This window comes from Candidatus Nitrosotalea sinensis, assembly GCF_900143675.1.
Lineage (GTDB): Archaea > Thermoproteota > Nitrososphaeria > Nitrososphaerales > Nitrosopumilaceae > Nitrosotalea > Nitrosotalea sinensis.
In genome coordinates this window covers 1-113,408 of record NZ_FRFC01000004.1, presented here as the reverse complement: position 1 = coordinate 113,408, position 113,408 = coordinate 1, and the positions used below count along the sequence as shown (strand labels likewise).

Here is a 113,408-nt window from a genome sequence, read left to right as displayed (position 1 = left end):
AGCATGTCACAAACTTAGTCTTTATGGGTATGGGGGAGCCACTTGCAAACTATGATGAGACAATTCGAGCCATCAAAATTCTGACACATGAGAGGGCATTTGGTCTAGGACAGAGAAACATTACAATCTCAACAGTAGGTGTCATATCAGGAATTGACCGTCTTGCAGATGAAAACATCCAGGTAAAGCTTGCCATATCCTTGCATGCTCCAAACAACCAGTTGAGAAAACATCTTGTGCCAACTGCAGGACCACACTCAGTTGAAGATTTGATTTCAGAAGCAAAACGTTATTTCAAAAAAACAGGCCGTCGTGTTACTTTTGAATATGCACTAATTGATGGAATCAACGATTCAAACCAGGTAGCATCAGAACTTGCAAGCCTGCTCAAGGGAAACGGAGCACACGTAAACTTGATCCCGATGAACCCCACAGCCGGAGGATACAGCCGTCCTGCCAGAAAACGAGTCTTGGCATTCCAACAGATACTCCGTGATGGAGGTGTAAACTGCACAGTCCGCGTGGAAAAAGGAGTAGAAATTGCAGCCGCTTGCGGTCAGTTGAGAACTGATACAATACAGAAGATCAAGCCTACAAAACCTCTAAATTAAAAAGACAGAGTACCAAATTCATGGTCCTCTCAAGCAAGGAAAAAACTGCAATAATTGTATCTCACTTGGTTCGAGTATATTCAGAAAGGGCAGAGCAAGGCGAAGTACCGCAGAACCAATCAGTGATTGATTTTATCATAAAAAATATCCCTCAAGAATACAAGCAAGACCTGTCCATGGACTTGATCGATGATGTTTTTGCATTTATCTCAACTAGACCCATGGAACTTTCATAAATAACCGCAAAAATAGGTTTGATATCATGACATCAATTGCAACACTTGGCTCACATTGTGCACTCCAGGTCCTCAAAGGTGCAAAAGACGAGGGTTTCAAGACAATTCTAGTATGTGAAAAAAGACGTGAAAGACTATACAAGCGATTCCAGTTTATCGATGAATATGTTCTGGTTGATTCATTTAAAGAAGTAATGGAGCAAAGATGCGCCAACATTCTAAAAGAAAATAATGCAATAATAATTCCACATGGAACCCTGATTGCCCAGATGGATTCATCAGAGATTGAATCCATCAAGACTCCAATTTTTGGAAACAAGTGGATTCTACGATGGGAGTCAGACAGGAACATGAAAGAAAAACTCATGGTAGAATCAAAACTAAAAATTCCACAATCACTGCCAGGACCTGAACATATCAAGGGATTGACAATTGCAAAAAGACACGGTGCAGCAGGAGGAAAGGGATATTTTCTTGCAACAAACCAGGAAGATTACATCAAAAAGCGTGACAAACTAGTAAGAGATGGAATTATCAGAGGAGATCAAGACTTGTACTTGCAAGAGTATGCTCTTGGAGTGTCAGCATATTTACAGTATTTCTATTCTGAATTATCAGGTGAGCTAGAATTTTTCGGCGTTGACAGAAGATATGAATCAGACATTGACGGTCTTGGTAGGATTCCAGCTCAGGAGCAAATTGATGTTGATTTGATTCCGTCATTTAATGTGGTAGGCAACAGCCCTCTGGTATTAAGAGAATCATTGTTAGAAGACGTCTACGCAATGGGCGAGAGATTTGTAGATGCTGCAAAAAGACTTGTCGCCCCTGGTATGCCAGGACCATTCTGCCTGGAAGGAGTCTATGATGAGAATGGGAAATTTACCGCATTTGAGTTTTCTGCGCGCATAGTTGCAGGTACCAATCTCTATGTAGACGGTTCCCCATATTCGTCACTTCTCTATAACGAGCCAATGAGCATGGGAAGAAGAATAGCAAGAGAGGTCAAAAATGCCGAAAGCAAGAATAGCATCTCAAAGATAGTTACTTGATACTAAGCTCCGCCAAGTGTCACTATAAGATCAGTGATAAATCCGGCACACAGACCAACAAAGATTCCAATCATCATTACATTGTTAGTTGTATGTTTTCGTCCTGAATTGTACATCAGCATGGAGACATAGACTAGCGCACCTCCTGCCATTGACAAGAACAAGATGTATGCAATGTCTGATATCCACAAACTACCAAGCATTGTTCCAACAAATGTAGGGCCTCCTCCAATAAGCCCTACCTTGGCAAGAAACTTGGCATTTGGCCTCTGCAATATTCCTGTCAATGGTCCTGCAATTCCAAATCCTTCTGTTGCATTATGAGCTCCAAATCCTATAATCAATATTATAGCAAGTCCAATTTCTCCTGCAACATAAGACTGACCTATTGCCAGTCCTTCACTGAAATTATGTGCACCAATTCCTACTGCAATCATTGTTGCAAGCTTGTATGCATTTGCTTCATGGAAGAGTTTGTGTAAGTGATCATCCCCTTCCTTTAGATTTTCAAGTGATAAAATCTGCGGAAAACTTTTTGTCATAAATTTTGATTCATATATCATCAGTCCAAGCAATCCAATTGCAATTCCTCCAAACAATGCGGCAAGATCAACTACTGCGATTCCCACAGGGCCTTTTCCTGCTGCCGCATCTGTTGCTGCAGTTGATGCAGTCTCCCATCCATGACTGAACACATCAATTATCAAAAATACCAGGATTCCAAGTGCAAATGCATTAAGGAACCCCTTCTTTTTGTGACTGAGGTTTTGAAGTGCTGCAACTGGCAACCCTAGGAATATTGTAAATCCCGCTATGGCACCAAGAACCAATAGCTGCCAGTAATCAATCAATGTAATTTTATTAGGATAAGCTAACTTTATTTAAATCACTAACTAGTTCCAAAAACTTGGAACCAGTCATTCTAAAGACATAGAATAACTCGTGTCGTTTAAATAGTTAGGCTTGCCTAATTCAAAAAATATTGAAGAAAAAAGTTCCACTGTCGCAATTAAAAAAATATGACATTAACCAGAAAATTTTGGAAGCGCTTGCAGATGTGCAATCACGTTCCATATTGTTTTCAATAGTAAAAGAAGGCATGACGGCATTGGAGTTGTCAGAAAAGTACAGGATTCCGTTAAGCTCAGTGTATAAAAAAATTGCAGATCTTGAGGAGCTGACACTTGTCAAGGTGGACAAGTGGGTGCTCTCAGAGAGCGGAAAAAAATTCAAGGTCTACAAGAGCAGGATAAGCAGGGCGGAAATCAGCATAAAAAAACCCGAGCCTACAATAACTCTCAGCCCAAACTAGTCAAATAGTTAATATTCAAAGAAAATTCATTTAAAAAAGTGAAAAGAATCTATTTTGTAGCAATACCAATAGTCATTACAATAATTGCCGTATTATACATGACAACTCCGCATGAGAGCAAGTCAAATGAGTTGACACCACAGATGCTTGTGCAAAATGGCTCGCCAATGCTAGGTGATCCAAATGCCAAGGTAACAATAGTAGAGTTTGGAGATTATCAATGTACATACTGCCACCTATTCCATCAAAATACAAAAGATGCATTGCTTCAACAATATGTCGATACCGGCAAGGTCAACTTTGTATTCCGGGACTATCCACTAAATGGTCCTGACTCTGTCTTTGCTGCAGATGCGGCATATTGTGCAGGAGACCAGGGCAAGTACTGGCAGTACCATGACGAGTTGTACAAAAACTGGGGAGGAGAAAAAACTGGATGGGTAAACCAAAAGTCTCTTGATACATTTGCCACAACAGTGGGACTTGACTTGAGTACATTTGACAAGTGCTTGTCTGACAATAAATATGAGCAAAAGGTGCTTGACAATCAAAAATTCGGAAACACTATAGGCATTGATGGCACACCGTCATTTGTGGTGTTCAACTCCAAGGACATCACAAAGATAGTCGGAGCCCAGCCCTTGTCGGTATTCCAGCAAGTCATTGATAAATTCCAAACTAGTTAACTGGTGATATTATGGTCAAGCCCAAGATTGAAAAACAAGATTCTGTAAAATTATACAAGCTTCGAAAGATGCTTGAAGAATTGTCTGATCATTCAGGACGCGGTACTGAATTAATCACGCTATATGTCCCTCCGAAAAAGGCGTTGCATGAAGTCATAAACAACCTAAGAGAGGAGCAAGGCACTGCAGACAATATCAAGTCTGACCTTACAAGGACTCATGTTGTTGATGCATTGTCTAGGGTAATCCAGAGACTCAAACTCTACAAGTCAACTCCTGATAAGGGCCTTGTCATGTTTTGCGGTGCACTTCCACCGCCAGGTGGTGGACCCATTGGAAGTGAGGTAATCAAACTATTTGAGATAGAGCCTCCAAAAGAGTTGCAGACATTCCTGTACAGGTGCGATGATCATTTCCATGTTGACATTCTAAAAGACATGCTAAAAGACGACAACATGATTGGATTTTTGGCACTTGATGCAAAAGATGCAGGATGGGGACTGTTGCGCGGAGACAAGCTAGACGTATTGTCTGAGACATCATCAGGTGTAGCAGGAAAGCACAGACAGGGAGGCCAGTCTGCAAGAAGATTTGAGAGACTCAGAGAGATGGAATTAAACGAATACTATAACAGAGTTGCGCATACCACTAGAGAATATTTCATCGACATTTATCCAGTAAAAGGCCTCATAGTGTCAGGCCCCGGACCCACAAAGGAGAATTTTCTTAAAGAAAATTATCTGGAATACAGATTGCAAAACAACGTACTTGCTACACTTGACTGCTCGTATGCAGGTGCAGAGGGAGTCCGAGAGGCATTCACCAAGGCTCATGACATTTTGAATGATTATAGAATGGTAGAAGAAAAGAAGTTGGTTGACAAGCTGTTCAGCGATATTCATTTCTCAAGAGGCCTTGCAATTTACGGCTTGAATGACATTATTGATCTTCTCAAAAGAAACGTGGTGCAAACAGTATTAATCACAGATGACACCAATTTGAGAAAAATAGACATTACTTGTAAGAGGTGTCAGAATGTACAGACAGAGATACTTGACCGTGCAAAAGTAATCCCGAGAATTCAAGAGTTGCTAAGCAAGCCATGTCCAAGCTGCAAGAGCATGGATTTAGAATCATCAGAGCGAGATATTGTAGATTATCTTGACTTGCTTGCAGGCCAGGCAGGTGCCAAGGTGGAGGTAATCACAGGTGCAACAGAGTATGGTACAATGCTGTCAAGCATTGGCAAGGTCGGGGCATTTTTGAGATACAATCCAAACCAATAGTCAAAACATATCTCTAAATAATTTCCAGAGTTGTATTATACCATGGAGCATGTAAAACCAGAAGAATTTGATTCAAAGGTTTTGTCAAGCAATAAAAAGTCAGTGGTATTATTTTATGCTACATGGTGCCCATATTGTGCCAACTTTAAACCCACGTTCGAGTCAGCCAAGATTGAAAAGGCAAACAAGTTTGGCTCCATCATAGATGAAGATGAAAACCCACTCTGGGACAGATTCAACATCCAAGCAGTTCCTACAATGATTGTCTTTGAGAATGGTAAAATAATATCAAGAAAGGATGCAAAGAAAAGTATTGGCCTGACAAAATCAGACATGGACTCTATTGTATCAGAATTATCTTGATGAGATATTGTCTCGAATCTTTTTTGCAAGAGTGTCAAGATCGCCATTTGATGCAATCATCCTTCTTGCCCAAGTGTTTCCAACTTTTTGGTATCTTGGAATTACGTGAACATGTACATGAGGGATTATCTGGTTTGCAGACTTGCCATTGTTCTGTCCAATGTTAAAGCCGTCTGCACCTGTTGCTGCAAGTATTCCTCGCGCAACTATCGGGACTCGTGAAAACAATTGGCCTACCTCGTCATTTGACATGTCTATTATTTTTTCATGGTGTAGTTTTGGCATTACAAGTGAATGGCCATTTTGTATTGGGTACTTGTCCATTATTGCAATGTGGGAATCATCTTCATAGATAATGTGCGCATCTTGTTTTCGTTTTACGATGTCACAGAACAGGCAGTCCATGGTACATGGCATTATCGTATTTTATTTATACTCACCTTCACATTCTCAAAAAGAGTCAAGCCTGTTAGATACTGTTATTTAGGGTAAAAATTTGAGTTTTTTCAAATGGGAAGAAAGGATAGAGAAGAGCGCGATCAAGAACGCGAGAGCTTTTATCAAAAAAGACAAAAGACCCAGTTCAAGAACAAGGCAATTGCCATAGGAATTTTGGCAGGAATTGTCGCAGTACTTGGAATTTCAAGTTACAACTTTTACGTATTATCATCACAGGTGACACCACAAGGAGAGCCTCCTGGTTCAGGACCTCTTGGCGGAATTCATATCCATGCAGGGTTGTTGACAATGATATACGGACAACAGTTTGATTATTCATCTGCAGCATACCAGATAAAGAGTCCATACATTGGTTTCCAGAAAGGAAATGGTGAGACGGTTCACATGATGGCAGCAAATGTAACAATGGGATTCCTCTTTGATTCACTGCATATAGGACTAGATGACAAGTGCTTTACATTCCCAGACAAGAGATCATTTTGTACTGATGACAAGTACACACTAAAGTTCTATGTCAACCACCACCAGATACCAAGCCTTAGAAATTACGTCTTCAAGGACCATGACAGAATCCTGATATCTTATGGCAACGAGAATGAAACTCAGATTAATTCTCAGCTAGACAGATTAGATGGATTCCAGTTGATAACTTAGGGCTCTGAGAGTTCGTCTTTTATCTCCTTGAACTGCTCAAGTGTTATCTCTCCTTTTGCCAATCTGTTTTTGAGTATGGCCAGGGCATAGTCTTCATCTTCTTTTTCTTTTTCAGAGGCGGCATCAACATGTGGAGTAGGCACTGGGGGTGATTCTTTTTTGATGCGCGGCATAGATGGCGCTAGTTTCTTTCTTTGATACAGTATGAATACAACAATGCCTACTCCGACAAGAGCAATTGCAGGATAAATTACATTATTCCAGTTCACAGGAATTGAAACTGGACCCTGTGTAGTGTTGCCAGAACTTGCAGATGGAAGATTAGATGATACATCTTCTACTGACATGCTTTCAGTAAGGTTGATGCTTTGCTGGGTGTTTCCTTGCAGTGAGCCGCCTGATGATTGGGGTGTTTGGCCATTTAGTATGGCTTGCAATCTTTTTGCGTCCTCTAGCCTTTGCTTGATTAGCTCATCTAATGAAAGTGAGGAAGAGTTGCCTTGAGAACCAGAAGAGCTAGTAGTTGTGGAAGATGTAGATTGATTAGATGCCAGTGTTGATGCAGTAACCACGTTTGATGGGTCACTTGGCCCTGCTGGGTTTATTGCCACTACCCTATACGAATAGATTGTACCAGGTGCAAGCCCGGTGTCAGGATAAGACGTAACTGTGTTTATTACGTTTGGTGCAACCGTAGTCCATGTGGCACCATTGTCTGCAGAACGGTCAACTCTATAACCCGACAGTGCAGCACCTCCAGTATTTGTGGGGGCAGACCAGCTGATATCAATCTCAGTTGATGATGGAACAGAGGCTGTCAATGATAGCGGAGAAGATGGGATTACAGGAGAGCCGTCAGGAGAAAATATGAAATTTGCAGTCTTGCCGTTTTCCTTTGTTGCTATAAATGCAGTTGCATTGTATGTTCCCTTGAGTGTAAATTGTTGCGAATATGATTGGTCACTAGTATCAAGACTTACTTGAAAGTGGTGAGTACTATCTGCCATACCTGATAGCAATGTGATGAATTTGTTGGTGGGATCAAATACAATTATTGTAATATTTGGGGGATCAGTGTCTGCAGTACTTCCAGTAAAGATAATTTTACTGCCCCCCTTGTAGAACGGGGCACTAGTGCTAAGTGATGTGACTTCAGCATATGCTGGAATTATTGAAAACAGTATCATGATTGATGGTATTACGAAAAGCAAATGCCGTGTATCCATACCCAAGAAACAATCATTTCTAATTATTAAAAACTCAGTAGAATTGGTTAGAAGTGTTAATTAAACTAAAAAAATTTGACTGAGTCTAGCCTGAACGTGATGCTGTGAACTGTCCTTGTATTGTCAGGGTTCCAACATCTCCACTAAATGTACCCCTTAGCAAGTCTGATGTGAATTGGCCGCTGATAGTCACCCCTTCTACAGTTCCCCTAAAACCAGATCCAAAGATATTTGCATCAAGTGCACCTCCCTGAAATTGAAACCGTTGTTGGCAAATTGGTTTGCCAGATACAGTAAATGATGCAGGAGAAATATTTCCTGTAAGATGTGTGCCATCTTGTTGCAGAGTCAATGTCAGCGGTCCTTGGAATGTGCAGACTTCGGTGGTGTCTCCAGTACCTGGTTCATAGTAATCAAAAGATACAGTTCCTTGTGCAGTACCTGCCCAGTTTCCAGTGAGATCTTTTGCAACAGCATTAGAACCTCCCGTATTTCCTGACGAACCCGTGTTGGTGCCTTGCTGGTTTGCAGGGTTACCTTGTTGCTGGTTTGCAGGGTTGCCTTGTTGTGGGTTTACAGGATTTGGATTAATGAGCCCGTTTTGAACCAAATATTGAAGGCCTTTGACAAAATCATCATCTGAGATTTGTCCCTGTGACCATAATTTTGCAGTTGTCTTTATCCAAGAAGGCACTCCCGTAGTGATTTGCGAGTTTACCTGAGTTGAAGGCACGGTAATAATTCCTTGTTGAATCAGGTATTGAATTCCCTTGATAAATTCGTCATTTCCAATATCTCCTTGCGACCATAGCTTTGCAGTAGTCTTTACCCAGCTTGGAGGAGCAGCATGACTTGTACTAGCGACAGAAGATATTTGCGACCAACCGTTTGGCGTCATTGTAAATGATACACTTACAGAATCAGTAGCATTGTAGATTTTCATACCAAGTAGCCAATCAAGAAGAATTCCAGTCTTTGAATCATAGTGGAGTGTTTGATCAACTTGTGTGGTCATTACGCCAGATGCAGTCTTGCTAGATGTAAGCTCAAACACGTTGATGTTACTTCCAAGAATGTTTTCTTGTTTTATCGAGGTTAGTGTGACCTTGTTTGGGTTTGACGCAGTTGACAATGGCGAGTCAAAAACATCTCCAACTTGAGAATTGATTGGTATTGCAGTAGAGTGAGATTGCGAGAGACTAGAATCTCCAATATCAGTGTGTCTCCCTAGAACTTGGACTTCGCTGTGTGTAGTGATGTCACTTGATGAAACTTGGGTAACAGTTTCTTTTATCCAGTCAATGTCATCAAGTGAGTTTAGTTGTTGGCCTACCATGCCAGAAAACATTTTTGTCATGATTGCCTCGACTTGTTGTTTGGTGACTGCATCGTTAGAATCTACTTGAAGATGCATCTTGTATTGCACCCATTCTCCTTGCAGCAATCCATAATTAGAGTAATCAGATGATGTGGATGACAGGCTTGTTGTAGAAATTATAGTTCCAGATGCAGAGATTTTTTGATTGTTTATTCCGGTAAATGTTATTGTTATTTTGTCTGATGGTTCTGCACGAATCTGGGCAGTTGCAGAGTCACACACAGGAGTGCATTTTGAAGTAATTCCAGTAATACCAGGCATTCCAGATGCGCCACTTGCAGAAGGATCCCCCGTTAATGTAACAGCGCCTGTAAAGATGCCGCTGCTAGGTTTTGTTTCTGTCAGACTGATTGGAATGCATGCTTCATTGGTACATGCCATGACTATGCCCTGTCCGTTAATCCCTATGACATCAGCTTGGTTAGGATCCAAGTCATACTCTGGTGCAACAATTGCCACACCCACTATGCTTGTCCAATTGTATGTAGTCTGATCAAGTTCAATTACATCTTGGGTCGCATAGACATTGCCAATTGCAAATGTGCTTGCACCAAGACAAAGCGCCAATACCAAAACAGTTGAAATAATCAGGTTTCTAGTGTTATTTTTCGATCTTGAACCCAAAGACAAAAGTTTCATTCGTTGTATAGAACGAGTGTCAATATATAAGAAAAGTGTAAAATTATCAGCGATAATAATGATGATATTACAAATACGGTGTGATTCTGTCTGTTGTAAAATTGCAACCTCAAAGACATGGTTGGAATTTTTGCTCTCATGTATGATATTATCTAGTATGTATAAAATAGGGGATACAGAAAGACAAGGCATCTATGGAAATATCTAGCAGAAATGTAGTAGAGGGTCCATCACGGGCACCACATCGAGCAATGTACAAGGCAATGGGCCTTGATGATACAGATTTGGGAAAACCATTCATTGGCGTATCACATAGCGGAAATGAAGCAACTCCATGCAACATACATCTTGGAAGATTGGCAACTCATGCAAAGGCAGGAGTTGAAAATGCAGGAGGAACTCCTCGTGAATTTACTACAATTGCAGTAAGTGACGGCATTGCAATGGGCCACGAAGGTATGAAATCATCTCTTGTTAGCAGAGAAATTATTGCAGATTCTATTGAATTAATGGTACGAGCCCACCAGTACGACGGACTGGTAGGCATTGCAGGTTGCGATAAAAGCTTGCCCGGTACAATGATGGGAATGGCACGCCTTAACCTTCCATCAGTGTTTGTCTATGGAGGCACAATCATGCCAGGAGTGTACGAGGGAAAACAGGTTACAGTTCAAGACGTGTATGAAGCAGTAGGCGCATATGACGCAGGCAACTTGACGCTAGAGGCATTAAAAAATCTAGAAAACGTTGCATGTCCAAACTCTGGATCCTGTGGAGGAATGTACACGGCAAATACAATGGCATCAATCAGCGAAGCAATAGGATTGGCACTTCCAGGAAATGCATCACCTCCAGCAGAAGACCCACGAAGAGAAAAGATGGTCTACGAGAGCGGCAAGGCAGTAATGAATCTGTTAGAAACGGGAGTCAAGCCAAAAGACATTTTGACTTTTGAGGCATTTGAAAACGCAATCACTGTAGCAAACGCAATAGGCGGCTCTACAAATGCAGTTTTACACCTGCTTGCATTATCACGTGAAATAGGAGTAAAACTACAACTTGAAGATTTTGAGAGAATCAGAAGAAAGACTCCGCACATTGCAGACATGAGACCAGGTGGCACATACGTAATGCTAGACCTTGACAAGATTGGAGGAATTCCGCTCTTGATGAAAAGCCTCCAAAAGAAAAACCTCATCCATGAAAATGTCATCACTGCAACAGGAAAGACAGTAAAACAAAACTTGGAAGCAATCCATACATCATTTGATGCAAACCAAAAAGTGTTAAAATCAATTGAATCTCCGATACATGAAGTTGGCACATTAACAATACTCAAAGGCTCTCTAGCACCAGAAGGCGCAGTTGTCAAAGTTGCAGGAGTTCACACAAAAGAATTCAGAGGAAGAGCAAAGGTCTTTGACAGAGAAGAAGATGCATTTGATGCAATATCAAAAAGACAGATAAAAGAAAATGACGTGGTAATAATCAGATACGAAGGTCCAAAGGGAGGACCTGGAATGCGAGAGATGCTCGGAGTAACTGCAGCACTCGTAGGACAAAGCCTTGGTGAAAAAGTTGCATTGATAACAGATGGAAGATTTTCAGGTGCAACAAGAGGATTCATGATAGGACATGTTGCCCCAGAGGCAGCAGTAGGCGGAAACATTGCACTTGTAAAAGAAGGCGACGAGATTGTCATTAACCTTGACAAAAACTCGATTGACATGATGGTGCCAGAAAATGAACTTGCACAAAGAAGAAAAGAATGGACTCCAAGAAAACCAAACTATGAAAGAGGCGCATTAGCAAAATTTGCATCACTTGTAACCTCTGCTGCAGAAGGCGCAATAACAAGGCCCATCTGGTGACATCATTCCAGGGGCATATGATACTGGCAGAAAAGCCTCAATTTTGGCCCTATTCTTTTTGCAGTAATTGATACACCGTCATCCAATCCTCTTTGGCATATCGTGCATAATGCCTCAGATACAGTTGCCTTGACTGGCGTCTTTTTCCTTGGAAAATAAAGGTCCTGGAATAACAGGGATTTGCTCTTGTCAAACCCGGGAATCATCACTTGAGACATGGATCTACATACAATTTGATCGCATATAAAGGTACCGTACCATACCGTAATTAGACGTCAAATAATGGCTTAATTTTAAATATAGACAGATAGTGTGCTATCGTATGGGTGGCCACATTTGGGCATTCAAGCCTTAAGATAATACCTCTAGACTACACTGGCTCGCAATTTGATCTGTACAACAGCATCTCTCGTCAATTCCAACATTCATTCTTCTTCGAGTCTCTCACGGGCCCAGAAGAGATGGCAGAGACATCACTTATTGGATTTGACCCATCTGTAATCATCAAGGGGTATCATGATAGAGTGGTATTGCATTACAAAAGGGGCAGCTCAATCACAATACCAACAAGCAACCCACTGGCTGAGGTTAAAAAGCTTGTCCAGAACACCCCTGACCAGAAATACCGTTATGTCGGAGGAGCAGTCGGCATAATCAATTATGATGCAATAAGATTGTGGGAAAAAATTCCTCAAGCTCACAAGATCTCAGACGAGCCCTTGATGGAGTTTGGCATTTACACAGATGGTATAATTTATGACAACAAGGAAAAAAGAACTTTTTACTTTTACTATGATGAAAACAGGATAAACAATGTATCAAGCTCCAGCATAGACTGTGGAAAATTCACAATATCAAACATTACAGAAAATCTTGATGAAGAAAGATTCGCAAGCATGGTCCAAAAGGCAAAAAAATACATCCACGATGGAGACATCTTCCAAGTAGTGTTATCAAGAAAAGTCAATTTCAAGTCAGATGGTGACCATCTTCGAGTTTACAAAATTCTTCGCCAGATAAATCCATCACCTTACATGTATCACATGAAACTCGGGAAGAGAACCATCATTGGTTCTAGTCCCGAAATGTTGTTGAGAATTACTGGAACTCAAGTTGAGACATTCCCTATTGCCGGTACAAGGCCAATAACAAACGATGAAAAGAAAAATCAGGAACTAAAAGAAGAAATGTTGCATGATGAAAAAGAATTGGCAGAGCACACCATGCTAGTAGATCTTGGACGAAATGACATTGGCCGTGTTTGCAAATATGGTTCAGTCCACGTAAAAGAATTGATGGCAGTAAAAAAATTCAGCCATGTACAACACATTGTGACTCATGTAGTAGGAACACTGGATAAAAAATACGACATGTATGATGCAATCAAGGCAGTCTTTCCGGCAGGCACTGTATCAGGCGCTCCAAAGATTCGCGCAATGGAGATAATTGACGAACTAGAGCCAGACGCAAGGGGCGAATATGCAGGAGCAATAGGATATTTCTCATTCAATGGATGCTGCGATTTTGCAATAGCAATAAGAAGCATATTCATGAATGGAAGTGAAGGATTTGTCCAGTCAGGTGCTGGAATTGTGACAGACTCGGTTGCCCACAACGAATGGATGGAGACAAGCCACAAGGCAAATGCAATGATTACAGCACTAAAGGAGGCATCAAAATGAAATTTCTAATAATTGATAATTATGATTCGTTTGTGTACAACATAGCCCAGCTTTTAGGTGAACTTGGCGTAGAATCAGACGTAATTAGAAATGACAAGGTAACAATAGATGACATCAAAAAAGGAAACTATGACGCAATAATAATTTCGCCAGGTCCTGGGACTCCGGAAGATGAAAAATATTTTGGAATATGCACCAAGGTGATTCGCGAGATTGGCCCAACAAAGCCAATACTGGGGGTCTGTCTTGGACACCAAGGAATAATTCATGCGTTTGGAGGTAAAGTTGTAAATGCAGGACATGTAAGACATGGCAAGACAAGCCCTGTAGAATACACCAAATCTCCACTCTTTGAAGGGGTCCAGAATCCGTTTCGTGCAACAAGATATCACTCACTTGTGGGAGACAAGACAATCATTCCAGATGATCTTGTGGTGACAGCAGTTGCCAAGGACGATAACGAGATAATGGCAATAAGCCACAAAAAATACCTAATTGAAGGAGTACAATTTCATCCCGAATCAATAATGACAACAGAAGGAAAAAAGATTCTCAGCAATTTCATCAAGCAGGTGAAAAAATGATATCAGAATGTATTGCAAAAATGTCTGCCAAGTCAAACTTGAGTTATGACGAAATGTCTGATATGATGGACCTGATATTATCAGGCAAGGTCCCAGTAGATCAAACTACAAACTTTCTCAAGGCCTTGACAGAAAAGGGAGAAACCGACCAGGAACTACTTGCAATGTTAGATAAAATGCAAGAAAATTCCATCCACATACATCCAAGAATTGATCAAAAAATCATCGATGTCTGCGGGACTGGTGGTGACAAACTTGCCACATTCAACATTTCAACTACAGCATCATTTGTGATTGCAGCATCAGGGGTCGTGGTAGCAAAGCATGGAAACAGGTCTATTTCAAGCACAAACGGCAGTGCAGATCTTTTCGAGCATTTTGGATACGACCTAAACATGACACCAGAAAATGTCCAAAAAATAATTGAAAAATTCGGAATCGGATTCATGTTTGCGCCCACGTTTCATCCTGCCATGAAAAATACTTTGGAGGCAAGAAAGCGCCTTGGCACAAGGACTGCATTTAACCTGCTTGGACCACTATGCAATCCTGCAGGAGTAAAACACCAACTTGTAGGAGTATATTCCAAGGAATACCTCAGCCGCGTCATTTCACTCTTGGAATCAAGAGGCTCAGAGCATGTCATTACAGTGATATCTCAAGACGGCCTTGATGAGCTCTCAACCACATCAAAAAATCACATCTACCAGCTACACAATGGCGAGATGACAAGCTCCATTCTTGACCCTGTGGAGCTTGGCCTTGGCAAAGCAAAACTTGAGGACCTCCAAGTATCTACAAAGGAACAGGCAATCAAGGCATTTGTGTCAGTGCTAAACAACACTGCCAAAAAGCAGATGACAGAGATAACTGCACTAAATGCGGCAGCAGGCCTCATTGTTGGAGACTTTGTAGACAAGTTTGACGAAGCATTAGAGATATCACTTCAAACAATTAAGAACGGCAGGGCATATGACTTGTTTGAGAGATTTGTCAAAGATTGTGGAGACATTTCAAAACTGGAGGCGCTAAAATGAAAGGTGTTTTAGAGAAGCTTGCCAACAATTCCCAGACTGCAATAAAAGATGGAGTCTATGATATCAGGTACGCCAACACAAAATCACAAAAAAACCTAGTAGATGTAATAAAAAACAACAAACATGCATCACTGATAACAGAAGTCAAGTTCTCATCCCCGTCGCTTGGAAACATTAGAGAGATATCTGATCCAGTACAAATTGCAAGACAAATGGTAGACGGTGGTGCATCAGCATTATCAGTTCTCACACAACCATACTTGTTTAATGGCTCACCAGAATACTTTACAAAAGTTCGAAAAGGAGTAACTATTCCTCTATTGATGAAAGATATTGTCGTAGATAAGATACAGATTGATGCAGCCCAGAAACTTGGTGCAGATGTCGTATTGTTGATTCAAGCAATATTTGACAACAAGTTTGCAAAGGACATTGACGAGTTTGTCTCATATGCCCACAAGAAGAATCTCTTAGTATTATTAGAGTCACACACCCGACAAGAGTTTGCAGACTCGACAAAGACAAGTGCAGACATCCTAGGAATTAACAATAGAAACCTTGACACGCTAGAGATAGACCTTGCTACTACCCAGTCCATCCTCAAAGACAGAAATGAAAAAAGAATCATAGTGTCAGAGAGCGGCATCGAGTCCCCAAAAGACATCCAATTTTTGAAAAAATGCGGCGCAGATGCATTTCTTGTAGGCAGCAGCATAATGAAGAGTAGAGATATCAAGGGACTAGTATCAGAGTTGGTGTTGGCAATATGAAAATAAAATATCCCAAGAATGGAAAATTTGGAGAGTTTGGAGGAAGTTACATACCAGAGACCCTGGTTCCAGCAGTAGAAGAGCTAGAGCAGGCCTATCTCAAGTACAAAAATGACCCTGACTTTAAGAAAGAATTACACTATTACCTTACCCAGTATGCCGGAAGACCTACTCCATTATACTATGCAGAAAACCTGACCAAATTTGCAGGAGGGGCCAAGATCTACCTGAAAAGAGAGGACCTGTTACATGGAGGGGCACATAAAATCAACAACGCGTTAGGACAGGCACTTCTTGCAAAAAGAATGAAGAAAAAAAGAATCATTGCAGAGACAGGCGCAGGACAACATGGTGTTGCAACTGCCATGGCATGCGCCGCACTTGGACTAGGAGGTGAAGTATACATGGGCTACAAGGACACCCAGAGACAAAAGCTAAATGTATTTAGAATGAATATTCTTGGAACCAAGGTCCATCCAGTAAAAGACGGGACCCAGACACTAAAAGACGCAATAAACGAAGCAATCCGGGACTGGATAACAAATGTAAAAACAACATATTACTTGCTGGGCTCTGCAGTAGGCCCACATCCATATCCTGTAATGGTAAGAGACTTTCAATCAGTGATTGGTGATGAAATAAAAACACAGATGAAAAAACTGGGAAGAAAATCACCAGACTCTGTAGTTGCATGTGTTGGAGGCGGCTCTAATGCAATTGGAACATTTTATCCATTAATTGACGAGAATACCAAGATGTTCGGAGTCGAAGCTGGAGGGATGGGAGTAAAAAGTGGACACCATTCTGCAACACTTGTCGGAGGATCAAAAGGAGTCTTGCACGGCATGCTGACATACTTGTTGCAAGACAAGGAAGGACAAATTAGTGAGACACATAGCGTATCGGCAGGACTTGATTATCCAGGAGTCGGACCTGAGCACTCGTACCTCAAGGATTCAAAGAGAGTAAAATATGATGCAGTAAATGACAGAGAGGCAGTAGAGGCATTTCTCTTGCTGTCAAAACATGAAGGAATCATACCAGCCCTTGAATCATCGCATGCAGTAGCATATGCCATAAAGCTAGCCCAAAAAATGTCAAAAAGTGAAAGCATTGTAGTAACACTGTCCGGTAGAGGAGACAAGGACGTAGAAGAAGTAGGGAGATATCTGAGTAAAAATGTCAAAAATAAAATCAAAGTTTAACGCACTTAGGTCAAAGAACCAAAAGGCTCTGATAGCATATGTAATGGCAGGCTTTCCAACCGAGAAAGACACCCTCTCAGCAGTAAGAGGCCTTGTCAAGGGAGGAGCTGACATCATAGAACTAGGCATGCCATTTTCAGACCCTCTTGCAGACGGACCAGTAATCCAGCATGCAGGATTTACATCACTTCAAAAAGGTATGAATTTCTCAAGATTTCTAGAACTTGTAAAAAAAATCCGCAAAGAAACTGACATCCCGCTTGTCTTGATGACATATACCAATATTTTGTACAGGCAAGGATATGACAAGTTCATCTCAACTGTAAAAAAGGCAGGAATTGATGGATTGATACTTCCAGACATGTCAATTGGAGAATCACAAGAGTTTCTAAAAGCCGCAAAAGAGAATGATGTTGATACAATATTTCTGATATCTCCAAATACAGAGCCTGACAGGATAAAAAAAATCAGCAACGCATCATCTGGATTTTTGTATCTAGTCTCAGTCTTTGGCACCACAGGAGGCCAGCAAAAGTTTCAAAGTTACACAACGCATGCAATCAAAAATGCAAAAAAGATTCTAGCATCAAAGATTCCGCTTGGCGTAGGGTTTGGTGTTAGCACTCCAGAGCAGGCCAAGCTAATGATATCATCAGGTGCAGATGCAATAATTGTAGGCAGTGCGTTTCTCAGATTGATTGAAAATACGCCATCTAACAAGATCGAGGAAAAGATTCGATCTTTTACATCAAGTCTAAAGAAGACCACACTGCCAGAATAAGAAATAAAAAGACCACAATTACATCATGGATATGCAGACAGAATCTACAAAGTACATTTTTGTAACAGGCGGTGTCATGTCTGGCCTTGGCAAGGGTGTTGTATCATCATCGATTGCCAAACTATTGCAGTTATCTAATCAAAAAGTATCATGTGTAAAATTTGATCCATACCTGAACTATGATGCGGGCACCATGAATCCAATTGCCCATGGTGAGGTCTATGTCACAGAAGACGGTGGAGAGTGCGACATGGACATTGGAAACTATGAGAGATTTCTCAATCAAGACATGCCCAAGACCCACAATATCACAACTGCCCAGATTTACTCTAGTGTCATAGAAGCAGAAAGACGCGGCGAGTACCTAGGAGCTTGTGTCCAAATAATTCCGCATGTCACAGACAAGATAAAAGACAGGATGAGAGAGATTGTCAAAAACGAACACCTAGACATGCTTGTAGTAGAATGTGGAGGAACTGTAGGCGATATTGAGAGCCTTCCGTTTCTTGAGGCGCTCAGGCAAATGAGACTAGAAGAGGGACCAGAAAATGTAATTTTTGTCCATGTGACACTTGCACCGTCACTTGATGTAGTGGGAGAACAAAAGACAAAACCAACCCAGCACAGTGTGCAAGAACTTCGAAGAATAGGTATCCAGCCAGACCTTCTTGCAGTTCGATGTACAAGACCCCTTGAGACTGCCGCAAGGAAAAAGATTTCATTATTTTCAAACGTCTCAGAGCGAGATGTGTTTTCATGCCATGATGCAGAATCCATACTACTAGTTCCACAGATGCTCTATGACCAAGGAATCATCGATGTAATATTCAAAAAATTTGGAAAGGTAGGCCTTGTCAACACTTCAGCAAACTGGGACAAGTGGAATAAAATTATTGATTCATTCCAAAATGCCAAAGACCCAGTAAAGATTGCAATGGTTGGAAAATATGTGAAACTTGCAGACAGCTATGTTAGTGTCAACCATGCACTAAAACATGCAGGCGCTAAGATTGGCAAAAATGTAATAATTGACTGGATTGACTCTGAAGAAATCAAGGATGTCAACAAACTTGCAGGATATAACGGAATAATTGTTCCAGGAGGTTTTGGAGACAGGGGAGTAGAAGGAATAATCAGCACCGCAAACTTTGCAAGAGAAAAGAACATACCATATCTTGGAATATGTTATGGATTTCAGCTTGCAGCAGTAGCATTTGGAAGACATGTATGCGGACTGACAAATGCAAACACTACAGAAGTTGCGCCAGATACAGAAAATCCGGTAATTGATCTTTTGCCAGAACAGAAGACCATAGAAAATAAGGGAGGCTCATTGCGCCTTGGTGCACATGAAATCACAATAGAAGACAACACACTTGCATTCAAGTTGTACAAATCCAACACAATTCACAAAAGGCACAGACACCGATTTGAGTTCAACCAGAAATACTTGGATTTGTTTGCATCAAAGGGAATGAGATTTTCAGGGTACAGCGACAACAAAAGGAGAATGGAAGTATTGGAGATTCCAACCCACAAGTTCTATCTCGGGGTGCAATACCACCCAGAGTTTAGCAGCAGACCAGGATACCCAGAAGAGTCCTTTGAGGCATTTATTCGAGCTTCTGCAACCTGATTTTATTTTGGGATTTCGTATATTCTCTGCCTAGTGTCACGCAATGAGACGCGGCGTTTAACATAGCCTTTTTCAAGCAAGTGACTCAATGCCAGTCTGACAGTCCTGTCAGGTAGCATCGTTTTTTCTGCCAGTTCTTTTTGTGTCAGCGAGCCCTCGTATTCTAGAGTCTTGAGCAATAATTTGGAGCTGGGCGGCATGTTTAGCAACTCGTCTGCAAGTTTTACTTTTTTTGCAAGTGCAGAAACCGTAGTAGAGTCTTTTTTCATTCTGATTACATTTGCAGATTGCGGAAACTTGGTGCAGACAACAGTCTTATCAACCTTGAATCGGTCTTTTCCATCAATCACAACTTCACATCTAAGGCTTGATGAAATATCATCAATTTCAATAAATGCATCTTCAGGAACTATGAGTGGACGACGGGTGATATCAAGTGAATTTACTGATACAATTCCAAACACTTTGGAGTTTTGATAAATAGTAGGACCACCTGCTGACATGGAGTATGCCGAAGAACCAATAGGCGTTGATATGATCAAGCCATCACTGCTGTCATGCCACAACTCTTCTCCATTAATCCGTAACACATGTTCTACAAGTATGGCGCTCTTTGAAGAAAATATTGCAACATCGTTTAGTGCTGGATAGATTTGCTTACCATCAATTTTGACGCCGACTCGCGGCAACGCCTCTATTGAAAAGTCTCCTTTTTTTAGTCTGTTAAGATATATCGGAAATTGTTTCAAATCAGTCTGTGCCAAAAATCCACTTGACTCAAATTCATTTATTCCAAGCACAGGAACTGCAGAATTGTAATGGTGAAAGTATTTTCTAACACCCCTGTCTCCACCTGTGACAATTACATATTCAATGTCCTTACCAAGAGGCTTTTTTCCAAGATTCACAGACTCGATACCATGACTCTCAAGTGAGGCCTTGACTGATTTTACAGTGTGCTCATGGTCTTGGCTGTAGATTGCAACCTTCACAGAGATAGATTGTCCCCAAACACAATAAAAGTTTAGACACTTGAAAACTGCATCAAATTATACAAATACGCGGCATTTCTCTCAGTGTCTCCGCCAGAAGGAATCTTGGAGAGGCCCGTGGCTTGAATCTCAAGTGCAGCTTGGGCCGCTCCTACTGCAAAGCAAATGGCCCATATCGGGTCTTTTTCTTTCAAGTATGAACATGCAAATGCAGCACAAAAGATATCTCCAACTCCAGTTGTATCTCCAATTTTCATGTTCGGGATTTTAAGATGATACATCCTGTCTTTTACAAGCATTGTTATGTTTTGCTTGTTGGTGTAAAGGACATGTTTTACTCCTTTTTTCTGTAATGCAAGCATCGCCTCTTTTTCTTTCAATCCTGTCAGATAAAATGCCTCATCCGGGTCTGTCTTGATTGCAGATATCTTGGACAGGTCAAGCAAAGTCTTGTCCATGAAAACTTTGTTGTCATCAGATGTTCGTCTGAGATATCCTTGTGGGTCAAGCAATGTGAAATCAAAGTTTTCTTTAATGTCATCTAGTGTCTCTTCGGCAATTTCGTCAAAGACGGGACTCACTATGGCAGCATCTGCATCAGACTTGATGGATTGGATTTGATCACATCTTGTTTTGAGGTACAGTTCACGCTCTGTTCCCATTACATTTAACATGAATCGGGTAGTTGGATTTTCAGACATGGCACTTTGCGGAAAGAATATTCCTTTTTTCTCAAGATCTTCCTTGAATGTAAAATCACTTCCAATCTTTGTGTGTAAGTCAACCTCAAACTTCATGTTCTTTGCAGTCAATCCGCAGTATAGTGCCGGACCACCCGGAGTCTCCACCGTCTTGCCTTCCCTGGAAATTTCATCAATAGTACAATGTGAAAATATTGCAATCTTCATTTGATTTGGTGATAGAACCTTTCCATTTAGTTCTTTTTCTGGCTCTGCAGACAAGACCGGCAGATTATCCTGCCCTTGTCAATTACAATTTCCACATTGGAGGAAAGACAGACATGGCAAAGACCACGCATATTTTACCCCACATTACAAACGAAATTTAAATTTTGACAGATATCTTGTACAGATCTGTTTCAAGGATATTACAATATCAAGGCAGCATTGCGTTTTGAGATTTTTCTGCAAAATACAGTCCAAATATTGCCAAAAAGGCTCCGTCAAATATCGTTATAAAGAGGCTCTATACAGATAACTTATGCCACTAAAGCGTGCAAGTAGAGGACGTAAGAAGGGAGGAAAGGGTTCTTCAGATCGTATCCAGTGTACAAACTGTGGTGCAACAGTCCCAAGAGACAAGGCAAAGAAGGTAACATCAAGATTAAACCTTGTAGAACATACACTTGCAAAAGAACTTAGAGCACAAGGGGCATACATTGCAGCACCTACAGTACTCAAGTGGTATTGTATTTCATGTGCAATTCACTTTGGAATTCTAAAGATTAGATCTGCAGATTCAAGACGACAAACAGGCAGACTCAGATAGGTTCTCAGAAAATATATCTGAAAAAAATATTATTCCTTTATTCCCTTTGAAGTAGCAATTACTCTTTGTACAAAAGTTATTCCAGCAATGATTGCCACAATAATCACTGCATAATTTAGAAAACCAATCATTCCAATTATTGCAATAACCAACAATCTCTCTGCTCTTTCTCCAATTCCAATTCCCTGCAGCTGGACACCAAGAGATTCAGCCCTTGCACGAGTATAACTCACAAGCAACGACAACCCAATTGCCAAAAGTACAAGATATCCTTGAGAGTATCCGCCAATCAGTATTCCAAGAAATATTGCAACCTCTGCAATTTTATCAAACACGGAATCAAGAAATGCACCTTTTTTTGACGTTTTGCCAGTTATTCTTGCAACTTGGCCATCAACAATATCAAAGAAACCAGATACTAACAACAAGACACCTCCAAGGATAAATGAATATTCCAAGTGGAGTGCATAGACAATAGCAGATGCAAATGCAAATCCTAGTCCTATCCCAGTCCAAAAGTTTGCAGAAAGTCCAGTGGCAGCAAATACTTTACCAATATTTTGCAAGGCAGGTTTTAGACCTTCTCTAAAGTTGTTGAGCATCTAATACCAACAAGAAATTGTACAATAATTTATACCATATATGCCAAGTCATGCGTGGATGAAAAAATACTGTTCCACATCATTAGATCTAATATGACAAGATCTAGAGTTTGCTAAACAATGACTCCAGTATAGATACGACGTTTTTTATTGCATTATCAATTTCTTGTACAGCTTGCTGTTGAAGATTACTAGTTTGTGAAGGTTTGGCAGAAGATGTAGGTTGGCTAGTAGGTTGTGATGACTTTACTTGAGTCTGTGAAGGTTGTGGAGTTGAGGGTTGTGAAGTTGGTGGTGAAGATGTAGTTGATGGAGTAGGCATAGTTGGCGTTGGAGTTGTTGTCGATGAAGATGATGTATGGGAGCTAGAAGATGGCGAAGTTTGCGTTGGTGCAGTTACTGGTGGGGATTGAGGTACTATAGGAGAAGGCATAGGAGTTGATGGTTGAGAAACTGGCGGTGGTGTTGACTGGATTGCAGCGTTTGGTGTGGATTGAGGACTAGTTTGAGACGGTGCAGTTGGAGAAGATTGTGGTGCAGGTGTTACCAATGACGAGCCTGAACTTCCAGAGTGGGTCGAGTCTCCCACGTATGACGCAGTTATCGTAATTTGGCCTGAAAGATTTGTAGGCGGGGTGTAATCAAGTGAACAGTGGTTATTTGACACAATGCAAGCATCAGGACTAAATGATCCTCCTGCCCCATTGTCGCTCCATTTTACAAGCCCGATGACAACTGTGGAAGGATTTGCAGAATCTGATATTGTTGCAGTAAATGTAACAAGAGTTCCGCCAGTAACTTGAGCAGGGTTTGGCGTTATAGTTGTGACAGTAGAGTCTATGACATTAGCAGAAAGTTGATTAGAGCCCGTACTTGGTTGGTACGAATTATCCCCGGCATAGCTTGCAGTTATTGTTGTCACATTTGGAGGATTTAGTGACGGCGTATATGATACAGTGCATGATCCCGATGATAATGTGCAAGATTGCGTGTTAAAAGTTCCACCTGCATTTCCATCACTCCATGACACCGAGCCGCTTGGAACTGTTTGAGAGCCAGAACTGCTTGTAACTGTAGCAGTAAAATTAACAGATCCTCCAGATGAAACAGTTGTGGGACTGTGTGAGACAGAAACTATACTAGAGTTCAACAGATTCACCGATAGAGATGAAGTACCGGAGCTTGTCTTGTGCGTAGTGTCACCGCCATAGCTTGCAGTGATTGTTACAGAAGACGGCGAGTTGGCAGATGGAGTATACGATACACCACATGAACCAGCAGAAAGCGTACATGAAGATGCACTAAACGTGCCACCAGTTCCTCCATCACTCCAAGATATAGAGCCAGTAGGAGTGGAAGCAGAATTGGAAACATCTGACACGGTAGATGTCAAAGATATCGACGATACAGACGTGACAGATGTAGGATTTGCATTCACTGAAAGAGTAGTAGTGTCAGGAGTTGTACTTGTGCTAGTAGAATTGCTTTGAGTAAAATCAATTTGAACCGAATTTCCAAGATATGCCATTGCCTGCGATGAGGAACTGCTAGCAATCAGGGAAATGCAGATGCCAACCATCAAGAGTGACAGTTTGTATGATCGCGGATTATTTTTCACAGTTGCTCACCGGTGATGAACAGCGATACTGGCATATCTTGGTTCATTTTGCCCGATTTACCATTTTTGATTAATAAAGAATTACGCAACCATGTTAGTTAACATAGTTAGCTAAATGCATTATAATGGAAACATTATCAATTATTGGAAATGATCGTGCATGGCATCAATACTCAAAAAGATCCCCAAGTTTGACAGAAAGTCAATTTTGGGACTAGTATTACTCTTGTCTCCATATGCAATAGGAGTGATAACTAGACAGTCAGCTTCTATTTCAGACCAGATCCCAAAACGATTTCCAGCTTGTGATACATACATACATGGATTCTGTATCCCCCACAGCGTACATTCCGATACCTCTTGGAATTGGATATCTGATACTCAACCTTACGTCTTTTTCATTGAGTGCAACACTGTTTCTCATTGGCTTTTTCTTGGTAAGAAAAAATCCAAAAAACAAAACCGATTAACACCACCCAAGAGACTGGTGCAGACCCCTAAATCTGATATAATAGTACGTTTTAGAACTCTCATGGGCCTAATATCAAAAGGTGCAAAATGCAACGTCTCAGGCTGTGACAATGAAGGAGTCCGTTCCCTTAATGCCTCAAAGGTAGAAGGAACAGGACTCGATGTTCCACGCGGCTCAAAAAAGACAGTACTCTGCAAAGAACACTACAAGGAATGGAAAAAGGCAACAAAGGACGACAGAGATACTGAGAGAGCCAGATTCGACAGATTCTAAAGGTATAGAATTTTTTTGCAGAAAATCCTGCTATTTTCTTTTGTTAAAGTATGCCTTAGATAGATCCTCATAGTATTGAGGCAGCTTCTTGTACAGCCTCTTTGGCTTTCTTGGCTTTTCATTGCTTAATGCATAAAGGCATAGAACCGGAAATGCAATTGTTGCATCAGTATATACCATGATAACATCCTCGTGTGCATCTTTTACTTTACCCCAACTCTTTCCTTCCTGCAGTGTTGCACCAGATAGTCCTCCAGTGTCAGGTCGTGCATCAGTTATCTGGATGATATAGTTCTGTCCACCATGGCCCAGTCCGAGTATCTGGTCAAGCAATGGACCTGTCTGCTGGGCAGTGTTTTTTGGAACACCACCGCCAAGTTCCACAATTCCGGATTTTTTTGAATTGTACAAAATTGCAGCTTGCTCTACTATCTCTCTTACAAAGTCAAGGCTGTGTACCTTGTTTGCAAGACGTAATGGTGCCAAATCTAGTGCAAGTGATGAATCCTTTAGTGTTGAAATGTAAACAGGTACATCATAATCATATGCAGTTACTACAAAGCTTCGCTCTGGATTCTTGGAATGCTGCTTCGAGTATTTTCCCATCGCGTTGCAAAACTCTGCAGTGGTAAATGGCTTGTCAAGCAGGTTTTTTTCAAACATTTTTTGAACAATCTTGTCTTCTGCCTTGAGCGTTTCTTCTCCCTTGATGTAGACATCACGGATTCTAACAATATCCTTGTCGTATAGTATCATGTCATCTACCTCAAAGTGTCCCTGCTTTACAGGAAGATTCCATGCAAAGTGGTCCTCATGGTACACATTTGCACCGGTGGCAATTATCCAGTCAACAAAACCCCTTTCAATCAATGACTTGAAAAGGCCTCCAAAGCCAACAGGCGTCATCGCACCTGCTACTGTAAGACAAATGGTCGCGTCATCCTCAATCATCTTGCAAAATAGTTTGGCAGCATCTCCGAGTTGTCTTGCATTATACCCAGTACTTGCAAAAATATCCACCAGGTCATCTATTCCCATGTTGGGCTTGATGTTCAGGTGGGGAATGTCTTTACCCTTGAAATTGTGATGGTCCACGAACGACAACTAATTTCTGGGCTAAATAAACACTTGCCGCGTGATGAAATCAAAATTCAAAAAAGCATGACACAGAATGTAGAGTTATTCTGGGATCTCTACTTGTCTTGCGTCATGTTGGGAGATTTCTTTATGCATAACAACATGCGACTTGTCTTTAAAAGTCAGGTTGCACCTGTAACAATGCCATGCTGTCATGCTCATGGCGTAATAATACAATTTTTAATATTTAAGACGTATGCATCATTTGTTCATAGAAATCATTCTTTTCAAAAATTATACTGCAACATCTATGATACCACAAAATCTAGAGACTAGCCAAATAGTATTTTAAGAAGAAACTCGAGTTTGAAACCAGATGCAAGTTTTCAAGGAAGAAAAATGGGATCTAAGTGAACTTGTCAAGGACCCAGACTCGCCCCAGTTTGCAAAAAGATTGCAAGCAATACAAAATACTGTTAAAAATTTTGAAAAAAACAAAAAGATACTATCGCCAAAAATATCAGAAAAAAAGTTTCTCTCAATGTTGCACCAGCTAGAGGACATAACAGAAGAGTTTGGCCGAGTCTCAGGCTATGCATCACTAGAATATTCTTCAGACACCCAATCTGACAAGGCAACCGCCCTCCTGTCAAAGATGAGAAAGCTTGGCGCTCAGCTTGAGAACCAGACATTGTTTTTTGACCAATGGTGGAAAAAACAGATTGATGAAAAAAATGCCCAGAGATTAATGAAATCATCAGGAGAGTTATACGAATTTTTACGATACAAGAGGTTACTTGCCAAATATTCTCTCACAGAGCCAGAAGAGCGCATAATCAATACGCTAGATGTCACAGGCCACTCTGCCCTAGTCAAGATATACGACAAGATAACAAACGCATTTGTTTTTGAGGTAAAACTTGATGGCAAGATAAAAAAATACAACAGAGAGGAGCTTACTGTCCTGGTACGAAGCCCCAATCCCAAGACAAGAGAGATTGCATACAAGGCATTGCTTGGAGAATTTGACAAAAACAAGGGAGTTTTGGGAGAGATTTATCAAAACATTGTATCAAACTGGAAAGACGAATGCATCCAGATACGAGGATATAGTTCTCCAATATCTGTTAGAAACATTGGAAACGATACTGATGACAAGACAGTTGAATCCCTACTAGCAGTATGCAAGAAAAACTCTGATGTCTTTTCCAAGTTCTTTGTGCAAAAAGCCAAGTTGCTCAACATGAAAAAATTACGACGTTATGACATTTACGCACCAATCAAGAAAAAAGAGGAGAAACGATACAGCTATGACAAGGCAGTAAAATTAGTACTTGACACTCTTAATGACTTCAGTCCACAATTAAGCGAATATGCAAGGCGTGTTTTTGTGCAAAGACATGTAGATTCTACAATCAGACCAGGAAAAAGAAGCGGTGCATTTTGTAGTACCATATCTCCTAAACTAACACCATACGTCCTTATGAATTTCAAGGGCAGGACAAATGATGTTTTTACTTTGGCTCATGAATTGGGTCATGCAATACATAGTGTTGCAGCATCAGGAAAATCAATATTCATAGCAGAAGCTCCACTTCCACTTGCAGAGACGGCATCAACGTTTTCAGAGATGCTATTATTCAACAAGATACTTGAAGAAATATCAAACGAAGAACAGCAAACCATACTGGTAGAACACATTGATGATCTTTATGCAACAGTTGGAAGACAGGCCTATTTTACACTCTTTGAGATTGCAGCCCATGACAGAATAGGTCAGGGAGCAATGGTGCAGGACATTACTTCAGAGTACATGAAGACACTCAAGGACCAGTTTGGCAAGTCAGTTGATGTGACACCAGACTTTGGAATAGAGTGGACATGCATTCCTCACTTTTACCACTCACCGTTTTACTGCTACTCGTACTCTTTTGGCAACCTATTATCCCTGTCGTTGTACCAAAGATACAGAAAGGAAGGAAAGAGTTTTGCATCAACCTATGTTGACATACTGGCAGCAGGCGGCTCCAAGAAACCAGAAGTGTTGCTAAAAGAGCACGGCATTGACATAACATCAGAAAGTTTCTGGCAAGAAGGATTTGAGTACATCAAAAATCAGGCAGATAGGCTAGAAGATTTGATTAATTAAAGCGCCTGGCAGTCAAGCGCCCCCAACTGCCAGGCATGTTCCCCTACGGTTTGAACCGATGTCAAGCGTACAATGTTGTAATTATAATTTAAACCTAGAGTTTAGATCGAGAAGTGTTTTATTTTATCAGATCCATTACTTGCCAAGTGAAATATCCACGATGCTGTAACAGAGAACCAGAATATCTGATAACATATGACTGCGGACCTGACCCACAGCAAACAATGTTGGTATGTAGAACCCACTTTAAGGAAGAGCCATTTCAGAGATTTGCAATAAAGATAGAAAAATTAAGAGAATAACTTAATAGTTCGCCTCCAAGAATTTTACTAAATGAAAATTCTTGCATCATCATTACTTGTTTTGTTAATTGCATCATCGTTTGTATCAGTTCATGCCCAGCAACCACAACTTGCATCATATCGTGAAACTGCTCACATTCTAGTTGACGAAAAAGTACAAAACCAGACAACTGCATTTGTCACACTAGCATCTACCAGCCCTGTTGAGATGCGAGTCCCAGCAGATCTTGCCGAGACTATCCAGAACGCTGCAAATGTAACTTCAGTAGTTATTACAAATGCAAATAATTGTGTATTAGGAGTCCAGGACCAAGGATGTGTCATTGTTGTGATAAATTCGCCTTCATTAATTGAATCATACAACATTACCAAGATTCAGACTGATGCTCAAGCAGTAGGAGATACAATTATCGGTCATGTCAACAAGGCGTTTGCATTAAATGCCGCATTTAACAACGTCTATGTCAACCCAAAAGGTGACCTGAGTAGCGCACTTGGTACATCAGGTGTAGTATCTGGAAACAGAACTATTTCAGTTGTATACACCATGTCAAGACCAGACTCTGCATATCTTTTTGATGGACTAAGTGCCATATTGATACCAAAACAAATTCGTGATGACGGAGGATTTTTCACTGCAGCAAGCAAGATGGCAGAAGATAGCAATTCAACAGTGACATTTGCCATGACACCTGCCAAGGAAGCATCATTGTATCAGCTCCAAGTCTCAAAACACATTCCAATCAAAGGAACAATAACAACAATCAAACCACTTGATCTTCTGGGTGTTCCCACATTACAAAAATCAAGTTACTTTGATGTCGGATTCTTCCCGCTTAATTCAATTCTTGATGTCACCGTAATAGCAAATCAAACAATTGCAATTACAGGTCATGGTGGAGACATAGTACCTACAACGACAAAGGGCGGCCAACAGGTCCCATCAGATCTTACAAAAACAGGCTGGGTGCTTGATCCAGTACAGGGACAACAGGTCTCTGCAGTGTACTTGTTTGGAAAAGACAATTCCATAACAGAAGACCAGGCGACAATCACACTTGGCACCGGCCTCCCAACAGACAATCAACCAAGTCAGAATAACACCACGACAACCATCACACCTCCAAAGACTGACAATAACTCGATATACGTTCTAGTCGGGATTGTTGCAGTAGGTGCAGCAGCAGTCTACTTGTTCATGAAAAGAAGATAAAATTTTAGAAAATAAAAGTTACAGAATCAAGACTGCGGCGGTAAACACTGTAGTCCAGTTTCCTTTAGCATCTCCAACTGCACTCTGTGTTATGTTTCTAGTCTTGTATATCTCTCCAGAGATTTTCCATTGCTGTCTTTTCTCGTCCCAGCTCTTGTTTACATCAAAGGAAATTCCAAGTGATGAAGCAAGCATTTGTGCGGCAATGTCTTCTGCATAGTCACCTGCCTCTTTTTCAGTCTCACCAAATGAGACATACTCAGAGAGATAGCCATACTTTGTCTTGTCTTTTGGTTCAGCAATTCCCACTGATGCTGCCATCAATCTATGTGGTTCATTGCTTTCCTGTCGTGAATAAATTGCAAATGTAACACTGCCAGGCCTGATTAGCTTCAATCCTTCGGCCTTGGAGATGAGCTTGCATCCGGGTGGAAATATACTTGATATTAGCACCAAGTTAGTTCCTGCAATTCCTGCATCACGTAATGCATACTCGAAACTTGTTAGTCTATCTGGGTGTACTCCCTTTCCTTTTGTCAGAAAAATTTTTTTTGCTACTAGGTCTAGCACAAGTCAAGTCTTAACCCACATCTTTAAAAATATATTGAATTTTGTAAAATATCATCAGGGCAAGTTTTGAAGTGATGAAATTATTTCTTGTCCGTGTTTTTCAGGATTGATATCCCTGAAAATTTTTGAGATCTTGCCATCTTTTCCTATGACAAAAGTAGACCTTTTTGCAAGTCCTGCAATGTTCAGCCCTGCATATGCCTTGCATACAGTCTTGGCAGTATCACTTAGGTGCAAATATGGCACATCATACTCTTGCACGAATTTTTTCTGGTCTGGTACAGTGTCAATCGATATTGCAAATAGTTCTGCGCCAAGTTCTTTTATCTTTGGGTACACTGCAATAGTAGCTTGTGCCATTTCAAAGACCTTCTTTGACGGGCATGCAAACAAGTGATTCTTGGGATAAAAACACAGTACGACATTTTTCTTGCCAAGAAATGAACTCAATTTTACATTAGTACCATCATTTGCAGCAAGCTCAAAGTCAGGTGCGCTATCGCCCTCGTTCATAACATATTCACAAGGCTACAGGTTTATACCGTTTTTGCTTTGATTTTTTATATCAGAGGTGTTATTTCTTGAAGCTCTTCTGGTAGAGTTTGACACCTGCAAGTATCTCTTTTCTTGCAGCTTCAGCATTCTTCCATCCGAGAATCTCTACTTTCTTTCCTTCAAGTTGCTTGTATACCTCAAAAAAGTGTCCTATCTCTTTTAGATAGTGCTCATCAAGGCCTGAGATGTCTTTTAGATTCTCAAATCGAACATCGTCGTTTGCGACACATAGTATCTTGTTGTCCATCTCTCCACCATCTTTCATTCGAAGCATTCCTATTGGACGTGCTTCAATTAGTACACCAGGATATGTAGGATTTGTCACCATAACAAGTGCATCCATTGGGTCTCCATCTTCTGCAAATGTTTGTGGGATTATACCATATTCTCCAGGATAGAAAAATGGCGAAAACAATACACGGTCAAGTTTTATGACTCCTCTTTTTTTGTCATATTCATACTTGTTTTGAGAGCCTTTTGGAATTTCAACTATAACATTTATCAGTGATGGTACTTTTGGACCGGTTTCAATATCGTGCCACAAATCCATGGTTTTCTTCAAAAACTAGTCCTATTTAATTGACAGCATAGCATTGCACAATTAGCGAAAAGATAAAACTACATTTCAAAATCATCAAGATCAATGAAGGCAGTATATGTGGCGGGGCCGTCAGATGTCAAGATAAAAAATATTGATGCTCCCCAAGTAGGAGATGGTGAAATTCTAGTAGCAATGAAGGCATGCGGAGTTTGCGGCTCTGACTTGGAAAAAATTTACGGCAAGTACAGCCAACCATCCATGAGACTAGGACACGAGCCATCAGGTGTAGTGGTCCAAGTTGGCAAAGGAGTCCAAGACTTCAAAAAAGGCGACAGAGTCTTTACTCATCACCATGTGCCATGCTATTCGTGTCACTATTGCACCCACGGAAATGAAACCATGTGCCAAAAATACTCAGAAACAAATCTCTCACCATGCGGATTAGCAGAAGAGTTCGTAGTCCCCCAATGGAATGTTTCTCATGGAGGAGTCATAAAACTTCCAGACCATGTAAGCTTTGAAGAGGCAGCAATGATAGAACCCCTTGCATGTTGTGTCCGCGCATGGAATAAAATCAAATTTGAAAAAGGTGATTCTGTTGTAATTTTAGGTACCGGTCCAACAGGACTGATGCACATCATGCTTGCAAAATCATATGGTGTAAAGGACATCATATGCATGGACCTTAATGATTTCAGATTAGAGTTTGCAAAAAAATTTGGCATCACAAGTACAATACGATCAGATGATCCTGATGCATACAAGAAGATTCTTTCCATGACACAAGACAGGGGCGTAGATGTGGTCATGGTTGCAACAGGAAGCATCAGTGCAATCGAACAGGCAATAGAATTTGTAAGAAAAGGCGGAACTGTAATGTTGTTTGGAGTTCCAACAAAAGATGTAATGATGTCAGTTGCCATGAGCAAGATATATTCTAAAGAAATTACAATCACACCAAGCTATGCAGCATCAGAGGCCGACACAAACCAAGCATTGCAGATGATAAAGGACAAGACAATAGATGTGCAAAAACTTGTGACCCACAAATTTACACTTGACAACTCTGCACAGGCACTTGAGTATGCACATAAGGGAAACGATTCCATGAAAATAATAATTACAAATTCAGAAACGCTTAACTAAGGCAAATTTTTCTCAATCTCAATATGGACTGGGGACTCAAAAACAGACTTGCACGAATAATCAAGCCACAGAACCGACGTGGTGTCATGCTTGCTGTAGACCATGGCTACTTTTTAGGTCCAACAGAAAGACTAGAAGTACCAAGGAAGACAATTGCCCCATTATTGCCATATGCAGATTCACTTATGCTTACACGAGGAGTCTTGAGAACATCAGTTGATGCCAATTTTCCAGTTCCAGTAGTATTGAGAGTTTCTGGAGGTGCAAGCATCATTGGAAAAGACCTCTCAAATGAAAAAATAACAACCTCAGTAAAAGAAGCAATCAAGCTAAATGCTTCTGCACTTGCCATGTCGATATTTATCGGTGCTCCATACGAGCATGAATCACTTGTCAGCTTAGGAAACTTGGTAAATGAAGGAGAAGAGTATGGAATACCAGTACTTGCCGTCACAGCAGTAGGAAAAGAACTTGAGAAAAGGGATGCCAGATACCTTAGCCTTGCATGCAGAATGGCTGCAGAATTTGGTGCACATGTTGTCAAGACATATTATTGCGATAACTTTGAAAAGGTTGTAAATTCATGTCCAGTACCAGTGATAATTGCAGGCGGTCCAAAACTTGCAACAGAGATGGACGTTTTTAACTTGACTGCCGACGCATTAAAGGCAGGTGCAGCAGGAGTAGACATGGGACGAAACATTTGGCAAAATGATCATCCAGTGGCAATGATAAAAGCAGTAAGAGCAATAGTTCACCAGAGAGCAACTGCAAAAGAAGCACATGACATCTTCAAGAAGATAAAATCAGAGACTGCCAAATCTGCTCCAAAAAAGTCCAAAAAATAACCTAGTTTGAAATTTTAGTCATGTGAAGATGGACAATCTTCCATTTGGCATACTTACCAAAAACAAAGGTCGCCCTGCTTTCCATGGAAAGATGTTCTCCACGAAAGCTGTAATTGTCTACAACCATTCCCGTCTGCTTTACAGTAAATGTGGCAACTGCAAAGTTCTCAAACAAGTCAACTCGCATATTTTTTAATTCATAATCATAATCAGATATGCTGACAAATCTGAGTTGTTCAAGTGCAGTAGTTGTAGCAAAGTCCTTTAGATCAAGAGGTGGTACATCACTGTATGCAGAAAATCGTGTATCATTTAGCTGTATAACGCTCAATGGTGCTACATTTTTTGTCTTGCCTGCATTGAAAAATGTCGTTATCACTTCAACGATGTCGTCTTTGTCGCTCAAAATCGGTATTGCTTGAGACAGATATAGTTTAAGTCTTATGGCCATGAACATTCATGAAATTCAGATATCATCAGGCCATTCAGTTTATTTATCTAACAAGGACCTCAAACACATCGTGGTTTTTCAAAAAGTCATAATTTTCCTCATCATCGTATCTGCATTTTCAATTTATGTTCCATCATCACTTGCCACAGATGGTTTTGAACCACCGATTTTAAAGCTGCTCCACAGTCCCACAATATGCGCTATTGAGCCTCCTTCAGATTCCAACTTTACAAAATTAGGCGACAAGATGTTGTCTGAAACAGAATATGCAGTATTAGATTGGAAAGCAAAATTGAATCAGGGGCAGGGCAGACATCCCACATGGAATATGACCCTGGTCAAGATACCACTAGACCAACAAAGTGGGTTTAACTATTCAAAATGTGACATAACCATAAACTATGAACCAAAACCAAAAGATCCTAACCTACAATTAAGAGAAGTCGGTGTTACATATCCTAATGCAACAAGCGGCAAAGCTAAAATCACAGTTTATTATCTAGGGGTCAATTGGGATGTCAAATACTCTAGTTGGAATTCTGGAAACATACACTATACTCAATACACTCCAGTCATGCAATTTACAGGATTTCTTGCTTCAGATCCACAACTGCAGGAAACCATTCGTCATGAACTTGGACATTCTTTTGGATTAGGACATTATATTGTAAACGAGGGAGTATTGTATGACATCAACATGGGAAAAAGAGATCCTCCATCAATTATGCTTCAAAGTGAAATGACATATGGTGTAAATCATTACGACATTACAACAGTAGACATTAACGAAATAAAACAGATCTATGGCTCCGGCGGTTTTGAGACATACAAGCCTGTACAGAATTTGCCAACTCAAAACATCAAGATGCCAAGTTATGACAGCCTACTGGTTGAGTTAAAAAACAAGAATCTTTCTACACCTACATGTCCAAGCAACTCCGTCAACTCTAAACTAGTCCTGCCGCAGTGGACTAGTAAAATTATCAAATTTTGGGCAGCTGGATCAATTACAGATGAAGGTGCCTCAAATGCCTTGATGTACGCAAGACAATGCGTGGCAAACAACTAGACATATACACCAAATACAGTATGTTTTAAGACCAAATCTTTATTAATAAAATTAGAGGGTATTCAATTGACAAATATGGATAGATTGGACTCGACAAGCATTTCAGGGATTTTGTTGCTAGTCGAGGTTGTGCTGTAGAGTACAGCAATTTTCAGGAGTAGAAAATTATGGAAAAAATATCAGGTGCTAGATCACTCATGATTGCTTTGGAAAAAGAAGGCGTAGATATCGCCTTTGGTCTACCGGGAGGTGCAAACTTGCCAATTTATGATGAATTATACAAGAGCAACATAAGACATGTTCTTGTAAGACATGAACAGTCTGCATCACATATGGCAGACGGTTATGGACGAGTAAGCAGAAGACCAGGTGTTTGTTTTGCAACATCAGGTCCAGGTGCTACAAACATTGTAACAGGAATCGCAACAGCCCAGGCAGACTCGGCTCCAATGGTAGCAATAACAGGTCAGGTTCCATCAAAGATGATTGGTCGTGACGCATTTCAAGAAAGTGACATCATAGGAATTACAAATCCAATTGTAAAATATGCATTTCAACCCATGACTCCAAATGAAATTCCTGAAGTTATCAAAAAAGCATTTTACATTGCTGCAACAGGAAGACCTGGTCCTGTCTTAGTAGATATTCCAAAAGATGTACAGCAAAATGAAGCAGAGATTCATTTTCCACCTGAAGTAAAAATTAGAGGATACCATCCATGGGTAGACCCAGATGTAAGACAAATTGAAAGAGCTATAGACATGCTACTTTCTGCAGAAAGACCAGTCATTTTAGCAGGAGGCGGAGTGATAATCTCAAGTGCATTTGCAGAATTACAATCAATTGCAGAATTACTCATGATACCAGTTGTCACCACCTTCAAAGGCAAGGGAGCATTTCCAGAAAATCACCCGCTATCACTTGGACCCATAGGAATGCATGGACATGCAGAAGCAAACAAGATAATGACAGAGGCAGATTGTGTTCTTGCATGCGGTTCAAGATTTTCAGACAGGTCAGTTGGAACCTTTGAAGAATTTGAGAAAAACTTGAAGATTATACACATGGATGTAGACCCAGCAGAAATAGGAAAAAACCAGACAACAAATGTAGCAGTAGTTGGCGATGTAAAGACATCACTTAGAATAATGGTAAAAATGTTGATTCAAAAGGCAATCAAAAAGAACGGTGAGAGTGCATGGTCAAAGAGAGTAAATGAAACCAAGCAATACTATAGAGAAAATCTCAAAGTTCATCCTCATCCACTTGCAGCATCCAAAGTTCTCAAGAAATTAAGAGAAGTATTACCAGCACAATCAATTGTGACTACAGAAGTAGGACAGCATCAGATGTGGGCATCTTTATTCTTTGATGTGATACATCCAGGCACGTTTTTCAGCTCCACAGGACTTGGAACAATGGGATGGGGATTCCCAGCAGCAATTGGTGCCAAGGCAGCCAAGCCAGATGTTCCAGTCTTGGACATTGCAGGAGAGGGCAGCTTTAACATGACAGAAAATTCACTTGCAGTATCAGTTCTAGAAAATCTACCAGTCATAGTATTCTTGTTTAACAACTTTACATTAGGAATGGTCGCCCAATGGCAGAGAACTTTCTATGATAGAAGAATGATTGGTGTAGATCTCAAAAATTGTCCAGATTATGTAAAAATAGCAGAAGCATATGGGGCGCAAGGAATACGCGCACAGACACTTGATGAAGTTGGCAAGGCAGTCCAGACTGCAATAAAGAGTGATGTTGCAACTGTGATAGATATCCCAATTGACCCACAGGAAGATGTTTTACCATTTGTAGCGCCAGGAACATCACTTAAGGATATGATATTACCATCATAGGTGAAATGACATGTGGTCCATAATCTCTGTCCTAGTAGAAAACAAACCCGGAGTCTTGTTCAAGATTACAAACCTATTTCGTTCAAGAAACTATAACATTGACAGCATATCAGTAGGTGTAACTGAAAACCCCGAAGTCTCAAGAATGACAATTACCACAGAGGCAGATGAGAAACAGTTAAACCAAATCCTAAAACAACTAGACAAGCTAATTGATACATTAGAAGTCAAACTATTAGAAGAGAAAAAAAGTGTATACAGGGAACTTGTCATGATGAAACTCAAAGTATCAAAACCAACAGACATCAAAGAGATAACTGACCTGGCAAATGCCTTCAAGTGTGATGTGCATGATGTCAGGAAGAATTCAATCATACTCGAAATTACTGCAACGCCAGATAGAATTAATGCGCTAGAAGACCTAGTCAAAGGATATGGAATCTTGGAGATGGCAAGAACTGGAATATGTGCACTAGCAAGAGGAGATGGAAATGAAAGTTAGAATTTTTGATACCACATTAAGAGATGGAGAGCAGACACCCGGTGTAGCATTAACCCCAGATCAAAAGATTGCAATAGCACAAAGACTAGATGAACTTGGGGTTGATGCAATTGAAGCTGGATTCCCAATCATATCAGATGGAGAAAGGCAAGCAATAAGGGCAATCACCGGAGCAGGTCTCAAAGCAGACATTTGCGGACTAGCAAGAACCGAGCAAAAAGATATTGATGCTGCAGCATCAGTAGGTTTGAAATACATTCACACATTTATCGCAACATCTGACATACACCTCAAGTACAAACTAAAACTAACAAGAGAACAAGCATTAGCAAAAGCAGTAGATGCAGTCAAGTATGCCAAGTCACTTGGATTAAAAGTAGAATTTTCTGCAGAAGATGCAACACGTACAGACAGGGAGTTTCTAAAAAAAGTATTCAAGGCAGTAACTGAAGCAGGAGCAGACAGGCTAGACATTCCTGATACGGTAGGATACTCCACTCCACAGTATATTGCAGAGATTACAAAAGACACCATTGATGCTACACATTTGCCAGTAAGCGTGCATTGTCACAATGACTTTGGACTTGCAGTTGCAAATGCAATATCAGCAATACAGGCAGGTGCTCAGTGTGCACATGTAACAATAAATGGAATTGGTGAGAGGGCAGGTAATGCATCACTTGAAGAATTAGTCATGGGATTACAATGTCTCCAGTTTGATAAAAAATATGAAACAAACATCAACACAAAATTACTTTATGAAACATCGAGATTTGTCTCAAAGATAGTAGGAGTTCATGTCCAGCCAAACAAGGCAATTGTGGGTGAAAATGCCTTTGGGCACGAATCAGGAATACACACACATGGTGTTCTAAGCAATCCGCTAACATACGAACCAATTAGCCCAGAACTTGTAGGAAGGACAAGATGGTTCCAGGTTGGAAAACACGCAGGAGCACATGGTGTTTCAGCAATGTTAGAAGAATATGGAATCCAGCCAACAAAAGAACAGACTCATGAAATTTTAGAAAAGGTGAAAAAACTTGGAGATGCTGGAAAGCACATAACAGATGTAGAGTTGCTAGGAATAGCAGGAGAGATAATGCAGCAACCAGGATTGAAAAGACTGGTACATCTTGCAGGATTTTCAGTATCTACTGGAATTGGAAATATGCCATATGCTTTTGTCAAGCTAAATGTTGAAGGCAAGGACTTCATCAGCACAGATTATGGTGTGGGTCCAGTTGATGCATCAATTAATGCAATACAGAAGATAACCGGCGAGACTTCAAAGGTCAGGATAAAGGACTACAAGCTTGATTCAATTTCTGGAGGATCAGAGGCACTCTGCGAGGTCACAATCAAAGTTGAAGATGCATATGGGAATCAAGCTTCTGCAAAGTCAGTAGGCGAAGACATTGTCATCACAAGTGTTCAAGCTATGATAGACGGAATTAACAGAATCATGCTCAAAAAGATACTCAAGCAAAAAAACCTGGGACAATAAATGTACAAAATATCACTTATCACAGGAGATGGCATAGGTCCTGAATTATCAGAATCCGTAATCAACATACTTGATGCAATAAATGATAAGATAGGAGTCAAGGTTCAAGTTACAAAACTAGAGGCAGGTGATGCCGCTCTTAAAAAAACTGGCAAGGCTCTTCCAGATGAAACACTTGATACAATAAAAAAATCAGATGCATGTTTGAAGGCACCAGTGGGTGAAAGTGCAGCAGATGTCATCGTAGTATTGCGTAGGTTGCTAGACTTGTATGCAAATATCAGACCTGCCAAGGCATATCCAAACATGCCATCATTGAATCAAAATACAGACATGGTCATAGTACGAGAAAATACAGAGGATTTGTACACAGGCATGGAGTTTGACATGGGAGATACCAGCATAGCCTTGCGTTCAATCTCAAAGAGAGCATCAGAGAGAATTGCAAACTATGCCTTTATCACAGCAGAGCAAAGAAACAAGAAGAAAAAGGTCACATGTGTTCACAAGTCAAATGTAATGAGAAAGACCGACGGTCTTTTTGCAAGAACATGTGAGCAGGTGTCAAAAAGATATCCAAATGTAGCATTTGAGAACATGTATGTTGATGCATGTGCCATGAATCTAATCAGACAACCTGAAGCCTTTGATGTCATAGTTACTACAAATCTATTTGGAGACATATTATCAGATGAGGCATCCCAGGTAGTGGGAGGACTTGGAATGGCGCCAGCAGCAAACATTGGGGATAATTTTGCATTGTTTGAGCCAGTCCATGGCGCAGCTTTTGATATTGCAGGAAAACAGATAGCAAATCCATCTTCATTTATCTTGTCTGCAAAGATGATGTTTGAGTGGCTTAGTACAAAGAACAATGACAAATCATGCAGCGATATTGCAAAAAAAATGGAAGATGCAGTTTATGGCATAGTTAAAGATGGAATAAAAACAAAAGATATTGGCGGTAACAAGAGCACAAAAGAATTTACACAAAATGTGATATCTCGCATCATTTAAGATCAGATACTGGTGGCTCTCTTGACCAGAAGAACATCGAGAGTCCTATAGGTATCATAATCATTATTGCAACTCCAAGGGATACCCAGTAAAAAGTAGGGTCAATTCCTTTAATCAATGGTACTGGAAATACAGTGTACGCCCAGACAAATGCAATAAAGCCAAGCAATATCTTATTTTTCTTGAATATTTTCCATCCAAGTTTTCGTTTTGCAATGTAGCAACGTTTGCATCGTGTACGGTCATCGGTCATGCACGACGTGCAACAATGTTTGTCGCAAAAGTAGCATGTTCTATCTCCGAACTCTGAACCGCAGAAATCGCATTGTTGCATAAAATCATCTATGGTTTTCAAAATTTATCTTTTTATGGAAACAGCCTCTCAGGGTCACGTGGATACAGTACTACCTCTCGCACATTATCAATCTGAGTCAATACAGCCATCAACCTATCAAGTCCCAATCCCCAACCAGAGTGAGGAGGCATTCCCCAGTCAAATGCTCTCAAGTGGTCTTCAAATTGAGCAGGGTTGAGCCCTTGTTCTACCAGTCTTGCCCTTATCTTTTGAGGATCATGCAACCTTCTGCCGCCTGATGACAATTCAAGATATCCATACTGGAGGTCAAAGGACTTGGAAAGTGATGGGTCGTCTTTTTCATGGATGTAAAATGGTTTTAGCTTAAGCGGCCAATCAGTTAAAAAGTAGAACCCAGGATGAAGTTCCCCAAGTTTACGCAAGTGAGAATCAAGTAGGTCGTCTCCAAATTGTAGTTCCAACCCTTGTTTTCCTAGTTCCTCAATTGCTTGTGTGTATGTGACACGGTCAAATGGTGCCTTGGGTTTTTTAATTTCAATTCCAAGGCTTTTTTGTTCAGAGATGCAGTTCTTTTCTACATACTCAAATACATTTACCACCAGACTTTCGAGAATCTGCATTACATCAGTATAATCCATAAATGCTGCTTCAATGTCAATACTGGTAAATTCTGTAAGGTGCCTTACTGTGTGAGATTTTTCAGCCCTGTAAAATGATGATATCTCAAATATTCTTTCAAGGCCAAGTGTCAATTGTTCTTTGTATAGCTGTGGACTCTGCGCAAGATACGCTTGCTTGTCAAAATATTTCAGTGAAAACAAGTTTGCACCGCCTTCACTTGCACTACCAATAATTTTTGGAGTATTTACTTCGAGAAATCCAAGATCAGTAAGGGTCTTTCGTATACACAATAGCGTGTTGTGTCTTAACTTGAAGATGGCTGCAGTCTTTTGGTTTCGAAGATCAAGTGCGCGAGCATTTAGCCTATTGTCAATTCCACTTTCAAGTCTTCCGAGTGGATCTATTGGCAATGGATGAACTGCTCGTGAAAGTACATCAATTGTATCAGCTTTAATCTCAAAAGTAAAATCTCGCGCCTTGGATTCTTGTACAGTACCAAGTATTCTAACTACGCTTTGTCGTGTAAGATCTTTTACCTGAGCAAGATTATCAGGACCTGCCACGACAATTTGCGATACGCCTGTAACGTCCCTCAATGTAAGAAAAGTCAATTTTCCAAGCTCACGCAAGTCTTCAACCCACCCAGCAACTGTTACTTTTTGTCCCTTCATTGAAGGACCTAATGTGCCAATATTGTGGGTTTTTTGAATATCCATTTCAAATTTCCTTACTTTCTTTCAAATTCTACTACTAGTTCTATCTTTCGAAGATCGTGTGCAATTGCAATTAACTTATCTATATCAATAGGAAATCGGGCAGTCTTTTTTCCAGATACGATTACCTTGGTTTTTGTCAAACCACCTGGGGCCCAGACTTGGTTTATCCCAAGAATCTTGATTGGGAAAAAAACATCCTCTATGAATTTCTCATTGTCAGAGCCATGATGCACAAGCCATATCTTTCCCGGAAATTCACCCTGAAGTATTCTGTATAATTCCCTGCTTTGCCTTATAGTCATGATATCCTGGCTGTTCAAATACAGTACATAATCTCCGTTAGATTCCCTACAAGAATTTAAGGTAAATTTGTCTACAGGAGGCACTTTTTGAGCAATCTTGACCAATTTTATTGATGCGTCAACATCTGCTTTTGTCAGTGTACCTTGTTCAAGTTTTGACTCACATTGAGGGCACAAGATCCCATTCATTGCATCAAAATTACAAATTGGCGTCTTCAAGGAAATCGATTTTTTGCCTGCAAAACTATCAGATAAACCATGCGAAAACAGCGATCACATAATCACAGCAATCACACAATTCAAAACTCAAATGTAGTACTAGATCTTACATGATTTTGTGACGACCTTGTCTGTAAAGGATCTAGTGGTCCAATACATCAACAATGAGAAATTGGTTCATGCTGTAGATCATGTATCATTTTCATGTAAGGAAAATGAATCCGTAGGCATTGCAGGAGAGAGTGGATGCGGAAAAAGTACTTTTGGGCTTGCCATTCTCAGGTCATTACAGAAAAACGCCATGGTCAGTGGTCAGATAATTTTCAACGACATGCCAATACTTGACATGACTGACTCAGAATTTTCAGAGAAAATAAGATGGAAGCAAATATCCATGATATTTCAGGGCGCCATGAATTCATTGGATCCAGTATTTACCATAAAAAAACAATTTGAAGAAATTCTCAAAAAGCACAATTTCAATGGCGATCATCAAAAAGCAATAAGTGAGATAATATCATCAGTGGGGTTGTCAGACTCGATTTTGGCCAAGTATCCACATGAAATCAGTGGTGGCATGAAGCAACGAGTCATCATTGCCATGGCATTAATTTTGAAACCAAAAATGGTCATTGCAGACGAGCCTACAACTGCACTTGATGTACTTGTCCAGGCTCAAATAATGGTCCTACTCAAGAAATTAAAAAAAGACGGACTGTCAATTGTCATCATATCACATGATTTAGGCATCTTGTCGGAGATTGTAGAAAAAATTGGAATCATGTATGCTGGTCAGATAGTAGAATTCGGGAATTTAGCAGATGTCTATAACAATCCCCAACATCCTTACACAATAGCATTACTTGATTCCATACCCAAGATAGATGAATCAGTGCAAAAAACACCTCTAAAGGGCAACCCTCCAAGTCTTATAGATCCTCCGAGCGGGTGTAGATTTTATGACAGATGTCCACACGCAATGGAAAAATGCAAAAAAGACCCTCCGAAAATAGAGACATCTTCAGGTTTCGTAATGTGTTGGCTATACAGTTAGTAAAAAATTTCTAGTTTTTTATAGACTTACTTGAGGCCTGTGCCGTTGTAGTAAGAGTTGTATATTCTCAAGGCATTGTCCATTGAGACTTGCTGTGCTTGTGCAAGTAATGCATTTCTATCTGCACCGTTTTCATTAGTTGGTGTACTTGTCAATCCATAGTAGTTTGACTGTAGCAATGCAATGTGTCTCTCATGAATTTGGTTGAATATCATGACTGCTTTTTCTAATGCGTATGCCTCTTGTGGGCTCAAGTTGCGACCTGGATGAGTTTGTTCATTTGTAACAGTGTTTGGTTTGTATGTAAACTGTGCTGGGTCCACATATTGGCTCAAGTCTACATAGACTTGGTCAAGTGTTGCCAATTTGTTAACTAGTGCTGCTGCTTGTGTTTCGGCATCATCCATGTTCTTTGTTATTTGAGTTTGTCTATCATAAGTAGATGTTGTATCAGTTACTGCACCTGGTTGGAAGTTTGCATAGTCTTGCTGAATCTTTGTTAATTGGCCAACAATATCTTCTGCTTGAGCCAACGATGATGCTCTTGCAGCGTCAAGCATTGCATTTCTATCTCTTCCTTGTGTATCAGTAGCAGTATCGTTTAGACCAAGATAAGCATTTGATTGTAAGTCAGTCAATTGCTTTGCGTGAATATTGTCAAATTGAGCAATGGCGTTTTGTAATGAAACTTGTGCTTGAGCTGGAATATCTCTGCCTCTGCTTGTTTCATCAGTCTCTACGCTGGTAAGGCCAGACCAGTTTCTCTTGGATTCATCCATGTTTGCAAACTGGTAGTATGACATGTATTTTGCCATAGCCTTTTGTTCTGCAGCTTGTTGTCTTGCTGCAATATCAGACCATGGATCATCAGCGAATACTTTGTGACTAATGTAAACGGAACCTGCACTAAATACCAACCCGGCTATAACTGAGATTGCGAGTAGTTTTGAGTTCACGAATCTCCTCATATGGTATACCTTTTAAAACTTTGCGCTGATCAGGTTCTTAGATAGTGATCGCTTGATATATTTGCGATCATACCATGATTTGATGAATGATCTCCTAATAGTAAAAGATCTCAAAAAGAAATTCACGAAAAAAGGATCAAGAGGAACAAAAGAGATCACGCAAGTGGCAGATGGGATCTCATTTGAGATAAAACAAGGAGAGACGCTAGTTCTTGCAGGAGAATCAGGTTCTGGAAAGACCAGTATTGCACGTCTGATACTAGGAGTATTAGAACCAGATTCAGGAGAGATAATTTTTGACGGTGTCAAGATAACAAATGATCAAAACTCCTTAAAGAAAATACGACTTGGATGCCAGATGATCCACCAAGACCCGTATGCATCCATCAATCCAAGAATGACAGTGCTAGACACTGTCAAAGAGCCTCTGGAAATTCATCAAAAAGGAAACAAGGATGAAAGAACGTCATATGCACTGCAAGCACTAGGACAAGTCAAACTTGAACCCGTAGAAGAGATTGCACGAAAATATCCACACATGCTTTCAGGAGGACAAAGACAGAGAGTTGCAATCGCGCGAGCAATTGTAACAAATCCAAAACTTGTCATAGCAGATGAACCAGTTTCCATGCTTGATGTATCAGTTAGAATCGGCATACTAGAACTAATAAAAGAATTGCAACAAAAACATGGAATATCTTTTCTTTACATAACACATGACTTGTCAACTGCTGGATATATTGGACACAGAATTGCTATTTTATACAGCGGACAGATTGTAGAGACAGGACCCATACGCGATGTATTAGCAACACCATTTCATCCATACACTCAGGCACTTTTAGATTCTATTTCAAATCCAGACCCAGATAATTTGCACAGAGAAAAAGAGATACGAATTAAAGAACAAACAAAGAGTGCACAGCAAGGCTGCAGATTCAGAGAAAGATGTCCTTATGCAATAGAAAAATGCATGCAAGAACCAAAATTAGAAAATGTGTCCAAAGAAAGACAAGTTGCATGTTTTGTCAAGATAAACTAGTTAGCAACTTCTGAAATATTAGATATTCTGTGTGATACAACATGTGATACACCATTTCGTGGAAATACGCCATAGACTAGCCTGGCTTTTTTTACCACTGAATCCTTGAGCGACACCATGATTATTTGATTTCCTCCAGCTCTGTCCTCAAGTATATTGGACAGCCTTTCAGTATTTAGTGCGTCAAGATGTGCGTCGACTTCATCAAGAAGATAGAATGGAGAAGGCTTTAGTTTTTGAAGCGCAAGCAAGAAGGTAATTGCTGCAAGTGTTTTTTCACCACCACTGATTGATGTTGATTCTCTTTTTGGTTTGTTTGGAAATTGCACCAGATATGATATTCCTGATGAGAAGATGTCATCCTCGTTTTGAATTTCAAGCCATGCATTCCCACCAGTCATCTTGCTAAATATCTCCCTAATATCCTTGTCAACCTTATCATAGGACTCAAGGAATGTTTGTCGTTTTCCTTTATCGATTTCTTCGATGAATTTTACAATAGAGTTTCTTTCTTCTTCCAACTCGTTCTTTCTTGACGACATGGAACGATAACCATTAGAGACTTCAACATACAGATCAGGGGCTCTTGTATTAAGAGAACCCGCCATTCTTTTCTTTTCAGATTCTAGTTCAATCAATATTTGATCAACGTCAAACGATTCCAAGAGAGAATCATACCCATATGATTCCAGTGTTTTTCTTATTCTTGTCTCATTTTCTGTCAGATCTCTAATATCACGCATCAATGAATCAGATTGTCTTTCAAGACCGTTGACCTCTTTACTTATACCCCGTTCAGATTCATACAAGTTCTTTAGTTTAGCATCATATTCTTTCAGAGTAGATACAGAGGTTCCTGATGTAGATATGAGCTGCTGTTCTTTTTCTCTTAATGTGACAAGTACAGAGTCTATGCCTTCCTTTTCTTTGGCAAGCGCTCTGGATTGGACTTCAATGTCATATTTCTCATGATTTAACGAGGATTGCTCCTGCGTCAAGAGCCTGACATTTGCCTTGAGGGAATTTTCTTCATTTCCAAGGTTAGTCAGGTTTCCTGTCAATTCTCTGAACTGTGTAGATATTGTACTATGTGAACCAAGTAGGCTTGCACGTTTCTCGTTCAAAGATGACAGCAGGCTTGCCACTCGTGCTTGACCCTCATCAGCATAATTTTCCTTTGTTAGATAGATGCGTTCGTCTAATGATGACTCGTAAGATTGTAGTTTTGACAGGCTAACCATTATGCTGTCTTCTCGTTTACGCAATTGTGTGATTCTTGATGTAAGTTGGTCTTCAGATATGCCCAATCCCTTTAGTTTTGTCTTGATTTCATTGAGGTTTAGAGTAACATTTGCAAGGCCAGTCTCAGATGAATTGTATCTGTTTTCCAGACTGTCAGTAATTCGTTCTAATTTTTTTAATTGACCTTTCTTGTTTTGTATGAATCTTCTCAAGAGTTCAAGAGACTGTACAAGGCCATCCACAGAAGTGCTGAGCAGTATTATTTTTGTGAGATGTGATACTTTTGAATTTACATCGACAACAACTGCATTTGCATCTGCTTCAAAGAATTGCCCATCTACTGTAACAGACCTATATCCTTTCTTTGATAGTTCATACGCTTTCTGCTTGGAATCAACTAGTACAATATTTCCAAAAATGAAATTTTTAAGAGATTCAAACTTTGAATCACATTTAACAAAATCAGACAATATTCCCATGACACCTTGTTCTTTATTCACAGATATCTTAGAGTCAGAGATGGCATCTAACGGGATTATTCTTATTTTTGGCAATTTTTTTTCTTGTGCGAATTCTGCAAGTCCAAGAAGTGTTGCAAAATCATTTACTACTAGACCTTTGAGCCAATCAGATCCTACTGCAAGAATTGGTCTTTCATATTGTTTGTCCCAGGTAAGAATCTCAAATACCAATCCTTGAATTCCAAGTCTCTTTGAATCTTCCTTGAGTTTTGCAATAGAATAATCTTCGTGCATCACTTCCTTGACTACTTTGATTTTTGCTTCATACTGTGCTGCAGCCTTGCTTGCCTTTTCAAATATTATAGATGTCTCCTCAATGTCTTTTTCAATCTTGGTTCGTCTTTCACGCATGTTAGCAAGTCTTGATTTTATGTCATTGATTGCAGCTTCGTGTCCTGCTCGCACCTGTCTTAATTTTCTCTCAAAGTCCAACAGATGCTCTTTCTCTGTAAGTATTGTTTTTACCTTTGAAGAGTTTTGTTCCACCTTGTTTTGAATATCAAGTCTTTCTTGCTCAAGTTTTGAAATTGATAATTTTGTTTCAGTGAGTTGGTCGGTAAGCTTTCTGACTGTTTCATCCACACGAAGTTTATTTGCAGCAATTTGTGATTGTTGTTTTAAGACTTGGCTTATTTCCGAGTCTACAGATGCAAGTTCAGCAGTTGCTGATTTCCGGGTTTCGTTCATTGCCGCAACAGAATTTTTCAGTTCAGTTATTTGGTTTTCGAGAATAGTGCGTCGCTCATTTAATCCAGCAAGTTCTGATTGGATTTCTGGCAACCTAGATTCAATTGCAGACAGTCGCCTGGCATTTGTAGCAAGCTTGCTGTTTGCGGATTCGAACTGATGCATCGCTGCTGCCAATTCAGAGTCAATTGTTGCTTTAGCTTGATTGTATACATTCACTTCATCCATGAATTTTTGTTTTTCTTCTTCAAGTTTCTTTATTTCATCTCGCAAGAGATTTCTTTGCTCTTCGAATTTTTTGGATTCAGATTGGATTGCATTGAGGTTTCTTTCTTTTGACACCTTTGTTGTTTCAATATCTCTTAGTTTGTTTGATGATTGTATTGCATAGAGTCTCTTTAGTTCTTTATCAATAGCGTCAAATCTCAATTGGTTATTGCGTTCTAGTTCAAGGTCATCAATGCGTTTTTTTATTTCATCCATTCTTGCAAGTGCAATCTCTAGTCTTCTGTCTGCTTCATCTAGTTGTTTTAGAGATTCAGTCTTTTTTTCATCAAAATATGCAAGTCCGATGATATCTTCAATTATCTTTCGTCTTTCTTCTGAGTTGAATTCTGATATTCTTGTAATTGTACCCTGTTGTACAATGTTTAGTTTGTGAATGCCGCAATTTGCAACCTCTAAAATATCAAGAATATGGTTTCTGAGCACTTTTTTTTGGTTCAAATAGTAGATATTTTCACCGTTTTCGTCCATTTCCCTTGTTATTGTAACGGTGTTAGAATCAACAGGAATCTTTCTATCAGTATTATCAAAATGACAACTCACACGTGCAATTTTTGCGCCATGTTTAGCATTATCCACATCATGAAGTAAAGAGCGTAACTTGTCCACCCTCATTACCTTGGGTGAATTTTCACCCAATGAGAAAGAAATGGCATCAAGAATGTTGCTTTTACCAGATCCATTTGCGCCAGAGATTGCTACCAGTCCCTGCTCAAAGTTAACAATGGTATTTTTGTACCCAAATGACTTGAACCCAAAGATCTCTAGCTTACGAATATGGACCATTGCAAAGGAAATAGAGGTTTGAACCGAAATAACCGATTATTGACAAGTTTACTTGAGCTGCAGAATAAAAATTACAATCTGAGATCTAACTGTCTCTCTTGCCTTCTACAAATTCTCCAAATGCTTTCTTTGCCTCAGTATATGGCATCTGGATTGGAGGATGCTTGAAACAGTATGAGGAAATGCTAGTCATTGGACCATACAATTTTCGATCAAGTGCAATCTTTAATCCTCTTATTGCGTCGATCATTATTCCTGCACTATTGTATGCATCAATTACCTTGAGTTTAAGATCTAATTTGACTGGGATTTTACCAAAGTACTTTCCTTCTAAATTAATGTAACAGATCTTCTCATTGTCAATAAAATCAACATAATCACTTGGGCCAATTCTCATGGGAATATCATAATCTGCCATTGCTTTTACAGCACTGGTCTTGCTTATTCTCTTGTCCTCAAGTCGTTCCTCATCAAGCATGTTGTAAAAGTCCATGTCACCACCAATGTTTAGTTGATATGTTCCATCAATCTGGACACCTCTATCCACAAAGAGTTTGACAAGGGTCTTGTGAACTACGGTAGCACCTAGCTGACTCATGACATCATCTCCTGCAAGTGGAATTTTCTTATCCGCATAGGCTTGTTGCCATTTTGGTTCAGATGCAATAAACACAGGGATGGCATTTAGAAATCCAATTCCTGCCTCCAAAGCCTGACTTGCATAATGTCTTACTGCATTTGTGCTTCCCACTGGAAGATAATTCACAAGCATCTCAGCCCCACTGTCTTGGAGAATTTTCTTTACGTTAACATCAGGATCTGATGAAGGAGTGACGATTCTGCTTAGGTGTCTTCCAACACCGTCAAGGGTAGGACCTTTTTGTACAATTACACCTGTTTTTGGCACTTCAGCCACTGTAATGGTATTATTTGGTCTTGCATAGATGGCTTCTGCTACATCTTTGCCTACTTTGGTGTCTGCCACGTCAAATGCCGCTACAACCTCAATATCTCCTGGTTCATATCCTCCGATATTATAGGCCGTAAGGCCGATTGTGTCATGTCTATTTTCAGTATAATATTTTGCACCTTGAATTATTGCCGAAGCACAATTACCAACTCCAGCTATTGCAATCTTTATTTTCTTACCCAACTTCGATAGCTACCAAATAACCCATTATATTAATTACTTGTGATTTAGAACAGAGGATTTTATAGCCCAAAACTAATTTGGGTTTTCATGATAAAGCCTGGTAAACCAGTTAAAGACATATCCATCAAGAAAGGAGATTCCATAGAGTCAATATTTGAACAAATGTCAAAATCAGGTGGATTTGAATCCAAGAATCTGGTAGACGGCCTCAACATACTAACTTCCATGATCGAAGACAAGAATTGTTTGAAATTCATGTCATTTGTGGGGGCAGTGGTGTCAACCGGCCTGAGAGGCATAATTACAGACATGGTGAAAAACAAAATGTGTGATGTCATAATAACAACATGCGGTGCGCTAGATCATGATATTGCTCGACATTATTCCAATTATCTAGAAGGATCATTTACAATGGATGATAGTGAGCTTGTCGAAAAAGAAATTCACAGATTAGGAAATGTTCTAGTCCCTCTGAAAAGCTACGGTCCACTCATAGAAGAAAAGATGCAGGGCTTTTTGCAAAAAGCATACAAGGAAGGCAAGAAAGACATGTCAACTCATGAGATAACAAAAATGATAGGTGAGAACTTGGGAGAAGACTCGTTCTTGTACTGGGCAAGCAAAAACAACATACCTGTAATAGTACCTGGCATAATGGACGGTGCAGTAGGAAGTCAAATCTGGATGTTTTCACAAAATCATGCAGATTTTAAGCTCAACATTGTTGCAGATGGCGACTTGTTGTCAGGATTGATATTCAAGGCAAAAAAATCAGGAGCACTCATGATAGGCGGCGGAATATCAAAACACCACACTTTATGGTGGAACCAATATCGAGAAGGTCTAGATTATGCAGTATACATTACAACAGCTCAAGAATTTGACGGAAGTCTTAGTGGAGCACTTGTCAGAGAAGCAATATCATGGGGCAAAGTGACAAAAAATGCCAAGCAGACTACAATCCATGCTGAAGCAACAACCATTCTACCTTTCCTTTATTCTGCACTAGTTTCCAAGCTCAAATAGTATAGACTTTTTTTTCATAGACCTGTTCAAATCCAAGCTTTGAATAAAATTTCAAAAGATTATCCCTGCCATATGTTTCCAGGATAAGGCATTCTAAAGACCTTGATTTGACCTCATTTGATGCAAAGTCAACAAGCAGTGAGGCAAGCCCGCTATTTCTTCGATCAGTGACGGTTCCAAGACAATACAGGCCAAGAATATCATTTTTCTCATATAGAGCCACGCATGAGCTCTTTGATTCATCTATAAAGTAATCTGCACACTGTAACGAATTTTCAACAGCTTTTGTCACATCTGGTCCCCATTCTAGACAATCATATGCCCTGCAAAAAATATCAGTCCACAGTGAAACAGTATCAGTGTTTATTTTGATTGCACTTATTTTCCTATTTTCTCCAGTATTTCTTTTTAATACGTGCAACGTATCATGATGCACAAATCCTTTTCTTTCAAGCAGATTTTCAAGTTCTTTATAATTTACAGAATATACACAGGGGAGCAAATGTTCTTTCTGAAAATATTTTATGGATTCATCAATCATTTGCTCGCTAATACATGAAACATCAGATAATTTGTTAAAAAAAAGATCATCTGTAAACAATGTATTTAGGAACAATGTGCCACATTCCATTTTTTTAGCATTGCTCCAGAGGCTAGTAAAACCTAGATCATTTTCTTCAATTCGTGAAATCATATCGTGATGCCAAGTATCATGCACATACGATTAAAATCAGTCTTACTCAATTTTGTGCCCTCTTGTACATTTTGACATATTTTTTCAAGATGTGAGAGTACCGCTGGTGTGTCAAGATCATCACACAAAGAATCTACAAACCTATGCATAGCAGGCAGGAGACTGTCATCGGTATATTCTGAAACACTCAATCTAGTGAGATGTATGAGCTCAAGCAACGGTTTTTGCGCAAGCATGTCTTTTTCAGAAAAATTAAGATCTTCTCTATAATGTCGTGAAAACAGATACAGACGTATCAATTCATGTCCATATTTTTTTACCAGATCTTTTACCCATACAACATTTCCGATGGATTTTGACATCTTCTCCCCATTTGACAAGACAAGGCCTACATGCATCCAGGTTTTGATGGGTGATTGTTCTCCTGTAATTAACTGGTATTGTGCAAGATGCGCCTCATGATGAGGATACAAGAGCTCATGTGCACCTCCATGTATGTCATAATTTTTACCAAAATTTGCAATTGCCACTGCGGTATCTTGCATATGCCACCATGGTACACCTTTGCCAAACTCACTTTCCCAAGTAAAGTCAAAATCTTCACTACAATTCCACAGCATTATATCCTCAGGATTTCTTTTTCCAGGTCCAATGTCAAGCCTATGCATGTCTATTTGGTCTCTAGTTTGTTGCGACAGTTTTCCATAATTTTGCACCTGAGAGACATCCAGGTAGACATTGCCATGTGCATAGTAGGCAATTTGTTTTTCTTCTAGTTTTTTTATTTCAGATTCGATAAATGGAACATAATCTGAAACATATACAATTCTGCTTACGCTTTTTATTCCAAGCAAACTTAGATCAGATATGAATTCATTTGTGTAAAATTCTGCAACCTGTTTACAGGCAGTGTTGTTTTCTTTGGCTTTACGAAACACCTGTTGGTTGATGTCAGTAATATTTACAAGAACATCGGTTTTGATTCCTTGATCATTTAAAAATCGGGATAAAATGTCATATGTTAAAAAAATTCTGGCATGTCCAAGATGCATGTAGTCATAAACAGTAGGACCACAGATGAATACCTTGGCCAGATTTTTTTCAAACGGAACAAAGTCCTCTTTAGATAGAGAAAAAGAATTGTAGAGTCGGAGCATTTTTTGACTTAACGCCCACCTTGGGAAAGGATTGGGGTTAGTGTCACAGTAGAACGAACTTTTGGAAGTCGTCTAATCTTGTGCGTAATTAGAGATTCAAGTATAGAGCTAGAATCAGCCTGGAGTTTTACAAATATGTCATATATTCCGTATGTTCCTCGTACTTCTTTTACTTCAGGTATTTTTGCAAGCTCGTTGATTATCTCTACCTCTGAGCCTAGATCACAGTTAATCAGGATGTAGAGTGTTTCCATAAACAAATTACATTTTCGCTACATAAAATGATATCCATATTTAAAAAGGTGTGTCTAATAGTGACATTATGGGAAATGAAGTATTTGTAAAAGAAATAGCACCAATAGACATCAAAGAGGGTTACCTCATAGATGGTTTTCCATATACAGGTTTAGCAAATGCAATTGCCACAGAGTCTCTTGTCAACACAACGGCTGAATTTGAGTTAGCAGGTGTCCTTGATTCAGAATTGTTTCCTCCAATCAGCATAGTAAGAGATGAGGTGCCAAACTTTCCTGCAAGAATTCTAGTTAACAAAAATCTCAAAGTAGCAGTATTTTCATCATATCTTACTCCACATGAATCAATTCATCGCGATGTAGCACGTGTCATGCTAAAATGGGCAAAAGAACACAAGTGTTCATTTATTGTCAGCAGTTCTGCAATAAAGGGGGATGATGAAACTCCATCAGTGATAGGAGTTGGAAGTACAGATGTGGCAAAGGACAAACTCAGACAAGCAAACATTCCAGTCTTGCGAAACGGTACAGTTCCAGGAATACCAGGAATTTTGTTAAATGAAGGCAAGATAGAGAACATCAATGTTTTGGTGTTATTATGCAAGGCAAAAGAATCTGGCCCTGATTTTAGAGCCGGTGCAGAGATTTGCATGGCAATGTCAAAACTCGTTCCAGGAGCCTCATGTGATCTGAAATCGTTACTCAGTGAAGCAGAAGGCATAGAAGAGAATCTCAAACAAGCAGAGCACGAAGCAGGCCCACTCAAGGATGCAATTTATGGATGATATACAAAGAGAGAAAAATCACACAAGCAGATCTTGAAAAATTATTGAAGATTCTAGACACTGACGAAGGAATCAGAATAGATAATGAAGATGAACATGTATTTGTAAACAAGACTGCCAAGAGATATTGTATTGACATATCAAATGGTGCAAAGGATGAATTTCATTACAGAGACAGTGTCGAGGATACACTCAATTTTTTAAAAAAATACATAAGAAATACATCAGAGCTTTTTGCATACTAGGATTAGCCGCAATCTAGTTCTTCAATATTTGATTTACAATCATCGTTGAATTTTGATATTTTCGTATTCAATGTATCACATAGCTGAGCATCATTTGTATCAGAATATTTTTTCATACCATATACAAGATCTAGTTGTCGTACAGAACAAAAGCCAGAAGATTCCAGATATGAAATCATCCCGACAAGAGAACCAATCCCAATTATTATAAAAATCCACAATGATTGTTTTTTTATCATCCTAGTTTTTTGAGACGTCTACCTCAATAGTGGATACATTTCTTTCTTTTCCATCTTTAGATTCCAGTCTTTCTGAGAATATTCTCACTCCACTTACTCGGTATCCCATGGCGCTCATTTTTTTCACAATCATTTGAGATACGTCAACAGCAGTCACGATGCTATTTCCCCTTGCCTTTATAGTCACGGTTGGCTCATTTGCAAGAAGTGTAAGTGTTGCATTAAGATATGTAAGAATGGGTTTTTTCCCAATGAATACAATATTGGAAGGTCTTGACACAAGACCCACTCTTGTTGTGTTTTATTTAATAGTTAGCACACAAAAGCATTGCACAGTACTGTCCACTAGTAGGATACGTTCTTTTCTTTTAGATATTTTTGCAGAATTTGTTCAATGTCTTCTGATTGTGATTTTTTTACCTTGTCAACGATCTCTTGCTCTGCTATTTCATAACAGTTTAGCATTTCATTTTTTTCCTTATAGAATAACAGTATTTTTTCTTGGTATATGCAATAATACATCTTGTCAGTTTCCATTTTGTCCGATCGAATCTTTATCCCGTCGGATTCGGCAACAATTGGATAATCCATTACAGTGTCTATTGAGGTATCATATTTAGACGATTCAGTTGTCAAGACAGGACTAAACAATAATGTAATAAGGATTTCAGACAAAAAGTAGTGTGAACAGCCGAGTCATATTCCACATTGATTTTGATTACTTCTATGCACAATGTGAAGAAATTAGAAGGCCGGAATTGAAGACTAGACCTGTTGCAGTTTGTGTATATTCTGACCGAGGAGGAGACAGTGGAGCAATTGCAACTGCAAACTATATCGCAAGAAAATACGGTGTCAAGTCAGGAATGCCCATCAAGTTTGCAAAAAAGAAATTAGAAGAGATTCCAGAAGCAGTTTTTTTGCCAACGGATTTTGATTATTACACCGAAGTCTCTGACAATGCAATGAAGATAATTAGAGACCATGCAGATATTTTTGAATACGTCGGAAGAGACGAGGCATATCTTGATGTGACCAAACGCACAGATCAAAGTTTTAAAAATGCATCACATTTAGCACAGCAGCTAAAAAATTCTCTTCGTACAACTATGAAACTTTCAAGCACTATAGGAGTTTCATCAAACAAGCTCATCTCCAAGATTGCATCAGGACATAGAAAACCAGATGGTTTGACAATTATAGAACCCCAAGACATGGAGGCATTTTTAGATCCCTTGCCAGTAAGGACAATTCCAGGAATAGGAAAAAAGACAGAAGAAAAATTCACAGAGATGAAGATTGAAACGATAGCACAGCTACGAAACATAGATGTATTTACACTAAACGGACTATTTGGAAGAAAGATAGGAGCATACATCTACAATGCAGTAAGAGGAATAGATGACGATCCAGTATCTGCAAGACACGACCCAATCCAATACAGTAGAATAATTACACTAAAGCAAGATTCCAAGGATTTCCAATTTTTATCAGAGGATTTAGAAAGATTATGCGAGGATTTGCACCATACCATAATCAAGGACAACATACAATTCAGATCAGTAGGAATACAATTTGTGCAATCAGATTTGTCAAACAGGACAAAATCAAGAACACTTCGCAATCCCACATCAAGCCTTGAGGAACTAAGGAAAACTACATTACAGCTGTTAAAAGAATCACTTGAAGATCAAAAACTTCCAATAAGGCGCCTAGGTGTGCGAGTTTCAGATTTCTCAGAGATGGCAGGACAGGCAGACATTACAAGATTCTTTTAAACAATAACTCCAACTTTGGATGCCAGTCTCTTGTGTTCTTCGTTAGATATCCAATCCACATGGAGATATTCAAATATCTCGTCATCATTCATGCCAAGTCGTCTTGCTTCTTCTACTGCAATTTGGTAGGCTTCAATCTCGGTCGGCCTGTCAACATACGAATATGATTTGTCATACAGATCAAGTCCTTTTCTTTGTTGTTTTACATGAACCAATTCGTGTATTATGTCCAAGTAAAGAATTTTCTTTTCAGAGCTGTGGAGATGTTTTTTTCCTATGACTATTGATGCATCATCATTTGTCACATGCATGTAATGAGTACTGTCATTTACTATCACAACAGTCTTCTCAAATACGTCATCTAGAATTTTTTTTGTTTCAAATACCTGTAAAAGAATTGGTGCTTGTTTTAGATTAGTGAAAATTTCTTCCAGGCGATAGGTTCCATGTTCAACGCTATTTACTTGTATCAGATTCATGTTGCACAGTTCCTAATTTCTTGATACGTTTTGTCTCAACATATGTTACTATCAACAAGAATATGAACAGCCATGGCAAAAACATTATCTCACCTGCTATGCCATGAAATGATTCAAACTCGTTTACGTTTGTTGATACCTTGAGTACAAAGATAGAGAGAGAAAATATTCTGATAATGTTTACAGTTATGGTTCCTATTACACCCATGGCAAAATATCCAAGCTTTCTGTTTCTTGGTATGTTCATCTTGAGCAAGAATGCCATCATTACAAGTGAATAGATGATTATGCTGTGAACACCTGCAGATGGCCAGAATACCTGCAATGCAAATGGACCATGATCTCCAACAAGGAACATTGCATTTCCATGAGCGGTAGCATGACCCATGTGGAACAGACCTATGAGAAAGACATCGATTTTTACAAGATAAGGTACAACATATTGCAATGGACCTAGAGAATCATACGGGAAAAAGGCATCAAGTGATAAGATTATTGCAGTTCCTGCCGCATAGATTGGACCTGCTGGAGATATTCTAATCCATCTTTTCCCAAACAGTACGGTCATACTCACCATGAAGAAGATAGCAATAACAATAAAATCCCACATCCATGTCCACGAGTCATTTATCAAGACATGAAATTGAGGAGCTATTGAAACAAGATAGTGTTTTAATCCAAATTCTAGACTGGTTAGATATACTATAACCACTCCAGCAATAGGAATTATGGCAATCAGTCGTTTTTTTGGTATGTCTAGTTTTAGACCCATAAGCTCTGCTGCAACAAATGCCATTGCAAAAAGAAATCCGCCCCTGCCTTGATTCCATCCAAGACTAAAAGTATCTGGAAACACAGCAAGTGCAAACAATATGGGCGAAGCAAGAATTACCAGAGCGTAAATGACACTTTTGTTTTGCAACAAATTAAGTCCAAATCGTGTTAAATAAAAACTCTAGCAACTAGAAAAAGTCAGATATTGTTTTTTGTTTTTTTGCCACATACAGTCTACTGTGTGCGAGCCATTCTTTTTTGTCAATGCTTAATCCCTTGCAAGCAAGATCAAGTCCTTCTTGGAAATTTGAAACAGAAAATGGTTTTTGTTTTAATGCCATTCTGATTCCTTCCCGTACTTGCCAAACACCTACTGGAACTGCATATTCAGGCCTGATCTCACGAAGTACCATCACTGCTGCCTGGGCTTGGCGTTCAACAAGATATTCAGACACTGCAAGCCTGGATGCAAAATGAGCCCCTGCAGTCTCAGGATAATGAGACAAGCCCCTCATATCTTCAAAATCAGAACCAAAACCTACATTGCCTTTCTCATCATACCATGCTTCCTGCATTTCAAACATCCAGCGACTTGGAAACATGATGACGCAGAAAAAGTTTCCAAGATGATTATATGAAAAAACCAAAGTAGTGTCAAGCACATCATAATCAACAATTTGTTTTACAAGCGACTTTGATACCATATCATCAGTTGCAGTAATGCTCCATCTGGTTGGCACAAGCTTTCGGTCTTTTCCAAACATTCCAATGCTGAAGCATTTTTGGATTTTTGAGATTTCAATTCCTCTATTGTAGAGGTCTATTACTGCATCCTGAGCCAAGAGATCCTTATCATAAAATGCTCTCTGGATGTTTTTGTCAGATGACGAGTTTCCAAACTTGGCAGATTTTATCTCTCCAATTGGTCCAAAAAGCGGACTCTCGCCATCAATTGATACTACAGGAGATGCATTTTTTACAAGTTCCATTTCTGCATCGGTTGACTTGGATGACATTGACATGTCTTGTAGGTTTTCAATGTATTTCTGCCCCACATCATTTATCTTGACGGATTTTGTGCCACGCACTAGGCTTAATCTATAATTGACTATATCCTCAAGGCTTTTCCCAGTCCAGTTCTCAGGAGAATCAAGTATCGAAGTATCACCATGTAAAGGAGGCAGCATTGGACCTACCAAGACTTTGGGATATCCATAAGCTCCAACAAATACAGATGGCGGCGTAGACCCTGATACATGATTAGATGAGAACAAATTTGCATACCGTGAAAGATATTCATTCCAGTTTGCCTCAATTGCTTTTCGAATATCAGAGGCAGTGCGCTTCATGCAACTTGTGATGCGTTCGTTCTAATAATATTATGTCAGATCTGTTTTCAAATTATATTCTGCTGATAAAGACAATCATCATGGATTCTGAGACCTTTGGGGTAGAGCAAGGGTATGGGGAACAGGCAATAGAATGGATGAATGAAGAAGCCAAGAAGATGGGTTGGAAATTCGAGGCAAGACTGTACAACCAGGAGATAAAGACTAGAAATTTTGGCACATTTGAAATGTTTTCTTTAATAGGTGATCCAAAGGCTGCACGAGAGTTGACAATGAGGGCAAGCAAGCGCTTTAAGATCAAGGTAATAGAAGGAGGATACAAAACTAGGAAATTCCTGATGCGGTTTGCAAAAAATGAATACGGTGTGGTAAAAAAAGGTGACAGGGTAATAGGTCAGATCGAATTTGAATCCTCAAGACTTGCTCACGGAGACTGGAAGATAACCAAGGAAGAAAGAAGATGAAATTACACAGATTTTGCCAACAGGTGTGCAACTCGAAGGGGTTCCGGTATTGCACCCTGTAGCGTAAAATTGTCCAATATTGTTTTTGCATCTTTTACTGTGCAACCTTCAGTTCTAATATGAAGATCATATCCAGAATGCAGCGTTATGGTATGACGTTGACCTAGTTTTTCATATTGAGCAATTTTTGATTGACTTGAATTTGGAAAATGATGACGTATTGCATCTTGAATTCCAGAGGACTTTTCATATGTAACACCAATCACAGGCAATCTTGTCTTTTTGTAAATTTGTGATACATCTACAACATTATACATTGCAATTATCAGCCCAGATATCAAAATGAAGTTGATGTCTGATCTTTCTAGCTTTTCATACATTTCAAGAATGGACTTGGTTGCATCATCGCCTTCTACAGTACAGGTACCAAAAACAAATCCGTCTATTACAAAATCCCTGCGCATTACAACTCCCGCAAGTTTTGATTTAACATCACCTTGCTTGAAGCTCTCAGAAATAGATAATCCCCGCAGACCTTTCTTTTCAAGATGGAGAAGGTTCATTTTTCTTATGTCCGGTGAATCGAATATAGACAAAACCTACTACTATCATGCATATAGCAGTTAGAGCAGACCATGATGCAAGTGCAACTGTATCAATGTGAGTCATACCGATATAACAAATGCAATGGACCTATTTATTGAATCTATATGGACAAACAAATGACAAGATTAACATCATAAAATAGAATGAATATAATCAGGATAACATTATTTTAAAAAAATTCCGTACCAAGTCTAATAGACCAGAACTGGAGAAGAGATCAATATTGTGGTTGAACGTATTTGTTCGATTTTTCTTATTTTTTCCAAAATGACTTGTCTTAGAATGTCTACAGAGTCGGTTTCAATCTTAACTATGACGTCATAGTTACCACATGTAGGATGAATCTCTTTTATCTCTGGGATTGACTCTAGTTCACTTATCATTGACTGGGTACAGTCCTCACAAGTTATCATCACATATGCACTTTCTACATATTTTGGAGAACCGGATGTTTGCATAAACATATTTGTGTTTTCTGATATATCATTTCGACTTGTATTTACAGCTAAATATTTTCAAACAACACAAATCATATTCAATTTTATCTACATATTGAATATACGGGATAATCAAGTCTGACTCCAATTTGAAGTCCTACTAATGAATGAAATCGATAACATTTCAATGATCGTGCAATCTGGTACAAATCTCCACCAACAACTACACTGTTAGGCATTGCCATACTGTTTATCTTGGCACACATGTTAACTGTGGGACCAAATACATCCTCACGCGTAGAATGAAAAGATTTTGCAATAGATAATCTTCCATAATCAGAACTTATTCTATAGCTGACTGGAGGTAAACCATATTCTTCTAGTAGATCGTTAACATATTGACGAGAATCAACCAGGGCCAAATTACATTCTAATGCGGTTCTTAAAGAATCCTCATTTTCAGCATCATGAGTATCTGGAAAATAATACAATATACTATCACCTACATTTTTTGTCACAACGGCACCGAATTCTTTTACAATTTCATTCATAGAATTAAGATATATTTTGTAATAATTGCACATTTTACCATGTTCTAAATGCGCTGTAATTTTTGTAGAGCTTACCATGTCAACGATTCCAATACAGTAACTCTTCTGTACGTCATAGAATGAAATATCGTTATTAGCATCATTCTTTATTTTCTTGATTATTTCTGCTATTTTTTGACGCTCTGTTATGTTTGCAATCTGATGCGTAATGAGACTCATGTTGTACATATTCACATAGTAATAGATATCTAGCGGTTAGCTAATCCTGCAAGAACTTAGCTGGTGAATCAAGTTCCATTAAAGTATCAAAGATATGCCATTATACCATATGAAAAAACTGACAATAAAATGTCAATCTTGTGGTTCAAAGGAAGCACAAATAGCATACATTCCCCAGTATCGAGGATACCGAGGATTCTGTTTTCAATGTCAAACCAATTGGCCTGAATCATAAGATAACAAGACAAACTTTAGATTCCAAGGAGCGGATTTGTACCCATGGGAGAATATGAAGAAATTGCGAATAGGTTTGCAGAACTTTCAGGAGAACAACGTTTAGAGATTTTGCTAAAATTATTAGATAAACAGACCAAGATTTCCACCATTGCAAAAGAATTAGGAGCAACTATACCAGAAGTGTACAGGAATTTTGAGAGATTGGTCAATGCAGATCTTATTTCCAAAAATCCAGATGGTAGTTACAGCATAACTTCACTAGGGAAAATATTAGGTTCTCAGATATCTACTGTTAATTTTCTACTTAGAAATAAAAAATATTTTAAAAATCATGATTTTGAACAGTTGCCCCTCAAATTTATCCATAGAATTGGAGTACTAGACAAAGGAGAAATCATAAACGGTTTTGTTAAAGTGCAGGAACGTTGTAATGAAATATATGAAAATGCGGAACAATATATCTACAACATTCTATTTGAGGTACCATATACCCCTGATGTCATGGAGATTTTGATAAAAAAATTAACAGACAGAACTAAAATTAGATCAATTTTTTCAGAATCTGCAATAATACCAAAAGAAAGAAAATTCATGATAGACAAGATGGGATTCAAAGAATACATTCAGAGCGGGGCTATTGAACGTAAAATGAAAAAAGATGTGAGTACCATTGTCATACTAAATGAGAAAGAAGCAGGAATTATGTTCCCAACAAATGGAGAAGTAGATGTAAGTAAGGCAATTTTTTCAAAAGATCCACTATTTCACGAATGGTGCCTGGACTATTTCAATTACAATTGGGACATATCAGATTCTTTTCGAGAAGCCAAACTAAAATAATAAGTCACAGAGTTGAGACTACACTACCTTCTCCAGATTGTGTTGTATGTATGACAACATGGTGAGTCTGTCGAAGTTTTTCTAGCCATGCTTTTCTCTTTGTTTTTTCAATCTTAGATATATCATACGTACACATGATAGAACCGCCAAAATCTTCAAAGCATGAATGAGTCCTATCTTCAAGATCTAATTGGACTGATATGCCATCAAGTGTAGATACATCTGGTACAATCCTTCCAGTGATTCTATATGGAGGAACCAGATTGGCAAGTATCATTTCTACATCTTTTTTACTCTTATCTGATATCTGTTCAGCAGTTCCACATACGTTATGAAGTTGTATTACTTTTAATTTTCCGTTATTGAAATATTGTATAGGAATACCATAGTTCAAAAATTTCAAAACTACTGAACCAGAATCTTCATGAGTTACATACAGACCGTTTTCTCTATTGGCCAATCCATTTTTCAAGAATCTAAATTCAACCATTTGTGCATATTCGATGTCATCATAAACCAATAGAATATGTTGCTTTTTTTCAATAGAGTCCACATATCTAAGCGGTACTGATAATGTATCATACACGCTCATGGTAGATAATCACATTCGTAATATATTAACATGAATTCACAGATTCATCAAATATTCATATGTATAGCTAACAGATTGATGACATAGATTTCAAAATGAACTAATCAATAGAATAGACATTTGACATAATGATCACATGATAATTGTCAATTCATCAGCAACCACTATAGACGAATACTGGTTCTATTAGGATCATTTTGTTATTTTACCGCTCCCCACAATACGTATCGAGGTAGATTCGGGTTTTAGTATAACACAAATGTCACCTTTCTCGTATACAATTGGTTTTCCCAGAGAGAGTTTCACAGGAGTCAGTGACACTATCTTGACTGGTCGTATCTGTAATCCAATATTTACAAGAAACATCTGGTTTTCAGATATCTTATCCTTGAAGAATTTGCTTTGAACATAATCTATCTCAATTTCTTGCGAGATTTGAACAACATCTGGCATGCAAAGAACATCGCCACGCTGAACGTCATCAGGTGTAACACCTTTTACAGCAAGACCTACTCTTGCAGGCGAGGATGCATTTTCAACCGAGTCATCGTGCATCTGGATGGATTTGACTACAACATCAGATCCTTTTGGAAAAATTTTCAGATTTTCATACACCTTGATTGTTCCTTTAGATAACTTGCCAAGAATTACCGTGCCAACGCCTTTCACATCAAAACAATGATCAACTACAATCTGTGCCGGGCCATCTCGTGAGATGGGTTCTAGTAAATCAATTTCTTTTTTCAGGTTTTCTGGCTCGACTAGGGCATATTTTTCTACCACCGTACCTTTTATCATGGAAAGCAGCGTATTCCTGTCAACATCAAATGAATGAGATAAAATTCCTTTCTCTTTTCCTAGCACATCAAGTGCAATTATTTGCTCACCTGTAAATTTGTCAAGCTTGGCCACATGCAGTATCACATATTCTCCCATGTTGATTGCTTGAAGCAGAGACTGGATTTTATCAGGAAATGAGGTAGGCAGTGTCCAAGTGCGTAGAACCCCCGACTCTTTTTTATCATAAATTGTAATATCAGTAGTTGTTCCTTTTTTTCCAAAATCCTTTGCAATTGATTCGTCAGCAAGGAGTGTAAAATTGACTGATTTCATTTTATTTTAGAGATTAAAAGACTAGTAAAATAGGTTTTGGAGTTTAGCAGCGACCAGTAGGCAGACCAGATGTATTCACACAGTTAGTATTGTTCAATGTAGATGCCCTGCTCATCATGCCTGATGATGAATGCATCATCATTCCAAGTTGTGTAAGTGCATCACCAAGTGTAGATTTGCTCACAGGAAGACCATGTGCATCATTTATGATTACCATCACGCTTTGTCTATAGTTCTTTATCAAGTCAGCATATTGAGATCTCTCATTTTGATATTTTAGTTTGATAGCACTAAGATTGGTTGTGCAATAGCCATTTCGAACACCTGATATTTGATCAGGGCTTGCAGATTGTAATTTGTCTCTGCAATCGGCAATAGCTTGCTTAGTTTCAATTCCTTGTTGATTAAAGTCAGATATTGCTTGATGAATAAAGTCAGATACTTTCTGGGCTGCTTTTGTATCATTGGCATTAGGTACAATAGTGCTTGATGTCATGGTTTGATTCATTCCTGTAGAGTTCATCAAAGGCATATTGGTCTGACTCTTAGTACTAGAATTTGTCATAGACATTCCAGTCTGATTCATTCCAGTAGAATTCATCATGGGCATAGTATGATTTGTGATTGGTTGACCAGTATTAGTCTGAACGCCAGCTGATGTAGCAGTAAAGTTGGCTGCGTATGATGAGCCAATTGGTACAACCATGGCGCTTGCCAACACTGTTGCCACAACAAGCAGTATGCTAAATTTCATAACTATGCTTTTTCTAGTCAGTATTTAAGCTAAAAGAGGAAATTCTGGTAATATTTACAGTGAATATTTTTACACCAAATGCAAAACAACCAGATTTTCTGACGCAATTAGAACAGGTATTTCCTGGATGCAACAAGCAGATCAACTTTGTAGTGTAGTGTCAAACGAGGATTCACTTTGAGAACCCAGGCAAAAAATTGCGGCTTGGTAGAATTGAGGATCAACTGAAATCCATATTGTCGTATTTTTTTTCTTATTGATGTTTCATCCAGTCTTGTTTTCACAGAATTTTTCCCTCGCTCATAATCATATGGATCAGATAAAATGAGAAATTTTTTTGCCTGACGATTAATTACCTGTAAGAGATTCGATGGTTCTATAAGCTCCAAGACATTTAATGCTACAACAATGTCAAATCTTGTTTTTCCAAATGGATGTGATAGTGAGTCAGCCAGGAAAAAATCTACATTTTGCAGTCTGTGCTTTTTTGCTTCCACTAGAGCAAAAAATGATTTATCAATCCCAAATGCAGTATTGGATTTTTTTGCCAATGCCACAGTTGTTGTGCCTATTGAGCAACCGTGCTCTACTACGAGATTACATTTTGGCATCCTAGTTATGACATTCTGTAGTGCTAGATGAAATTGTGACTTTTTACTTTGTTTGTATATCGTAGTCCAATTTTTTTCCAGATCAGTAGTATCATTTCCCATATGAGGTATTTTCTGTAATGCTTTTTTGATGACAGATTTTATTTTCAAGTTTTTTGCATGCAACAAAAGATATCCACCCAATTTTGCCCTTATTGAAAAATACAGAGAAAGATCATCAACTAGAAAAGGAATCGAGGATATTATGGGATACGTGTTGCCACAACCAGTACAAGAGAGCATCCCTTCGATGATTTCATCATCGTGCTCAAACACTTCTAATTTTAAATCATTATTGCATTTGACACATTGCATATACTCTAAACTTGATTGGTGCACAGAAAATCAACACAAAATAACAGTACTAATCTATTCCGGAATCTTGTTTTCTTGGAATGGTCCAGAGTTATACCAGCAGTACCTAAAGTAATCAAGGCACCACTCGTGAAACAGAGTGTCTTTGCTGTAAAACATTTCTCTCATATCTGCATCTCCATCAAGTGTAGGGAACAACACGCATGCCTCTTTCTCATTTAGCACTACAACAACCTTAACATTTTCTTTCATCTTTCTTTCAACTAGCCCCTTGTCAAGCAAATCTTTCATTCCCAATTTGCCGAGAAGTTCTTTTCTGCCCTTTGGGACAATCACAGTATCAGAGAAGATATAGTTGAAGACAATTCCATGTTTTACCCTGTCCAGCAGAGGCTCAATTAGGTCCAACGGAACTTCGGTGAAAAGTTCGTAAATATACTCATCAGCATTCTTGTATACTAGTTTCCATTGTTCCAGTACCTTGACAAATCCTTTGATTTGTTGCCCTCCTGCCAATGCTCCTATTCTTTGTATGAACTTCATTGGAATATCACCAAAGTCGTGATTTTCAAAATATTTTCGGTTCTTTGAAAGAAACAGTAATGAAGGAACCTGTGTACACATTGTTTTACCATACGTAGTCAAATCATAATATCCATCCTTGTCCTTCATTATCAGTCCAGCATTAGAGAGTCGTTCAAAATTTCTGTGCACTTCTTGAACCGTAGCGTGAAGTTCTTTTGCCATGTTTGAGATTTTTGATTTTTGTTCTAACAGTTTGAAAATTATTTTTAGTCTTTGCTCACTTGCAAGTTCGAGAAAATCATTTGCGGCATTTTCATATATGTTGCCCACAGGAAATAAGATTCAAAGTATTTATGTAAATCTTACTAGTCATTTCAATCAAGACATGATTACAGTAGACTGTAAAGACATAGATGCCCTCAAGTCGCCTCTTGCTATTTACACATCAGACCAAGTTGGGGCTATGCCTGCTCTAAAATTGCACGAGTTTGTACTAGCACCAATAACTGATGAATATATTGACCCATCAAACGTGATCCAGGCAATCAAGAGTTTTCTTACATCATTATCAATTGAGAAACACTTTGCAGTTATTCAAAAGAAAAATACAATCACTATAATACCAATAGATGACTACAAATTGGAAGCCAAACCAAGCGGCCCAACAGACCAATTTTTCTCATGTGTTCATTGCGGACACGTTACTCAATTTGAGGCAGTACACAACAATCACATGAAGATACATTATTTATAATACAAAATCAAGCAGTTACACTATTGAGAGACGACTTCGTAAAAGGTTGGTTTTGGTGGACCTTCAAGATATGAATGTCCCTTTGATTGAATCCTAAAGTGTTCCTGAGTCTTGTGCATGTCTTCAAACTGCTTTTGTGTTTCAAACTCTACCAAAATGATGTGTTTTCCAGCACGTGTCTCAAGAAGTCTTCTTCTTACAAATCCATCAAACTTGGATAGTTCCTGATTTGATTCAGTTATCCAGCTCTTGAATTGGTCTTCTGAGCCCTTTTTGACTTGGATCTCTGCTGCAACCACGAACATGTGCTTTTCAAGTAAAGGTTCGCATAATAATATTTCTAAGATTTTCATAGACAGAGAGTTTAATGATTTTCCTGTTCAGAGTACCAATAGCCAGTAATACTAAATAACGGAGACAAACCGACCAAGATCATGAATGAGAAACTCCTTGCAGTAGGAGCAATTGTTGCCGCAGTAGTTGTTATGGCTACAATAGTTTTCCCATTCTGGAATTTAATCCCAAGCATGGTTACTGAAACAGTCCATGTTGTTTACGTAGAAGCAGGCAAGTGCACTGCAGAAACAAATGATGGATACATCATACGCGATATACCATGCAATGCAAAGATTGGGGACAATATTACTGCCACATATGATGCCAAAGTCAAAGACAGAGAGCACAAGATATAGCCAATTACAAAAGTTTTAGATCCCTTGTAACCTTGTCAATCATCTCTTCAGGTGCAGGACCAATTGAGATGCAAGTTATAGTACCAGGCTCAATTTGGGTGTGGCCTGCATCTGTAACCTCAGACCAGGGAAGATCATGATATATTGCATCTTTTTTCACCTTGTCTAATTCTGAGAGGCTAGATACTTTTAGTACAACTTTTTCTTGTCCGTATCTTTCCCATTGATCAAACCATTCCCTGTTTGATTTTCTGACATGTTCTGCCCCCAACACACATGCATGTCCGACCTGGGCTGCAATCTTTCCTGTACCCATCCCTAGATCTTTTCTGACAACTATTACTTGTTTTATTGTACCCATCTGATTTTTGATAACCATAGGACATGTTAAACTTTCGAGAATGCAGATAAGATACAAAAAATGAAATTATAAAATATCCATAAATAACGGTCATAATTTACTATATACATGCCAGGTATGAAATGCGTATCATGCGGTATTGGATTCTTTTCTGCCACAGGTTCTAACAAATGTTCCAAGTGCGCAGGCAAGGACCAACATATGGAAGAAAGCCATCACTCTTGTGGTTGCGGTCATAGCCACTAGAACCCATTTTTTCTAAAAAAATACATGATAAAATGAAATTGAAAAATTAGAAATACCATGCACCAATTTTCAAATATTTACTAAAAAACTTCAATAGGCAGGTTTTCGAAGATGTACATAATACAAAATGCCCAGTGTTATTCTAAATGACATTGAAAAAATAATTTCTGAGGTCTCAAAGTTTGGAGAGTTAGATTCTAGACTAAATGAACTATACCAAAGCATGGGTCAGACTCAGTACAAGAATCAGACTAATCTAGAAACAATAGTCATATTTGATTTGGTTGAATCTACCTCACTGAAGTTAAAAATTGGACACATGGAAGCCATGCAAAAGATATTGATGCACGACAAGATTTGCAAGGCAATAATAAAAAGACTGAATGGAGAAGTGTTAAAAGAAACTGGAGATGGGGTGGTGGCATTATTCAAAGATCCACTAAGTGCGTGTCTTGCTGCAATTAATGTAATAGAGATTTCAAACAGAAAAAGCATACCTACCAAAGCTGCTCTTGTTTTGGGCATTATTGAGAAAATAAAACTAAACAATAGAATAGACATATTTGGAATGTCCATGGATATTTGTTCGCGCATTGAAAAATATGCCACAGAAAATCAGATTTTGATAAACAGTAGTTTGCATGATACTGCTATGACATTTTTGAAAAATTATGATGATGTGTTAATCAGCAAGCCAATCTCTGTGACGTTAAAAGGATATGGTAAGACCAAGATTTATGAAATTGCGTCAAAACGCACAGGACTTAAGAATCATGTCAAGCGTCAATTGCATATAGAAGATGAACAACTATCAACAGATGAAAAAATCGAAATGATACAAAATGCAAGATCTGAGATAATAGAGATAGGCGAAGCTTTTCAAGACATTGCATACAACATAGAGGGTAGAACTTTTTCTGAATTTATAAAAAACATATTAAAAAACGGAATCAATATCAAATTCATCATAACGGATCCTAATGCGAATTCAAGAAACTCCTCACCAGATTATGAACCAATCATAATTTCTCAAGACCATTTTGTTACACTTAAAAGACTACACGATGAGATACAAAAGGAAAATTTTCCTGGAATATTTGAAATGTATTTGTACGAAAAGCCGGTACCATTTGCTGCATTTAGTATAGATCCAAACCAAAATGATGGATTTATCATAATTGCAAACCATTTGCCTGGTATAGCAAGATCAAAGATACCACATGTACAGATTGCAAAAACATCTCACCCGATGATGTTCAGTTCTCACATGTCAGCGATTAAATTCATAATAACAAATAGCAAACTCCAATAGATTTCATTTGAATATAAAACAGTGGCAACTAAATGACTAGTAACACAGTAAATAGTAGGAGATCAGTTCCACATGTGGTAATCTATCAAATGTTCTTCAATTCTTGATTTTTCAACGTGTGCGTGACATGTTCCGCAGACAATTACTTGTGACAGAGGGACATATTTCATGTTATGACAATATAGCTATTTCACTTATAGAGTTTTCTTATGTTTGTATAGTGCATAAGTCATTATCATAAAGGCTAACACCCACACCATGTTAACTGGATGTGAGTCACTGTATTGATCAGGAAATAGAGTCAGATAATCATAGTACCAATAATCAGCAAAAGAATAGATAAGAAAACCAATGACAAGCAATAACCAAACTTTTCCCAAAATACTTGAACGAAATACCATTGCCCCTAAGATTGCAAGTGCCAGCAGACCTGCATCAACTACTACATAATACAGACCAAGGAAATACGCAAAATCTAGTGGAGGTTTTTGTGAAAGTGAAGTATAAAGAAAGGTTCCCGTGGTAACCCCAATTATTACAGCCATCCATATTACATGACGTCTATTGAGAGTTTTTTTGAAATGTGTGATATTGACTACCAAATGATAGTAGAGAAATGGATACATTGTAACCCAAAATGCATCAGCAATGCTTGGAAAAGGAGCTGCCGCGGGAGGAGGAGCGACAAAATCTGAAATATACTCATATAGAACATTTGCTATAAAATAAAACAGTAGACCTATTCCTAATGCAAGATATGTCTTGCCAAGTATTGCTGAAGACCAATATCTTCTTGCTACAAAAACGCTCATGATGCCACCCGCAAGAGGGGCAAGAATAATTACAACGTCTGCAAGTGTGAAATTATTATTGACATAGTCTTCATACTTGTAGTCATAGATCAACATGCCAACAAAGATTCCAAAGATCAATGCTATTACACGATAATCAATTCGAGTTATCTTGATTGGAATGCTTTCAGACATTATACATAATTGAGAAACAGCACGTTATAGAGATGACGATTTAAAAGAAAAAAACAATAGAATTTTTTATAATAATATGTTTTTTATTGTAAAATTTAAATTTACAGAGATGTTTATTGTAAAACTCATGATATTATCACAGGCTTGACAGAATCTCATAAATAGAATAAATGAGTACTACATCGGTGCAGTTACAGATCATAATCTATGCGGCAATGAATTTTTTTGGTTTTGATTCTAATACAGATGAGGTAGGAGTTTGGGTCAATTTTTCAACCTCTGTATTTTTTGCGGCAACTATTGGAGTTTTAGTTTATGCAACAGTGTTACAAAGAAAGGCAATCGAGGTTGATGAATATGGAGATTTGAGAGAGCAGCATCATGAGTTGATAACATTTCAAATTGAGAACGGTGAAACGTTAGAGATTTTTGAAAAAGTCAAGATCCCTCAAAAACACATAGGAATAGATGACAATAAAATAATTTTAGATGAGCACGAAATTTTACTTTATCAATTTTACGTTGCAGAATTTGACATGTATGAAAGAGTGTGGTTTTTGAAAAAAGAAAAGTCCAAGTTAACAGAATACGAATGGACGTGTTGGATAATATACATGGAAAAAATGTCCCATCATTGGATTTTCAGGTATGCATTTAATCAAATGAGAACTATTTTTGATGACGAATTTATGGACCACATCAGAGAAAAGATCATAGAAAGGCAAGACAGAAACGAAAATGTTTTAGAAACACTTTACGAGGATGCCAAGAGAGAATACAAAAAAGAATATGGAAAAGAGTTAGTTTTTTCTGATAGGGTAGAATATCAAAAATAAATCAGAGTACAAACACAATTTGTCGTCATAGAAATAACTAGTCAGAAATAATCCCAAGGAGTAGAAGTAATAGAATCAAGCCATTCCTTACCATCTACTTTTTGTGCTTTTTCTTGGGGTGTCACACAGTGTGGAATTAGCCTAGTTTTTCCGCCAATTACTTGTTTTTGAACTATCAGGTCTTTTCCTACAGGGCAAATTACTTGCTCGGGAAATACTAGCCATTCTTTTTCATCTGGAAATTGTTGTTCACTTGGTTCACGAAGTTTTTTATCAAATGCATATATCCTGTTTGCTTCACGAAGTCCTGTCATGTATGCTCCATGAACAGTTGCAGGATAGAATTTGGTAGTAGCTTCACCAGCAAAGAAAACACGATATGTTGTGCCAGGTTCATTTTTAACAGGAGCGGCTATCTTGTCATAATCATCAGGAGTGCCATTTACTCCGACATAAGAATATGCGCCGTATGAAAATGGATCATTGAGCCAAGTTGTTACAAGCGAATCAACAGGGTCTAGTGTTTTTTCTTTATATATCGTTCTTAACACTTTCATTGCTTCTCGTACAATCTCGTCTTTAGATCTAGGTTCAATCTCCTCTGCATAGTCAGCCGCATTTAGCCCAAGAAGAATTGGTTGGCCATTTACTTTGTACATGTTAACAAAGGTATTCCAGACACCTTTTTTTTCAGATACGTAATTTATCCAGGCCTTGTCCGCATCTTCTTGCCAGAAGACTTGAGGGAATTTCAAATATGTTTTGTGAAATATTCCCATACCTATGTGGCGTATGGCAGTGATTTTTTCACCAGGCAAATTTGGCATAAATAATTCACTATGATTTTTTTTCAGTACCCCTAGAGGAAACGTGCATATTACATATTTTCCATTAAAGATATTTTGATTTTCCAAAATAACTTTGACGCCGTTATCATCATACTTTACAGTCTTGACAACATGATTTCGACGTATCTTTTCTTCACCTAATTCTTTTACTAGGCCATTGACTATTGTCATATAACCATCTGGAAAAACATCCTGTCCACCAGGTAAGATATATCCAATATGATCCCAGTATTTTGCAGAAAGTTTTTCAACAGACCCTGCCCAATCATTTTCTAACATACTTATGGCATATTCAAAATCACTCTGAATATCAGGAGATAGTTTATTTTTCAAAAGATATTGTTGTACTACAGAACCTAGAGTTTTGCGAATTCCAACATGACTTTGTTCATTTTGCATAAAGTGAAGAAAGTCAGTCCACTCGTATTTCATTTTACTTTGAAATACATTATCTAATTTTGTTCCATCGTGATCATATACAGAATAAGATTCCCCTTCATCCACTCTTTTTAGCTTGATGTTGTACTTGTCTGCCAACTTGTAGATAGGATTTTCCCTTATTCCACTTATCCAGGATGCGCCCTTGTCAAGTGATGCACCAAGTGAGTTATCAGTATGAATTCTGCCTCCAATCCTATCTCTTGACTCTAATATCACAACATCATAACCATAATGTTGTAATCTAAGAGCTGCCGCAATACCTGACATTCCAGCACCAAGTATTATTACATCATGATTTTCTTCCATTTAGTATTCTACCTTCCTTAAGACTACAAATGATGGTACTTTGGTTGAAGTACGCATATAATCAATAGAGACAAGACGAAAAATGTTCCTGTTTTTTATCACCTCACAAAACTGAGAGTCTTTCTCCAATTTCTGTAGATACTGTTCAACCCAACCCCAATCTCCATTAGGACTACATGAGTAGATTATCCAGTGATAAGCGTCATTTATCCATATGATGTCAAAAGGATACATTCTACAATCAAATGGTCTGTTTTCATAAATACTGCAAAAATTATTCTCAGGATTTAGAAATACACAGGATTTTGAACCAATTGCCTTTTTTATCACATGAATTTTCGCATTGTCAATTGCAATCTCCTTGACATATTCAGAACCAGATTTCTCTACGGATCTAAGCTTTTCCAGGTCAGAAGGAAACAGCAATGGTTCTGCAAAATCAGTACAGCAGGATTTGGAGGTACATTCATTGCATATTTTCATGCTACCGGTGATTGGCGCAGAATCTTGTATAGGCAGATTCATTGAAATATGACTAGTCATTTTCTCTCATCCTGCATTCATACAAGATGTATAATGCATGATTTTTGAAAAATGAAAAGGAGTTAAGTCTGTCATCTATCTTTTCAAGTTTCTTGTTTATGACAGACAAAAAGGGTGAAAAGGAATTAGCCTGTATTTTTTCAGGAATTATCATTGTTGAAATATGAACTCCCCTTTTACCAACGATCTCAAATCCATATGATGATACCAATTTTTCAAAAAATCGTGGATTGTATCGATATGTCTTGACTTTGATTGGTTCAAAATTATCATCATGAGATTCCCATTCAAACATTACCTTGTTTTTGTACATTCCCTGTAATGCAGAAACTAGGCCATTTTTCCCATAATGACCAAGAAAATACGACACATCAAATATGCTAGAAGATGGAATGTCAAAGAGAAACTCGCCTCCTTTTTCACATATTCTTGCAATTTCTGCGAGTGCTTGTTCTATATCTTCAATATGCTCAAGTGTATTAAGACAAATTATTCTTTCAAAAGATTTGTCCTGAAATGGAATATGGGTTATTTCGGCATTAATTGGAGAAAAATGATGTGTGTTGTATTTTCCTTGAGCTGTCTTTAACAATCTCCAAGTAAGATCAAGTCCAACTGCTTCGTTTCTTGTTTGCATTAGTAGACTAGTGGTAAGTCCGGTACCACACCCTAAATCTAAAGTTCGTGGCTTTTTTGAATGAAGATGATTTTGAACAAGTTTGTTATATTCAAGATATAATTTCTCCCAATATGAGCAGCCTTCTATTTTGTCATAAGTCGATGACTGCTGAGTGTAAAAATCAGATACAGAGTTTGCTAGCACCAAATAGCCTCCATACTACAGCCCACATGCAACGAACTTGTTTAAAAAGTTCAAGAAAATGTATTATTTGTATCTAATAAATTAAAACATGAATAAATTATGTTTTATACGAACATTTACAAATTATTTATAAAATATAACAAATTCAAAGGCTTGCAAAACAAGTCAATGTGATACACCCAAGTAAAATGATGCAGTGACATAAACTAGATGTGATTTCAAATCATTTTCACTGGATTAAAAATAACACGTACAACCCCACATTGAATTAATAGTGCGAATACAGATTAGTTTGTAAAAATGGATTATGACGTAGTCGTAGCAGGCGGAAGCGTAGCAGGGCTTTTGTGTGCAAGAGAGATTGCTGCAAGAGGTCACAAGGTCCTAGTTATAGAAGAAGACTATGAAATTGGCACACCAGAGCATTGCGGAGGAGTTGTCAGCATACCTGCGATGGACGACCTTGGCATAATACCAATACGAGCTACACTTGACAACAAGATACGCTCTGCCAAACTGATTGCGCCATCAGGCAAGAGTTTCACACTTGATGCAAGACCACAACAAGTCATAGTCTTGGACAGGAGAGAGTTCGATAAACAAATTGCACACCAAGCCCAAGTCAAGGGTGCAGAGATTCAAGTCAAGACATCGTTGAGAGAAATTACAAAACAAGGAGTCAGGACCTCAGAAGGCGAGATAACGTGTAAGATAATAGTTGATGCAAGAGGAGTTACATCCCTTGTTCAAAAAGACAGGACTGGAATATTACAATCAGCACAATACGAAGTCTTTGCAGACTGGATAGACAAGGAAAGAATCGAGGTATATTTGGACCAAGAAAAATATCCGGGATATTTTGCATGGGTCATACCAACAAGAAGGGATGAGGCCAAAGTAGGAGTTGCAGGAAGAGGAATCAATTCTGCAGATGCACTAGAAGAGTTTCTTGGTAAAAAAGGAAAGCATTCAACTATAAGAAAAATTTTTGCGCCGATCTGGGTAAAGGGCCCAATCAAGGAGTTTGTTTCAGGAAACATGGTCACAATAGGTGATGCGGCAGGCCAGGCCAAGCCCACAACTGCAGGCGGCATATACACATCAGGAATGGGAGGAATATACGCGGGTGAGGCAATCTCAGAATTTTTAGAATCAAATGATACCTCCAGGCTAGGAGCATACCAGGAAAAATGGGCTGCAAAGTTTGGAAAAGAATTTGAGAATATGCTTCTTGCAAGATCGTTGCTTGAGAGACTGGACAATCAGTCCATTGATTCCATTTGCCAATCAGTCACACCAAAGATGCTCGATGAGATCTCAGCCGAAGGAAGTTTTGATTTTCATACCACATCAGTTGCAAAGATGTTGGGTGTACGTGGATCGGCAAAAGCAATCCAGGCAATCTTGGGAAATGAACTGAGAAGATTGTTTAGCTGAATCAAAAATCATAAGCAAGATATAAATGCGGTAGAAATCGAGTTTTATTCATGTCATCAACCATAGCATTACCTGTGTGCAGTTCTTGTCACAGACCTATTATGCCTAATGATAAGTGTGTAAAATTTAACTGTCCAAGTTGCGGCTCTGTATTGCTTTGGAGATGCGAGAGTTGCAGAGAAGCAGCAAGACCATACAAATGCAACTCATGTACTTTTGAAGGACCGTAAAAATTGGCACGATTATCACTAAGAGCAAAAATTCTTCCAACAGGAACTGAAGTCAATCTGGATGACATTGCAAAACAAATTGGCTCCTCACTAAAGGAAGGAATCACTCTTTCAAAATATACAAAGGAACCACTTGCTTTTGGTCTATACTATCTTAATGCAGAGTTTGCCCTGGACGACAAGGAAGGACAGATGGATTCTCTTGAAAACACAGTACGCGGTGTTGAAGGAGTAGGAGAATTTGAAGTGTTAGGATTGAGCCGAACATCGGTTGACATGAAGTAGGTGTCACCTTGACTAAAAAAGACGAACTGCTACAGATGCGGGTCGGCGAAGCAAAACAAAGAGACGTCGGAAAAAGACGAGCAAGAATCGAACCAGAGGCAATGGAGTTTTTAAAAGTAGAAGCAGGTGACATGATTGAAATCATTGGGAAAAGAGCCAGCTGCGCAATAGTTTGGCCTGCAGATGATGACAACAAGGCTCCAGATGTTATACGAATAGACGGCCAGACAAGAAAGAATGCTGGAATTGGAATAAACGATCTAGTCAATGTCAGAAAGATTACTGCCAAGCCTGCAAAAAGTGTCACACTAATGCCAGTAAATGGAAATGTTACAGTAGACAAGGAATTTACAGATTTTGTAAAAAACAGACTCAGAGGACTGCCGCTTTCAGAAGGAGACGAGATATCTGTAATGATTCTAGGAAATTCCATGGATTTCAAGATTCACAAGATTGCGCCAAAAGCAGTGGTAAAGATAGAGCGAAGCACATCAGTAACAATACTTAGCGAAACATCAGTGGACAAGAAGGTCCGCGTTACATTTGAGGAAATAGGCGGACTCAAGACACAGACAAAAAGAATGCGAGAGATTGTCGAGCTTCCATTAAGACATCCGGAGGTCTTTTCAAGATTGAACATAGAACCGCACAGTGGAATATTGTTGTATGGTCCACCAGGATGCGGTAAGACATTGATTGCAAAGGTACTTGCAAGTGAATCAGAGGCCAACTTTTACTCTATCAATGGGCCTGAAATCATGAACAAGTATTATGGTGAGACAGAGGCAAGATTGCGAGACATATTCAAGGAGGCAAGAGAAAACTCGCCAAGTGTAATATTCATAGATGAAATTGATGCAATTGCTCCAAAAAGAGAAGAAGCATACGGAGATGTTGAGAAGAGAGTAGTTGCACAGCTGCTAGCATTAATGGACGGCCTAAATGACAGAGGAAACGTCATCGTGCTTGGTGCAACAAACAGGCCAGACAGCGTCGACCCAGCCCTTCGAAGACCAGGAAGATTTGACAGGGAAATAGAGATATCAGTTCCAAATGCAGACGGCAGATTAGAGATATTACAGATTCACACAAGAGGCATGCCGTTGCAAGATGTTGATCTAAAAAAACTTGCATCAGAATTACACGGTTATACAGGAGCTGACATCAAGTCACTTTGCAGAGAAGCTGCAATGAAGGCACTTAGAACATTTCTCCCAGAGATAGAGACAGAGACTGAAAAGATTGCACCAGAGATACTACAAAAGATGAAGATAACACTGCAGGACTTCTATGACGCAATGCATGAAATTGTACCTACTGCAATGCGTGAATTCTACGTTGAGAGTCCAAAGGTGTGGTGGAAAGAAGTAGGAGGACTAGATGATGCCAAGCGAACACTTGAAGATAATCTAATTACAGCAATAAAAGAGCCTGCAAAATTCCAAAAGATGGGAATCAAGCCGCCCAAGGGAGCATTATTGTATGGTCCATCAGGATGCGGCAAGACATTGCTTGCGCGCGCACTTGCAACAGAGAGTGGTGCAAACATGATTCTAGTACGCGGACCTGAAGTACTATCAAAGTGGGTCGGAGAATCTGAAAAGGCAATAAGGGAAATATTTCGAAAAGCCAAGACTTCATCTCCGTGTATTATAATATTTGACGAGCTTGACTCACTTGCAAGATTCAAGTCAAACGACGAAGGAGGAGTAGGTGAGAGGCTTTTGAGTCAGCTCTTGACAGAGATGGAAGACGGAGGAGCCTCAAGAGTCGTAGTGCTTGGAATATCAAACAGGCCAGACCTTATCGACCCGTCACTGATACGACCAGGCAGACTGGACTTGATAATCTTTGTACCTCCGCCAGATGAGAAGGGAAGATTTGAGATTATCCGACTACTTACAAAACAGATGCCACTCTCAGGGGACACGGACCTCAAAGAGATTGCAGTTGCGACAAAAGGGTACAGCGGTGCTGACCTTGTTGCAGTGTGCAGAGAGGCAGCAGTCAATGCAATGCGAAACAATAGCCCAAAGATAACAAGCGCAGACTTTTCAACAGCATTAAGAAATGTGAAGCCTTCAATTACAAAGGGAGTAGAGGACTGGTACATGACTGTCAAAGATAATATAACATATGCATTACCAAAACCAATGGACAAGGCGTTTTACGGTTAGATATGGCAATACCACTTAGAAACATTGTATATGAAAAAATCAAGATAGCAGGATCTCTTACCGATTCTGAATTATCAAAAGCACTCATAAAAGCAGGAATATCAATTCCGGAAGACGAGTTCAACAAGACATTACTTAATCTAGAGATCTATGGCTTGATCAAGGTTACATGGCTGACAAAAGAGGACCGCAGGATAGAGATTGCAGAAAAAGAAGAAGGTGAAGATGAAATAGAAAAGCAAAACATGGAAAACCTAGAGCGAGAGTACGAGTCTGGATTTCCTGGCGTTGACCAAGAACAAGAAATAGAAGAATAATTCCATCACAGACAAATTTTCAAAAAATACCATGCAATTTTAAAAATAACTTTTTATTTTATTATTGGAATGTGAAACGCTGCATCAAGTGCAATTCCTACAAAGATTATTGTCAAATATGGGGCTGTGACCTTGTATGCCTTCCATGCAAAGTCAGAAGTTGGAGTCTTTGTCAGCTTGTAATGGTACAGCAACATCAAGCCACCTGATACCAGTGCCACTCCGAGGTAGACATAGCCTAGTCCAAATGCAACAAGTGAGATAGAATATGGCAGCAGTATTGCTGTATTTATCAAAATATACTTTGAAGTCTTTTGCATTCCAATCAAGACAGGCAACATTGGCACCTTGGCTTCTGCATAGTCGTCCCGTATCTTCATTGCAAGACACCAAAAGTGGGAAGGAGTCCATACAAAGACTAGCATTCCAACGAGCACTCCAAGAAGGTCCATTGAGCCTGTCGCTGCAGCCCATCCTGCCATCGATGCGCAGTTTCCTGCAAATCCACCTATGACAATATTAGTCCAGTTGTTGCGCTTGAGCCATACAGTATACACCATGACATAGAAAAATATTCCAAGTGCGATGAAAAATGTAGATACTGGATTTAATGTAAACCATGCATAAATTACAGATATTGCACTTACTCCCAGCCCGTACATCAAGACGCTGCGAGCAGATATTCTTCCAGACGGAATTGGTCTTGTGCTTGTTCTTTTCATCAGTGGATCGATATCTCTGTCGTAATAGTGGTTTAGTGCACTGGAACCAGCCGATGACAATGCACCTGCAATGATAAGATGAATCAAAGTTATTCCATCAAGTGGCTTGTGTGCGATCAAAATGCTTGCAGCGTACATCGAGGTGATGGCAGTGATTACAAGTAAAACTATGATTCTAGGTTTTGATACTTCAAGTATTTCCTTTAATCCCACAGATCTTGGCGGTTTTGCAGGGAATTTAATTTCTTCGAAGATTGGCCGTCGACGTTCAAAAGAATTAAGTATGTCACCTCATGGAACAACCACAAATGAGTGACTGGGACCTCATGATGCCAGGAATGGGACTTACTGCAATAGGAATGGCAGGAGTAATTTTATCATATTTGGGTATCGCAAACACTTTCCTTACAGGAATGCAGGCCCTTTCAGGACTTACAATGTTTGTAGGAATGATATTTTTGTCGGCAGGAATTCTAAGTGGAGGAGTTTCCACAAGCCCAAGAGCCAAGGCAACCACGCTTGTCATCTTTGGTATAGCAGGCTCTGTTGCAACATATGCAATCGGTCAAAATAAAATAGTCACATCATTGCCAGTCTTTACAGGATTACTGATAATCATTCTAGTTCCAACCATAGTTTTGGCATTCTTCTCAATGAAAAAGCCAAAGTACTTCAAGCCAGTTGCTACAATATTTGTAGCAGCAATGATAGTAGGAATTGGCTCTTACACAGCATTTGGATTCATTGGACCAGGTGCCCAATTCCATTTACCAACCGCAGGCCAGAATGCAACAAACTCTACTGCGCCAACATCAAATGTTCCAGTAATATCAATAGAGATTCCTGCAAACGCATCAGTGCAAGGAAATCCAAGCTTTACTCCAAATGAGGTCACAGTTCCAAAAGGGGACATCATAGAATGGAAGAACAATGACAAGGTGCCACATACAGTTACCAATGCACCTGATGGGGCAATATTTGATTCAAGCATCATAAAACCAGGAAATACATTCAGACTAGATACATCAAAACTTAATGCTACGGAGTACAATTACATGTGTACAGTTCATCCATTCATGACAGGCAAGATAGAAATCACTGCTCCAATGTTTGCAAATGTCACCATCTCAAGTGGTGCATCAAAGCAAGCAACAGGTCAGAAATACTTTGATCCTCAAGAGATTACAGTAAAGGCAGGAACTACCGTAGTCTGGACAAATGCTGACAGTGTAGCACACACTGTAACAAGCGGCGCTCCAACTGATTCCACACCAGGAGGATTGTTTGATTCTGGTCTAGTCAAGCCAGGCAAGACTTTCCAGTTTGCATTTACAAAAGAAGGTACAACTCCATACTTTTGTACAGTCCACCCATGGATGACTGGTAAAGTAACAGTAGGATGATTAAACAAATAGCGATATCATCAAGTCAGATAAAACTACTTGCAGAGCACTCTAAAAAAAATTCTCCAAATGAATCATGTGCCATATTATTTGGAAAGACAGAAAACAATATCACTACAATAAAAGATATTTTCTTTGCAAAAAATATCGAGGAATCACCAGTGAATTTTACAATATCAAATGATGAATTAATATCAGCATACAGCCAAGCAGAGAAAAAGAACCTTGATGTAAGTGGGATATTTCACTCCCATCCAGTATCTGAGCCATATCCATCTTCTACTGACAAAAAGTACATGGAGGTAAATGATGTACCCTGGGTGATATTCTCAAATATAGAAGACAAGTTCATGGCGTATATTTACAATTCAGGGATTGTCCAGATTCCCTTGAAAGTATCATGATATGTTTTGAAATATAATCACGAACTACTTTTTGTGAACCTTTTTGTGTCTTTCAAGGTGATCTCTGTCTGTAAATACAGTGTCACAGTCCTTGCATTTTAGCTCGGATTTAATGCTCCACAACGGCATTAATTATTCAAACTAACGTAAAAGGTTTTATGAAATAATCTCAAATTTTGCCTTTGAGCCGTCTGCTATCTTTGGAAAAGGCATCTCGGGGTTTATTTTTCCTATAACCGTGACAGGAGAATACGGTTTGATCTCACCATTCTGACTTAGAGGCGTAGGTCCAAAAAAGAAACATAGTGCATTTCCAGGCGGCCAGTAGGCAACATCCATTGGACTTACAAGTGATTTTGGATTTTCAAGTTTTGCATCTATTGGGATACCGTCAGTGTACAGCTCTTCTCCCCAGACATGAATTACAGTAGATATGGGCATGATGTTGATTATTTCTTTCATTGTTGTTGACGCATTAGTATCATCGAGATCTACAGGTATGGCAATACCTGAAATGACTAGCCTTGCTTTGCGCATCATGTTAAAAATATATCCAAATTAGATTAAATATCCCTTTTTTCTAATTTCTGATATGGAAATACACGTATACGATACATACGTAGATGCAAAAGACGGTCACACCATGCACTTTGATGTCATTACAAGCAAAAAGGATCACCAAATGGCAATCCAGTATGCAAAAGAATGGCTAAAAAGCATAGGTGAAGGTGATTCAAAGGTTTCAACCGAAGAATGTCAATTCTGCCATTCACAGGGTGCACCAGAACCAATTGCAAACGAGATCCAAAAGAAAGGCTATTTCATCCAAAAAATGGAAGGCTGCCCGTAAGATCTAATCTTTCTTTTTTGATTTTAATTATTTTTAAAAACTCTTTTTTATCCTCAAATATGGTAGTGATACCATGAAGAAAAGCTACAACAGGCTAACAGTTGAAGGAGACATACAGACCAAGTGGATATGCGGCTGTTTTGAGACAGTTGACGGATTTTTCAAGTTTTGCACCCAGCACAGCGAATCCATGAAACAGACCATCGAGGCACAAATAGACAAGCTTGACATGACTACAGTGGTAGAGGAAAAATAAGACCTAGCGTCTCTTGGCATATGGCTTGAATGTCCAGCCTGCAAGACCACGTCGCACCATCTTGTTAAATCTCCTGCCATGACTCAGGTATGGAAACCTCATGTGAATCAACTCATGGACTATGGTATTTTCAAGCATCTTGTCATCCTGGATTTTTCTTACATTCAAAAACACGACATTATCTTGGATGTATGACACTCCAAGATACTTGTATGCCGAAGTTCTCCTCCCTTGAGTTATCTCTTTTGGCATCTCTAGTACTTCTTTTGTTGTAAGTAATATCTTGGGTTCTGGTATACTAAATCGTGCCGAGTATACTCCAACTTTTTCAAGTATCCTAAAACGTAATTCAGAATCAAGTTTCATCAGTAATAGAATTTTTCAAATTTTGAAAAATTAATGTATCTTGTCAAAAATCATCTTGACACTGGTGGATTTTTTTATTTCAACCATTTCATTGGTAAAGCAGGGTCAGAAATTACATTAGATTAATCATTCAATATCATACAGCCACCGTCTCCTCATTCCCCACTCATCATATCCATTATCTTTCTTGCCTTGTTTTTTATCTCCTCTGTTACTTGAACTATTACAAGCCCTTCATTTGGCTGGCCATATAGAACAACAGAGCCTTCAGGGGAATATATCACAGCAGGCAATACAAGCAAGTCTTCTTCCCCGTCTATGACAAGTCGAACAGGTGGAGCCATACCTAGTGCTTTTTTGATACCATCAATGCTTTCAGAAGTAATTTGTGCTGCAGGATTTTTGCAATGCAATATGGTTTTGACATATCCAAAAGGCAAGTCCCGCTTGTTTCTTTTTTCAAGCGAGTCAACAATTTGAAGTGAAGGATTAATCCCGTATGAGACAAGTTTGTCAGTTGTTGCATCACCGACTGTAATCACAAATGCATCTTTTGAGATGTAACTTTTTACAGCAGCCTTGGTAACTTGAAAATCAGGAATTAGGACTCCAAGCGGTTTTTTTAATTCAGAACGAAGATTTTCTGGTAAGTGCACAGCTTTCCTTTGTTTTGAGCTATTTTTGAGTTGCGACCTCTGCTTTCATCTCTTCGCTTAGTTGAGATGCAAGCATGCTGCATCTGGCAGCAACATTTTTTGCCACAACCATAAAGGCCTGGGACAAGACAGAGTTTGGGTCAGTTACTAAAACAGGTTTGCCACTGTCAGAGCCTTCCATGATTCCAGGGTTTAATGGAATCTCGCCCAAAAATGGCAGGTTGTGTGTCTCGCTCATCTTTTTGGCACCTTCCTTTCCAAAGATGTAATGCTTTGAAGTACAATTAGGACATACAAAGTAGCTCATGTTTTCTATTACTCCCATTATTGGGATATTCAATTTTTGGAACATGCCAAATGCCTTGACTGCAATATTGCTTGCAACTTCTTGCGGAGTTGTAACTACAACAATACCAGTAATTGGAATGGTTTGTGCAAGTGTCAATGGAATGTCACCAGTTCCCGGAGGCAAGTCTACAATTAGATAGTCAAGATCAGACCAGTTGGTATCAACCAGAAATTGTTTTAGTATTCCAGATATTATAGGACCACGATATATTGCAGCCTGGTGTGCCTGGTCTGCAAAGAAACCAAATGACACAACTTTGAGTCCGTGTGATTCAGCAGGCTGTAATTTATTATTGTCAACTTCCATTGCAGATTTTCCCATGCCAAGCATCAACGGTACACTTGGTCCATAGATGTCTGCGTCAAGCAATCCAACTTTGGCACCAGTCTGTGCAAGTGCAAGTGCCAAGTTAACAGAGACAGTTGTTTTTCCTACTCCTCCTTTTCCACTTGCAACACCGATGATGTTTTTTACAGTCGGCAACATCTCGTCCATGCTAAGTGATCGTCCTTCCATGACTTTGGCTGTAACTTTGAGATCAAATTTTGAGATATCTTTTATTTTTGCAATTGCAGCCCTTACATCTTGTTCAATTTGGTCATTGAAAGGACATGCAGGAGTTGTAAGCTCTAGTGTGAATTTGAGATCATTTCCATTTATCTCGACATCTTTTATCATCCCCATTGAGACGATATCTTTTTTGAGATCTGGATCGATGACAGTACCAAGCGTAGATAGTACTTGATCAACTGTTACCATAAAATAAAAAATCTCAAATACGCTATTTAAACATAAACGAAAAAAACAGTCTGGCCATCAAAAGATTCATAAATTCAATTTTAATGTTCATTTTTGGATGTTTTCTATATCTACCCTTACTGATGTAGTTAGAATACCGCCTAAACTATTTGGTGAATCACTCAAAAAGGCAGCAATTACAATTTTGCGTGAAAAATATGAGAGTATGATAAATCCAGAATTGGGTTATGTCATCATGATACTTGAGACCAAGGTCGAAAAGATGGGTAAGGTCATTGCAGGCGATGGTGGAACTTATCACAGAGTAGAATTTACAGCATTAACATTCTCACCAAAACTCCAAGAGATTGTTCGAGGAGAGATTGTAGAAATTACAGACTTTGGTGCATTTGTAAGAATTGGTGCAACAGATGCATTGTTACACTTGTCACAAATAATGGATGATTATCTAAAGAGCGATGTCAAGTCCGGCATGATTTTGGCAAACCAGAGTGGAAGAACAATGAAAATTGGCACTACACTCCGTGCAAGAATCACTGCGGTATCAATTGGTAAGACAGCAGCTATGAAAGTCGGTATTACTTGCAGACAGCCATTCCTTGGTGCAGATGAATGGATTGAGGAAGAAATCAAAAAGAGTAAGAATCCTGCTGCCGCAGCTGCAGCAGAGGTAAAAAAACCCAAGGCACCATCAGCAGGCGCTGAAAAAGCAAAAGCATCGGAGACCAAGTGATAAGAAATGGTACGAGAGCTTGCTTGTCGCAAATGCAAATTTGTTACAGTGGGTAAAGTATGTCCAATATGCAAGTCATCAGATCTTAGTCCGGACTGGTCAAGTTCTGTTCTTGTTGTAGACCCAGAAAATTCTGTTGTTGCAAAATCTCTTGGAATAAAAGAGAAAGGCAAGTATGCACTCAAGGTAACCTAAGTTGCAAAGTGCAAAAAATTATCTAGAAAAATTTCTTGCTGAAGATATTGGTTCAGGGGACATCACAAGTAAATTACTGCCGCGAAAAAAAATTACTGGTACCATAATATCAAGACAAAGAGGTATCGTTGCAGGAGTCAAGTATGCGGCATATATTTTCAGGTCACGCGGATGCTCAGTTACCATACACAAAAAAGATGGGCAACAAGTATCTGAGAATCAAAAAATAATCACAGTATCAGGGTATGCGTATGCAGTACTATCCTGTGAGAGAACGGCACTAAATCTAATGTCACGTATGAGCGGAATTGCAACCCAGACAAACATGTATGCAAAAAAGATTCGTGCTGCAAATCCAAAGGTTGCCTTGTACTCTACAAGAAAGACAGCTCCCGGTCTTAGAATCTTTGACAAGGATGCAGTTGAGATAGGCGGAGGCCACAAGTATAGAATATCACTTGACCAGATGGTCATGATTAAAGACAATCACATTGCAGCATCAGACTCTTTTGTAAATTTGGTAAAAAGTGCGGCAAGAAAATACAAAAAATTCGAAGTTGAAGTTGAGAACTTGGAGGATGCAATAACTGCTGTCAAGTGTGGAGCATCAATAATCATGCTTGACAATATGGCGCCAAATGATATAAAAAAAGTCATATCAAAATTAAAAGAATTGAATCTTAGAAATAAAGTAAAGATAGAGGCATCAGGCGGGATTGATTATTCCAATGTATCAAAGTATGCCAAGGCTGGCGTTGACATGATATCAATTGGAAGACTCACAAGTGCTGTTACAGGCCTTGATTTGAGTTTAGAAGTTAGTTGATTGCAAGCATTCTGTCTATTGCAAGATGTGCCTTTTCTGCAATGTTTCTTGGCACTTTGACTTGATACTTGTTTTCTTGGAGTGATGATAGTACTTTTTCAGGTGTAATCATCTTCATGTACTTGCATACTGCGTTTTCAGACATTGGTATGAATTGCTTGTCCGGGTTTTGTTTTTGCATTCGGTACAATATTCCAGTCTCTGTAGCAACAACAAATTGCTTTGATGAGGAATTTTGGGCATGAGTCATCATACCTTCTGTTGACAATACCTGGACTTGTCTTGAGCCATAATCTCCAGATGCCACATCATACATTACAGATGAGGTGCAACTACATTCTGGGTGGACAAGAAACTCGGCATTTGCAAATTGGTTTAGCTTTTCTTGTACGTCCTTTGATCGAATACCTGCATGTACATGACACTCTCCTGCCCAGATGAACATGTTGTCTCTGTTTGTCATCTTGGCAACATAAGAGCCCAAGAACATATCAGGCAAAAAGAGGACTTCTTTTTCCTTTGGAATTGATTTTACTACATTAACAGCATTAGATGAAGTGCAGCAATAATCAAGCTCGGCCTTTACTTCTGCTGAAGTGTTGACATATCCAACAGTAATTGCTCCTGGATGTTCTAATTTCCATTTTCGTAGCTCAGGTGCAGTGATGGTATCTGCAAGTGAGCATCCTGCACCAAGGTCTGGAATCAACACTGTCTTGTCAGGACATGTAATTGCTGCAGTCTCGGCCATGAAATGCACTCCACAAAACAGAATTGTTTTTTGCGTGGTCTTGGCTGCTTGTCGTGACAGGCCCAGCGAGTCTCCGACATAGTCGGCTACATCCTGGACATCAGGAAGTTGATAATTATGAGCAAGAATAAGAACGTCCTTTTCTTTTTTTAGTTTGAGTATCTCAGATTTGATATCCATTTTACAGTATAATTTGGAGTGATTCTTCTTTAAAGCGTCATGATGTTGACAAATTTATTGCAACTGCCGTATAAGGTGGCAAGATTTACCATTACGTTCCTATGTTAAGTGACGTGCCACAGATTTTTTTCAAGCATTCTATTGCAGCAAGGGTTGCAAGCCTGCTTGTCTTTGGATTTGAGGGGCTAGGAACATTTTCCACCTTGATTGCAAATTTGCCAAACTTGCCTTCTGCCTGGATTTCATGAGTGTTCTTATCGGTTTTAGGATCTGCAACTATCTTGACCTGGGTTTTTTGGCTGCCAAGCCCTGCAAGACTCAAGAGGGCTGCGACGTTAATGTTTGCAGGAAACAGCCTTACTGCTTCTTGAGCACTTCCCTGGTACAATACAGTAGGTGATGTTATGTTATCTGGGTCTATCTTATAACTTTCAAAGAACTTGGCACCTTTTAGTGCCTTTGGATGCTTTGTTGTAACAAGTGTGACAGAGTCAAGCTCGTCCTGTACTGCACGGATGCCATCAAGTCCTACAATGGCACCAGATGGAAGATAGACTTTTTTGTTAAAGTGTTCGCATCCATCAAGTACTATATCCAAGATGGATTCATCAAGTAGTGCACCAACACTCATTATCATTACATCTTTTCTGTTTTGCAATATAGTAAGTATGTCATCGCGTACAGCATCCTGTGAAGCTGCTTCAATTATCATATCAACAGGTGATGCTGCAAGTAGTCCGACATTTTCTGTTATGATAGGTTTTGCTGTAAGCGAGTCTACAAGTTTTTTTGAATTTTCTTTTGAAAAGTCATAGATGTGTGTGAGCTTTGCAGATATCTTGCCAGAATCTATGGCATGTGCAATCTCTGTACCAATGGCTCCACATCCAAGCAGTCCTACTCGTTTCAATCACATTTAAGAAAAATTCTTCCTTGTTAAATCTGTTATTCATGGATACCTACCAGAATATTGAATTACACAAATGTTCCAATACAGAATTGATACAAAAATGGAAAAATCACCTCTTGTTGAGAAAGTTCTCTTCAAGATAGCAAGACAATGGATAGCAGGTGATACAATGGATGATGCTCTACAATCTGCACGCCAAGCAAACAAGAACGGTATGAATGCCATACTAAACAAGCTTGGAGAGCACATGGTATCAAAACCAAAGATAAACCAGACAGTAGACGAATACCTTACTCTAGTATCTAATTTAAGAAAGGCAAAAGTTACTGGCGGACTCTCAATCAAGCCAACCCAGGTAGGCCTTGCACTAGGCACAAAAGAATGCAGCAAGAATCTAGAGACAATAATAGAGCAGGCATTGCAAGACTTGGCTTTTGTGTGGATAGACATGGAGTCATCAGAGTATACAAGTGACACGTTTGCAATTTACCTTTCACTGTTTGAAAAATATGAGAGATTAGGTATTGTTATACAAGCAAACCTCAAGCGGACTCAAAAAGACCTTGAGATGCTCCTAAGAAAGGGAGCCAAGATAAGGCTAGTCAAGGGTGCGTATCATGAGAGTCCAAAAAATGCATACAGGACAAGACATGATGTTGATGAAAATTACAAAAAACTCATGAAAAGGCTGTTTGATGATGCAAATGAATTTGCAATAGCCACCCATGATTCAAAGCTAATCAAGATGGCAATTAATCTATCAAGAAAGCATGAGCGCAAGTTTGAGTTTCAGATGCTAAAAGGGATACGCGATGAGTTAAAACCCACTTTGGTAAAAGATGGCTTTGCAGTTGCAGAATACATTCCATATGGAACAAACTGGCTCCCATATTCCATACGACGACTAAAGGAAAGAAAGCGAAACATATTGTTGCTTGGTAGTTCGTTTATTCACTCGCATCGTGTTTGAGTTTGCTCTCGCAAGAATTGTAGTAAATAGTATGCGCCTCCTGCTCCCTTGCCAGAGATTCCAGAATCTTTCCATCCAACAAATGGTTGTGCCCCAACCATTGCTCCAGTAGTAGCACTGGCTGCTCTATTTGCATACGTGACACCTGCCTCAATTTTTTCAAAGAATTTTTCAATCTCGGTCCTGTCCTGGCTAAAGACTCCGGCAGTAAGACCATAGTTGCTCTTGTTTGCAAGAGAGATTGCTTCATCAAAGTTGTCAAACTCCTCAACGCAAAGAAACGGCAAAAATAATTCCTCTCGGATTAGTTCATGATCTTTTGGAAGGCCTGCCACAATTGTTGGCATGACAAAGTTGCCATCCTTGCATGATGCATCAGGTACAAGGTCTCCACCGCACAGTATCTTGCCATCTTTTTTTGCAATATTAGATGCATTTTGGAATTTTTGTACAGCATCCGCATTTATGACAGGTCCAATGTACGAGTCTTTCTCCCATGGTTTTCCAACTTTGAGCGCCCGAGTCTTTGCAACAAGCATATCTAGGAATTTTGGCGCAATGGACTTGTGGACATAGACACGTGAGCATGCGCTACATTTTTGTCCGCTATATCCAAAGGCTGCGCGCATTACACCGTCTGTTGCTTTCTCAATATCAGATGATGCTGAGACTATGGCTGGGTTTTTCCCTCCCATCTCTGAGATAAATGGCCTTGGCCTGTGAGATGTGACTGTAGAATATCCAGACATGCCTACCTGTTTAGAGCCTGTAAATGCAATTCCTTCAATGATGTCACTTGAGAGAATTGTCTTTCCGACTATACTGCCAGAACCTGTTACAAAGTTTATTGCAGCAGGAGGCAGTTTGTGATATATTGACTCTACAAACTTGAATGCAGAAATTGGCGCATCACTTGACGGTTTTAGGACAACAGTATTTCCGGTTATCAGCGCTCCAGATGTCATCCCTATTGCAATTGCAGATGGAAAATTGAATGGAGATATTATTCCCCAGACGCCATACGGTTTTAGCACGCTCTTTGTATTTTCATTTGATGTAGCACTTTTTGTCTGCTTTGAGAATCCCTGGTTGATTTCAAGTTGTTCTGCATAAAATCTCATAAAGTCTATTGACTCGTCAAGATCTCCCATTGCTTCAAGTCTGTTTTTTCCGTTTTCAAAACTCAGGATTGCTGCAAGATCAAACTTGTTTTGAGAGAAAATGTCTGCAACCTCTCTGAATATTCTAACTCTTGTTTCATAAGGCACTAAGGCCCACTTGAAAAACGAATCTCTGGCAGTCTCTATTGCATGCAAGGTATCTTCCTTTGTAGCGAGCGGGAATCGTCCAAGGATCAAATTTCTGTCAGCAGGAGAACGGACTTCAAAAATGTCATTAGAAAAGATCTCTTTTCCGCCAATAATCATGGGATAGTTTTGTCCAAAATCTTTCTGGATACGAGTTACCGAGTCATCAAATTTCTTGTGAAATTCATCAATAGAATTATTTTCCGCAAATCTTCCGTATGTTTTTTCATTCTCAAACATCGTCATTATCAATATACCAAACTGTGATTTAACTTGTTTTAATGTCAAATCTACATTAGCTTGGGGACAAACCTATTTCAAACGAGAAACATTTTATCTACTCAGACAAAGGTGTTCTATGCTAAATACCGTATATCGTGATGCTATAAAAAAAAGAGACGAGGCAAGATCCATCTTTAAAGGAGAAAAATTCAATCAAATAATAGAAAAGGCAAAAAATAACTGGATCGAGTATACACCTCAAAAAAAAGACTCTCAAATTGCAGGGATTGACAGTAGTTACAATAGTACCAAGTTTCAAGGATTAGAATTGTGGGTAGTCTCAGGAGTCGCAGTAAAATCAGATGGCCAGATAATATACGAAGAGCACAATCAAGGCCTAGGACAACCATCACCAGAACTTGAGACACAGGCAAGTAAGATGGAAGTAGAAGCATGTGTTAATTCAGTAGAAAAGGCAGACCTTGTTGCAATGGATGGTTCTTTGTATTCACAATTTCTTACAAGACAGGCCTCGCTTGGAGGCTCTATCACATCTGCAATTAAAAAGAATAACAATGTGATTTTCATATCAAAGACATCATCTGCAAGAAAACAGTTTGAAAAATTAGGCTCAGTAGCAGGAGACATTTTTTATTACAATCATGCCGCCAAGACACCAGGATTTAGCAAGATCTTTACAGACCCTAGTCTTGGACCAGGAAAGGTAGTAACATATGTCTATGCAAGACTAAGAGACTCTACGCCACTTATCAAAATAGAACTCTTGGGTTCTGATCATCAAGAATCAGAAATAAAGAATTTACTAGACATGATTACAAAGAATAGTGTGGGCGGATACCCATATTCATTAAAACTTGCACATGAAAACTGCAAGATAACTAATTCTGATCTTTCAAGATTGGTTAGTCTATATGGACTTGGAAATGAAATTGGTTCAAGAGAGGTATTGAATTGACAATAGGTGTAGTGATAGGAGAATCAAGACCTACAGATGTTACAGTCCAGTCATCAAAACCACTATCGGTTGGAGAGTATGTCATAATTGATTCACAAGATGGAAAAATTTTAGGTCTTGTTGAAAAATCAATAATTTCAAGTGAGGCATTAACAGATGTTAGAAATTTTGATGAGGCAGTTGAGAGCAAAGAAGTTGCAGACCTTAATTCAAGAGACAAGAACTACAAGGTGAAAATCGGAATATTAGGATTCTTGGACAAACTGCAAAGAGGTCAGATGATTCTCCCTGCAGTACCTCCCCTTCCAGGAACCTCAATTTTAGAGGCAACACAAAAGGATCTAGGAGTAATATTTGGCCCATCATCAGAAGAATGGATTAGGATTGGTTCTCTTTTGAGAAATTCTAGCATTGAGGCCAGGATAAACATCAACAAAATAGTCTCAAGACATCTAGCAATACTTGCAATGACAGGAATGGGAAAAAGTAATTTGGTATCACTTATTGCAAGGCATGTAGCGTCATTAAACGGTACACTGATTATTTTTGATTACCACAATGATTATGAAAATCTTGATGTGCCCAAGATGAACTATATGATGGCAAAAATAAATCCAAGACTTTTGCCTGCAGACAAGCTTGCAGAGGTCATAGAACTAAGAGAAAATGCAGACAAGCAGCAAAGGGCCTTGCGAGAATCATTTACAGAATCAGTCAAGCAGTCAAAGGACTTTTGGCAAGCACTTGAAGAAAGTACTAGATCTTTTGGTCACATGACAAAAGGTTATGCAGACAGCGCAAGTCGAGTCTTGGACAAGATAGATGATGCAAAACACCGATTCTCAGACATACTGGACCCAGACTGTGGAGACCCGGTAGAGCTCATCAAAGAAGGCCGGGTAAATGTGTTAAACATATCAGAGCTTAGCGAAAGACAGGCAAATGCAGGCCTTGCATATTATTTACAGGAATTATTGCAACATAGAAAAAATGCAGTATGGGAAAAGAAAGGAAAATCATCCACTAAGAAAAGTAACAAGTTTCTTGCCCCTGTTTTTGTAATAATAGAAGAAGCTCATGTCTTCATTCCAAAAGGAGAGCACACTGACACAAAATACTGGGCATCAAAAGTGGCAAGAGAGGGACGCAAATTTGGAATTGGTCTAGGGGTGGTTTCCCAGAGACCTAGAAATATCGATCCCAACGTATTGAGTCAGATGGGATCACTTGCAATAATGAAGATAGTGCAAGACGATGATCAACAGCAGATTGCATCGGCCGCAGAATCGTTGAGTAAAGACCTACTTTCACAATTATCATCTCTAAATATTGGTGATGCAGTGTTGATTGGACAATGGGTTAATCTCCCCTCAATTGTACATGTAGACGAAGTAAAAAGTAAGAAATCAGGCTCAGACCTTAATGCAGTATCAGAATGGAGCCAGACAGACAAGTTCAAAGAGATTGCAAAAGAATCAACAAAATCTATGATCCAAAAAGATCTTTTGCTTGATTAAGATGATCTTTTCTCACATCTCTGACACTCATCTAGGTTTTGTTCAGTACCATTCAGAAGAACGTGAAAACGATGTATACACTGCATTTGACCAGGCAATTGATACATCGATAAAAGATCACGTAGACTTTGTTCTACTGGCAGGAGACATATTTCACGTTCCCAACCCAAGTGGAAAAGCAATACTAGTACTTGCTAATGCATTAAGACGTTTGAAGAAAAATAATATTGATTCTTATTTTATACTTGGAGAGCACGACATCAGCAGAATAAGGTCAACACCTGTGCCATTTGTGTATCACAACTTGGGTTTTTCAAAATACATTGGAGATGGAAATCCAATCTTTCACAAGGATGTATTAATCGCAGGATTCGACAAGCGCAGAAAGGCAGAGAGCGAAAGCTTTGAGCCAGAACTTGCACGAATTGATGCAGAAGCCAAAAAACACCAAGGACATAAGATACTGGTACTACATCAAGGAATAACAGAAGTAAACAAATTTGCAGGGGAGTTGAACTCGTCTGATCTTCCAAAAAATTTTACATATTATGCAATGGGTCATCTTCATGAGCATGAGCTAAGACAATTTTCTCATCTTGGAGGTCCTCTTGCATATCCAGGATCAATTGAGCTTACATCAAGTGAAGGGATTAAAGAAACAGAGAAGGGATTCTATCAGGTAGATATTTCAACAAAAGAAGCGTCTCCAACATGGATAAAACTTGACATACGCACACAACTTTCCATTAAAACCTCGATTGATTCCATTTCAAATGATGTAAACATGCTTATGGAAAAGATACGAACTTTGACAAGAAAACCCGTGGTTGAATTAAAGATAACAGGTAAGATGACAGAGCCTGGAATAATTCAATCACAAGTAGCTAGACTAACAGAGATTACACTACGTTGTTTTTGGAAGCACATATCTCAAGAACAAGCAAGTGGCTCTGTCTTTATCGACAAACCTCTTAAGATAGAAGAAGAGATGCAGAGAATTGCAAAAGAAATACTTGGCTCTACAGAGATGGCAAATTTTGCAATAAACGAACTTTTACCTCTTTTGTCAAAAGGTAACGCAGATGAATCAAGTCAAGCAGTAATAGAAAATTTTGAGAAATTCAAAAAAGGAGCAAGAAATGTTACAATCAGTTGAGCTTGAGAACTTTCTGTCTCACAAGAATACAAAATTAACCTTTGAGAAAGGTGTGACAGTATTTGTAGGACCAAATGGAGCAGGAAAATCAAGCATAATTGATGCAATTACATTTGCGTTGTTTGGAGAACATTTGCGCAAATCTACAAAAGGATTACTCCGACGAGGAGATAACCAATCATATGCAAAGGTGGAATTCTCCATCGGGGACAGGCAATTTGAAGCAATCAGAAAGATAGACTCCAAAGGAACAGTAGGAGCAGTACTAAATGAAAAAAAAGACGGCCAGATAATTTCACTTGCTGCAGGAGAGAGAAAACAATTTGGAGAATCTATGACAAAAACAATAGAATCACTTGTAGGCCTTGATTTTGAGAAACTAAAGGTTGCATCAATCGTTCAGCAGGGAGAACTTCAAACAATAATTGAAGCAGATCCTAAAAAATTCAAAGAGCTTGTAAACGCAATAATTGGAATAGACAAACTGGATATTGCTTACGAATCAATGCGAAAGACAATAGATAATTTCAGATTGACAGTGAAAACAAAGATTGGTCATGATGACACCGATATTCTTACATTACAAAACAGGATTGAACACATTCAAAAAGAAATAACAATGCTAGAACCACAAAAGAAAAAACTTGAAGATGACAGAATAATACAAGAACAAAAGTTTCTTTTATTACAACAAGAGATTGAAATAGAAACACCAAAAGAACTCAAAATAAAAGAAATAGTTAACAAAAAAGATGATCTTGTAAAATACCTGAAAAATTTCATAACGACAAAGAAAAGAGAAGTGGACGAAAAAAAGAGAAGGTTAGCAGAGTGTACAAACAGTCTTTCCATTACATCAGTTAAACCTCACATAGAGCAAGAAATGAAAAATATACAAGCAGACATTGACAGGATTCGAGGACAGACAAAAGAAGCCGGAGAAAAAATTGCAATGATCAGAGGTCAGCAGGAGATTGCAAACAGGCTTCACCTAATAGATGGCAAATGTCCAGTATGCGATTCAAAGGTAGACAAACTCAACCCACTCTTTGAAGAAGGACACCTCAAATCAGAACTGACAGTGCTAAAAAATAAGACAGACATGTTAACAAAAGAAGAGAATTTGCTGCAAAGCAAGAAAAGAGAACTTGATCAAAAATGGATACAAATTACAAAAGCAGAAGGAATTCTGGCACTTCACAAAATAAAGGATCAAGACGATTTATCCATCCTCAGTAAGGAAATAGAGTCTATTGAAACAAGTACAAAAAACATACCGCTTGAATTAAACATTACAAACATCCTCCAGTACGCAATTGATGATTATTCCTCAGATTTGATAAAAACAATATCAGCATTGATTGAAGAGACTAAAGGGTTTGATTCTGACAAGTTCAGGGAATTAAAATTAAGATTAGAACAACAACGTGGATCCATTGGCACAATAGAACGAGAAATTGGATCAGTGGATGCAAAACTGAGATTATACAAAGATGAAACTGCTCAAATCTCAAATGCAATTGCAGAATTACAAGACGCAAAACAATACATTACAACCCTTGAAACAATAAGAAATCAAATATACAATAGAGATGGTCCTGTTGCTACTAGTCTTCGATCATGGGCACTTGGAACCATATCTCAAAAAGCTTCAGAATACCTTACAACATTTAATGTAAAGATACAAAGAATATCACTAGAGGATAAAGCACGAGACATTGTAATAACATGTCATTCTGGAAATTCTGAACTTGATTTAGAATCATTGAGCGGAGGCGAGAAGGTAAGTATTGCACTTGCATTACGATTAGGCATGGCGCATCTCATGGGATCATCTAACTTGAATTTCATAATACTTGATGAACCAACAACCCATCTTGATCAAGAAAGAAGAAAATCACTTGTAAGTGTGTTATCACAAGCATTTGAATCAAACATTGATGCAATATCCCAATTCATCATAATAACACATGATTCTGAAATATTTGAAAATTCCAATATTGACACAATTTATGAATTCAAGTCAACACCTGACGGAACTTTGGTTACTCCTCTCTAGCCGCCAGTTAGCTTGGCAAACCTATCATTTTTGCACATGCTTTCCATGAATTTCAAGTTAGACAATGCCACTACTGCAGAATCTCGCACTTGTTCACTTGAATCTTCCAATGCTTTTTGAAGTGTCTCCTTTGCATCCTGTGAGCCAATCACTCCAAGTGCAACTGCTGCCTCATGTCTTACAAACAAGCTAGGGTCATTTCGTGTTGCATCTTCAAGGGGTTTGATTCCACTTCTAAGACACATCTGCCCAAGAGAAAATGCAGCTTCATGTCTGACCAATTCATTAGAGTCATTTTTTAGCACATTTGCCACATGCGGTACAACATCTTCTCCACCCATATCTACAAGAATGCAGACTGCTCTGCATCTAATTACAAAATCCTTGTCATCTAGCAATTTGACAAAATACTGCTTGTCCTTTTTTTCATATTTTTCTTCCATCTCAGACAAGAGTTCAAGACGGCCACTGGGAATTACTTCCATAAAAGCACCTCTTTGTGTCTAATATTTAGTCGTTATCTAGGGATGTAAATGCAATTTCTACAACTAACAATGTTACTGAACAATGTGGCGTAATTCTTTATAAAATCAATCCAGTAGTAGGTGCATGAACGCAAAAGACTTGACCAGAAATCGTAGCCTATTTGCAATAATTCTAGGTGTAGCAATAACTGCTACAATAGGATTGTCTGCAGCATATGCCGATTCTGCTTCAACCCAACAACCAACTCAAACACAGTCACCACACATTCAAGGCTCCATCAACCTTCAGCAGACAATCATGTCTAACGTGTCTACCAAATTCTCTACAGCCGCAGATACCGCAGCAGCTGCAGTGACAAATGGTAAGACAATCAGTGGAAGATTGACAGTCATGCAAGGATATGTGGTCTATGCCTTCAATGTAATAGATGACAAGAGCATGTCATACATGGTGATAGTTGATCCATCAAATAACACTGTCTTGTATACATCACCAGGTCATCAAATGCAATTTGGAGGAATGTTTGGAATGGGTCATGGAGGAATGAAGCATGGATTTCACAAAGGTAACATGAGAGGCATGTATCCTTCTGGAAATTCAACCCAGTCTGGAAATACAAATCCAACATCAGACAGCCAAGACTTGTCTAGCGGATTACGCGTATAACTCCAGAAAAATTCCTTCTTTTTGTTATAATATTTTATTGATATTATTTTGTAAGAAATGCACTAACATTGTTCAGTAACAAAGCTGCGCAAATTATTATAAATAAAAAACCCATACTAATTCATGAGACCCTGGTGCAGAATATTTGCAGCGTGGATGATAATGTTCATGTCACCATTTTACGGAGATATTATTTCTACATCAGCCCAAATGAGCCTAAAGACAGGCATTTCACTTGTCACCAATTCAATAGTTTCATAAGCGAAAGCAATCCTGTAAAATACAATACAGCAACTACATGAAGGGGTTTTGTTTTTCCACTTTGAATTGTACTAGCATGTTATCTTTTTCAAAGTGTTTTTTTATAGAATCTTCAGATACAAGCAACTTGTCCGTATACAGATAAACAGTCCCGGTAAATTCTAGCTTTGACATGCTAGACATGGTATTATCATGCTCAAGTTGCGACAAAAATTTGTACACAAGACTTGGAAGCTCGACATATTCGCTGCTCAGCTCAGGTATGATTATCCCAACATGTGCCTTGTGTTCATTTGAGAGTGCGATTGCAACAAGACGGAATTTTTTTGTATTCTGGACCTTTTTTGAAGACTTGGCAACAAGTGCAAACTCCCAATCAGCATGCACCCTGGGCGAATTTGGAAAATCATTACCCATTTTTGTCATCAAGGATTCAAACAGATTGGCTTTCAATTTTATACCAGATGTAGCCTTGAGCCCTTATTTCTAGTGCTGGTACCCTATACGACGCGATTTTTTCGTAATATTTTGGTGATATTTCGTATCGTAACAGTACTGACACCTGATGCTTTAGCAATCTTATCCTGGGTTACATTCTCCTCATTTAAGGTACCAGACAAAAACAATGCAGTTGCTGCAAGAGATATAGGATTTTTGCCATCAGTTAGTCCCTTTTGTTTTGCAGTTGCAATTATTTCCAATGCATCTCTTTTTGCCTTTTCACTGAGATCTACAGATGTACCAATTTTTGATACAAGTTCTGCAGGGTTTAGCGAGCCAACATGTACATCTAGTGCTTTTACAAATACTCTATAGTGTCTTGAGAGATTCTTGAATGAAATATTTCCTGCAACAGAGATATCCTGCAACGTTCTTGGCACTCCTGATTCCCTGCATGCCACGTATAATGCAGACAAGATCATTCCAGTAATTGTTCTTCCTCGAATGATATTTTTTGCAAGCGCTTTTCTGTACAGATAAGCTGCTCTCTCAATTACAGCATCAGAGAGTTCAAGTTTTGTTTGAACAGCTCCCATTGTAACAAATGCAGAACGGAGATTTCTTTCAGAAGAACTTGATTTGCTTCTAGTATCCCATGTTCGTAATCTGTTAAATGTGTACTTCATTGATGTGGAAATTGAGTTTCCTGCTGCATCCCTGTCCACATTTCCTATTATGGTAGACAGACCTTTGTCATGAATTGATAATGCAGAACCAAGTCCTGTACGTGTACTAGTATTGTAATCTTCAGTCTGTAACTTGTCAGATCCGAGTTCCTCAACTTTATCTGCAAGCACCATTCCACAGCGTGCGCACAGTATCTCTCCCCTGATGCTATCAGTCACAAACGGTCCATGTGGTTTGCCGCCATGAATTTGTGGCTTGTTTTCAAATACCAATTTTTGTTTATTACTAGATATCATTTGTATAGTTAGTATACACTTGAAAGTATTTAAAATGTCAAGTAACTGTACCTATACCAGATTACCCAAAAGTAAGCAGGGTCATAGAACATGAAATCATGTAGCTTCAGAAGATTTGTAGATCTCTCTAGTAATTCTCGGTTTTCCATCCTTGAAAACATCTTTTGCGCAATATTGCATTGAGAATGCAGCCATGGATTCCAAGATGGGAGTTAAAGCAAGTCCCTTTTTTGTAACGACATACTCTATCTTCACAGGAGTTCCAGCATAGACACGCTTCTCAATTATTCCATTTTTCTCCATCTCCCTCAACCTTGCAGAGAGAGTCTTGGGGTTGATGCCCTCCACAGAGTCAAGAAACTGATTGAATCTATTCTGACGAAGCTTTGTCATGTTTCGTAGTATGTGAACTGTGAATTTTTTGCCAATTATTTTAAAAGTATTATCAATAGGACAAGCCTTCATAGAGTCTAGCAAGACTTTGCATTCTTCTTCTTTCAACTTTCCATATCCTCACTTGATATCCATATTCTCACTTTCTAACTTATATGCTTACCTTTGTATATCTAGTATAAGATACAACATGACTACAAATCAACACAAGCACCAATGGACTGTAAAAGAAAACCATTGGAAGTGTTCTACGTGTGGAAAGACATATGGGTAATCTGACAAATGCGTTAGAATTGCATCAAGTTATGTAGTTCTAACCTACCATGTTGTTATTTTTTAGATAACAAGGATCATCACATATCAACTGATGTGAAGACATTCCAAATGATATCCAACCAATCAAAACACTGAACACATTACTTTGCTTTTACCTCAATATGCATTCCATCTAAATTCAGTCTGATACTGGAATAAGGATAACCATTGGTATTGTACATTGACACATCTTCATCAAAAGTGGCAACAGTCTTTGAATCATTGTATATTTGAGCCAGCTGTTTTCCTCTAGGAATATCTATCAAAAAGTGAGGATCTGCAACAAGCAATACTTTGTTTGTCTTTATTGGTTCAAACAGAACATAAGAATAATCATTTGGAACATTTTCCTTGTGAAAAACATAATTTAGCATCCAAGAATATACAGGGCTTGCAAGAACTGTTGTATCATTAGTAGCATTCTGTAACACATATGCAGCAGCAGCAAACTCTGTATTTGTGAGATTTGTACTGATGACCATGATCGTACTTGCAAGTCCAAATACTGCAATGCCTGACACTACTATGATTCTGATAACCTTGTCAGTACCCTTTTTCCTAATTTTTTCCAAGATATCAATCAACAGTATTGCTGAAGATATACAAAATACAGGCAGTACGGGTATCCAGTAAAAGTATTGATTGTATCCAATCATCAACAAAAACAAAACAAAAGGAACAATCCAGAACAAGACAAGATAATTGCGTCTAAGTATGGCATAGCCCATTCCTGACACTCCAAGCACAAACAGGACAGGGTCCATTTGATAAAAGAGGAGTGATATGTATGGCAATCCAGTACTGTGTCTTTGTGTCTGCCACAATACGTCTTTCATCCAGAGATCAAATTGATGTGTCTCTGCAGCCTGGAGGGGCCACAAGAGAGGTATCAACAAGACAGGTACGAGAAACAATACCAAAGTCTTTGCATCTTTTCCAGAATGAAAATACACAAGACCTGCAACAAGAGGAATCATTGTAAAGACAGGAATTTTTGTAAAGATAGCAAGTCCCAAAAATATGCCAGATACAAGTGAGAGAAAATACTTGTTCGAGTTTGACATCTTTAATGCCAAAAAGATAGAAGACAAGAAAAACGGCAACAATATCGAGTCTAGAAGAATACTTCTAAGTACCCATGTTATCGGCATGACTGCAAACAATAGAGATGCAACAAGGGCGATTTTTTTCCCATATTTTGTGTCAGCAATAAGATACACAAGAAACGTATCCAGTACTGCCAACAGTCCCATTAGAATTCTAGGTACAAGATACAACAAAGCAATCGAGTCTTGATTCATGGATGGATGCAGAGAATTTGGAAATCCCGTCAATCCAAGAGAAGCAGCAAGAAAGATCTGACCAAAGAATGGATGATCATGAAAATAACCCACCTGAGGCCCTAACCCATCTAGTACATTCATGGCTCTTGCCAGGTAGACACCTTCATCAAAAAAGACATCTGGAAATCCCGTAGCATTCCATAGATGTGTAAATCCTGCCAGTGCCAAAATTATTCCAAGAAGATATGCAGGTTTGATTTTTTGCATGCTAGACAAGATCATCTTTTCTATACCATAGACAGTTCAATACTACAATAACAAGGATGCCATTGATATACGAAATTTAGCAACAATTTCTCATACTTTACACCATATGGTACGTCTAGTAAGGCTCATTAACCGTAGATATTCATCGATTTGATATCATGAGCCGCTTGAGATACTGGAAGCTTACAGTAGAAGATGTAAGAAAGGCACAGTATGACCAAAAGAAAGTTTTGATTTGGGAGATAAAATGTCCCAAAGACGACAAGGGCGCAGTCTTTGGAGTATACATTTACAGAAATGGAACTCCCTGGGACTATGATTCCATCAAGGGTGTGACATTTTATCACAACATGATTGAACAAGATGAGGTAGACAAGATAACCAAGTTCCTAAAGGAGAAATTCGGCGGAGAACCTGCAGAAAAAGGCTCCAGAATATTTCTAAAAGGCTCACGTGAGATATACGCGCCAAATGAGATAGCAGACTTGGCAGTTCAACTGGGCAACAACTTTGAGGTAAGTACTGAACTTACAATAGAGCTTGAAAACTTTAGTGTCGAAGAGCAAGAGAAAAGCAACCTGCCATCAGGTAAAATTCTTCCGATTCCTGGAAAATAATATTCCAGTAATAGACTATTAATACAGAATAGCCCATTTTATGATCTATAATGGATAAGCCAATGACCATTATGCAACATTTGGAGGATCTCAGAAAAAGAGTATTTAGATCAGCCATTGCAGTTGGCGTAATATCATTTTTCATTCTCAGTTTTCACCTAACGCCATTTATGTACAATGGAATAAAGCTATACTATCCAACATTTAGTCCATTTGACAACATGGCCGCACAGCTGACAGTATCAATGAAGCATCATCTTTTACCATCAACAGTACAGCTCATCCAAACAGCCCCTGGTCAGGCATTTTTCTCCCAGTTTTACATTGCAATATTACTGGGAATGGTATTTGCAATGCCTGTAATAGTAAAAGAATTTGTGGGCTTTTTGTCACCAGCATTACACAGAAAAGAGATTCTAATAATTAGAAACATAACAATTCCTGCAATTGTTCTTTTTGTAATAGGTGGATTGTTTTCATATTTTTTTGTAACACCATACATCCTAGAATTTCTCTACAAATATGGCCAGTCCGCAGAGTTGCTTACATTTTTGAACATCATGGATTTCATCACATTTGTTCTCCAATTCATACTTGCATTTGGAGTGTCATTTCAGCTACCTTTAATCATGTATGCACTTACTGCATCAGGTTTGATTGATCCAAAATTCTGGAGAAACAATATCAGGTATGCGGCAATTGCGATGGTCATATTGGGAGCTGCAATAACCCCAGACGGAAGCGGTGTCACAATGTGGTTTGTAGCAGGACCCATGATTGTATTGTATCTCATAGGAATGATGATATCAGAAAAACAAGCACACAATATTGCAACACTTAAATCCTAAGATGCCGCATTCAAGCCACCAATGGCATATGAAAATGTAATAATTGCCGTAGTAATCATAGGGGTTTTAATATTTGGTGCAAAAAAGATCCCAGAGCTTGCACGAACCTTTGGCAAGGCAAAAGGCGAGTTTGAGAAAGGCAGATTAGAATCTGAGAAAGAACTAAAGGATTTCAAAGACAAGGAAGAACTCAAGTAGGGTTTTTGAAAAAAACATTTCCAAATACGTTTTACAAATTATATTAGCACTTCAGATGGCAGAACGCTTTTTTACCCATACAAAATAGATACGGCGTGATAAAAAAATCAGAGATTCTAGATATTGCAAATAATTATTCAGATATCACAATAGGAGCACTTGGGAGCCATTCTGCCCTTGAAATAATGGATGGAGCAAAAGACGAGAGTTTCAAGACAGTAGTAGTTTGCCAGAAAGGCAGAGAGATACCATACAAGAGATTTTCAAGAATTGCAGACGAGATCATAATAGTAAACAAGTTCCATGACATGTTATCGCCAAAGATACAAACAAGGCTCAGAGATGCAGGAACCATAGTTGTTCCACACAGAGCACTTACTGCATATTTGGGATATGAGGGAGTAGAAAACAAATTCAAGATACCGTTATTTGGAAACAGAGCATTATTCCAAGCAGAAGAGAGAGCAAACAAGAAAAACCAATACTATCTCCTGCAAAAAGCAAAGATTAGACTTCCAAGATTATACAAAGATCCAAAAGACATTGACAGACCAGTAATTGTCAAGGTTCAAGAAAAAAAACGCAAACTGGAAAGGGCCTTTTTCAACGTATCATCATATGCAGAATACAAGGATAAGACAGAGACAAAAATACGACAGGGACTAATCTCAAGAGAGGCCCTCAAGACTGCCAGCATAGAAGAATTTGTTGTCGGGACATATTTTAATTTCAATTATTTCCATACACCAATATCAAAGGAAGTAGACTTTCTCGGGATAGAAAGAAGACTCCAGACAAACTTGCATGATTTTGTATCTTTACCTGCAAAACAACAACTTGAGACAGACATTGAACTTCAAAATATCGAGGTGGGACACACACCAGCGAGCATCCGTGAATCACTTCTTGAAAAAGTAATCGACATGGGTGACAAGTTTGTCAATGCAGTGAAAAGAGAATATGCACCAGGGATAATCGGGCCATTCTCCTTGCAGAGTGTCATAACACGAGACTTGGAAATTGTAGTCTACGATGTATCACTTCGAGTTCCAGGAAATCCAATTCTTGCCACCACAAGTCCATATACAAAATACAAGTACGGTGAGACTTTTGGAGTTGGCAGACGAATTGCAATGGAATTAAGAATAGCTCAGCAAGAAGGAAAACTAGACAAGGTTTTAACCTAAGCTTCCATCTTTTCTTTCAACAAGTTTTTGCGCACAAGTATTGGAATATTGTAGAATGTTGCAAGAGCTATTGCGTCAGACGCCCTATAGTTTCGCATCACAAGATCATGTTTTCCTGTAAAGTAGATATTTGCACGAAGCACATTACCACTCTCATAGACCTTGATTTTTACAAGGACCAGTTCATTTAGTTCAGCAATCTCCTCAACCATATTGTATATGGTAGGTATTGCGCCACGTTGACCCTCTATGAAATTAGATATGTGCCTTGCAACCTCTCCTGAAAAGGCGCGCATGTGAAATTCTTTACCATCATCTGCTCGCAATATCAGAATACCTTCTACTCCATAGGGATCTACAAAACCAACATAGGTTATCTTGGTCTCAGCATAATCAGAATCTTGGGGTTCGTCGATCTTCACGACTAGATTAGATAGCAGAGCACCCAAAATAAACACTTTGTAGAAAAAATGAGATAGAATTTAATGTCAGAAGTGAAGTTTTGGATAATTAGATGCTAGGTAGATCATATCTTGCACTCATACTAGTAGGATTTCTAGCAATAGCAGTTTCATTTCTAGCATATGCAAAAAATGACAACACCATAGTAACTCCTGCTGCAATGCCAGCATTACAGAGACTTGCAATTGCAACATACGTTGTGTTGTTTGCTTCATTTGCGGCAATAGGTTGGGGATTTTATAAAATGTACAAGGCAAAAATAACAACATCAGACTCGAGCATTTCTTCAATAATAGCAAATGCAATACACAATGACAGATCAAAAAAGATTTTCATAATCAGTGCAATAGGTTATGGGTTATTTTTTGCGTTCACATCAGGGATAATAATTTACAAGCCAGACATTAATGCGACAGATTATGGATTTCCAAAACCACCGCACATAGAGCTCTCACCATGTTGTGATCTTCCAGGATACATGCCAATGATATTTGCATTTTTCACAGAACACATAGGATTGCAGATAATTCCACTGAATTTGCTACTGCTTGTGACAGTGTCATTTCTTGTTGGACTAAACTTTGCAGTATCATCAACTGTATTTTCCATTGCAAAAAGCGGTGGAAAACTTGGTGCATTTGGTGCAGTGACAGGACTCTTTGTAGGATGTCCCACATGTGCGGGAACCATCTTTACTATGCTATTTGGATTCGGGGCAGGAGCTACAACATTTACATTATTTTTAACAAGCTTTGAGGCACAGATACAGACAATATTTATCGCAGTGTCAATTCCAGTCCTTCTTGTTACACCACTAATCATGGCAAGAAAATTAAGATCTAGTGGAAGTTGCGCAGTAGAACCTAAACAATAGGCTTTACACGCGGATTTTTCCAGTCCCCAATATCATAACCGTCTTGTCTTAGATACTTGAGTGTGAGCTTGTACACCAACTCGTCATGTTGGGCAGTCTGCAAAATTTCATCCCATGCAACCTGGCCTTCCTTGGCAATCTTTTCTTCAAGTTCAGATGAAAGTGATTTTGCAATATCTCTGCATTGATCAAATGTTTTGCCATTTTTGTATGCTCGAGTTCTGGAATCGCACTTTTCCATATCCAGTTGTTGCATACCTGCTAAATAAAAAGCTCCGCCACATCAAATTCAATAAAAATTCATATCTTAATAGACCCGATTTGAGAGATTTGTTCCAGTGAACAACCCAAATCCAATCAAGGTGATACTATGGACTCTAAGAAGAAAAGAAAATGATGTTGTAAACCTGTATGACTATCTTGCAGGAGTGATGCAAGCTTCAACTGGAGGAAATTTTCTCAATTTCGGATACTGGGAAGAAAACACATCTAGCCCATTAGAGGCCCAAGAGAATCTTTGTCGCATGGCAGGAAAAATGGCAGAACTTGACAAGACAGAATTTGTTTTGGATGTAGGTAGTGGTTTTTCAGAGCCGTCATTTCTATGGAAGAAAGACTATCCTGGCATAGAGATAACTTGTATCAACATCAACAAAAACCAGCTAGTAGAAGCAAACAAGAATCAAAAATCATACAAGATAAATCCTGTAAATTCTACTGCCACCAAAATACCAATTGCAAGTTCAACACATGACAGAATAATTGCCCTAGAATCAGCACAACACTTCAAGCCACTTGATGATTTCATATCAGAATCAAATCGCATCTTGAAAAAAGAAGGTATCATGGTCATTGCAATTCCAATATTGACAAGACCCTCAAAAGTTGGCATCATGCAGACAGGGATACTCCAATTTACATGGTCATCAGAACATTACAGTCTTGACATCATCAAAGAAACAATACAAGAACATGATCTTGAGATCATGGAGATCAAAATGATAGGATCAAAAGTGTACGTACCGCTTGCAGACTATTACATCAAAAATCGCATCAACTTGAGAGAAAAGATACTAGATAGATATCCGTCATATGTAGAAAGCATACTGTTCAAGTCAATGATGAAGATGAAGCAGGCTGCAAATGACAAGATAATAGAATATGCCCTGATCAAGTGCAAAAAATAAACCCTTATCAATACGACGCATTTACAATTTTTCATAGCATACCATTTCCGTCTGGTTGCTATTCTGCGTAGGTTCTCTCTACGCAGAGCTTTTCAATTTTTGCAAATACTGTCAAGTTACTTTTCCGTAAGAATTATTATCTCAGAAAGTAGATTGTGATATCATGGGGCTTTTCAAGAAGAAGGAAGAGCAGCCTGCAACAAAATGCAAGGAATGCGGTCTTGAACTTCACGATCCAGTAAGACTAGACAGACATATGAAGAAAGCACACAAACATGCTCCACAACGAAACTTTGATGAACCTGGTACCAGCACCGGTGGAATGTGGTAAGATTTAGCTTGCATACTAGAGGTATTTGAGAGACAATGGTAACACTTGACATAATCAGCAATCTAGCAAATTTTGTAATAAACACAATATCAGGCACAGGCTACCTTGGGATATTCTTCCTAATGGTGGCAGAAAGCGCGCTCATACCAATCCCAAGCGAAGTAATAATGCCATTTTCAGGATATTTGGTTTCAACCGGAAAACTAAATCCAATAATTACAATACTTGCAGGAGCGGTAGGAAATCTGGTAGGTTCGCTGATTGCTTATGTAATAGGAGTAAAACTAGGCAGAGAGTTTATCATAAAATATGGAAAATACGTACTTTTGAAAAAATCTCATCTAGAGTGGACTGAATCTTATTTTAAAAAATACGGAGACCGTTCTACATTTGTAAGTAGACTCTTGCCTGCAGTGAGAACATACATTTCATTGCCAGCAGGTGTTGCCAAGATGAATTTAAAGAAATTTTCCGCATACACCTTTGTAGGATCTCTGGCATGGAGTGCAATGTTGACCTATGTAGGAATGGCATTAGGTGAACAATGGACAAAGATAAGACACTATTCTGATTACATAGACGGTGCAGTAATAGTAGGAATCATAATTATCGCAATAATAATTGCCAAAAAGAAGATCGGAAAACCACAGAGCAATTAGAGTTCTTTATACTTGCTTAGATCTTCAAGTATTATCTTGAATATAGTTTCACTATCTAACAGTACACATCTAATGTTATTTTCTTTGCATGCATTTCCAATTTCCACATCTTCTGTGACCACAATCATTCCATTTTCTTCAGCATATTTTATTACAGAATAATCACTTGACAGTTTTTTTCCTTGTGCAATCAGTTTTTTGACACTAAATGCATCATAACCAAACTCCTTGAGTCTGGTATCATAACCATCATACATTTCATCAACAAGTACTTTCATACCATAAGACCACATAGAACTCTATTATTATGTTAGGACATGATGATACCAAAAATCAAGATGAAACAGTTTTGAAAAAAAGCAACAGATGGTAAAAGTTGTAAGTTTTTGTTTACGAATAAGTGTATATAAGTCCAAATTGTCCCCCTAGACATGATAAAGGCAATCAGCGTAGCTGGCATGCAAGAAGGCGTTCCGTTTAAGAAACCAGCTGTAGAGCTTGATGAGCTTCCCGCAATTACATCATCAGGTCATCTTACTTGGATAGAGTGTGTTGTCGATAACATCATTGAGGAAACCCCAAAGATCCTCAATAAATTAAGTATAAGCATGGATCCGTCAGTTCTCTTGTCTGGATACGTCTCAAGCTACGAAGATAGAGGAGACATGCTTGGGTTGATGATACCATTTGTAGTGCCAGGAAACAACACAACACTTACTGCTCCGATTTTGATATTCATGAAAAAAGATCTCATAGTAACAATTCACGACGATTATGGAGGAAAGATTGCACGCTTGTACAACTATGCACCAACGGTTTTGAGAAAACTCCCAAAGGAAGCAGATAGTTGGGCAGATAGACAGACAATACTTTTGGCAAGAATAATCGACGAGATAAGTGAGGCCAATTTTTCCATCCTTAGATTAATTGTAGAAAGAGCAGAACAATTTGAGATAGACCTGGCAGGATCAAGACAAGTCACAAGAGACATTTCATTGGAATTGTCAAGTATGAAGACATCACTTTTGACATTTTTGAATGCAATCTGGGCAAGCTATGACACAGTCCACAATCTAAAGTATGGAGATGCAGATCTTGTTTCAGATGATGAAGTAATACTTGCCAAATTTGAGGTAATTTTGGGAAGACTTGACAGGCAGATACAGATGTCAGAGAACGTCATGCAGATGGTTGCCACAGGTGCAAACGTTGTGCAGACCGAAGTCACAAACAAGGTCACAATATTGATAATTTGGTGGACAGTGGCAGGTACTGCAGAACTTGTGCCAAACACAATTGCCACGGTGTTTGGCCTATATCCAAACCATGAGACAGTATTTTGGCCCATTGTTGCTACAGTAGTAGGCTCGGCAGCAGTTGCTACAGCAGTTGCATACTTTTACGTAAGGAAATTCTTTGGCAAATCACTTGGGTTGGATAAACTAAAGAAATTCAAAAGAAAATTTGCAAAGTAGTTCTTTCACAGCATCCCTTTTGAAAGATTTATCTGATTTTATGCTAAATTTTTGAAAAAGCCCATCTTTTCTTTTAAAACTGTTTCAAAGATAGAATGAATTGAAAAAACTGCGATCATAGTACCAGAGTAAAAGATTCATAAATCGAGTGTACCAATGTCGAAGAATTATAGATTATGAAAGAATTTGGCACACTCGAGTATGTCTTGGATACATACTCTAAGAATTGGACTTGGAAGCTTACAGGCTCACGAGCAGTAAGCATGGTTGCCCGCGTAATACCACATGCATGGTATGGAAACGGCCCAGAAGAAGCCATAGTGCCAGATACGGTCCAAAATGTTGAGAAGATAAAATGGATAATGGATAGATATCCACTTGAGATAAAGTCAAAGTCAATATGGCATAGAAAGGTTCGCAAAGTCATCACCCCACAAAAAAAGTGGACAAGGATTGAAAAGCTTCGAAAAGCAAACCCTGGAAACCAGTTCAGGGGTCAATTATTAGATTTTCAGAGAGAGGGACTAGACTTTCTTTTAAAGTCATCAGGCAATGCACTTTTGGCAGATGAAATGGGTTTGGGCAAGACGGTGCAGACCCTGTCATATTTGGCTACAGAAAAACAGACATTTCCAGTACTCATTGTTGCACCGCTTGTTACATTAAACAATTGGCAGAGAGAGATTCAAAAATTCTTGAAAAAACGCAGTCGAAATGGCAAGATAATAGAAGATGAACACCCATCATCGGTTCTTATCAGAACAGGCAAGGCTCAAGATCTTGGAAAATATGACGTGTACATCATCAATTATGATTTGTTGCACAAGAGAACAAACGACCTTTCAAAGATGAACATCAAAACAATTGTCTGTGATGAAGTTCAACATTTGCGTTCCAAGACCACAAAGAAATACACTGCAGTCAAAAAGCTTGCAGCACTTGAATCTATAAAATACAGAATTGGCCTTTCAGGTACTCCAATTTACAACAGAGGTTCAGAAATATGGCCAATAGTAGACATTCTAAGACCCGGACTTTTAGGTACGTTTGAGGAATTTTGTGAATACTTTTGCTATGTCAATGAAAAAGGAAAGGCAATTGTTCTTGAAAACAAGAGAGCAAGCCTTGGAGAGGAATTACGCAAGCATGTCATGCTAAGACGCAAAAAATCAGACGTATTAAAGGAGTTAAAGGACAAAGTACGATACAAGGAACTGATTGATTCCGATATCAACTATTACCAGACAGAGCTTGGCAAAATATGGGAGAGACTAGAAGAAGAGCAAAAAAGTGCAACAAGTGCATTTGACAAGTTTTCATCATACAAGAGAGCAATTCAGAGTGAAAGACAAGCTGCTGGTGTTGCCAAAGTTCCACATGTCATAGAATTTGTCAAAAACATCATGGAGATAGAAGAAAGTGTAGTTGTCTTTTGTCATCACAAGGCAATACATGAGCTTCTACATAGAAGCCTTGCAGAATATTCTCCTGCATCAATAATTGGAGGACAAAGTGACAAGGAAAGACAAGAGGGAATTGACAGGTTCCAGAATGGTGAGACCAAGTTGATAATAGCAGGACTTCGTGCAGGAAATGTTGGCATCAACCTAAGCAAGGCACGATATGTCATATTTGCAGAACTTGACTGGAGTCCTGCAATACACAGACAAGCAGAAGACAGACTTCATAGAATAGGACAGAAAAATACAGTATTTGCATATTATTTGATGGGTAACGGTACACTAGATGATCATGTTGCAAATGTTCTAGTAGACAAGAGTTATGAAATCGATGCAATCATGGATGAAAAAGCAGAGACCTTTGAGAACAAGGAAAAGGCTGAGCTTATTCTAGCCCAGATTCATGACAGGTTAGCACATAGTGTTTCAAAATAAGATTCAAGCTTCGCGCACTTTGTATTTTTCAAAAAAATCTTGACCTTCACCCAGTTTTTGAGCCAGGAAAGATTCTAGTTTTTTTATGACTTCGGCTCGCGATAATTTGCCTTCAGTAGTATCATAGTATTCTGCCTGCGATTGACGGAATTTTTTATAGCTGATTACTTTCATGATATGATACCATCACACCAGCACAAGTAGTTTATGCTGTTATTTTATAAAATATCTAGAATCTTGATGCAATGACAAGTGTTGTGGTTGCATTCACGTTTGGAATCTTGCGAATCCTGTTTTCTATGATTTCTTTAAGAGATTCGACAGTGTTTGATTCTATGATGGCAAGTATGTCGTATGGACCGGTTGTTCTTACTGCTTCTTTAACTCCAGCGATTTCCTTGATCTCATCAATTATTCTGCCTTCAGAGCCTGATTCACAGTTAATCATGACACATGTGGTTTCAATGTCTTTACTGAGTTGTGCTTGAAGCATGGTACAATTATATAATTTTTGCATATTATAGATACTCAACAACTTAGCTGATTTATCATAACACTAGCTTAATCGATCAGCAAGATCAAGTCATTTTCCCCAGGAATAAAACAGCGTGGATTATTTTTAACAAAATGTTCATAAAATTATTTCCCAAGAATCAAATTGAAAAATAAAATCAAGTAAAAAAATGTCAAATCAAACACTAAGTGAACTTGTGAAAACTGCAGACAAGATAACAGTAGATGAAATCAAGGGGAAAAAAGTCACCCTGAAGATAAGCTGGTTCGATCTAAAAGGAGTAAGAAAATCAAAAAAGTTTCTACTCAATGAGAAAGACAAGATAGAATTCTAAAAAATCTTTATCTTGATTTAATAATTTCAAAGTCCTCTTTTTTGTTTTTAAAAATCTATTGACAGACGGAGTTATTCAAGCAACCTGACAAAGTAGATGGAGTGATTCCACTAGTAATTGTACCTTGGAGATTTGCTTTATGTACATTGGCTCCTGTTAGATTTGCTCCAGATATGTTAGCATTTTGGAGATTTGCACCTTGTAGGTTCGCACCTGAGAGATTAGCGTTTTGTAGGTTTGCACCTGAGAGATTAGCACCTTGCAAGTTGTTTCCTTGTAGGTCTGCTCCTAAGAGATTGTCATTTTGTAGATTTGTTCCTTGTAGGTTGGCTCCCTTTAGATTTGCACCTTGTAGGTTCGCACCTGAGAGATTAACTCCTTGCAAGTTTGCACCAGAAAGGTTTGCACCTGCAAGGTTAACGTTTTGCAAGTTTGCACCAGCTAGGTTTGCGCCTGAGAGATTAGCACCCTGCAAGTCTGAACCTTGAAGTGTAACTCCCTTGAGGTTGTCACCTGATAGATTAAAGTTAGATAGGTTAAGGAACTGGAGGTTGTCTCCCTTTAGATTAGCTCCACCTTGATTTTGTACTATAGTATTTGGATTATTAGCCGTAACAATTGCAGAGCCAGAGATAGAGTTGTCTGTTGCTGCAATTACAGTTGTGCCAGCTGTTGTACCAGGAGTGTATAGTCCTGTTGATGATATTGAACCTCCTCCAGAAACAACAGACCATGTGAGAGTATCACCTGTTCTTATGTTACCGAATTGATCTTGTGATGTTGCAGTAAACTGTTGCGTCTGTGTCGAAGTCAGAGTAACTGTAGATGGAGACACTGTAACTGATGTTACTTGTCCTGGGTTGAGTGTTATAGTAGCAGTACCAGAGACAGAGCCATCTGTTGCTGTGATTGTAGCAGTATCAGCTGTTGTACCAGGAGTGTATAGTCCTGTTGATGATATTGAACCTCCTCCAGAAACAACAGACCATGTGAGAGTATCACCTGTTCTTATGTTACCGAATTGATCTTGTGATGTTGCAGTAAACTGGATAGGAGTTGAGCCAACTATTGTAGTTGCAGTAGGCGGGGATATTTTTACGGTGGAAACTGGTCCTGGGTTGACTGTAACTGTAAATGAGCCAGTTGATGTATTGCTATGTAAGTCACTTGTAGTGCAGGTAACAGTTGCAGTGCCAAGTGCAAATGTAGAGCCTGATGCCGGAGTGCATGTTACTGGGTCTGTACCGTCAACAATGTCAGTTGCAGTAGCAGAGAATGTTACAGGGGCACCAGCAGTGCTAGTTGCTGTTGCCGTAATTGGAGTAGGTAATGCAAGTACTGGTGCTGTAGTATCTTGAACTGTAATATGGAACGAGCCTGATGCAGTGTTTCCGTGTGCATCAGTTGATGAACAGTTGACTGTAGTTGAGCCAAGTGCAAATGTAGAGCCTGATGCTGGAGTGCATGTTACTGGGTCTGTACCGTCAACAATGTCAGTTGCAGTAGCAGAGAATGTTACAGGGGCACCAGATGGGCCTGTTGCTTCTTGTGTTATTGTACCAGGCAATGTAATTGATGGTGCTGTAGTTTCTGCAACTGTAATTGTAAATGATGCATGTGATGTATTTCCGGCATGATCAGTTGATGAACAGCTTACAGTAGTTGAGCCTAGAGGATAAGTATCGCCAGAATTGTGGTCGCATGTTACTGGGTCTGTACCGTCAACAATGTCAGTTGCAGTAGCAGAGAATGTTACAGGGGCACCAGATGGGCCTGTCGCTTTGGCGTTGATATTGGTCATTGTTATAGTTGGTGCGGTAGTATCTTGAACTGTAATAT

The 113,408-nt window shown here is 38.8% G+C and carries 133 protein-coding genes (1 of these 133 running past the window's edge); 70 read left to right on the top strand and 63 right to left on the bottom strand.

The features are described from left to right. The 3 genes in view from rlmN to NSIN_RS06490 are tightly spaced (at most 26 nt apart) and all read left to right on the top strand, a layout consistent with a single transcriptional unit that may run on beyond the window. Window positions 1–611: the 3' portion of a 23S rRNA (adenine(2503)-C(2))-methyltransferase RlmN gene (gene rlmN / locus NSIN_RS06500; protein ID WP_101010323.1), read on the top strand. 472 nt of this gene lie to the left of the window's left edge; the window shows 611 of its 1,083 coding nt (coding positions 473–1,083); its start codon lies beyond the left edge, outside the window; it ends in the stop codon at window positions 609–611. 20 nt (window positions 612–631) lie between these two features. Beyond that, window positions 632–847 (top strand): hypothetical protein, encoded by a 216-nt coding sequence (locus NSIN_RS06495; RefSeq protein ID WP_101010321.1) that lies wholly within the window; start codon window positions 632–634, stop codon window positions 845–847. Between the two features lie 26 nt (window positions 848–873). Next, complete coding sequence (locus NSIN_RS06490) at window positions 874–1,899, top strand: formate--phosphoribosylaminoimidazolecarboxamide ligase (RefSeq protein WP_101010319.1); 1,026 nt, start codon at window positions 874–876, stop codon at window positions 1,897–1,899. 2 nt (window positions 1,900–1,901) lie between these two features. On the opposite strand, the gene NSIN_RS06485 is transcribed toward NSIN_RS06490, so the two are convergent. Then, window positions 1,902–2,750 (bottom strand): ZIP family metal transporter, encoded by an 849-nt coding sequence (locus tag NSIN_RS06485; RefSeq protein ID WP_101010316.1) that lies wholly within the window; start codon window positions 2,748–2,750, stop codon window positions 1,902–1,904. 131 nt (window positions 2,751–2,881) lie between these two features. Between NSIN_RS06485 and NSIN_RS06480 the strand changes: the two genes are divergently transcribed. The 4 genes from NSIN_RS06480 to NSIN_RS06465 are packed head-to-tail and all read left to right on the top strand — an operon-like array spanning window position 2,882 to window position 5,546. Beyond that, on the top strand, window positions 2,882–3,211 hold the full coding sequence (locus NSIN_RS06480) for an ArsR/SmtB family transcription factor (protein ID WP_101010314.1): 330 nt from the start codon (window positions 2,882–2,884) through the stop codon (window positions 3,209–3,211). 38 nt (window positions 3,212–3,249) lie between these two features. Further along, window positions 3,250–3,897: a DsbA family protein gene (locus tag NSIN_RS06475; RefSeq protein WP_101010312.1), complete on the top strand. Its 648-nt coding sequence runs from the start codon at window positions 3,250–3,252 to the stop codon at window positions 3,895–3,897. Window positions 3,898–3,908: 11 nt separating this feature from the next. Next, entirely contained in the window at window positions 3,909–5,183 is a 1,275-nt protein-coding gene (gene prf1 / locus NSIN_RS06470; RefSeq protein WP_101010310.1) for a peptide chain release factor aRF-1, read from the top strand. 42 nt (window positions 5,184–5,225) lie between these two features. After that, window positions 5,226–5,546, top strand: coding sequence for a thioredoxin family protein (locus tag NSIN_RS06465; RefSeq protein ID WP_101010308.1), 321 nt, complete (start codon window positions 5,226–5,228; stop codon window positions 5,544–5,546). Here the strand turns inward: NSIN_RS06465 and NSIN_RS06460 are convergent. After that, on the bottom strand, window positions 5,538–5,951 hold the full coding sequence (locus NSIN_RS06460; protein WP_101010304.1) for an HIT family protein: 414 nt from the start codon (window positions 5,949–5,951) through the stop codon (window positions 5,538–5,540). The two genes, NSIN_RS06465 and NSIN_RS06460, sit on opposite strands and share 9 nt — an antisense overlap. 105 nt (window positions 5,952–6,056) lie before the next feature. Here NSIN_RS06460 and NSIN_RS06455 point away from each other — a divergent pair, with 105 nt between their 5' ends. Beyond that, on the top strand, window positions 6,057–6,659 hold the full coding sequence (locus NSIN_RS06455) for a protein-disulfide isomerase (protein WP_101010302.1): 603 nt from the start codon (window positions 6,057–6,059) through the stop codon (window positions 6,657–6,659). Here the strand turns inward: NSIN_RS06455 and NSIN_RS06450 are convergent. Together NSIN_RS06450 and NSIN_RS06445 are read right to left on the bottom strand one after the other, a co-directional pair. Beyond that, the gene (locus NSIN_RS06450; RefSeq protein WP_133124098.1) at window positions 6,656–7,885 is read right to left on the bottom strand and encodes a fibronectin type III domain-containing protein; all 1,230 of its coding nucleotides are present in this window, start codon (window positions 7,883–7,885) and stop codon (window positions 6,656–6,658) included. The genes NSIN_RS06455 and NSIN_RS06450 overlap by 4 nt on opposite strands. Before the next feature lie 85 nt (window positions 7,886–7,970). Continuing rightward, a complete protein-coding gene (locus NSIN_RS06445; RefSeq protein ID WP_133124097.1) occupies window positions 7,971–9,902 on the bottom strand; it encodes a hypothetical protein in 1,932 nt (643 codons plus the stop codon). Between the two features lie 194 nt (window positions 9,903–10,096). Between NSIN_RS06445 and ilvD the strand changes: the two genes are divergently transcribed. Further along, window positions 10,097–11,773 (top strand): dihydroxy-acid dehydratase, encoded by a 1,677-nt coding sequence (gene ilvD / locus NSIN_RS06440; RefSeq protein ID WP_101010296.1) that lies wholly within the window; start codon window positions 10,097–10,099, stop codon window positions 11,771–11,773. A gap of 2 nt (window positions 11,774–11,775) precedes the next feature. Here the strand turns inward: ilvD and NSIN_RS06435 are convergent, their stop codons facing one another. Further along, complete coding sequence (locus NSIN_RS06435) at window positions 11,776–11,991, bottom strand: hypothetical protein (protein ID WP_245871931.1); 216 nt, start codon at window positions 11,989–11,991, stop codon at window positions 11,776–11,778. Between the two features lie 108 nt (window positions 11,992–12,099). On the opposite strand from NSIN_RS06435, the gene NSIN_RS06430 reads away from it, so the two are divergent. The 7 genes from NSIN_RS06430 to NSIN_RS06400 are packed head-to-tail and all read left to right on the top strand — an operon-like array spanning window position 12,100 to window position 19,468. Continuing rightward, window positions 12,100–13,455 (top strand): anthranilate synthase component I family protein, encoded by a 1,356-nt coding sequence (locus NSIN_RS06430; RefSeq protein WP_101010294.1) that lies wholly within the window; start codon window positions 12,100–12,102, stop codon window positions 13,453–13,455. After that, complete coding sequence (locus tag NSIN_RS06425) at window positions 13,452–14,039, top strand: anthranilate synthase component II (protein WP_101010292.1); 588 nt, start codon at window positions 13,452–13,454, stop codon at window positions 14,037–14,039. The genes NSIN_RS06430 and NSIN_RS06425 overlap by 4 nt, the downstream gene beginning before the upstream one ends. Continuing rightward, window positions 14,036–15,076, top strand: a complete 1,041-nt coding sequence (gene trpD, locus NSIN_RS06420; RefSeq protein WP_101010290.1) for an anthranilate phosphoribosyltransferase — start codon at window positions 14,036–14,038, stop codon at window positions 15,074–15,076. Before NSIN_RS06425 ends, trpD begins: the two co-directional genes overlap by 4 nt. Beyond that, window positions 15,073–15,846, top strand: coding sequence for an indole-3-glycerol phosphate synthase TrpC (locus NSIN_RS06415; RefSeq protein WP_101010288.1), 774 nt, complete (start codon window positions 15,073–15,075; stop codon window positions 15,844–15,846). Before trpD ends, NSIN_RS06415 begins: the two co-directional genes overlap by 4 nt. Next, window positions 15,843–17,051 (top strand): tryptophan synthase subunit beta, encoded by a 1,209-nt coding sequence (gene trpB / locus NSIN_RS06410; RefSeq protein WP_165775273.1) that lies wholly within the window; start codon window positions 15,843–15,845, stop codon window positions 17,049–17,051. The genes NSIN_RS06415 and trpB overlap by 4 nt, the downstream gene beginning before the upstream one ends. Further along, entirely contained in the window at window positions 17,026–17,832 is an 807-nt protein-coding gene (gene trpA, locus NSIN_RS06405) for a tryptophan synthase subunit alpha (RefSeq protein WP_101010286.1), read from the top strand. The genes trpB and trpA overlap by 26 nt, the downstream gene beginning before the upstream one ends. Before the next feature lie 31 nt (window positions 17,833–17,863). After that, window positions 17,864–19,468 carry a CTP synthase gene (locus NSIN_RS06400; protein WP_101010595.1) on the top strand — a complete coding sequence of 535 codons (1,605 nt, stop codon included), beginning with the start codon at window positions 17,864–17,866 and terminating at the stop codon, window positions 19,466–19,468. Between the two features lie 2 nt (window positions 19,469–19,470). Here the strand turns inward: NSIN_RS06400 and NSIN_RS06395 are convergent, their stop codons facing one another. Both NSIN_RS06395 and NSIN_RS06390 read right to left on the bottom strand, forming a co-directional pair. Further along, a complete protein-coding gene (locus NSIN_RS06395; protein WP_101010284.1) occupies window positions 19,471–20,460 on the bottom strand; it encodes a winged helix-turn-helix transcriptional regulator in 990 nt (329 codons plus the stop codon). Window positions 20,461–20,492: 32 nt separating this feature from the next. Next, window positions 20,493–21,422, bottom strand: coding sequence for a PfkB family carbohydrate kinase (locus NSIN_RS06390; RefSeq protein WP_245871930.1), 930 nt, complete (start codon window positions 21,420–21,422; stop codon window positions 20,493–20,495). 259 nt (window positions 21,423–21,681) lie between these two features. Between NSIN_RS06390 and NSIN_RS06385 the strand changes: the two genes are divergently transcribed. Beyond that, on the top strand, window positions 21,682–21,969 hold the full coding sequence (locus NSIN_RS06385) for a 30S ribosomal protein S26e (RefSeq protein WP_101010282.1): 288 nt from the start codon (window positions 21,682–21,684) through the stop codon (window positions 21,967–21,969). A gap of 29 nt (window positions 21,970–21,998) precedes the next feature. Here NSIN_RS06385 and NSIN_RS06380 read toward each other — a convergent pair whose 3' ends face one another. Continuing rightward, window positions 21,999–22,571, bottom strand: a complete 573-nt coding sequence (locus NSIN_RS06380; protein ID WP_101010280.1) for a CDP-alcohol phosphatidyltransferase family protein — start codon at window positions 22,569–22,571, stop codon at window positions 21,999–22,001. A 103-nt stretch (window positions 22,572–22,674) separates the two neighbouring features. After that, window positions 22,675–24,189, bottom strand: coding sequence for an Ig-like domain repeat protein (locus NSIN_RS06375; protein WP_133124096.1), 1,515 nt, complete (start codon window positions 24,187–24,189; stop codon window positions 22,675–22,677). Window positions 24,190–24,349: 160 nt separating this feature from the next. Between NSIN_RS06375 and NSIN_RS09740 the strand changes: the two genes are divergently transcribed. Further along, window positions 24,350–24,934, top strand: a complete 585-nt coding sequence (locus NSIN_RS09740; RefSeq protein ID WP_245871929.1) for a hypothetical protein — start codon at window positions 24,350–24,352, stop codon at window positions 24,932–24,934. A 30-nt stretch (window positions 24,935–24,964) separates the two neighbouring features. Here the strand turns inward: NSIN_RS09740 and NSIN_RS06365 are convergent, their stop codons facing one another. Then, window positions 24,965–26,029, bottom strand: a complete 1,065-nt coding sequence (locus tag NSIN_RS06365; RefSeq protein ID WP_101010276.1) for a homospermidine biosynthesis protein — start codon at window positions 26,027–26,029, stop codon at window positions 24,965–24,967. A gap of 358 nt (window positions 26,030–26,387) precedes the next feature. On the opposite strand from NSIN_RS06365, the gene NSIN_RS06360 reads away from it, so the two are divergent. The 3 genes from NSIN_RS06360 to NSIN_RS06355 all read left to right on the top strand — a co-directional run bounded on the left by NSIN_RS06360 (window position 26,388) and on the right by NSIN_RS06355 (window position 29,675). Next, window positions 26,388–28,160: a M3 family oligoendopeptidase gene (locus NSIN_RS06360; protein ID WP_101010275.1), complete on the top strand. Its 1,773-nt coding sequence runs from the start codon at window positions 26,388–26,390 to the stop codon at window positions 28,158–28,160. A gap of 146 nt (window positions 28,161–28,306) precedes the next feature. Beyond that, window positions 28,307–28,462, top strand: a complete 156-nt coding sequence (locus NSIN_RS09510; RefSeq protein WP_165775272.1) for a hypothetical protein — start codon at window positions 28,307–28,309, stop codon at window positions 28,460–28,462. 31 nt (window positions 28,463–28,493) lie between these two features. After that, window positions 28,494–29,675, top strand: a complete 1,182-nt coding sequence (locus NSIN_RS06355) for an LPXTG cell wall anchor domain-containing protein (protein WP_101010273.1) — start codon at window positions 28,494–28,496, stop codon at window positions 29,673–29,675. 18 nt (window positions 29,676–29,693) lie between these two features. Here the strand turns inward: NSIN_RS06355 and NSIN_RS06350 are convergent, their stop codons facing one another. From NSIN_RS06350 to NSIN_RS06340, 3 genes are all read right to left on the bottom strand, one after another. Next, the gene (locus tag NSIN_RS06350; RefSeq protein WP_101010271.1) at window positions 29,694–30,245 is read right to left on the bottom strand and encodes a pyruvoyl-dependent arginine decarboxylase; all 552 of its coding nucleotides are present in this window, start codon (window positions 30,243–30,245) and stop codon (window positions 29,694–29,696) included. A 54-nt stretch (window positions 30,246–30,299) separates the two neighbouring features. Continuing rightward, window positions 30,300–30,758, bottom strand: coding sequence for a peroxiredoxin family protein (locus tag NSIN_RS06345; protein WP_101010269.1), 459 nt, complete (start codon window positions 30,756–30,758; stop codon window positions 30,300–30,302). A gap of 61 nt (window positions 30,759–30,819) precedes the next feature. Beyond that, a complete protein-coding gene (locus tag NSIN_RS06340; RefSeq protein WP_101010268.1) occupies window positions 30,820–31,350 on the bottom strand; it encodes an inorganic diphosphatase in 531 nt (176 codons plus the stop codon). Window positions 31,351–31,443: 93 nt separating this feature from the next. On the opposite strand from NSIN_RS06340, the gene NSIN_RS06335 reads away from it, so the two are divergent. Beyond that, window positions 31,444–32,487, top strand: a complete 1,044-nt coding sequence (locus tag NSIN_RS06335) for a zinc-dependent dehydrogenase (RefSeq protein ID WP_101010266.1) — start codon at window positions 31,444–31,446, stop codon at window positions 32,485–32,487. A 23-nt stretch (window positions 32,488–32,510) separates the two neighbouring features. Next, window positions 32,511–33,335, top strand: a complete 825-nt coding sequence (gene lsrF / locus NSIN_RS06330; protein ID WP_101010264.1) for a 3-hydroxy-5-phosphonooxypentane-2,4-dione thiolase — start codon at window positions 32,511–32,513, stop codon at window positions 33,333–33,335. Window position 33,336: 1 nt separating this feature from the next. Here lsrF and NSIN_RS06325 read toward each other — a convergent pair whose 3' ends face one another. Then, window positions 33,337–33,741, bottom strand: coding sequence for a hypothetical protein (locus NSIN_RS06325; protein WP_245871928.1), 405 nt, complete (start codon window positions 33,739–33,741; stop codon window positions 33,337–33,339). A 115-nt stretch (window positions 33,742–33,856) separates the two neighbouring features. Here NSIN_RS06325 and NSIN_RS06320 point away from each other — a divergent pair, with 115 nt between their 5' ends. The 5 genes from NSIN_RS06320 (at window position 33,857) to NSIN_RS06300 (ending at window position 39,737) form a co-directional block, all read left to right on the top strand. Continuing rightward, window positions 33,857–34,855, top strand: a complete 999-nt coding sequence (locus NSIN_RS06320; protein ID WP_133124095.1) for a hypothetical protein — start codon at window positions 33,857–33,859, stop codon at window positions 34,853–34,855. 167 nt (window positions 34,856–35,022) lie between these two features. After that, window positions 35,023–36,711: a biosynthetic-type acetolactate synthase large subunit gene (gene ilvB / locus NSIN_RS06315; RefSeq protein ID WP_101010261.1), complete on the top strand. Its 1,689-nt coding sequence runs from the start codon at window positions 35,023–35,025 to the stop codon at window positions 36,709–36,711. A 10-nt stretch (window positions 36,712–36,721) separates the two neighbouring features. Continuing rightward, window positions 36,722–37,213 carry an acetolactate synthase small subunit gene (ilvN, locus tag NSIN_RS06310; RefSeq protein ID WP_101010259.1) on the top strand — a complete coding sequence of 164 codons (492 nt, stop codon included), beginning with the start codon at window positions 36,722–36,724 and terminating at the stop codon, window positions 37,211–37,213. After that, window positions 37,203–38,720, top strand: coding sequence for a 2-isopropylmalate synthase (locus tag NSIN_RS06305; RefSeq protein WP_101010591.1), 1,518 nt, complete (start codon window positions 37,203–37,205; stop codon window positions 38,718–38,720). Before ilvN ends, NSIN_RS06305 begins: the two co-directional genes overlap by 11 nt. Next, on the top strand, window positions 38,721–39,737 hold the full coding sequence (locus NSIN_RS06300; protein WP_101010257.1) for an isocitrate/isopropylmalate dehydrogenase family protein: 1,017 nt from the start codon (window positions 38,721–38,723) through the stop codon (window positions 39,735–39,737). Here NSIN_RS06300 and NSIN_RS06295 read toward each other — a convergent pair. From NSIN_RS06295 to NSIN_RS06285, 3 genes are all read right to left on the bottom strand, one after another. Then, window positions 39,730–39,990: a hypothetical protein gene (locus NSIN_RS06295; RefSeq protein WP_101010255.1), complete on the bottom strand. Its 261-nt coding sequence runs from the start codon at window positions 39,988–39,990 to the stop codon at window positions 39,730–39,732. The genes NSIN_RS06300 and NSIN_RS06295 overlap by 8 nt on opposite strands. A gap of 113 nt (window positions 39,991–40,103) precedes the next feature. After that, complete coding sequence (aspS, locus tag NSIN_RS06290) at window positions 40,104–41,390, bottom strand: aspartate--tRNA(Asn) ligase (protein ID WP_101010254.1); 1,287 nt, start codon at window positions 41,388–41,390, stop codon at window positions 40,104–40,106. 11 nt (window positions 41,391–41,401) lie between these two features. After that, window positions 41,402–41,911 (bottom strand): transcription elongation factor NusA, encoded by a 510-nt coding sequence (locus NSIN_RS06285; protein ID WP_101010252.1) that lies wholly within the window; start codon window positions 41,909–41,911, stop codon window positions 41,402–41,404. 118 nt (window positions 41,912–42,029) lie between these two features. Between NSIN_RS06285 and NSIN_RS06280 the strand changes: the two genes are divergently transcribed. Further along, on the top strand, window positions 42,030–42,965 hold the full coding sequence (locus NSIN_RS06280) for an ABC transporter ATP-binding protein (RefSeq protein ID WP_101010251.1): 936 nt from the start codon (window positions 42,030–42,032) through the stop codon (window positions 42,963–42,965). A gap of 26 nt (window positions 42,966–42,991) precedes the next feature. Here the strand turns inward: NSIN_RS06280 and NSIN_RS06275 are convergent, their stop codons facing one another. Beyond that, window positions 42,992–43,921 (bottom strand): hypothetical protein, encoded by a 930-nt coding sequence (locus tag NSIN_RS06275; RefSeq protein WP_133124094.1) that lies wholly within the window; start codon window positions 43,919–43,921, stop codon window positions 42,992–42,994. Window positions 43,922–44,015: 94 nt separating this feature from the next. On the opposite strand from NSIN_RS06275, the gene NSIN_RS06270 reads away from it, so the two are divergent. After that, complete coding sequence (locus NSIN_RS06270) at window positions 44,016–44,975, top strand: ABC transporter ATP-binding protein (protein WP_101010247.1); 960 nt, start codon at window positions 44,016–44,018, stop codon at window positions 44,973–44,975. Here the strand turns inward: NSIN_RS06270 and NSIN_RS06265 are convergent. Further along, window positions 44,972–48,496 (bottom strand): chromosome segregation SMC family protein, encoded by a 3,525-nt coding sequence (locus tag NSIN_RS06265; RefSeq protein ID WP_101010245.1) that lies wholly within the window; start codon window positions 48,494–48,496, stop codon window positions 44,972–44,974. The two genes, NSIN_RS06270 and NSIN_RS06265, sit on opposite strands and share 4 nt — an antisense overlap. 85 nt (window positions 48,497–48,581) lie before the next feature. Beyond that, window positions 48,582–49,649, bottom strand: coding sequence for an inositol-3-phosphate synthase (locus NSIN_RS06260; protein ID WP_101010243.1), 1,068 nt, complete (start codon window positions 49,647–49,649; stop codon window positions 48,582–48,584). Between the two features lie 87 nt (window positions 49,650–49,736). Here NSIN_RS06260 and NSIN_RS06255 point away from each other — a divergent pair, with 87 nt between their 5' ends. Then, on the top strand, window positions 49,737–50,675 hold the full coding sequence (locus tag NSIN_RS06255; RefSeq protein WP_101010241.1) for a deoxyhypusine synthase: 939 nt from the start codon (window positions 49,737–49,739) through the stop codon (window positions 50,673–50,675). Here NSIN_RS06255 and NSIN_RS06250 read toward each other — a convergent pair. Genes NSIN_RS06250 through NSIN_RS06240 form a run of 3 tightly spaced genes read right to left on the bottom strand, consistent with a single transcriptional unit; the run spans window position 50,668 to window position 52,780 of the window. Next, window positions 50,668–51,369: a GNAT family N-acetyltransferase gene (locus tag NSIN_RS06250; RefSeq protein ID WP_101010239.1), complete on the bottom strand. Its 702-nt coding sequence runs from the start codon at window positions 51,367–51,369 to the stop codon at window positions 50,668–50,670. The genes NSIN_RS06255 and NSIN_RS06250 overlap by 8 nt on opposite strands. Further along, on the bottom strand, window positions 51,366–52,526 hold the full coding sequence (locus NSIN_RS06245) for a class I tRNA ligase family protein (RefSeq protein WP_101010237.1): 1,161 nt from the start codon (window positions 52,524–52,526) through the stop codon (window positions 51,366–51,368). Before NSIN_RS06245 ends, NSIN_RS06250 begins: the two co-directional genes overlap by 4 nt. An 8-nt stretch (window positions 52,527–52,534) precedes the next feature. Beyond that, complete coding sequence (locus NSIN_RS06240; RefSeq protein ID WP_101010235.1) at window positions 52,535–52,780, bottom strand: Lrp/AsnC ligand binding domain-containing protein; 246 nt, start codon at window positions 52,778–52,780, stop codon at window positions 52,535–52,537. Window positions 52,781–52,848: 68 nt separating this feature from the next. Between NSIN_RS06240 and NSIN_RS06235 the strand changes: the two genes are divergently transcribed. Both NSIN_RS06235 and NSIN_RS06230 read left to right on the top strand, forming a co-directional pair. Then, window positions 52,849–53,565: a proteasome assembly chaperone family protein gene (locus tag NSIN_RS06235; RefSeq protein ID WP_101010233.1), complete on the top strand. Its 717-nt coding sequence runs from the start codon at window positions 52,849–52,851 to the stop codon at window positions 53,563–53,565. Continuing rightward, complete coding sequence (locus tag NSIN_RS06230) at window positions 53,562–53,810, top strand: hypothetical protein (RefSeq protein ID WP_101010231.1); 249 nt, start codon at window positions 53,562–53,564, stop codon at window positions 53,808–53,810. Before NSIN_RS06235 ends, NSIN_RS06230 begins: the two co-directional genes overlap by 4 nt. 2 nt (window positions 53,811–53,812) lie before the next feature. Here the strand turns inward: NSIN_RS06230 and NSIN_RS06225 are convergent, their stop codons facing one another. The 3 genes from NSIN_RS06225 to NSIN_RS06215 form a co-directional block, all read right to left on the bottom strand. Beyond that, on the bottom strand, window positions 53,813–54,031 hold the full coding sequence (locus NSIN_RS06225) for a hypothetical protein (protein ID WP_133124093.1): 219 nt from the start codon (window positions 54,029–54,031) through the stop codon (window positions 53,813–53,815). Between the two features lie 19 nt (window positions 54,032–54,050). Then, window positions 54,051–54,329, bottom strand: a complete 279-nt coding sequence (locus NSIN_RS06220) for a DNA-binding protein (RefSeq protein WP_245871927.1) — start codon at window positions 54,327–54,329, stop codon at window positions 54,051–54,053. 65 nt (window positions 54,330–54,394) lie between these two features. Beyond that, window positions 54,395–54,724 carry a hypothetical protein gene (locus NSIN_RS06215; protein WP_101010225.1) on the bottom strand — a complete coding sequence of 110 codons (330 nt, stop codon included), beginning with the start codon at window positions 54,722–54,724 and terminating at the stop codon, window positions 54,395–54,397. Between the two features lie 8 nt (window positions 54,725–54,732). Here NSIN_RS06215 and dinB point away from each other — a divergent pair, with 8 nt between their 5' ends. Then, window positions 54,733–55,827 carry a DNA polymerase IV gene (dinB, locus tag NSIN_RS06210; protein ID WP_101010223.1) on the top strand — a complete coding sequence of 365 codons (1,095 nt, stop codon included), beginning with the start codon at window positions 54,733–54,735 and terminating at the stop codon, window positions 55,825–55,827. Here dinB and NSIN_RS06205 read toward each other — a convergent pair. The 3 genes from NSIN_RS06205 to NSIN_RS06195 are packed head-to-tail and all read right to left on the bottom strand — an operon-like array spanning window position 55,824 to window position 58,429. Continuing rightward, the gene (locus tag NSIN_RS06205; protein ID WP_101010221.1) at window positions 55,824–56,306 is read right to left on the bottom strand and encodes a hypothetical protein; all 483 of its coding nucleotides are present in this window, start codon (window positions 56,304–56,306) and stop codon (window positions 55,824–55,826) included. The two genes, dinB and NSIN_RS06205, sit on opposite strands and share 4 nt — an antisense overlap. Beyond that, a complete protein-coding gene (gene artG, locus NSIN_RS06200; RefSeq protein WP_101010220.1) occupies window positions 56,284–57,231 on the bottom strand; it encodes a thaumarchaeosortase in 948 nt (315 codons plus the stop codon). The genes NSIN_RS06205 and artG overlap by 23 nt, the downstream gene beginning before the upstream one ends. A gap of 37 nt (window positions 57,232–57,268) precedes the next feature. Next, complete coding sequence (locus NSIN_RS06195) at window positions 57,269–58,429, bottom strand: Nre family DNA repair protein (protein WP_101010218.1); 1,161 nt, start codon at window positions 58,427–58,429, stop codon at window positions 57,269–57,271. Between the two features lie 80 nt (window positions 58,430–58,509). Here NSIN_RS06195 and NSIN_RS06190 point away from each other — a divergent pair, with 80 nt between their 5' ends. After that, the gene (locus tag NSIN_RS06190; protein ID WP_320410675.1) at window positions 58,510–58,893 is read left to right on the top strand and encodes a hypothetical protein; all 384 of its coding nucleotides are present in this window, start codon (window positions 58,510–58,512) and stop codon (window positions 58,891–58,893) included. 2 nt (window positions 58,894–58,895) lie between these two features. Here NSIN_RS06190 and NSIN_RS06185 read toward each other — a convergent pair whose 3' ends face one another. From NSIN_RS06185 to NSIN_RS06175, 4 genes are all read right to left on the bottom strand, one after another. Then, window positions 58,896–59,456 carry an endonuclease dU gene (locus NSIN_RS06185; RefSeq protein WP_101010589.1) on the bottom strand — a complete coding sequence of 187 codons (561 nt, stop codon included), beginning with the start codon at window positions 59,454–59,456 and terminating at the stop codon, window positions 58,896–58,898. Next, window positions 59,437–59,562 (bottom strand): hypothetical protein, encoded by a 126-nt coding sequence (locus NSIN_RS09680; protein WP_281259595.1) that lies wholly within the window; start codon window positions 59,560–59,562, stop codon window positions 59,437–59,439. The genes NSIN_RS06185 and NSIN_RS09680 overlap by 20 nt, the downstream gene beginning before the upstream one ends. Before the next feature lie 128 nt (window positions 59,563–59,690). Beyond that, window positions 59,691–59,963: an Lrp/AsnC ligand binding domain-containing protein gene (locus NSIN_RS06180; RefSeq protein WP_101010217.1), complete on the bottom strand. Its 273-nt coding sequence runs from the start codon at window positions 59,961–59,963 to the stop codon at window positions 59,691–59,693. Between the two features lie 77 nt (window positions 59,964–60,040). Beyond that, window positions 60,041–60,706: an adenylate/guanylate cyclase domain-containing protein gene (locus tag NSIN_RS06175; protein WP_165775270.1), complete on the bottom strand. Its 666-nt coding sequence runs from the start codon at window positions 60,704–60,706 to the stop codon at window positions 60,041–60,043. Window positions 60,707–60,985: 279 nt separating this feature from the next. On the opposite strand from NSIN_RS06175, the gene NSIN_RS06170 reads away from it, so the two are divergent. Then, a complete protein-coding gene (locus NSIN_RS06170; RefSeq protein WP_101010213.1) occupies window positions 60,986–61,783 on the top strand; it encodes a helix-turn-helix transcriptional regulator in 798 nt (265 codons plus the stop codon). A gap of 4 nt (window positions 61,784–61,787) precedes the next feature. On the opposite strand, the gene NSIN_RS06165 is transcribed toward NSIN_RS06170, so the two are convergent. From NSIN_RS06165 to NSIN_RS06145, 5 genes are all read right to left on the bottom strand, one after another. Further along, a complete protein-coding gene (locus NSIN_RS06165; protein ID WP_101010212.1) occupies window positions 61,788–62,375 on the bottom strand; it encodes an MEDS domain-containing protein in 588 nt (195 codons plus the stop codon). 192 nt (window positions 62,376–62,567) lie between these two features. Further along, complete coding sequence (locus NSIN_RS06160; RefSeq protein ID WP_101010210.1) at window positions 62,568–63,488, bottom strand: EF-Tu/IF-2/RF-3 family GTPase; 921 nt, start codon at window positions 63,486–63,488, stop codon at window positions 62,568–62,570. 43 nt (window positions 63,489–63,531) lie between these two features. Then, window positions 63,532–64,242, bottom strand: a complete 711-nt coding sequence (locus NSIN_RS06155) for a hypothetical protein (RefSeq protein ID WP_101010208.1) — start codon at window positions 64,240–64,242, stop codon at window positions 63,532–63,534. A 107-nt stretch (window positions 64,243–64,349) separates the two neighbouring features. Then, window positions 64,350–65,168, bottom strand: coding sequence for a class I SAM-dependent methyltransferase (locus tag NSIN_RS06150; protein ID WP_177346294.1), 819 nt, complete (start codon window positions 65,166–65,168; stop codon window positions 64,350–64,352). A 93-nt stretch (window positions 65,169–65,261) separates the two neighbouring features. Further along, a complete protein-coding gene (locus NSIN_RS06145; RefSeq protein WP_101010206.1) occupies window positions 65,262–66,062 on the bottom strand; it encodes a helix-turn-helix transcriptional regulator in 801 nt (266 codons plus the stop codon). Window positions 66,063–66,117: 55 nt separating this feature from the next. Between NSIN_RS06145 and NSIN_RS06140 the strand changes: the two genes are divergently transcribed. Further along, a complete protein-coding gene (locus tag NSIN_RS06140) occupies window positions 66,118–66,486 on the top strand; it encodes a hypothetical protein (RefSeq protein WP_101010588.1) in 369 nt (122 codons plus the stop codon). A gap of 20 nt (window positions 66,487–66,506) precedes the next feature. On the opposite strand, the gene NSIN_RS06135 is transcribed toward NSIN_RS06140, so the two are convergent. Continuing rightward, on the bottom strand, window positions 66,507–66,839 hold the full coding sequence (locus NSIN_RS06135) for an antibiotic biosynthesis monooxygenase family protein (protein WP_245871926.1): 333 nt from the start codon (window positions 66,837–66,839) through the stop codon (window positions 66,507–66,509). An 81-nt stretch (window positions 66,840–66,920) separates the two neighbouring features. On the opposite strand from NSIN_RS06135, the gene NSIN_RS06130 reads away from it, so the two are divergent. Then, on the top strand, window positions 66,921–67,178 hold the full coding sequence (locus tag NSIN_RS06130; RefSeq protein ID WP_101010204.1) for a hypothetical protein: 258 nt from the start codon (window positions 66,921–66,923) through the stop codon (window positions 67,176–67,178). 4 nt (window positions 67,179–67,182) lie between these two features. Here NSIN_RS06130 and pth2 read toward each other — a convergent pair whose 3' ends face one another. After that, window positions 67,183–67,539, bottom strand: a complete 357-nt coding sequence (pth2, locus tag NSIN_RS06125) for a peptidyl-tRNA hydrolase Pth2 (RefSeq protein WP_101010586.1) — start codon at window positions 67,537–67,539, stop codon at window positions 67,183–67,185. A gap of 373 nt (window positions 67,540–67,912) precedes the next feature. On the opposite strand from pth2, the gene NSIN_RS06120 reads away from it, so the two are divergent. Then, window positions 67,913–69,097 carry an adenylate/guanylate cyclase domain-containing protein gene (locus NSIN_RS06120; RefSeq protein WP_101010202.1) on the top strand — a complete coding sequence of 395 codons (1,185 nt, stop codon included), beginning with the start codon at window positions 67,913–67,915 and terminating at the stop codon, window positions 69,095–69,097. Between the two features lie 194 nt (window positions 69,098–69,291). Here the strand turns inward: NSIN_RS06120 and NSIN_RS06115 are convergent, their stop codons facing one another. Beyond that, a complete protein-coding gene (locus NSIN_RS06115; RefSeq protein ID WP_101010200.1) occupies window positions 69,292–70,083 on the bottom strand; it encodes a hypothetical protein in 792 nt (263 codons plus the stop codon). A gap of 185 nt (window positions 70,084–70,268) precedes the next feature. Here NSIN_RS06115 and NSIN_RS06110 point away from each other — a divergent pair, with 185 nt between their 5' ends. Next, window positions 70,269–70,919 carry a hypothetical protein gene (locus NSIN_RS06110; protein WP_133124091.1) on the top strand — a complete coding sequence of 217 codons (651 nt, stop codon included), beginning with the start codon at window positions 70,269–70,271 and terminating at the stop codon, window positions 70,917–70,919. 41 nt (window positions 70,920–70,960) lie between these two features. Here NSIN_RS06110 and NSIN_RS06105 read toward each other — a convergent pair whose 3' ends face one another. From NSIN_RS06105 to NSIN_RS06095, 3 genes are read right to left on the bottom strand one after another with little or no spacing between them, the layout of a single operon-like run. After that, entirely contained in the window at window positions 70,961–72,514 is a 1,554-nt protein-coding gene (locus tag NSIN_RS06105) for a flavin monoamine oxidase family protein (RefSeq protein WP_101010197.1), read from the bottom strand. Further along, window positions 72,515–73,057 carry a YkgJ family cysteine cluster protein gene (locus NSIN_RS06100; RefSeq protein ID WP_101010195.1) on the bottom strand — a complete coding sequence of 181 codons (543 nt, stop codon included), beginning with the start codon at window positions 73,055–73,057 and terminating at the stop codon, window positions 72,515–72,517. After that, entirely contained in the window at window positions 73,050–73,880 is an 831-nt protein-coding gene (locus tag NSIN_RS06095; protein ID WP_165775268.1) for a class I SAM-dependent methyltransferase, read from the bottom strand. Before NSIN_RS06095 ends, NSIN_RS06100 begins: the two co-directional genes overlap by 8 nt. 300 nt (window positions 73,881–74,180) lie before the next feature. Here NSIN_RS06095 and NSIN_RS06090 point away from each other — a divergent pair, with 300 nt between their 5' ends. The 5 genes from NSIN_RS06090 to NSIN_RS06070 are packed head-to-tail and all read left to right on the top strand — an operon-like array spanning window position 74,181 to window position 78,326. Further along, window positions 74,181–75,317, top strand: coding sequence for an NAD(P)/FAD-dependent oxidoreductase (locus NSIN_RS06090; RefSeq protein WP_101010191.1), 1,137 nt, complete (start codon window positions 74,181–74,183; stop codon window positions 75,315–75,317). Window positions 75,318–75,367: 50 nt separating this feature from the next. Next, window positions 75,368–75,547: a zinc finger domain-containing protein gene (locus tag NSIN_RS06085; RefSeq protein ID WP_101010189.1), complete on the top strand. Its 180-nt coding sequence runs from the start codon at window positions 75,368–75,370 to the stop codon at window positions 75,545–75,547. Between the two features lie 3 nt (window positions 75,548–75,550). Further along, window positions 75,551–75,832: an elongation factor 1-beta gene (locus NSIN_RS06080; RefSeq protein ID WP_101010187.1), complete on the top strand. Its 282-nt coding sequence runs from the start codon at window positions 75,551–75,553 to the stop codon at window positions 75,830–75,832. A gap of 35 nt (window positions 75,833–75,867) precedes the next feature. Next, window positions 75,868–78,009, top strand: coding sequence for a CDC48 family AAA ATPase (locus NSIN_RS06075; protein WP_394340816.1), 2,142 nt, complete (start codon window positions 75,868–75,870; stop codon window positions 78,007–78,009). A gap of 2 nt (window positions 78,010–78,011) precedes the next feature. Beyond that, window positions 78,012–78,326 carry a hypothetical protein gene (locus tag NSIN_RS06070; RefSeq protein ID WP_101010183.1) on the top strand — a complete coding sequence of 105 codons (315 nt, stop codon included), beginning with the start codon at window positions 78,012–78,014 and terminating at the stop codon, window positions 78,324–78,326. 53 nt (window positions 78,327–78,379) lie between these two features. Here the strand turns inward: NSIN_RS06070 and NSIN_RS06065 are convergent, their stop codons facing one another. Continuing rightward, the gene (locus tag NSIN_RS06065; protein WP_101010181.1) at window positions 78,380–79,261 is read right to left on the bottom strand and encodes a heme o synthase; all 882 of its coding nucleotides are present in this window, start codon (window positions 79,259–79,261) and stop codon (window positions 78,380–78,382) included. Window positions 79,262–79,356: 95 nt separating this feature from the next. On the opposite strand from NSIN_RS06065, the gene NSIN_RS06060 reads away from it, so the two are divergent. Continuing rightward, the gene (locus tag NSIN_RS06060) at window positions 79,357–80,451 is read left to right on the top strand and encodes a cupredoxin domain-containing protein (RefSeq protein ID WP_101010584.1); all 1,095 of its coding nucleotides are present in this window, start codon (window positions 79,357–79,359) and stop codon (window positions 80,449–80,451) included. Further along, complete coding sequence (locus NSIN_RS06055) at window positions 80,448–80,855, top strand: M67 family metallopeptidase (protein WP_320410674.1); 408 nt, start codon at window positions 80,448–80,450, stop codon at window positions 80,853–80,855. The genes NSIN_RS06060 and NSIN_RS06055 overlap by 4 nt, the downstream gene beginning before the upstream one ends. A gap of 156 nt (window positions 80,856–81,011) precedes the next feature. Here NSIN_RS06055 and NSIN_RS06045 read toward each other — a convergent pair whose 3' ends face one another. Continuing rightward, the gene (locus NSIN_RS06045; RefSeq protein ID WP_101010179.1) at window positions 81,012–81,395 is read right to left on the bottom strand and encodes a cyclophilin-like family protein; all 384 of its coding nucleotides are present in this window, start codon (window positions 81,393–81,395) and stop codon (window positions 81,012–81,014) included. A gap of 52 nt (window positions 81,396–81,447) precedes the next feature. Between NSIN_RS06045 and NSIN_RS06040 the strand changes: the two genes are divergently transcribed. Beyond that, window positions 81,448–81,705 carry a DUF2024 family protein gene (locus tag NSIN_RS06040; RefSeq protein ID WP_101010177.1) on the top strand — a complete coding sequence of 86 codons (258 nt, stop codon included), beginning with the start codon at window positions 81,448–81,450 and terminating at the stop codon, window positions 81,703–81,705. Between the two features lie 73 nt (window positions 81,706–81,778). After that, complete coding sequence (locus NSIN_RS06035; RefSeq protein ID WP_101010175.1) at window positions 81,779–81,961, top strand: hypothetical protein; 183 nt, start codon at window positions 81,779–81,781, stop codon at window positions 81,959–81,961. A gap of 3 nt (window positions 81,962–81,964) precedes the next feature. Here the strand turns inward: NSIN_RS06035 and NSIN_RS06030 are convergent, their stop codons facing one another. The 3 genes from NSIN_RS06030 to NSIN_RS06020 all read right to left on the bottom strand — a co-directional run bounded on the left by NSIN_RS06030 (window position 81,965) and on the right by NSIN_RS06020 (window position 84,091). Continuing rightward, window positions 81,965–82,327 (bottom strand): hypothetical protein, encoded by a 363-nt coding sequence (locus NSIN_RS06030; protein ID WP_101010173.1) that lies wholly within the window; start codon window positions 82,325–82,327, stop codon window positions 81,965–81,967. 155 nt (window positions 82,328–82,482) lie between these two features. After that, the gene (locus NSIN_RS06025; protein WP_101010171.1) at window positions 82,483–82,983 is read right to left on the bottom strand and encodes a GTP-dependent dephospho-CoA kinase family protein; all 501 of its coding nucleotides are present in this window, start codon (window positions 82,981–82,983) and stop codon (window positions 82,483–82,485) included. A gap of 19 nt (window positions 82,984–83,002) precedes the next feature. Further along, window positions 83,003–84,091: an Mrp/NBP35 family ATP-binding protein gene (locus tag NSIN_RS06020; RefSeq protein ID WP_101010168.1), complete on the bottom strand. Its 1,089-nt coding sequence runs from the start codon at window positions 84,089–84,091 to the stop codon at window positions 83,003–83,005. Between the two features lie 97 nt (window positions 84,092–84,188). Here NSIN_RS06020 and NSIN_RS06015 point away from each other — a divergent pair, with 97 nt between their 5' ends. Genes NSIN_RS06015 through nadC form a run of 3 tightly spaced genes read left to right on the top strand, consistent with a single transcriptional unit; the run spans window position 84,189 to window position 85,845 of the window. Then, complete coding sequence (locus tag NSIN_RS06015; protein WP_101010166.1) at window positions 84,189–84,824, top strand: DNA-directed RNA polymerase; 636 nt, start codon at window positions 84,189–84,191, stop codon at window positions 84,822–84,824. A 6-nt stretch (window positions 84,825–84,830) separates the two neighbouring features. Next, window positions 84,831–85,019: a transcription elongation factor subunit Spt4 gene (gene spt4 / locus NSIN_RS06010; RefSeq protein WP_101010163.1), complete on the top strand. Its 189-nt coding sequence runs from the start codon at window positions 84,831–84,833 to the stop codon at window positions 85,017–85,019. Between the two features lies 1 nt (window position 85,020). After that, window positions 85,021–85,845, top strand: coding sequence for a carboxylating nicotinate-nucleotide diphosphorylase (gene nadC, locus NSIN_RS06005; RefSeq protein ID WP_101010161.1), 825 nt, complete (start codon window positions 85,021–85,023; stop codon window positions 85,843–85,845). On the opposite strand, the gene nadA is transcribed toward nadC, so the two are convergent. Next, window positions 85,838–86,830 carry a quinolinate synthase NadA gene (gene nadA / locus NSIN_RS06000; RefSeq protein ID WP_281259600.1) on the bottom strand — a complete coding sequence of 331 codons (993 nt, stop codon included), beginning with the start codon at window positions 86,828–86,830 and terminating at the stop codon, window positions 85,838–85,840. The genes nadC and nadA overlap by 8 nt on opposite strands. Before the next feature lie 37 nt (window positions 86,831–86,867). Then, the gene (locus NSIN_RS05995) at window positions 86,868–87,686 is read right to left on the bottom strand and encodes an aspartate dehydrogenase (RefSeq protein ID WP_101010156.1); all 819 of its coding nucleotides are present in this window, start codon (window positions 87,684–87,686) and stop codon (window positions 86,868–86,870) included. Window positions 87,687–87,786: 100 nt separating this feature from the next. Here NSIN_RS05995 and NSIN_RS05990 point away from each other — a divergent pair, with 100 nt between their 5' ends. Next, the gene (locus NSIN_RS05990) at window positions 87,787–88,656 is read left to right on the top strand and encodes a proline dehydrogenase family protein (protein ID WP_101010583.1); all 870 of its coding nucleotides are present in this window, start codon (window positions 87,787–87,789) and stop codon (window positions 88,654–88,656) included. Here the strand turns inward: NSIN_RS05990 and NSIN_RS05985 are convergent. Then, on the bottom strand, window positions 88,638–90,209 hold the full coding sequence (locus NSIN_RS05985) for an aldehyde dehydrogenase family protein (RefSeq protein WP_101010154.1): 1,572 nt from the start codon (window positions 90,207–90,209) through the stop codon (window positions 88,638–88,640). The two genes, NSIN_RS05990 and NSIN_RS05985, sit on opposite strands and share 19 nt — an antisense overlap. A 112-nt stretch (window positions 90,210–90,321) precedes the next feature. Here NSIN_RS05985 and NSIN_RS05980 point away from each other — a divergent pair, with 112 nt between their 5' ends. The 4 genes from NSIN_RS05980 to NSIN_RS05965 are packed head-to-tail and all read left to right on the top strand — an operon-like array spanning window position 90,322 to window position 95,893. Continuing rightward, on the top strand, window positions 90,322–91,161 hold the full coding sequence (locus tag NSIN_RS05980; protein ID WP_101010152.1) for a DNA double-strand break repair nuclease NurA: 840 nt from the start codon (window positions 90,322–90,324) through the stop codon (window positions 91,159–91,161). Continuing rightward, window positions 91,158–92,678, top strand: a complete 1,521-nt coding sequence (locus tag NSIN_RS05975) for an ATP-binding protein (protein ID WP_101010150.1) — start codon at window positions 91,158–91,160, stop codon at window positions 92,676–92,678. Before NSIN_RS05980 ends, NSIN_RS05975 begins: the two co-directional genes overlap by 4 nt. 1 nt (window position 92,679) lies before the next feature. Beyond that, on the top strand, window positions 92,680–93,834 hold the full coding sequence (locus NSIN_RS05970) for a metallophosphoesterase family protein (RefSeq protein WP_101010582.1): 1,155 nt from the start codon (window positions 92,680–92,682) through the stop codon (window positions 93,832–93,834). Further along, window positions 93,818–95,893, top strand: coding sequence for an AAA family ATPase (locus NSIN_RS05965; RefSeq protein ID WP_133124089.1), 2,076 nt, complete (start codon window positions 93,818–93,820; stop codon window positions 95,891–95,893). Before NSIN_RS05970 ends, NSIN_RS05965 begins: the two co-directional genes overlap by 17 nt. Here NSIN_RS05965 and NSIN_RS05960 read toward each other — a convergent pair. After that, on the bottom strand, window positions 95,890–96,378 hold the full coding sequence (locus NSIN_RS05960; RefSeq protein ID WP_101010146.1) for a HEAT repeat domain-containing protein: 489 nt from the start codon (window positions 96,376–96,378) through the stop codon (window positions 95,890–95,892). The two genes, NSIN_RS05965 and NSIN_RS05960, sit on opposite strands and share 4 nt — an antisense overlap. Window positions 96,379–96,502: 124 nt before the next feature. On the opposite strand from NSIN_RS05960, the gene NSIN_RS05955 reads away from it, so the two are divergent. After that, window positions 96,503–97,045 carry a hypothetical protein gene (locus tag NSIN_RS05955; protein ID WP_101010144.1) on the top strand — a complete coding sequence of 181 codons (543 nt, stop codon included), beginning with the start codon at window positions 96,503–96,505 and terminating at the stop codon, window positions 97,043–97,045. A gap of 123 nt (window positions 97,046–97,168) precedes the next feature. After that, window positions 97,169–97,306, top strand: a complete 138-nt coding sequence (locus NSIN_RS09505) for a hypothetical protein (protein WP_165775266.1) — start codon at window positions 97,169–97,171, stop codon at window positions 97,304–97,306. Window positions 97,307–97,339: 33 nt separating this feature from the next. Here the strand turns inward: NSIN_RS09505 and NSIN_RS05950 are convergent, their stop codons facing one another. The 4 genes from NSIN_RS05950 to NSIN_RS05935 form a co-directional block, all read right to left on the bottom strand. Beyond that, window positions 97,340–97,723, bottom strand: coding sequence for a hypothetical protein (locus NSIN_RS05950; protein ID WP_133124088.1), 384 nt, complete (start codon window positions 97,721–97,723; stop codon window positions 97,340–97,342). A gap of 83 nt (window positions 97,724–97,806) precedes the next feature. After that, window positions 97,807–98,730, bottom strand: a complete 924-nt coding sequence (locus NSIN_RS05945; RefSeq protein WP_101010140.1) for a transcription initiation factor IIB — start codon at window positions 98,728–98,730, stop codon at window positions 97,807–97,809. Between the two features lie 96 nt (window positions 98,731–98,826). Further along, window positions 98,827–99,231, bottom strand: coding sequence for a winged helix-turn-helix transcriptional regulator (locus NSIN_RS05940; protein ID WP_245871925.1), 405 nt, complete (start codon window positions 99,229–99,231; stop codon window positions 98,827–98,829). A 308-nt stretch (window positions 99,232–99,539) separates the two neighbouring features. Beyond that, window positions 99,540–100,988: an ArnT family glycosyltransferase gene (locus NSIN_RS05935; protein ID WP_165775265.1), complete on the bottom strand. Its 1,449-nt coding sequence runs from the start codon at window positions 100,986–100,988 to the stop codon at window positions 99,540–99,542. 158 nt (window positions 100,989–101,146) lie between these two features. Between NSIN_RS05935 and NSIN_RS05930 the strand changes: the two genes are divergently transcribed. From NSIN_RS05930 to NSIN_RS05915, 4 genes are all read left to right on the top strand, one after another. Further along, window positions 101,147–101,605: a hypothetical protein gene (locus NSIN_RS05930; protein WP_133124087.1), complete on the top strand. Its 459-nt coding sequence runs from the start codon at window positions 101,147–101,149 to the stop codon at window positions 101,603–101,605. A 50-nt stretch (window positions 101,606–101,655) separates the two neighbouring features. Further along, window positions 101,656–102,453 (top strand): twin-arginine translocase subunit TatC, encoded by a 798-nt coding sequence (gene tatC, locus NSIN_RS05925; RefSeq protein WP_101010134.1) that lies wholly within the window; start codon window positions 101,656–101,658, stop codon window positions 102,451–102,453. A 21-nt stretch (window positions 102,454–102,474) separates the two neighbouring features. Continuing rightward, a complete protein-coding gene (locus NSIN_RS05920; RefSeq protein ID WP_101010132.1) occupies window positions 102,475–102,651 on the top strand; it encodes a Sec-independent protein translocase subunit TatA/TatB in 177 nt (58 codons plus the stop codon). Between the two features lie 95 nt (window positions 102,652–102,746). After that, complete coding sequence (locus NSIN_RS05915; RefSeq protein WP_101010130.1) at window positions 102,747–103,838, top strand: formate--phosphoribosylaminoimidazolecarboxamide ligase family protein; 1,092 nt, start codon at window positions 102,747–102,749, stop codon at window positions 103,836–103,838. Here the strand turns inward: NSIN_RS05915 and NSIN_RS05910 are convergent. Then, a complete protein-coding gene (locus NSIN_RS05910) occupies window positions 103,835–104,260 on the bottom strand; it encodes a bifunctional nuclease family protein (protein ID WP_101010128.1) in 426 nt (141 codons plus the stop codon). The two genes, NSIN_RS05915 and NSIN_RS05910, sit on opposite strands and share 4 nt — an antisense overlap. Before the next feature lie 92 nt (window positions 104,261–104,352). On the opposite strand from NSIN_RS05910, the gene NSIN_RS05905 reads away from it, so the two are divergent. Beyond that, window positions 104,353–105,174 (top strand): hypothetical protein, encoded by an 822-nt coding sequence (locus tag NSIN_RS05905; RefSeq protein ID WP_101010126.1) that lies wholly within the window; start codon window positions 104,353–104,355, stop codon window positions 105,172–105,174. Here NSIN_RS05905 and NSIN_RS05900 read toward each other — a convergent pair. Further along, on the bottom strand, window positions 105,164–105,415 hold the full coding sequence (locus NSIN_RS05900; protein ID WP_101010124.1) for a hypothetical protein: 252 nt from the start codon (window positions 105,413–105,415) through the stop codon (window positions 105,164–105,166). The two genes, NSIN_RS05905 and NSIN_RS05900, sit on opposite strands and share 11 nt — an antisense overlap. Window positions 105,416–105,512: 97 nt before the next feature. Between NSIN_RS05900 and NSIN_RS05895 the strand changes: the two genes are divergently transcribed. From NSIN_RS05895 to NSIN_RS05890, 3 genes are all read left to right on the top strand, one after another. Then, complete coding sequence (locus NSIN_RS05895) at window positions 105,513–106,361, top strand: class I SAM-dependent methyltransferase (RefSeq protein WP_245871924.1); 849 nt, start codon at window positions 105,513–105,515, stop codon at window positions 106,359–106,361. A 163-nt stretch (window positions 106,362–106,524) separates the two neighbouring features. Next, window positions 106,525–106,692 (top strand): hypothetical protein, encoded by a 168-nt coding sequence (locus NSIN_RS09500; protein WP_165775264.1) that lies wholly within the window; start codon window positions 106,525–106,527, stop codon window positions 106,690–106,692. Window positions 106,693–106,727: 35 nt separating this feature from the next. Continuing rightward, on the top strand, window positions 106,728–107,351 hold the full coding sequence (locus tag NSIN_RS05890; protein ID WP_101010122.1) for a DedA family protein: 624 nt from the start codon (window positions 106,728–106,730) through the stop codon (window positions 107,349–107,351). Here the strand turns inward: NSIN_RS05890 and NSIN_RS05885 are convergent. Next, window positions 107,348–107,629 (bottom strand): DUF5615 family PIN-like protein, encoded by a 282-nt coding sequence (locus NSIN_RS05885; RefSeq protein ID WP_101010579.1) that lies wholly within the window; start codon window positions 107,627–107,629, stop codon window positions 107,348–107,350. The genes NSIN_RS05890 and NSIN_RS05885 overlap by 4 nt on opposite strands. Window positions 107,630–107,782: 153 nt before the next feature. Here NSIN_RS05885 and NSIN_RS05880 point away from each other — a divergent pair, with 153 nt between their 5' ends. Both NSIN_RS05880 and NSIN_RS05875 read left to right on the top strand, forming a co-directional pair. Next, window positions 107,783–108,826: a CorA family divalent cation transporter gene (locus NSIN_RS05880; RefSeq protein WP_101010120.1), complete on the top strand. Its 1,044-nt coding sequence runs from the start codon at window positions 107,783–107,785 to the stop codon at window positions 108,824–108,826. Between the two features lie 176 nt (window positions 108,827–109,002). Then, window positions 109,003–110,721, top strand: coding sequence for a DEAD/DEAH box helicase (locus NSIN_RS05875; RefSeq protein WP_101010118.1), 1,719 nt, complete (start codon window positions 109,003–109,005; stop codon window positions 110,719–110,721). 3 nt (window positions 110,722–110,724) lie between these two features. Here the strand turns inward: NSIN_RS05875 and NSIN_RS09495 are convergent, their stop codons facing one another. Together NSIN_RS09495 and NSIN_RS05870 are read right to left on the bottom strand one after the other, a co-directional pair. Further along, window positions 110,725–110,895, bottom strand: a complete 171-nt coding sequence (locus NSIN_RS09495; protein ID WP_165775263.1) for a hypothetical protein — start codon at window positions 110,893–110,895, stop codon at window positions 110,725–110,727. 55 nt (window positions 110,896–110,950) lie between these two features. Further along, window positions 110,951–111,214 carry an Lrp/AsnC family transcriptional regulator gene (locus tag NSIN_RS05870; protein WP_394340812.1) on the bottom strand — a complete coding sequence of 88 codons (264 nt, stop codon included), beginning with the start codon at window positions 111,212–111,214 and terminating at the stop codon, window positions 110,951–110,953. Window positions 111,215–111,404: 190 nt separating this feature from the next. On the opposite strand from NSIN_RS05870, the gene NSIN_RS09490 reads away from it, so the two are divergent. Continuing rightward, on the top strand, window positions 111,405–111,569 hold the full coding sequence (locus tag NSIN_RS09490; RefSeq protein WP_165775262.1) for a hypothetical protein: 165 nt from the start codon (window positions 111,405–111,407) through the stop codon (window positions 111,567–111,569). 55 nt (window positions 111,570–111,624) lie between these two features. On the opposite strand, the gene NSIN_RS05865 is transcribed toward NSIN_RS09490, so the two are convergent. Then, window positions 111,625–113,408: pentapeptide repeat-containing protein (locus NSIN_RS05865; RefSeq protein WP_133124086.1), on the bottom strand; the 1,784-nt coding region annotated here is incomplete at its 5' end.

Excerpts from the sequence above, each read along its gene's own strand:
- NSIN_RS05890 (WP_101010122.1), top strand. The coding sequence starts at position 106,728 with ATGGTAACACTTGACATAATCAGCAATCTAGCAAATTTTGTAATAAAC.
- NSIN_RS05965 (WP_133124089.1), top strand. The coding sequence starts at position 93,818 with ATGTTACAATCAGTTGAGCTTGAGAACTTTCTGTCTCACAAGAATACA.
- NSIN_RS05990 (WP_101010583.1), top strand. The coding sequence starts at position 87,787 with ATGGAAAAATCACCTCTTGTTGAGAAAGTTCTCTTCAAGATAGCAAGA.
- NSIN_RS06465 (WP_101010308.1), top strand. The coding sequence starts at position 5,226 with ATGGAGCATGTAAAACCAGAAGAATTTGATTCAAAGGTTTTGTCAAGC.
- NSIN_RS06340 (WP_101010268.1), bottom strand. The coding sequence starts at position 31,350 with ATGGATTTGTGGCACGATATTGAAACCGGTCCAAAAGTACCATCACTG.
- trpB (WP_165775273.1), top strand. The coding sequence starts at position 15,843 with ATGAAAATAAAATATCCCAAGAATGGAAAATTTGGAGAGTTTGGAGGA.
- NSIN_RS06175 (WP_165775270.1), bottom strand. The coding sequence starts at position 60,706 with ATGAGTCTCATTACGCATCAGATTGCAAACATAACAGAGCGTCAAAAA.
- NSIN_RS06020 (WP_101010168.1), bottom strand. The coding sequence starts at position 84,091 with ATGGTAACAGTTGATCAAGTACTATCTACGCTTGGTACTGTCATCGAT.
- NSIN_RS06400 (WP_101010595.1), top strand. The coding sequence starts at position 17,864 with ATGCAGACAGAATCTACAAAGTACATTTTTGTAACAGGCGGTGTCATG.
- NSIN_RS06165 (WP_101010212.1), bottom strand. The coding sequence starts at position 62,375 with ATGAGCGTGTATGATACATTATCAGTACCGCTTAGATATGTGGACTCT.
- ilvD (WP_101010296.1), top strand. The coding sequence starts at position 10,097 with ATGGAAATATCTAGCAGAAATGTAGTAGAGGGTCCATCACGGGCACCA.
- NSIN_RS06385 (WP_101010282.1), top strand. The coding sequence starts at position 21,682 with ATGCCACTAAAGCGTGCAAGTAGAGGACGTAAGAAGGGAGGAAAGGGT.
- NSIN_RS05960 (WP_101010146.1), bottom strand. The coding sequence starts at position 96,378 with ATGGAAGTAATTCCCAGTGGCCGTCTTGAACTCTTGTCTGAGATGGAA.
- NSIN_RS05905 (WP_101010126.1), top strand. The coding sequence starts at position 104,353 with ATGCTAGGTAGATCATATCTTGCACTCATACTAGTAGGATTTCTAGCA.
- aspS (WP_101010254.1), bottom strand. The coding sequence starts at position 41,390 with ATGGATATTCAAAAAACCCACAATATTGGCACATTAGGTCCTTCAATG.
- NSIN_RS06040 (WP_101010177.1), top strand. The coding sequence starts at position 81,448 with ATGGAAATACACGTATACGATACATACGTAGATGCAAAAGACGGTCAC.
- NSIN_RS06250 (WP_101010239.1), bottom strand. The coding sequence starts at position 51,369 with ATGATTTCACGAATTGAAGAAAATGATCTAGGTTTTACTAGCCTCTGG.
- NSIN_RS06345 (WP_101010269.1), bottom strand. The coding sequence starts at position 30,758 with ATGAACGAGGGCGATAGCGCACCTGACTTTGAGCTTGCTGCAAATGAT.
- NSIN_RS06205 (WP_101010221.1), bottom strand. The coding sequence starts at position 56,306 with ATGAATCTGATACAAGTAAATAGCGTTGAACATGGAACCTATCGCCTG.
- NSIN_RS09680 (WP_281259595.1), bottom strand. The coding sequence starts at position 59,562 with ATGACTCACATTGATACAGTTGCACTTGCATCATGGTCTGCTCTAACT.
- NSIN_RS05870 (WP_394340812.1), bottom strand. The coding sequence starts at position 111,214 with ATGCTTCAAGCACAACTCAGTAAAGACATTGAAACCACATGTGTCATG.
- NSIN_RS06100 (WP_101010195.1), bottom strand. The coding sequence starts at position 73,057 with ATGACTAGTCATATTTCAATGAATCTGCCTATACAAGATTCTGCGCCA.
- NSIN_RS06270 (WP_101010247.1), top strand. The coding sequence starts at position 44,016 with ATGAATGATCTCCTAATAGTAAAAGATCTCAAAAAGAAATTCACGAAA.
- NSIN_RS09495 (WP_165775263.1), bottom strand. The coding sequence starts at position 110,895 with ATGAAAGTAATCAGCTATAAAAAATTCCGTCAATCGCAGGCAGAATAC.
- NSIN_RS09740 (WP_245871929.1), top strand. The coding sequence starts at position 24,350 with ATGGCATCAATACTCAAAAAGATCCCCAAGTTTGACAGAAAGTCAATT.
- NSIN_RS06490 (WP_101010319.1), top strand. The coding sequence starts at position 874 with ATGACATCAATTGCAACACTTGGCTCACATTGTGCACTCCAGGTCCTC.
- NSIN_RS05950 (WP_133124088.1), bottom strand. The coding sequence starts at position 97,723 with ATGGGTAATGATTTTCCAAATTCGCCCAGGGTGCATGCTGATTGGGAG.
- NSIN_RS06090 (WP_101010191.1), top strand. The coding sequence starts at position 74,181 with ATGGATTATGACGTAGTCGTAGCAGGCGGAAGCGTAGCAGGGCTTTTG.
- NSIN_RS06035 (WP_101010175.1), top strand. The coding sequence starts at position 81,779 with ATGAAGAAAAGCTACAACAGGCTAACAGTTGAAGGAGACATACAGACC.
- NSIN_RS05900 (WP_101010124.1), bottom strand. The coding sequence starts at position 105,415 with ATGGAAAAGTGCGATTCCAGAACTCGAGCATACAAAAATGGCAAAACA.
- NSIN_RS06170 (WP_101010213.1), top strand. The coding sequence starts at position 60,986 with ATGGGAGAATATGAAGAAATTGCGAATAGGTTTGCAGAACTTTCAGGA.
- NSIN_RS05955 (WP_101010144.1), top strand. The coding sequence starts at position 96,503 with ATGAACGCAAAAGACTTGACCAGAAATCGTAGCCTATTTGCAATAATT.
- NSIN_RS06055 (WP_320410674.1), top strand. The coding sequence starts at position 80,448 with ATGATTAAACAAATAGCGATATCATCAAGTCAGATAAAACTACTTGCA.
- NSIN_RS06435 (WP_245871931.1), bottom strand. The coding sequence starts at position 11,991 with ATGTCTCAAGTGATGATTCCCGGGTTTGACAAGAGCAAATCCCTGTTA.
- NSIN_RS06155 (WP_101010208.1), bottom strand. The coding sequence starts at position 64,242 with ATGAAATTTAGCATACTGCTTGTTGTGGCAACAGTGTTGGCAAGCGCC.
- NSIN_RS06495 (WP_101010321.1), top strand. The coding sequence starts at position 632 with ATGGTCCTCTCAAGCAAGGAAAAAACTGCAATAATTGTATCTCACTTG.
- trpA (WP_101010286.1), top strand. The coding sequence starts at position 17,026 with ATGTCAAAAATAAAATCAAAGTTTAACGCACTTAGGTCAAAGAACCAA.
- NSIN_RS06450 (WP_133124098.1), bottom strand. The coding sequence starts at position 7,885 with ATGGATACACGGCATTTGCTTTTCGTAATACCATCAATCATGATACTG.
- NSIN_RS06245 (WP_101010237.1), bottom strand. The coding sequence starts at position 52,526 with ATGCTCCGACTCTACAATTCTTTTTCTCTATCTAAAGAGGACTTTGTT.
- NSIN_RS06060 (WP_101010584.1), top strand. The coding sequence starts at position 79,357 with ATGAGTGACTGGGACCTCATGATGCCAGGAATGGGACTTACTGCAATA.
- NSIN_RS06185 (WP_101010589.1), bottom strand. The coding sequence starts at position 59,456 with ATGAACCTTCTCCATCTTGAAAAGAAAGGTCTGCGGGGATTATCTATT.
- NSIN_RS06195 (WP_101010218.1), bottom strand. The coding sequence starts at position 58,429 with ATGAAGCGCACTGCCTCTGATATTCGAAAAGCAATTGAGGCAAACTGG.
- NSIN_RS06230 (WP_101010231.1), top strand. The coding sequence starts at position 53,562 with ATGATATACAAAGAGAGAAAAATCACACAAGCAGATCTTGAAAAATTA.
- NSIN_RS06045 (WP_101010179.1), bottom strand. The coding sequence starts at position 81,395 with ATGATGCGCAAAGCAAGGCTAGTCATTTCAGGTATTGCCATACCTGTA.
- pth2 (WP_101010586.1), bottom strand. The coding sequence starts at position 67,539 with ATGGGTACAATAAAACAAGTAATAGTTGTCAGAAAAGATCTAGGGATG.
- NSIN_RS05985 (WP_101010154.1), bottom strand. The coding sequence starts at position 90,209 with ATGACGATGTTTGAGAATGAAAAAACATACGGAAGATTTGCGGAAAAT.
- NSIN_RS06015 (WP_101010166.1), top strand. The coding sequence starts at position 84,189 with ATGTTTTCTATATCTACCCTTACTGATGTAGTTAGAATACCGCCTAAA.
- NSIN_RS09490 (WP_165775262.1), top strand. The coding sequence starts at position 111,405 with ATGTCAAATCAAACACTAAGTGAACTTGTGAAAACTGCAGACAAGATA.
- NSIN_RS05930 (WP_133124087.1), top strand. The coding sequence starts at position 101,147 with ATGAGCCGCTTGAGATACTGGAAGCTTACAGTAGAAGATGTAAGAAAG.
- NSIN_RS06265 (WP_101010245.1), bottom strand. The coding sequence starts at position 48,496 with ATGGTCCATATTCGTAAGCTAGAGATCTTTGGGTTCAAGTCATTTGGG.
- NSIN_RS06160 (WP_101010210.1), bottom strand. The coding sequence starts at position 63,488 with ATGAAATCAGTCAATTTTACACTCCTTGCTGACGAATCAATTGCAAAG.
- NSIN_RS06115 (WP_101010200.1), bottom strand. The coding sequence starts at position 70,083 with ATGTCTGAAAGCATTCCAATCAAGATAACTCGAATTGATTATCGTGTA.
- trpD (WP_101010290.1), top strand. The coding sequence starts at position 14,036 with ATGATATCAGAATGTATTGCAAAAATGTCTGCCAAGTCAAACTTGAGT.
- NSIN_RS06190 (WP_320410675.1), top strand. The coding sequence starts at position 58,510 with ATGGATTCTGAGACCTTTGGGGTAGAGCAAGGGTATGGGGAACAGGCA.
- NSIN_RS06455 (WP_101010302.1), top strand. The coding sequence starts at position 6,057 with ATGGGAAGAAAGGATAGAGAAGAGCGCGATCAAGAACGCGAGAGCTTT.
- NSIN_RS06085 (WP_101010189.1), top strand. The coding sequence starts at position 75,368 with ATGTCATCAACCATAGCATTACCTGTGTGCAGTTCTTGTCACAGACCT.
- NSIN_RS06030 (WP_101010173.1), bottom strand. The coding sequence starts at position 82,327 with ATGAAACTTGATTCTGAATTACGTTTTAGGATACTTGAAAAAGTTGGA.
- spt4 (WP_101010163.1), top strand. The coding sequence starts at position 84,831 with ATGGTACGAGAGCTTGCTTGTCGCAAATGCAAATTTGTTACAGTGGGT.
- NSIN_RS05880 (WP_101010120.1), top strand. The coding sequence starts at position 107,783 with ATGATAAAGGCAATCAGCGTAGCTGGCATGCAAGAAGGCGTTCCGTTT.
- NSIN_RS06360 (WP_101010275.1), top strand. The coding sequence starts at position 26,388 with ATGCAAGTTTTCAAGGAAGAAAAATGGGATCTAAGTGAACTTGTCAAG.
- NSIN_RS06460 (WP_101010304.1), bottom strand. The coding sequence starts at position 5,951 with ATGGACTGCCTGTTCTGTGACATCGTAAAACGAAAACAAGATGCGCAC.
- prf1 (WP_101010310.1), top strand. The coding sequence starts at position 3,909 with ATGGTCAAGCCCAAGATTGAAAAACAAGATTCTGTAAAATTATACAAG.
- NSIN_RS06130 (WP_101010204.1), top strand. The coding sequence starts at position 66,921 with ATGAATGAGAAACTCCTTGCAGTAGGAGCAATTGTTGCCGCAGTAGTT.
- NSIN_RS05875 (WP_101010118.1), top strand. The coding sequence starts at position 109,003 with ATGAAAGAATTTGGCACACTCGAGTATGTCTTGGATACATACTCTAAG.
- NSIN_RS05935 (WP_165775265.1), bottom strand. The coding sequence starts at position 100,988 with ATGCAAAAAATCAAACCTGCATATCTTCTTGGAATAATTTTGGCACTG.
- lsrF (WP_101010264.1), top strand. The coding sequence starts at position 32,511 with ATGGACTGGGGACTCAAAAACAGACTTGCACGAATAATCAAGCCACAG.
- NSIN_RS06305 (WP_101010591.1), top strand. The coding sequence starts at position 37,203 with ATGAAAGTTAGAATTTTTGATACCACATTAAGAGATGGAGAGCAGACA.
- NSIN_RS09500 (WP_165775264.1), top strand. The coding sequence starts at position 106,525 with ATGGGGCTTTTCAAGAAGAAGGAAGAGCAGCCTGCAACAAAATGCAAG.
- tatC (WP_101010134.1), top strand. The coding sequence starts at position 101,656 with ATGGATAAGCCAATGACCATTATGCAACATTTGGAGGATCTCAGAAAA.
- NSIN_RS06075 (WP_394340816.1), top strand. The coding sequence starts at position 75,868 with ATGCGGGTCGGCGAAGCAAAACAAAGAGACGTCGGAAAAAGACGAGCA.
- NSIN_RS06255 (WP_101010241.1), top strand. The coding sequence starts at position 49,737 with ATGATAAAGCCTGGTAAACCAGTTAAAGACATATCCATCAAGAAAGGA.
- NSIN_RS05945 (WP_101010140.1), bottom strand. The coding sequence starts at position 98,730 with ATGATATCTAGTAATAAACAAAAATTGGTATTTGAAAACAAGCCACAA.
- NSIN_RS06180 (WP_101010217.1), bottom strand. The coding sequence starts at position 59,963 with ATGTTTATGCAAACATCCGGTTCTCCAAAATATGTAGAAAGTGCATAT.
- NSIN_RS05980 (WP_101010152.1), top strand. The coding sequence starts at position 90,322 with ATGCTAAATACCGTATATCGTGATGCTATAAAAAAAAGAGACGAGGCA.
- NSIN_RS06300 (WP_101010257.1), top strand. The coding sequence starts at position 38,721 with ATGTACAAAATATCACTTATCACAGGAGATGGCATAGGTCCTGAATTA.
- NSIN_RS06445 (WP_133124097.1), bottom strand. The coding sequence starts at position 9,902 with ATGAAACTTTTGTCTTTGGGTTCAAGATCGAAAAATAACACTAGAAAC.
- NSIN_RS06120 (WP_101010202.1), top strand. The coding sequence starts at position 67,913 with ATGCCCAGTGTTATTCTAAATGACATTGAAAAAATAATTTCTGAGGTC.
- NSIN_RS06425 (WP_101010292.1), top strand. The coding sequence starts at position 13,452 with ATGAAATTTCTAATAATTGATAATTATGATTCGTTTGTGTACAACATA.
- NSIN_RS06105 (WP_101010197.1), bottom strand. The coding sequence starts at position 72,514 with ATGGAAGAAAATCATGATGTAATAATACTTGGTGCTGGAATGTCAGGT.
- NSIN_RS06135 (WP_245871926.1), bottom strand. The coding sequence starts at position 66,839 with ATGAAAATCTTAGAAATATTATTATGCGAACCTTTACTTGAAAAGCAC.
- NSIN_RS05970 (WP_101010582.1), top strand. The coding sequence starts at position 92,680 with ATGATCTTTTCTCACATCTCTGACACTCATCTAGGTTTTGTTCAGTAC.
- NSIN_RS06240 (WP_101010235.1), bottom strand. The coding sequence starts at position 52,780 with ATGGAAACACTCTACATCCTGATTAACTGTGATCTAGGCTCAGAGGTA.
- ilvB (WP_101010261.1), top strand. The coding sequence starts at position 35,023 with ATGGAAAAAATATCAGGTGCTAGATCACTCATGATTGCTTTGGAAAAA.
- ilvN (WP_101010259.1), top strand. The coding sequence starts at position 36,722 with ATGTGGTCCATAATCTCTGTCCTAGTAGAAAACAAACCCGGAGTCTTG.
- NSIN_RS05920 (WP_101010132.1), top strand. The coding sequence starts at position 102,475 with ATGGCATATGAAAATGTAATAATTGCCGTAGTAATCATAGGGGTTTTA.
- NSIN_RS06140 (WP_101010588.1), top strand. The coding sequence starts at position 66,118 with ATGATTACAGTAGACTGTAAAGACATAGATGCCCTCAAGTCGCCTCTT.
- NSIN_RS06295 (WP_101010255.1), bottom strand. The coding sequence starts at position 39,990 with ATGACCGATGACCGTACACGATGCAAACGTTGCTACATTGCAAAACGA.
- NSIN_RS09505 (WP_165775266.1), top strand. The coding sequence starts at position 97,169 with ATGAGACCCTGGTGCAGAATATTTGCAGCGTGGATGATAATGTTCATG.
- NSIN_RS06235 (WP_101010233.1), top strand. The coding sequence starts at position 52,849 with ATGGGAAATGAAGTATTTGTAAAAGAAATAGCACCAATAGACATCAAA.
- NSIN_RS06335 (WP_101010266.1), top strand. The coding sequence starts at position 31,444 with ATGAAGGCAGTATATGTGGCGGGGCCGTCAGATGTCAAGATAAAAAAT.
- NSIN_RS06380 (WP_101010280.1), bottom strand. The coding sequence starts at position 22,571 with ATGCTCAACAACTTTAGAGAAGGTCTAAAACCTGCCTTGCAAAATATT.
- NSIN_RS06415 (WP_101010288.1), top strand. The coding sequence starts at position 15,073 with ATGAAAGGTGTTTTAGAGAAGCTTGCCAACAATTCCCAGACTGCAATA.
- NSIN_RS05885 (WP_101010579.1), bottom strand. The coding sequence starts at position 107,629 with ATGAAAGTACTTGTTGATGAAATGTATGATGGTTATGATACCAGACTC.
- NSIN_RS06355 (WP_101010273.1), top strand. The coding sequence starts at position 28,494 with ATGAAAATTCTTGCATCATCATTACTTGTTTTGTTAATTGCATCATCG.
- NSIN_RS06070 (WP_101010183.1), top strand. The coding sequence starts at position 78,012 with ATGGCAATACCACTTAGAAACATTGTATATGAAAAAATCAAGATAGCA.